The sequence below is a fragment of the Pseudomonas syringae pv. cilantro genome (assembly GCF_001293775.1).
Lineage (GTDB): Bacteria > Pseudomonadota > Gammaproteobacteria > Pseudomonadales > Pseudomonadaceae > Aquipseudomonas > Aquipseudomonas syringae_P.
In genome coordinates this window covers 57672-172452 of the sequence record NZ_LGLN01000099.1, presented here as the reverse complement: position 1 = coordinate 172452, position 114781 = coordinate 57672, and the positions used below count along the sequence as shown (strand labels likewise).

General features: G+C 59.0%; 98 protein-coding genes, 4 tRNA genes and 11 pseudogenes (1 of these 113 running past the window's edge). 66 read left to right on the top strand and 47 right to left on the bottom strand.

What is annotated here, in order from left to right:
- Positions 1-75 precede the first annotated feature (75 nt).
- Positions 76-1722: a phosphoglucomutase (alpha-D-glucose-1,6-bisphosphate-dependent) gene (gene pgm / locus ABJ99_RS26310; protein ID WP_054088280.1), complete on the top strand. Its 1647-nt coding sequence runs from the start codon at positions 76-78 to the stop codon at positions 1720-1722.
- A gap of 106 nt (positions 1723-1828) precedes the next feature.
- Here the strand turns inward: pgm and ABJ99_RS26305 are convergent, their stop codons facing one another.
- Entirely contained in the window at positions 1829-2104 is a 276-nt protein-coding gene (locus ABJ99_RS26305) for a peptidylprolyl isomerase (RefSeq protein ID WP_054088279.1), read from the bottom strand.
- 141 nt (positions 2105-2245) lie between these two features.
- Between ABJ99_RS26305 and ABJ99_RS26300 the strand changes: the two genes are divergently transcribed.
- Positions 2246-3418, top strand: coding sequence for a PilT/PilU family type 4a pilus ATPase (locus ABJ99_RS26300; RefSeq protein ID WP_054088278.1), 1173 nt, complete (start codon positions 2246-2248; stop codon positions 3416-3418).
- A 201-nt stretch (positions 3419-3619) separates the two neighbouring features.
- On the opposite strand, the gene ABJ99_RS26295 is transcribed toward ABJ99_RS26300, so the two are convergent.
- From ABJ99_RS26295 to ABJ99_RS26265, 7 genes are all read right to left on the bottom strand, one after another.
- Positions 3620-5197, bottom strand: coding sequence for an ABC transporter ATP-binding protein (locus ABJ99_RS26295; protein WP_054088277.1), 1578 nt, complete (start codon positions 5195-5197; stop codon positions 3620-3622).
- 1 nt (position 5198) lies between these two features.
- Positions 5199-6221 (bottom strand): ABC transporter permease, encoded by a 1023-nt coding sequence (locus ABJ99_RS26290; protein ID WP_054088276.1) that lies wholly within the window; start codon positions 6219-6221, stop codon positions 5199-5201.
- Positions 6221-7285: a microcin C ABC transporter permease YejB gene (locus ABJ99_RS26285; RefSeq protein ID WP_054088275.1), complete on the bottom strand. Its 1065-nt coding sequence runs from the start codon at positions 7283-7285 to the stop codon at positions 6221-6223. The genes ABJ99_RS26290 and ABJ99_RS26285 overlap by 1 nt, the downstream gene beginning before the upstream one ends.
- Positions 7286-9154, bottom strand: a complete 1869-nt coding sequence (locus ABJ99_RS26280; RefSeq protein ID WP_054088274.1) for an extracellular solute-binding protein — start codon at positions 9152-9154, stop codon at positions 7286-7288.
- Between the two features lie 186 nt (positions 9155-9340).
- Positions 9341-9622, bottom strand: coding sequence for a peptidylprolyl isomerase (locus ABJ99_RS26275; protein WP_007249421.1), 282 nt, complete (start codon positions 9620-9622; stop codon positions 9341-9343).
- An 81-nt stretch (positions 9623-9703) separates the two neighbouring features.
- Positions 9704-10786: a 3-deoxy-7-phosphoheptulonate synthase gene (locus tag ABJ99_RS26270; protein ID WP_054088273.1), complete on the bottom strand. Its 1083-nt coding sequence runs from the start codon at positions 10784-10786 to the stop codon at positions 9704-9706.
- A 627-nt stretch (positions 10787-11413) separates the two neighbouring features.
- Positions 11414-11644 carry a DNA-binding protein gene (locus ABJ99_RS26265; protein WP_054088272.1) on the bottom strand — a complete coding sequence of 77 codons (231 nt, stop codon included), beginning with the start codon at positions 11642-11644 and terminating at the stop codon, positions 11414-11416.
- Positions 11645-11726: 82 nt separating this feature from the next.
- On the opposite strand from ABJ99_RS26265, the gene ABJ99_RS26260 reads away from it, so the two are divergent.
- The 6 genes from ABJ99_RS26260 (at position 11727) to ABJ99_RS26235 (ending at position 15542) form a co-directional block, all read left to right on the top strand.
- Positions 11727-12068 carry a helix-turn-helix domain-containing protein gene (locus ABJ99_RS26260; RefSeq protein WP_054088271.1) on the top strand — a complete coding sequence of 114 codons (342 nt, stop codon included), beginning with the start codon at positions 11727-11729 and terminating at the stop codon, positions 12066-12068.
- A gap of 189 nt (positions 12069-12257) precedes the next feature.
- Positions 12258-12902 (top strand): response regulator transcription factor GacA, encoded by a 645-nt coding sequence (gene gacA, locus ABJ99_RS26255; protein ID WP_007249425.1) that lies wholly within the window; start codon positions 12258-12260, stop codon positions 12900-12902.
- Between the two features lie 2 nt (positions 12903-12904).
- A complete protein-coding gene (gene uvrC, locus ABJ99_RS26250) occupies positions 12905-14728 on the top strand; it encodes an excinuclease ABC subunit UvrC (RefSeq protein ID WP_054079997.1) in 1824 nt (607 codons plus the stop codon).
- A gap of 32 nt (positions 14729-14760) precedes the next feature.
- Positions 14761-15321: a CDP-diacylglycerol--glycerol-3-phosphate 3-phosphatidyltransferase gene (gene pgsA / locus ABJ99_RS26245; RefSeq protein WP_054088270.1), complete on the top strand. Its 561-nt coding sequence runs from the start codon at positions 14761-14763 to the stop codon at positions 15319-15321.
- A gap of 67 nt (positions 15322-15388) precedes the next feature.
- Positions 15389-15464 (top strand) — tRNA-Gly (locus tag ABJ99_RS26240).
- Positions 15465-15466: 2 nt separating this feature from the next.
- Positions 15467-15542, top strand: a tRNA-Gly gene (locus tag ABJ99_RS26235).
- Between the two features lie 151 nt (positions 15543-15693).
- On the opposite strand, the pseudogene ABJ99_RS26230 reads toward ABJ99_RS26235, so the two are convergent.
- Together ABJ99_RS26230 and ABJ99_RS26225 are read right to left on the bottom strand one after the other, a co-directional pair.
- A pseudogene (locus tag ABJ99_RS26230) lies at positions 15694-15969 on the bottom strand (transposase); the annotation flags it as partial.
- A gap of 5 nt (positions 15970-15974) precedes the next feature.
- Positions 15975-16766: pseudogene (locus tag ABJ99_RS26225) on the bottom strand (apurinic/apyrimidinic endonuclease family protein); the annotation flags it as partial.
- Between ABJ99_RS26225 and ABJ99_RS26220 the strand changes: the two are divergent.
- Positions 16716-17764 (top strand): annotated as a pseudogene (locus ABJ99_RS26220) (XylR family transcriptional regulator); the annotation flags it as partial. The pseudogenes ABJ99_RS26225 and ABJ99_RS26220 sit on opposite strands and share 51 nt — an antisense overlap.
- A 47-nt stretch (positions 17765-17811) precedes the next feature.
- On the opposite strand, the gene ABJ99_RS26215 reads toward ABJ99_RS26220, so the two are convergent.
- Positions 17812-18579, bottom strand: a complete 768-nt coding sequence (locus ABJ99_RS26215; protein ID WP_054088268.1) for a C1 family peptidase — start codon at positions 18577-18579, stop codon at positions 17812-17814.
- A gap of 520 nt (positions 18580-19099) precedes the next feature.
- A complete protein-coding gene (locus tag ABJ99_RS26210) occupies positions 19100-19528 on the bottom strand; it encodes a VirK family protein (protein WP_054088267.1) in 429 nt (142 codons plus the stop codon).
- 292 nt (positions 19529-19820) lie between these two features.
- Between ABJ99_RS26210 and ABJ99_RS29485 the strand changes: the two genes are divergently transcribed.
- From ABJ99_RS29485 to ABJ99_RS26190, 5 genes are all read left to right on the top strand, one after another.
- Entirely contained in the window at positions 19821-19958 is a 138-nt protein-coding gene (locus tag ABJ99_RS29485; RefSeq protein WP_154864513.1) for a hypothetical protein, read from the top strand.
- Between the two features lie 348 nt (positions 19959-20306).
- Positions 20307-21326: a sugar ABC transporter substrate-binding protein gene (locus tag ABJ99_RS26205; RefSeq protein ID WP_054088266.1), complete on the top strand. Its 1020-nt coding sequence runs from the start codon at positions 20307-20309 to the stop codon at positions 21324-21326.
- 16 nt (positions 21327-21342) lie between these two features.
- Positions 21343-22911, top strand: a complete 1569-nt coding sequence (locus tag ABJ99_RS26200; RefSeq protein WP_054088265.1) for a sugar ABC transporter ATP-binding protein — start codon at positions 21343-21345, stop codon at positions 22909-22911.
- Positions 22898-23902 carry an ABC transporter permease gene (locus ABJ99_RS26195; protein ID WP_054088264.1) on the top strand — a complete coding sequence of 335 codons (1005 nt, stop codon included), beginning with the start codon at positions 22898-22900 and terminating at the stop codon, positions 23900-23902. Before ABJ99_RS26200 ends, ABJ99_RS26195 begins: the two co-directional genes overlap by 14 nt.
- Positions 23899-24885, top strand: coding sequence for an ABC transporter permease (locus ABJ99_RS26190; protein ID WP_054088263.1), 987 nt, complete (start codon positions 23899-23901; stop codon positions 24883-24885). The genes ABJ99_RS26195 and ABJ99_RS26190 overlap by 4 nt, the downstream gene beginning before the upstream one ends.
- An 8-nt stretch (positions 24886-24893) precedes the next feature.
- Here ABJ99_RS26190 and ABJ99_RS26185 read toward each other — a convergent pair whose 3' ends face one another.
- Entirely contained in the window at positions 24894-26132 is a 1239-nt protein-coding gene (locus tag ABJ99_RS26185; RefSeq protein WP_054088262.1) for an acyl-CoA dehydrogenase family protein, read from the bottom strand.
- A 380-nt stretch (positions 26133-26512) separates the two neighbouring features.
- Between ABJ99_RS26185 and ABJ99_RS26180 the strand changes: the two genes are divergently transcribed.
- From ABJ99_RS26180 to ABJ99_RS26160, 5 genes and pseudogenes are all read left to right on the top strand, one after another.
- Positions 26513-27727, top strand: coding sequence for an SfnB family sulfur acquisition oxidoreductase (locus ABJ99_RS26180; protein WP_054088261.1), 1215 nt, complete (start codon positions 26513-26515; stop codon positions 27725-27727).
- A 15-nt stretch (positions 27728-27742) separates the two neighbouring features.
- A complete protein-coding gene (locus ABJ99_RS26175; RefSeq protein ID WP_054088260.1) occupies positions 27743-28183 on the top strand; it encodes an acyl-CoA dehydrogenase family protein in 441 nt (146 codons plus the stop codon).
- 4 nt (positions 28184-28187) lie between these two features.
- Complete coding sequence (locus ABJ99_RS26170) at positions 28188-29588, top strand: LLM class flavin-dependent oxidoreductase (protein ID WP_054088259.1); 1401 nt, start codon at positions 28188-28190, stop codon at positions 29586-29588.
- 207 nt (positions 29589-29795) lie between these two features.
- Positions 29796-29909: pseudogene (locus ABJ99_RS30005) on the top strand (tannase/feruloyl esterase family alpha/beta hydrolase); the annotation flags it as partial.
- Positions 29910-30127: 218 nt separating this feature from the next.
- A tRNA-Cys gene (locus tag ABJ99_RS26160) sits at positions 30128-30201 on the top strand.
- A gap of 20 nt (positions 30202-30221) precedes the next feature.
- Here ABJ99_RS26160 and ABJ99_RS28535 read toward each other — a convergent pair.
- Positions 30222-30428 (bottom strand): hypothetical protein, encoded by a 207-nt coding sequence (locus ABJ99_RS28535; protein ID WP_147461907.1) that lies wholly within the window; start codon positions 30426-30428, stop codon positions 30222-30224.
- On the opposite strand from ABJ99_RS28535, the gene ABJ99_RS26155 reads away from it, so the two are divergent.
- The 6 genes from ABJ99_RS26155 to ABJ99_RS29475 all read left to right on the top strand — a co-directional run bounded on the left by ABJ99_RS26155 (position 30427) and on the right by ABJ99_RS29475 (position 36748).
- Positions 30427-31065 carry a cysteine hydrolase family protein gene (locus ABJ99_RS26155; RefSeq protein WP_054088257.1) on the top strand — a complete coding sequence of 213 codons (639 nt, stop codon included), beginning with the start codon at positions 30427-30429 and terminating at the stop codon, positions 31063-31065. The genes ABJ99_RS28535 and ABJ99_RS26155 overlap by 2 nt on opposite strands.
- Positions 31066-31288: 223 nt before the next feature.
- On the top strand, positions 31289-32302 hold the full coding sequence (locus tag ABJ99_RS26150) for an isopenicillin N synthase family dioxygenase (RefSeq protein WP_054088256.1): 1014 nt from the start codon (positions 31289-31291) through the stop codon (positions 32300-32302).
- 1 nt (position 32303) lies between these two features.
- Complete coding sequence (locus ABJ99_RS26145; RefSeq protein ID WP_054088255.1) at positions 32304-32690, top strand: VOC family protein; 387 nt, start codon at positions 32304-32306, stop codon at positions 32688-32690.
- A gap of 141 nt (positions 32691-32831) precedes the next feature.
- Positions 32832-33578, top strand: coding sequence for a lytic polysaccharide monooxygenase auxiliary activity family 9 protein (locus tag ABJ99_RS26140; protein ID WP_054088289.1), 747 nt, complete (start codon positions 32832-32834; stop codon positions 33576-33578).
- Between the two features lie 236 nt (positions 33579-33814).
- Positions 33815-36190 (top strand): M66 family metalloprotease, encoded by a 2376-nt coding sequence (locus tag ABJ99_RS26135; protein WP_230081103.1) that lies wholly within the window; start codon positions 33815-33817, stop codon positions 36188-36190.
- A gap of 9 nt (positions 36191-36199) precedes the next feature.
- Positions 36200-36748, top strand: coding sequence for a TagA domain-containing protein (locus tag ABJ99_RS29475; RefSeq protein WP_326828207.1), 549 nt, complete (start codon positions 36200-36202; stop codon positions 36746-36748).
- 124 nt (positions 36749-36872) lie between these two features.
- Here ABJ99_RS29475 and ABJ99_RS26130 read toward each other — a convergent pair.
- The 6 genes from ABJ99_RS26130 to ABJ99_RS26105 all read right to left on the bottom strand — a co-directional run bounded on the left by ABJ99_RS26130 (position 36873) and on the right by ABJ99_RS26105 (position 41985).
- A tRNA-Leu gene (locus ABJ99_RS26130) sits at positions 36873-36958 on the bottom strand.
- 167 nt (positions 36959-37125) lie between these two features.
- Positions 37126-38181: a DNA topoisomerase IB gene (locus tag ABJ99_RS26125; protein ID WP_054088254.1), complete on the bottom strand. Its 1056-nt coding sequence runs from the start codon at positions 38179-38181 to the stop codon at positions 37126-37128.
- A gap of 84 nt (positions 38182-38265) precedes the next feature.
- Entirely contained in the window at positions 38266-39354 is a 1089-nt protein-coding gene (gene modC, locus ABJ99_RS26120; RefSeq protein ID WP_054088253.1) for a molybdenum ABC transporter ATP-binding protein, read from the bottom strand.
- A 3-nt stretch (positions 39355-39357) separates the two neighbouring features.
- The gene (gene modB, locus ABJ99_RS26115; protein WP_054088252.1) at positions 39358-40038 is read right to left on the bottom strand and encodes a molybdate ABC transporter permease subunit; all 681 of its coding nucleotides are present in this window, start codon (positions 40036-40038) and stop codon (positions 39358-39360) included.
- Positions 40039-40806, bottom strand: coding sequence for a molybdate ABC transporter substrate-binding protein (gene modA, locus ABJ99_RS26110; protein WP_054088251.1), 768 nt, complete (start codon positions 40804-40806; stop codon positions 40039-40041).
- Between the two features lie 99 nt (positions 40807-40905).
- Positions 40906-41985, bottom strand: a complete 1080-nt coding sequence (locus ABJ99_RS26105) for an NAD(P)H-dependent flavin oxidoreductase (RefSeq protein ID WP_054088250.1) — start codon at positions 41983-41985, stop codon at positions 40906-40908.
- A 115-nt stretch (positions 41986-42100) separates the two neighbouring features.
- Between ABJ99_RS26105 and acuR the strand changes: the two genes are divergently transcribed.
- Together acuR and acuI are read left to right on the top strand one after the other, a co-directional pair.
- On the top strand, positions 42101-42736 hold the full coding sequence (acuR, locus tag ABJ99_RS26100) for an acrylate utilization transcriptional regulator AcuR (RefSeq protein WP_054088249.1): 636 nt from the start codon (positions 42101-42103) through the stop codon (positions 42734-42736).
- Positions 42737-42782: 46 nt separating this feature from the next.
- Positions 42783-43766 carry an acrylyl-CoA reductase (NADPH) gene (acuI, locus tag ABJ99_RS26095; RefSeq protein WP_054088248.1) on the top strand — a complete coding sequence of 328 codons (984 nt, stop codon included), beginning with the start codon at positions 42783-42785 and terminating at the stop codon, positions 43764-43766.
- A 21-nt stretch (positions 43767-43787) separates the two neighbouring features.
- Here the strand turns inward: acuI and ABJ99_RS26090 are convergent, their stop codons facing one another.
- Positions 43788-44231, bottom strand: coding sequence for an antitoxin Xre-like helix-turn-helix domain-containing protein (locus tag ABJ99_RS26090; RefSeq protein WP_054088288.1), 444 nt, complete (start codon positions 44229-44231; stop codon positions 43788-43790).
- Between the two features lie 291 nt (positions 44232-44522).
- On the opposite strand from ABJ99_RS26090, the gene ABJ99_RS26085 reads away from it, so the two are divergent.
- The 7 genes and pseudogenes from ABJ99_RS26085 to sbnA all read left to right on the top strand — a co-directional run.
- Entirely contained in the window at positions 44523-45488 is a 966-nt protein-coding gene (locus tag ABJ99_RS26085; RefSeq protein ID WP_054088287.1) for a site-specific integrase, read from the top strand.
- 348 nt (positions 45489-45836) lie between these two features.
- A complete protein-coding gene (locus tag ABJ99_RS26080) occupies positions 45837-46229 on the top strand; it encodes a cupin domain-containing protein (protein ID WP_054088247.1) in 393 nt (130 codons plus the stop codon).
- Entirely contained in the window at positions 46222-47721 is a 1500-nt protein-coding gene (locus tag ABJ99_RS26075; protein ID WP_054088246.1) for a methionine--tRNA ligase, read from the top strand. Before ABJ99_RS26080 ends, ABJ99_RS26075 begins: the two co-directional genes overlap by 8 nt.
- 14 nt (positions 47722-47735) lie before the next feature.
- Positions 47736-48875: an NAD(P)/FAD-dependent oxidoreductase gene (locus ABJ99_RS26070; protein ID WP_054088245.1), complete on the top strand. Its 1140-nt coding sequence runs from the start codon at positions 47736-47738 to the stop codon at positions 48873-48875.
- On the top strand, positions 48872-49846 hold the full coding sequence (locus ABJ99_RS26065; protein WP_054088244.1) for an ABC transporter substrate-binding protein: 975 nt from the start codon (positions 48872-48874) through the stop codon (positions 49844-49846). Before ABJ99_RS26070 ends, ABJ99_RS26065 begins: the two co-directional genes overlap by 4 nt.
- Positions 49847-49886: 40 nt before the next feature.
- The gene (locus tag ABJ99_RS26060; protein ID WP_054088243.1) at positions 49887-51209 is read left to right on the top strand and encodes a lysine N(6)-hydroxylase/L-ornithine N(5)-oxygenase family protein; all 1323 of its coding nucleotides are present in this window, start codon (positions 49887-49889) and stop codon (positions 51207-51209) included.
- Between the two features lie 5 nt (positions 51210-51214).
- Positions 51215-52420 (top strand): annotated as a pseudogene (gene sbnA / locus ABJ99_RS26055) (2,3-diaminopropionate biosynthesis protein SbnA); the annotation flags it as partial.
- Between the two features lie 2 nt (positions 52421-52422).
- Here the strand turns inward: sbnA and ABJ99_RS26050 are convergent.
- The 3 genes and pseudogenes from ABJ99_RS26050 to ABJ99_RS26040 form a co-directional block, all read right to left on the bottom strand.
- Positions 52423-52827: pseudogene (locus ABJ99_RS26050) on the bottom strand (LysR substrate-binding domain-containing protein); the annotation flags it as partial.
- Between the two features lie 35 nt (positions 52828-52862).
- Positions 52863-53123, bottom strand: a complete 261-nt coding sequence (locus ABJ99_RS26045; RefSeq protein ID WP_054088242.1) for a helix-turn-helix domain-containing protein — start codon at positions 53121-53123, stop codon at positions 52863-52865.
- Positions 53124-53441: 318 nt separating this feature from the next.
- Positions 53442-54048: pseudogene (locus ABJ99_RS26040) on the bottom strand (DJ-1/PfpI family protein).
- A gap of 124 nt (positions 54049-54172) precedes the next feature.
- On the opposite strand from ABJ99_RS26040, the gene ftrA reads away from it, so the two are divergent.
- Positions 54173-55126, top strand: coding sequence for a transcriptional regulator FtrA (gene ftrA / locus ABJ99_RS26035; RefSeq protein WP_054088241.1), 954 nt, complete (start codon positions 54173-54175; stop codon positions 55124-55126).
- Here ftrA and ABJ99_RS26030 read toward each other — a convergent pair.
- From ABJ99_RS26030 to sbnB, 5 genes and pseudogenes are all read right to left on the bottom strand, one after another.
- Positions 55086-56264 carry a serine hydrolase domain-containing protein gene (locus ABJ99_RS26030; RefSeq protein ID WP_054088240.1) on the bottom strand — a complete coding sequence of 393 codons (1179 nt, stop codon included), beginning with the start codon at positions 56262-56264 and terminating at the stop codon, positions 55086-55088. The genes ftrA and ABJ99_RS26030 overlap by 41 nt on opposite strands.
- A 3-nt stretch (positions 56265-56267) precedes the next feature.
- Positions 56268-57422 carry an iron-containing alcohol dehydrogenase gene (locus tag ABJ99_RS26025; protein ID WP_054088239.1) on the bottom strand — a complete coding sequence of 385 codons (1155 nt, stop codon included), beginning with the start codon at positions 57420-57422 and terminating at the stop codon, positions 56268-56270.
- A gap of 36 nt (positions 57423-57458) precedes the next feature.
- Complete coding sequence (locus ABJ99_RS26020) at positions 57459-58103, bottom strand: LysE family transporter (protein ID WP_054088238.1); 645 nt, start codon at positions 58101-58103, stop codon at positions 57459-57461.
- 43 nt (positions 58104-58146) lie between these two features.
- Positions 58147-59859, bottom strand: coding sequence for an FAD/NAD(P)-binding protein (locus ABJ99_RS26015; RefSeq protein ID WP_054088237.1), 1713 nt, complete (start codon positions 59857-59859; stop codon positions 58147-58149).
- Positions 59859-60731: pseudogene (sbnB, locus tag ABJ99_RS26010) on the bottom strand (2,3-diaminopropionate biosynthesis protein SbnB); the annotation flags it as partial. The gene ABJ99_RS26015 and the pseudogene sbnB, both read right to left, overlap by 1 nt.
- A gap of 10 nt (positions 60732-60741) precedes the next feature.
- Between sbnB and ABJ99_RS27970 the strand changes: the two are divergent.
- Positions 60742-60888 (top strand): annotated as a pseudogene (locus ABJ99_RS27970) (LysR family transcriptional regulator); the annotation flags it as partial.
- A 127-nt stretch (positions 60889-61015) separates the two neighbouring features.
- Complete coding sequence (gene treS / locus ABJ99_RS26005) at positions 61016-63079, top strand: maltose alpha-D-glucosyltransferase (RefSeq protein WP_054088235.1); 2064 nt, start codon at positions 61016-61018, stop codon at positions 63077-63079.
- Positions 63080-63121: 42 nt separating this feature from the next.
- Here treS and ABJ99_RS26000 read toward each other — a convergent pair whose 3' ends face one another.
- Positions 63122-64894: a sigma-54-dependent Fis family transcriptional regulator gene (locus ABJ99_RS26000; protein ID WP_054088234.1), complete on the bottom strand. Its 1773-nt coding sequence runs from the start codon at positions 64892-64894 to the stop codon at positions 63122-63124.
- Positions 64895-65176: 282 nt separating this feature from the next.
- On the opposite strand from ABJ99_RS26000, the gene ABJ99_RS25995 reads away from it, so the two are divergent.
- From ABJ99_RS25995 to ABJ99_RS25985, 3 genes are all read left to right on the top strand, one after another.
- A complete protein-coding gene (locus tag ABJ99_RS25995) occupies positions 65177-66658 on the top strand; it encodes a benzaldehyde dehydrogenase (protein WP_054088233.1) in 1482 nt (493 codons plus the stop codon).
- A 77-nt stretch (positions 66659-66735) separates the two neighbouring features.
- Complete coding sequence (locus tag ABJ99_RS25990; protein ID WP_054088232.1) at positions 66736-67503, top strand: coniferyl-alcohol dehydrogenase; 768 nt, start codon at positions 66736-66738, stop codon at positions 67501-67503.
- A gap of 84 nt (positions 67504-67587) precedes the next feature.
- The gene (locus ABJ99_RS25985; RefSeq protein ID WP_054088231.1) at positions 67588-68535 is read left to right on the top strand and encodes a SphA family protein; all 948 of its coding nucleotides are present in this window, start codon (positions 67588-67590) and stop codon (positions 68533-68535) included.
- Positions 68536-68646: 111 nt separating this feature from the next.
- On the opposite strand, the gene ABJ99_RS25980 is transcribed toward ABJ99_RS25985, so the two are convergent.
- Positions 68647-69135: a MarR family winged helix-turn-helix transcriptional regulator gene (locus ABJ99_RS25980; RefSeq protein WP_054088230.1), complete on the bottom strand. Its 489-nt coding sequence runs from the start codon at positions 69133-69135 to the stop codon at positions 68647-68649.
- Positions 69136-69348: 213 nt separating this feature from the next.
- Between ABJ99_RS25980 and ABJ99_RS25975 the strand changes: the two genes are divergently transcribed.
- From ABJ99_RS25975 to ABJ99_RS25960, 4 genes are all read left to right on the top strand, one after another.
- The gene (locus ABJ99_RS25975) at positions 69349-70185 is read left to right on the top strand and encodes a p-hydroxycinnamoyl CoA hydratase/lyase (protein ID WP_054088229.1); all 837 of its coding nucleotides are present in this window, start codon (positions 69349-69351) and stop codon (positions 70183-70185) included.
- 78 nt (positions 70186-70263) lie between these two features.
- Positions 70264-71712 carry an aldehyde dehydrogenase gene (locus ABJ99_RS25970; protein ID WP_054088286.1) on the top strand — a complete coding sequence of 483 codons (1449 nt, stop codon included), beginning with the start codon at positions 70264-70266 and terminating at the stop codon, positions 71710-71712.
- 155 nt (positions 71713-71867) lie between these two features.
- A complete protein-coding gene (locus ABJ99_RS25965; protein WP_054088228.1) occupies positions 71868-73739 on the top strand; it encodes a feruloyl-CoA synthase in 1872 nt (623 codons plus the stop codon).
- A 150-nt stretch (positions 73740-73889) separates the two neighbouring features.
- Positions 73890-74231, top strand: coding sequence for a hypothetical protein (locus tag ABJ99_RS25960; protein WP_054088227.1), 342 nt, complete (start codon positions 73890-73892; stop codon positions 74229-74231).
- Between the two features lie 27 nt (positions 74232-74258).
- Here ABJ99_RS25960 and ABJ99_RS25955 read toward each other — a convergent pair whose 3' ends face one another.
- Complete coding sequence (locus tag ABJ99_RS25955) at positions 74259-74663, bottom strand: RidA family protein (RefSeq protein WP_054088226.1); 405 nt, start codon at positions 74661-74663, stop codon at positions 74259-74261.
- Positions 74664-74674: 11 nt separating this feature from the next.
- On the opposite strand from ABJ99_RS25955, the pseudogene ABJ99_RS25950 reads away from it, so the two are divergent.
- Positions 74675-74893: pseudogene (locus ABJ99_RS25950) on the top strand (LysR substrate-binding domain-containing protein); the annotation flags it as partial.
- Between the two features lie 10 nt (positions 74894-74903).
- Here the strand turns inward: ABJ99_RS25950 and ABJ99_RS25945 are convergent.
- Positions 74904-75821: a LysR family transcriptional regulator gene (locus ABJ99_RS25945; protein WP_054088224.1), complete on the bottom strand. Its 918-nt coding sequence runs from the start codon at positions 75819-75821 to the stop codon at positions 74904-74906.
- A gap of 139 nt (positions 75822-75960) precedes the next feature.
- Here ABJ99_RS25945 and ABJ99_RS25940 point away from each other — a divergent pair, with 139 nt between their 5' ends.
- The 3 genes from ABJ99_RS25940 to ABJ99_RS25930 all read left to right on the top strand — a co-directional run bounded on the left by ABJ99_RS25940 (position 75961) and on the right by ABJ99_RS25930 (position 78660).
- Positions 75961-76716 carry a 5-oxoprolinase subunit PxpA gene (locus tag ABJ99_RS25940; RefSeq protein ID WP_054088223.1) on the top strand — a complete coding sequence of 252 codons (756 nt, stop codon included), beginning with the start codon at positions 75961-75963 and terminating at the stop codon, positions 76714-76716.
- Positions 76717-76816: 100 nt separating this feature from the next.
- On the top strand, positions 76817-77689 hold the full coding sequence (locus ABJ99_RS25935) for a 5-oxoprolinase subunit B family protein (protein WP_054088222.1): 873 nt from the start codon (positions 76817-76819) through the stop codon (positions 77687-77689).
- Entirely contained in the window at positions 77686-78660 is a 975-nt protein-coding gene (locus ABJ99_RS25930; protein WP_054088221.1) for a 5-oxoprolinase subunit C family protein, read from the top strand. Before ABJ99_RS25935 ends, ABJ99_RS25930 begins: the two co-directional genes overlap by 4 nt.
- Positions 78661-78718: 58 nt before the next feature.
- Here the strand turns inward: ABJ99_RS25930 and ABJ99_RS25925 are convergent, their stop codons facing one another.
- Positions 78719-79294, bottom strand: coding sequence for a TetR/AcrR family transcriptional regulator (locus tag ABJ99_RS25925; RefSeq protein WP_054088220.1), 576 nt, complete (start codon positions 79292-79294; stop codon positions 78719-78721).
- A 168-nt stretch (positions 79295-79462) separates the two neighbouring features.
- Here ABJ99_RS25925 and ABJ99_RS25920 point away from each other — a divergent pair.
- From ABJ99_RS25920 to ABJ99_RS29465, 5 genes and pseudogenes are all read left to right on the top strand, one after another.
- A pseudogene (locus ABJ99_RS25920) lies at positions 79463-80453 on the top strand (aldo/keto reductase).
- Positions 80454-80707: 254 nt separating this feature from the next.
- Positions 80708-81892, top strand: coding sequence for an L-dopachrome tautomerase-related protein (locus ABJ99_RS25915; protein ID WP_054088219.1), 1185 nt, complete (start codon positions 80708-80710; stop codon positions 81890-81892).
- 42 nt (positions 81893-81934) lie between these two features.
- The gene (locus tag ABJ99_RS25910; RefSeq protein WP_054088218.1) at positions 81935-82243 is read left to right on the top strand and encodes a putative quinol monooxygenase; all 309 of its coding nucleotides are present in this window, start codon (positions 81935-81937) and stop codon (positions 82241-82243) included.
- 169 nt (positions 82244-82412) lie between these two features.
- Positions 82413-82724, top strand: coding sequence for a hypothetical protein (locus tag ABJ99_RS29470; RefSeq protein ID WP_230081101.1), 312 nt, complete (start codon positions 82413-82415; stop codon positions 82722-82724).
- Positions 82681-82896 (top strand): hypothetical protein, encoded by a 216-nt coding sequence (locus ABJ99_RS29465; protein WP_230081100.1) that lies wholly within the window; start codon positions 82681-82683, stop codon positions 82894-82896. The genes ABJ99_RS29470 and ABJ99_RS29465 overlap by 44 nt, the downstream gene beginning before the upstream one ends.
- Positions 82897-82998: 102 nt before the next feature.
- Here the strand turns inward: ABJ99_RS29465 and ABJ99_RS25900 are convergent, their stop codons facing one another.
- Both ABJ99_RS25900 and ABJ99_RS25895 read right to left on the bottom strand, forming a co-directional pair.
- A complete protein-coding gene (locus tag ABJ99_RS25900; protein ID WP_054088217.1) occupies positions 82999-84273 on the bottom strand; it encodes a glucarate dehydratase family protein in 1275 nt (424 codons plus the stop codon).
- A gap of 33 nt (positions 84274-84306) precedes the next feature.
- Complete coding sequence (locus tag ABJ99_RS25895) at positions 84307-85701, bottom strand: MFS transporter (RefSeq protein WP_054088216.1); 1395 nt, start codon at positions 85699-85701, stop codon at positions 84307-84309.
- A gap of 446 nt (positions 85702-86147) precedes the next feature.
- On the opposite strand from ABJ99_RS25895, the gene ABJ99_RS25890 reads away from it, so the two are divergent.
- The 5 genes from ABJ99_RS25890 to ABJ99_RS25870 all read left to right on the top strand — a co-directional run bounded on the left by ABJ99_RS25890 (position 86148) and on the right by ABJ99_RS25870 (position 91363).
- Positions 86148-86546 carry a DUF3757 domain-containing protein gene (locus tag ABJ99_RS25890; protein WP_054088215.1) on the top strand — a complete coding sequence of 133 codons (399 nt, stop codon included), beginning with the start codon at positions 86148-86150 and terminating at the stop codon, positions 86544-86546.
- A 118-nt stretch (positions 86547-86664) separates the two neighbouring features.
- Positions 86665-87564: a LysR family transcriptional regulator gene (locus ABJ99_RS25885; protein ID WP_054088214.1), complete on the top strand. Its 900-nt coding sequence runs from the start codon at positions 86665-86667 to the stop codon at positions 87562-87564.
- Between the two features lie 138 nt (positions 87565-87702).
- Positions 87703-88395 (top strand): hypothetical protein, encoded by a 693-nt coding sequence (locus ABJ99_RS25880; RefSeq protein WP_054088213.1) that lies wholly within the window; start codon positions 87703-87705, stop codon positions 88393-88395.
- A 211-nt stretch (positions 88396-88606) separates the two neighbouring features.
- Complete coding sequence (locus tag ABJ99_RS25875) at positions 88607-90577, top strand: putative bifunctional diguanylate cyclase/phosphodiesterase (RefSeq protein WP_054088212.1); 1971 nt, start codon at positions 88607-88609, stop codon at positions 90575-90577.
- Between the two features lie 75 nt (positions 90578-90652).
- A complete protein-coding gene (locus tag ABJ99_RS25870) occupies positions 90653-91363 on the top strand; it encodes a GntR family transcriptional regulator (protein ID WP_054088211.1) in 711 nt (236 codons plus the stop codon).
- On the opposite strand, the gene ABJ99_RS25865 is transcribed toward ABJ99_RS25870, so the two are convergent.
- The 3 genes from ABJ99_RS25865 to ABJ99_RS25855 form a co-directional block, all read right to left on the bottom strand.
- The gene (locus ABJ99_RS25865; protein WP_054088210.1) at positions 91364-92314 is read right to left on the bottom strand and encodes a PDR/VanB family oxidoreductase; all 951 of its coding nucleotides are present in this window, start codon (positions 92312-92314) and stop codon (positions 91364-91366) included.
- Between the two features lie 72 nt (positions 92315-92386).
- Positions 92387-93451, bottom strand: a complete 1065-nt coding sequence (locus tag ABJ99_RS25860; RefSeq protein WP_054088209.1) for an aromatic ring-hydroxylating oxygenase subunit alpha — start codon at positions 93449-93451, stop codon at positions 92387-92389.
- 141 nt (positions 93452-93592) lie between these two features.
- Positions 93593-94492 (bottom strand): LysR family transcriptional regulator, encoded by a 900-nt coding sequence (locus tag ABJ99_RS25855; protein WP_054088208.1) that lies wholly within the window; start codon positions 94490-94492, stop codon positions 93593-93595.
- Positions 94493-94623: 131 nt separating this feature from the next.
- Between ABJ99_RS25855 and ABJ99_RS25850 the strand changes: the two genes are divergently transcribed.
- Both ABJ99_RS25850 and ABJ99_RS25845 read left to right on the top strand, forming a co-directional pair.
- Complete coding sequence (locus tag ABJ99_RS25850; RefSeq protein WP_054088207.1) at positions 94624-95379, top strand: gamma-glutamyl-gamma-aminobutyrate hydrolase family protein; 756 nt, start codon at positions 94624-94626, stop codon at positions 95377-95379.
- 125 nt (positions 95380-95504) lie between these two features.
- Positions 95505-96053: a cupin domain-containing protein gene (locus tag ABJ99_RS25845; protein WP_054088206.1), complete on the top strand. Its 549-nt coding sequence runs from the start codon at positions 95505-95507 to the stop codon at positions 96051-96053.
- Between the two features lie 41 nt (positions 96054-96094).
- On the opposite strand, the gene galE is transcribed toward ABJ99_RS25845, so the two are convergent.
- The gene (gene galE, locus ABJ99_RS25840) at positions 96095-97123 is read right to left on the bottom strand and encodes a UDP-glucose 4-epimerase GalE (RefSeq protein ID WP_054088205.1); all 1029 of its coding nucleotides are present in this window, start codon (positions 97121-97123) and stop codon (positions 96095-96097) included.
- A gap of 386 nt (positions 97124-97509) precedes the next feature.
- Here galE and ABJ99_RS25835 point away from each other — a divergent pair, with 386 nt between their 5' ends.
- From ABJ99_RS25835 to ABJ99_RS25815, 5 genes are all read left to right on the top strand, one after another.
- Positions 97510-98694: a glycosyltransferase family 1 protein gene (locus ABJ99_RS25835; RefSeq protein ID WP_054088204.1), complete on the top strand. Its 1185-nt coding sequence runs from the start codon at positions 97510-97512 to the stop codon at positions 98692-98694.
- Complete coding sequence (glf, locus tag ABJ99_RS25830; RefSeq protein WP_054088203.1) at positions 98682-99878, top strand: UDP-galactopyranose mutase; 1197 nt, start codon at positions 98682-98684, stop codon at positions 99876-99878. Before ABJ99_RS25835 ends, glf begins: the two co-directional genes overlap by 13 nt.
- 2 nt (positions 99879-99880) lie before the next feature.
- The gene (locus ABJ99_RS25825; protein ID WP_054088202.1) at positions 99881-101005 is read left to right on the top strand and encodes a glycoside hydrolase family 1 protein; all 1125 of its coding nucleotides are present in this window, start codon (positions 99881-99883) and stop codon (positions 101003-101005) included.
- 174 nt (positions 101006-101179) lie between these two features.
- Positions 101180-102784, top strand: a complete 1605-nt coding sequence (locus ABJ99_RS25820) for a hybrid sensor histidine kinase/response regulator (RefSeq protein WP_054088201.1) — start codon at positions 101180-101182, stop codon at positions 102782-102784.
- Positions 102785-103158: 374 nt separating this feature from the next.
- A complete protein-coding gene (locus ABJ99_RS25815) occupies positions 103159-104178 on the top strand; it encodes a hypothetical protein (RefSeq protein ID WP_054088200.1) in 1020 nt (339 codons plus the stop codon).
- A gap of 141 nt (positions 104179-104319) precedes the next feature.
- On the opposite strand, the gene ABJ99_RS25810 is transcribed toward ABJ99_RS25815, so the two are convergent.
- Positions 104320-106725, bottom strand: a complete 2406-nt coding sequence (locus ABJ99_RS25810; protein WP_054088285.1) for a lectin — start codon at positions 106723-106725, stop codon at positions 104320-104322.
- A gap of 432 nt (positions 106726-107157) precedes the next feature.
- Between ABJ99_RS25810 and ABJ99_RS25805 the strand changes: the two genes are divergently transcribed.
- On the top strand, positions 107158-108606 hold the full coding sequence (locus ABJ99_RS25805) for an ArnT family glycosyltransferase (protein WP_054088199.1): 1449 nt from the start codon (positions 107158-107160) through the stop codon (positions 108604-108606).
- Positions 108607-108672: 66 nt separating this feature from the next.
- Here ABJ99_RS25805 and ABJ99_RS25800 read toward each other — a convergent pair whose 3' ends face one another.
- The 6 genes in view from ABJ99_RS25800 to arnA are tightly spaced (at most 26 nt apart) and all read right to left on the bottom strand, a layout consistent with a single transcriptional unit that may run on beyond the window.
- A complete protein-coding gene (locus tag ABJ99_RS25800; RefSeq protein WP_054088198.1) occupies positions 108673-110067 on the bottom strand; it encodes a UDP-glucose dehydrogenase family protein in 1395 nt (464 codons plus the stop codon).
- The gene (gene arnF / locus ABJ99_RS25795; protein ID WP_054088197.1) at positions 110045-110449 is read right to left on the bottom strand and encodes a 4-amino-4-deoxy-L-arabinose-phosphoundecaprenol flippase subunit ArnF; all 405 of its coding nucleotides are present in this window, start codon (positions 110447-110449) and stop codon (positions 110045-110047) included. The genes ABJ99_RS25800 and arnF overlap by 23 nt, the downstream gene beginning before the upstream one ends.
- A 26-nt stretch (positions 110450-110475) precedes the next feature.
- Complete coding sequence (locus ABJ99_RS25790; RefSeq protein WP_054088196.1) at positions 110476-110814, bottom strand: SMR family transporter; 339 nt, start codon at positions 110812-110814, stop codon at positions 110476-110478.
- Positions 110811-112463, bottom strand: a complete 1653-nt coding sequence (gene arnT, locus ABJ99_RS25785) for a lipid IV(A) 4-amino-4-deoxy-L-arabinosyltransferase (RefSeq protein ID WP_054088195.1) — start codon at positions 112461-112463, stop codon at positions 110811-110813. Before arnT ends, ABJ99_RS25790 begins: the two co-directional genes overlap by 4 nt.
- A complete protein-coding gene (gene arnD / locus ABJ99_RS25780; protein WP_054088284.1) occupies positions 112460-113341 on the bottom strand; it encodes a 4-deoxy-4-formamido-L-arabinose-phosphoundecaprenol deformylase in 882 nt (293 codons plus the stop codon). Before arnD ends, arnT begins: the two co-directional genes overlap by 4 nt.
- Positions 113341-114781 carry the 3' portion of a bifunctional UDP-4-amino-4-deoxy-L-arabinose formyltransferase/UDP-glucuronic acid oxidase ArnA gene (gene arnA / locus ABJ99_RS25775; RefSeq protein WP_054088194.1) on the bottom strand. It continues 551 nt past the right edge of the window, so the window shows 1441 of its 1992 coding nt (coding positions 552-1992); the start codon falls outside the window, past its right edge — the gene reads right to left on this strand; it ends in the stop codon at positions 113341-113343. The genes arnD and arnA overlap by 1 nt, the downstream gene beginning before the upstream one ends.

The following is a 114781-nucleotide window of genomic DNA, read 5'->3' as shown; positions in this document are numbered from 1 at the left end:
TGCCAGTAAACTGCCGCGCTGATCATGGTTTTTCGCGTGGCAGTCTTTTTAGTATTCGCTGTTCATGGAGGTTGTATGAGTCTCAGTCCTTTCGCCGGCAAGCTGGCACCTGCGCAGTTACTGGTTGATATCCCGAGACTGGTCACGGCTTATTACACCGGCCAGCCTGATGCATCGGTGCCCACCCAGCGCGTAGCGTTCGGCACGTCCGGGCATCGCGGCACTTCATTCGAACTGGGCTTCAATGAGTGGCATGTGCTGGCTATCAGCCAGGCGATCTGCCTGTATCGCAAGGCCAACGGTATCGACGGCCCGTTGTTCCTGGGGGCTGATACTCATGCGTTGTCCACGCCTGCTGCGGCCTCTGCGCTTGAAGTGCTGGCAGCCAATGGTGTGCAGGTCATGATTTCCGAAGGCGACGAATACACCCCGACGCCAGCGGTTTCCCACGCAATCATCTGCTACAACCGTGGGCGCACGGCGGGCCTGGCTGACGGCATCGTGATCACGCCGTCGCACAATCCGCCGCAAAGCGGCGGCTTCAAGTACAACCCGCCCAATGGCGGCCCGGCTGACAGTGACGTCACCAAGTGGATCGAGAACAAGGCCAACGAGCTGCTGGCCGAGAAGATCGTCGGTGTTTCGCGTATCAGCCATGAAAAAGCCCTGCGCGCCGACACCACGCACCGCCATGACTACCTCAATACCTACGTGGCCGATCTGAAGAGCGTCATCGATCTGGACGCTATCCGCAATTCGGGGTTGCGCCTGGGTGTCGATCCGCTGGGCGGTGCCGGGGTAAACTACTGGTCGGCGATTGGCGAGCATTACGGCCTGAATCTGGACGTCGTGAACAAGTTCGTCGATTCCACGTTCCGTTTCATGACGGTGGACTGGGACGGCCAGATTCGTATGGACCCGTCGTCCAGCCACGCCATGCAAAGCCTGATCGGCCTCAAAGACCGCTATCAGGTCGCTTTCGCCTGCGACCCGGATCATGATCGGCACGGCATCGTGACCCCGACGGGCGGACTGATGACGCCCAACAGCTACCTGGCAGTGTCCATCGACTACCTGTTTCAGAACCGTCCGGACTGGCGCGCCGATGCAGCGGTCGGCAAGACCGTGGTCAGCAGCGGCATGATCGATCGGGTAGCCGCACGTCTCGGCCGTCGCCTGTATGAAGTGCCGGTCGGCTTCAAGTACTTCGCGCAAGGGCTGTTCGAGGGCTCGCTGGGCTTTGGTGGCGAAGAAAGTGCCGGGGCTTCGTTCCTGCGGCGTGACGGTACGGTCTGGACCACCGACAAGGACGGCCTGATCCCGGCGTTGCTGGCGGCGGAAATGACGGCGCGTACCGGTCGTGACCCGAGCGAAATCTACAAGACCATGACCGATGAACTGGGCGAGCCGTTTTCGACCCGCGTCGATGCCAAGGCCAACCCGCAGCAGAAAGCGTTGCTGAGCAAGTTGTCGCCAGAGCAGGTGACGTCCACCGAACTGGCTGGCGAGCCTATTCAGAAGGTACTCAGCCATGCGCCAGGTAACGATCAGGCGTTTGGCGGCGTGAAAGTCATGACCGAGAACGGCTGGTTCGCGGCCCGTCCGTCAGGCACCGAGGACATCTACAAGATCTACGCCGAGAGTTTTGTCAGCGAAGACCACCTCAAGCGCCTGGTAGCAGAAGCTCAGGTGCTGGTCGATGGGGCCATTTCGCCCAAGTAAGACGAGCAGCGGCATGCCTGTGTTTGCGCGGGCATGCTCTTGCTGATGCTTTCTGAAACCTCGGGTCGCAAAACGGCCCGAGGTTTTTTGCTTCAAGGCGTGACGGTCAGTCGCGATAGAAAACTTGCACCAGGTGATAACCGAATTTGCTCTTGATCGGGCCGTGCACGACGCGCAATGGCTTCTTGAAGATTATCTGGTCGATGGCGCCCACCATTTGCCCAGGCCTGACTTCGCCCAGATCGCCGCCACGTTTGCCGGACGGACAGCTAGAATGTTTTTTGGCCAGCACATCAAACGCCTCGCCCTTGGCGATGCGCTGCTTGAGCTGCTCGGCTTCCTCAGCGGTTTTCACCAGAATATGGCGGGCCTGGGCTTTCATGTCGCAATATCACCTGTCGCAAAAGGCTGCCATTATGCCTGTCCTTGTCAGCGCTTGCCTGCCCGGTGACGTGCTGCCAGTTGTCGCGTATGCCGCCACAACGGCTCATCGTTTGCTCATTCATCTTGTACGGTATTGATTATGGATTTTCCGGCGCTATTGAAGATTCTGGCCAATCAGGACGGATCGGACCTCTATCTTTCCACCGGAGCACCGCCGTGTGCCAAGTTCAACGGGGTACTCAAACCGCTGGGCAGCGAGACTTTCAAGCCCGGCGAAGTGGCGTCGATTGCCCAGGGGCTGATGGATGAAGAGCAGAAACTCGAGTTTCTGCGCGAGCTGGAAATGAACCTGGCGGTGTCGCTGGCAGGTATTGGTCGTTTCCGGATCAATATCTTCATGCAGCGCAACGAAGTGTCTATTGTCGCCCGTAACATCAAGCTGGATATACCGCGCTTCGAGGACCTGTTCCTGCCGCCGGTGCTGCTCGATGTGGTCATGGAAAAGCATGGCCTGGTGCTGTTCGTCGGTGCCACCGGTTCGGGTAAATCGACCTCGCTGGCAGCGCTGATCGACTATCGCAACCGCAATGCCAGCGGCCACATCATCACGATTGAAGACCCGGTAGAGTTTATCCATCGGCACAAGAAGTCGATCGTCAATCAGCGCGAAGTCGGCGTCGATACCCGCAGCTTCCGCGCTGCGTTGAAGAACACCCTGCGTCAGGCACCGGACGTGATTCTGATCGGCGAAATCCGGGATCGCGAAACCATGGAGCACGCGCTGGCGTTTGCTGACACCGGGCACCTGGTCATCTCGACCCTGCACGCCAACAACGCCAATCAGGCGCTGGACCGTATCATCAACTTTTTCCCGGAAGAGCGGCGTTCACAGTTGCTGCATGACCTGGGTAACAACCTCAAGGCGTTCGTCTCCCAGCGGCTGGTCAAGACCCCTGAGGGCAAGCGCCGTGCAGCGGTGGAAGTGATGATGGGCACGCCGACCATTCGCGATCTGATCCAGCGTAACGAACTGACCGAACTCAAAGGCATCATGGAGAAGTCCGGCAGCCTTGGCATGCAGACGTTTGACAGCGCGTTGTTCAATCTGGCCGTAGAGGGCGCGATCAGCGAAGAAGAAGCGCTGAAGAATGCCGACTCGCAGAACAACGTGCGGCTGCGTCTTAAGCTGCACAGTGAAGGCGGGGCTATCACCCTGACCACGCCGCCCCCCGCACCCACCGGCAGCCGCACCGCAAGCACGGCCGAATGGGGGCTGGTCGACGACGACGAGCCGGGCGGCCCGCAGGCTTGAGGCTGGCGAGCTAACGCAAAGGGCGTCCAGAACGGCATGCCAACGCAGAGCGTCGCACGATAGTTGAGGTATCGTTCCACAAGCTCCAGCGTGGGAACGCCGTTCGTGACGCTCTGCGTCACAGCTCTACGTCACGCCGCGCAATCAAGAGCGGACGCAAAGCTCCAGCGCGGCATCAATCCACAGAACAGCTAACAACCATCAACCCGGATGCGCCGCCGCCAGCAACTCCTGTGTATAAGGGTGCTGCGGTGTGTCGAACACCTCGTGGCTGGCCCCGCGTTCGACCACTTTGCCGTTCTTGACCACGATCACGTCATGGGCCAGGGCCTTGACCACGGCCAGATCGTGGCTGATGAACAGGTAGGTCAGGCCATGTTTTTGCTGGAGATCGCGGAGCAGGGCGACGACCTGTTTCTGCACGGTGCGGTCCAGTGCCGAGGTCGGCTCGTCGAGCAGGATCAAGGCTGGCTTCAGCACCAGTGCACGGGCAATGGCGATGCGCTGGCGTTGGCCGCCGGAAAACTCATGCGGGTAACGATGGCGGCTTTGCGGATCGATACCCACTTCCTGCAACGCCCGAATCACCTCGGCGTCGCGTTGCTCGAGCGAGAGCGGGCTGTGCACCTCCAGCCCTTCGCTGATGATCTGCGCCACGGACATACGGGGGCTGAGGCTGCCGTAAGGGTCTTGAAAGACCACTTGCATCTCTTTGCGCCACGGGTGCATCTGTTTCTGGCTCAAGCTGTCCAGCGCCTGTCCGCGAAAGCGAATGCTGCCCTGGGATTCCACCAGGCGCAGGATCGCCTGGCCCAGTGTCGATTTGCCGGAGCCCGACTCGCCGACGATGCCCAGCGTTTTGCCGCGTTCGATGCTCAGGCTGATGTCGTCCACCGCTTTCAGGTATTCCTGATGTCGCCGCAACAGGCCGCCGGTCAGCGAGAACCAGACTTTCAGGTTATCGACTTGCAGCACGGTTTCCCGGCTGTCGCGAGGCAGCGGTTCTCCCGCTGGCTCGGCATCCAGCAGCAGGCGGCTGTAAGGGTGTTGCGGCGCTTTGAACAGTGACTTGCAGTCGGCCTGCTCGACAATCTCGCCGGCGCGCATCACGCACACCCGCTGCGCCACGCTGTGCACCAGGTTCAAATCATGGCTGATCAGCAGCAGTGACATGTTCAGGCGCTGCTGCAGCTCCTTGAGCAGCAGCAGAATCTTGCGTTGCACAGTCACGTCCAGCGCTGTGGTCGGCTCGTCGGCAATCAGCAGCTCTGGCTCGCACGCCAGCGCCATGGCGATCATCACCCGCTGACGCTGGCCGCCAGACAGCTGATGGGGGTAGGCTTTGAGGCGCTTTTCAGGCTGTTGAATACCGACCAGCTCCAACAGCTCGACGATACGCTTCTGCGCTTCACGACCGCTCATGCCGCGATGCAGCAACAGAGTTTCGCCGATTTGCCGGGCCACGCTGTGCAGCGGGTTCAGCGAGGTCATCGGCTCCTGGAAGATCATCGCAATCCGGTTGCCACGCAGCTCGAGCAGGGTGCGGTCGTCGGCGCCTACCAGTTCTTGCCCGCGGTAGGTGATGCTGCCGGTGGTCTGCGTGCCGCTGCGTGGCAGCAGTTGCAAAATCGAATGCGCGGTGACCGATTTACCCGACCCGGATTCGCCGACCAGCGCCAGGCATTCTCCACGCCGGACATCCAGGCTCAGGTTGCTGACCACTTTCTGGCCGCTGAACGCGACGCTCAACTGGCGAATTTCGATCAGATTTTCCGACATGTCAGGACCTCGGGTCGAAGGCATCGCGCAGCGCCTCGCCAATGAACACCAGTAGCGTAAGAATCAGAGCAAGGGCGAAGAACGCGGTCAGGCCCAGCCAGGGCGCTTGCAGGTTCTGTTTGCCCTGAGCGATAAGCTCCCCCAGCGAAGCGCTGCCTGCAGGCATGCCGAAGCCGAGGAAATCCAATGCGGTCAGGGTCGAAATGGCACCGGTGAGGATGAACGGCAGGTAGCTCAAGGTCGCTGTCATGGCGTTGGGCAGGATGTGGCGCATGATCACTTTGCGATCCCCTAGGCCCAGCGCGCGCGCTGCTTTGACGTATTCGAGGTTGCGGCCACGCAGGAACTCGGCACGTACCACGTCAACCAGCGTTAGCCAGGAGAACAACGCCATGATGCCCAACAGCCACCAGAAATCAGGTTCGACAAAGCCAGACAGAATGATCAGCAGATAAAGCACCGGCAAGCCCGACCAGACTTCGAGCAGACGCTGACCGAACAGGTCCACCCAGCCGCCGTAATAACCTTGTAGCGCTCCGGCCGTGATGCCGATCAATGCGCTGATGGCGGTCAAGGCCAGGGCGAACAGAATCGAGACCCGGGCGCCGAAGATGACTCGAGCCAGTACGTCCCGCGCCTGATCGTCCGTCCCCAGCCAGTTCGTGGATGAGGGCGGGCTGGGGGCTGGAGTGGTCAAGTCGTAATTGGGTGTGTCGGCGCTGAACGCAATCGGCGGAAACATCATCCAGCCGTCGCCTTTGGCAATCAGCTTGCGCACGTAATCGCTGCGGTAATCGGGCTGGAAAGGCAGTTCACCGCCGAACGCCTGCTCCGTGTAGCGTTTGAAAACCGGAAAATACAGCGAGTGCTGATAACTGATCACCAGTGGCTTGTCGTTGGCGATCAGTTCGCCGCCCAGGGTCAGGACAAACAGGCCGCAGAACAGCCACAGCGACCACCAGCCGCGACGGTTGCTGCGAAAACGCTCCAGACGGCGACGCGCGAGCGGTGAAAGGCTGCGCATCAGGCACTCCTCGCGCTGAAGTCGATTCTCGGGTCGACCAGCATGTAACAGATGTCACCGACCAGTTTGATCAGCAGGCCGAACACCGTGAAGATGAACAGCGAACCGAACACGACGGGATAGTCCCGCGAAACCGCCGCCTCATAGCTCATGCGACCCAGACCATCCAGCGAGAAAATCACCTCGATCAGCAGCGAGCCGGCAAAGAATACGCTGATGAATGCCTGTGGAATGCCACACACCACCAGCAGCATCGCGTTACGAAACACATGCCCGTACAGCACCCGCCGCTCGCTCATGCCTTTGGCGCGCGCGGTGGTCACGTATTGGCGGGTGATTTCATTGAGAAAGGAATGCTTGGTAAGCAGCGTCAGCGTGGCAAAGCCGCCAATCACCAGGGCCGAAACGGGCAACACCAGATGCCAGAAGTAGTCAGCGATTTTGCCGACGATCGATAACTCATTGAAGTTGTCCGACACCAGCCCGCGTACCGGAAACCAGTCGAGCGAGGTGCCGCCGCAGAACACCACTACCAGCAGCATGGCGAACAGAAAAGCCGGCATGGCGTAGCCAATGATGATCGCGGTGCTGCTCCAGATATCGAACTGACTGCCATGCTTGACCGCCTTGCGAATGCCCAGCGGGATCGACACCAGGTACGTCAGTAATGTCGCCCACAGCCCCAGCGAGATCGATACCGGCATCTTTTGCAGGATCAGATCCGTCACGCTGGCGCCGCGAAAGAAGCTGTTGCCGAAGTCCAGGCGGGCGTAATTCTTCAGCATCAGCCACATACGTTCGTGCAACGGCTTGTCGAAACCGTACTGTCGTTCGATGTCCTTGATCAGTTTGGGGTCCAGGCCGCGTGAGGCGCGGGAATGCCCGGCACCGGCCGATTCGCTGGCAACGGCACCTGCCGTTACGCCGCCGATACCTTGCAGGCGGGCAATGGCCTGTTCGACCGGCCCGCCTGGCGCGGCTTGTACGATGAAGAAATTGACCAGCAGGATGCACAGCAGGGTAGGAATGATCAGCAGCAGGCGCCGCAGGATGTAACCGAGCATTCAGTTGATCTCCGCAGGAAGGGCTGACGCACCGCGCTTCTCGGCGAATTGCTCGTTGGTCAGCGGCGTCGGGCTGATCTCCCACCAGGTTTCGATGGCTTCATTGTTGCTGGCCTGTATCTTCGGAATACCGAAACGGTTCCACCACACGGTGGAAGAGCCCGGCGGGTAATAGTTGGGTATCCAGTAATCATTCCATTGCAGCACGCGGTCCAGACAGCGTGCATAGTCTGTCATCGTCTGTTTACTGTCGGCTTTGAGCAGACCGGCAATCAGGGTGTCCACTGCCGGGTCCTGGAGGGCCATATAGTTGCTTGAACCAGGGTCCATGGCCAGTTTCGAACCGAAGTTATTGTACAGCTCGGCCCCCGGCGACGTGGAGACGGCGTAGCCCGTGACGATCATGTCGTAGTCCCGCGCCATGACCCGGTTCAGATATTGCGCTGAATCGATCCGGCGAATATCGAAATGGATACCGATCTGCGCCAGGGTGCGTTTATAGGGCAATAGCATGCGCTCGAAACCGACCTGGCTGTTGAGGAAGGTAAAGCTGAACGGTTCCCCATGCGCGTTGACCAGATCATCGCCTTTCGGGGTCCAGCCTGCTTCTTTCATCAGCGCCAGGGCCTGTAGTTGCTTGTCACGAATGAAACCTGTGCCATCTGTTTGCGGAGCCTTAAAAACGCTGTCGAATACCTCGTCGGGCACCGTGCCACGCAGAGGCTCGAGGATTTTCAGCTCGGCAGCCGTGGGCAATTGAGTGGCGGCCAGCTCCGAATTGGAAAAGTAACTGCTCTGGCGGATGTACATGTCGCGCATCATCTGCCGGTTGGTCCATTCGAAGTCCCAGAGCATGGCCAGTGCCTTGCGCACGCGGCGGTCCCGAAACATGGGCTTGCTCAGATTGAAAACGAAACCTTGCGAGCTTTGTACCGCGCCCTTGGCCAGTTGGCCTTTTTGCAGTCGCCCGTCACTCAGCGACGGGCCGTCATAGCGGATGGAATAACCGGTCGCGGAAAACTCGCGGTTGTAGTCGTAGGCACCGCCTTTGAGGACAGTGCGCGCCACGTCGATATCGCCGAAATACTCAACGGTGAATTTATCGAAGTTGTACATGCCTTTGTTGACCGGCAGATCCTTGCCCCACCAGTCAGGATCGCGTTCGAAGGTGATGCTGCGGCCCGGGTCGACATGGCCGATGCGGTAAGGACCGCTGCCCGGTGGTACCTCGAAACCGGCGCCACTGGCAAAATCGCGGGTTTTCCACCAATGCTCCGGAAACACCGGCAATGAGGCGAGATCAAGGGGCAGGGTGCGGCTGTCGTTGTTCTTGAAATCAAAGCGGATCTGCGTTGCCGATTCGACGTGCACGCCGGCGACGGCTTCGAACTGGGTCCGGTATTGCATGCTGCCTTGGGTCATCAGCAGATCATAGGTGTACTTGACGTCGTCGGCCGTGATCGGTGTGCCATCAGCGAAGCGTGCTTTCGGGTTCAGGTAGAAGCGCAGAGACAAACCGTCCGCGCCCCGTTCCATTTTCTCTGCGACGAGCCCGTATACCGTGTAGGGCTCATCCAGGGAACGTGCTGCCAGCGGCGAATAAAGCATGCCATTGATCTGTGACACGCCCATGCCTTTGTCGGTAAACGGCATCAGGTGATCGAACTGCCCGATCTCGATGGCCGAGCGGCGCATGCTGCCGCCTTTGGGGGCGTCGGGGTTCACGTAATCGAAGTGCCTGAAATCGGCCGGGTAGCGCGGCGCTTCTCCATAGACGGTCAGGGCGTGCTGTGGCTGTGCGGAAACATCTTGAAAGGCACCGACGAACGTCAGCGTTAGAGCGATCAACGATAAACAGGCAACGCGCATGACTCGAATCCTGACTGACATTCACGAGCTGATGTCAGGGTTAAGGGCAACCAACTGCTTCATAGCGCTATCTTCTACAGACAAATCAGGGCTTCGCCAAGCCGCTGCTGTTGATTGCCTTGAGTCGCGCCACAAACGAAAACGGCCCATCCGAAGAGGGGCCGTCTGTTCACCCGCGGGACAGGATCAGTCCTGGCGGCTGGTCACTTCCAGCAGGTGATAGCCGAACTGAGTCTTTACCGGACCCTGAACAACATTCACTGGCGCGCTGAATACGACAGTGTCGAATTCCTTGACCATCTGGCCTGGACCGAACGAACCCAGATCGCCACCCTGACGGCTGGACGGGCAGCTGGAATTGGCCTTGGCGATTTCTGCGAAATCAGCGCCGCCTTCAATCTGCGTTTTCAGTTCGTTGCACTTGTCTTCGCTCGAAACGAGGATGTGGCGGGCAGTGGCTTTAGCCATGGGAAACAATCTCCTGTTAAAAAAAAGAATCAGCCTACCGGATTCAGTGCGGCATTTCCCGACAAAGTTCCATCACGAACGTTATCGGTAGCGCAGCCGGTCCACCGCTCCGCGCAGCAGCTGTTCGGTGCCTGCCCAGCCCAGGCAACCGTCGGTGACCGAAACGCCGTACGTCAGCGTTTCCCCAAGCGCCTGGCAGCCGTCGAACAAATGGCTTTCGATCATCATGCCGATCAAAGCAGCATTGCCACGCAGTCGTTGCTCCAGCACATCATTGAACACCTGCGGCTGGCGCAGCGGGTCCTTGCCGCTATTGGCGTGGCTGCAATCGACCATGATTCGTGAGGCAATCCGGTTTCTGGTCAGGCTTGCCTGCACCTGAGCGACATGCTGCTGGTCGTAGTTGGGGCCTCCATGTCCACCGCGCAATACAATATGCGTAACCGGGTTGCCCTGTGTTTCGATAATCGCCGGATGGCCATCGCGGTCCATGCCGAAGTGGCGATGCGGATGAGCAGCCGAGCGCATGGCATCACAGGCCACCGCGACGCCACCATCGGTGCCGTTCTTGAAACCGACTGCCATTGGCAGACCGCTGGCTATTTCACGATGGATCTGCGACTCGGTGGTGCGTGCGCCGATGGCAACCCAGCTCAGCAGGTCGTCGAAGTAGCTGGCGGCCATCGGTTGCAGAATCTCGGTGGCGATCGGCAAGCCCAGCTTCAGCATGTGCAGCATGAGCTGCCGCGACAGCGCCAGGCCGGCGGCCATGTCGTCACTGCCGTCAAGATGCGGATCATAGGCAAGACCTTTCCAGCCGATCGTGGTGCGCGGCTTTTCGACGTAGGCGCGCATGACCAGCAACATCTGGTCGCTGACTTCAGCGGCCAGGGCGGCGAGGCGCTCTGCGTATTCGAGCGCAGCTTGTGGGTCATGGATCGAGCAGGGGCCGACGATGATCAACAGTCTGGAGTCTTCACCCTCAAGAATGGCACTTATCGCACGACGATGGGCGCTGACCTGTTCGCTCAGAGCCGCATTCAGCGGCAGGCGGTTTTTCAGCTCGAGCGGGCTCGGCAAACGTTTCGAGACGGGGCGGGAGTCCAGTAAACAGACGGTCTGGCTGGACAGGTCGGACGGTTTTACGGCAACGGAAGAATTCATGTTCTGGCTTCCTGGGCGGCGGGACACTCCCGCTCGAACCCTACTGGGGTGTTCGACAATGGGCCGTATCGGCCGTGCATTTACAGTTGCCACCTGGCAGTGACCGGTCGGAGGCGGCAGGCTGTTCCGAGCGGGACTTGCTAAATCGCCAGGCGAAGTCGATTTCGTTGCGGTAATAAGTGGCGTCGTTCATGTCGTGATCCTCAAATGATGCAGTGTGATTTTTCAGGGCTTTAAAAAACGAAACCCCCGGTCGGGAAGCCGACCGGGGGTAGAGAATTCTCTGGTTGGCGTCCCTTTGAAGTGGGCGCCGGACAGGTATCAGGCGCGCCAGTGGCTAAACCAATACCCATAATAAGTGTTGAATTGCAGACCCGTGCTCAACGATGCCGCGCGCACAGCCACAGAGCAGGCACAGCGATAGACGCTGGTGCAGGCCTGGAGCAGTGAGAGGGTGGATCGTGACATGGTGATCTCCATTGAATGAGCAGGAGCTTACTGCAAGAAAGGCGAAGCATTCAATTGGAAAATCACATCGGTCTGATTATCAAGAGGTGTGGGAAATACACTGCGTGGTACGAGAAAGTCAGAGAATCGAGTCAGCTGTCTGGCAGGGCAGGTTGACGCTTAGTTTTGGGATTTATCCAGCCCGGATTCTTCGCCGGGAATGATGCCTATCTTCATACCTAGCAAGACTGCCACTTTATGCGCCTCGCCGCGTCGGCCCTTTTTGCGGCCTGCCAACACCTGATAAGTCGTCGCTGGATCAATGTTGTTTTCACGAGCGAATTGTTGAACAGATTTACCTTGTTGTTCTAGCCAGGCCTTGGCTTGTGCGGCGGTGCGTATTCCGGGCATAGTTCAAAACCATTCAAATCAGTTTAAATTTAGATCGATTCTACCATTCGTAAGGATGGGGTCAACAGGGTTATGCATTCAAATGAGTGGAATTGGATACCGGCTAAGAAAAGAAAGAGAACGTCTGGGGTTGTCCCAGCGTGTTTTCGGGGAAATCGGCGGTGTTGAAGCAAACGCTCAGGGCAAATATGAAAGCGGTGAACGGACCCCCAAGGCCGATTACCTGGCCGCAGTGGCAGCCAGAGGCGTGGATGTACTTTACGTGCTCACTGGGACTCCCACACCTACCCCGGTCAACGATCTAAGCGATGCTGAAGAAAAAGTTCTGGGCAGCTACCGGGTACTGGATAAGGAGCACCAAGACGCCATAAGACGTCTGGCCACCACGATTGCCGAGCTTTCCGCACCTGGCAGCACGGTTTGAAGACGCTTCCAGGTCTTTCATGACATGGCGCCGATCCACCACTTTGTGAGGGATTCGGGAGTCCTGGCAGACCCACTCAAACGAATTGATGACTAATTATTGCGAGTCACACTTCTCAGTGCTAGGTCTGACTCGCGGTTTTTGTTATGGTGATTGTCATTCGTTATGACCGTTGCGCGAGGTGTCTGCTTGATTAGGGTGCTAGTTGTCGATGACCATGATCTTGTCCGGACAGGCATCACTCGCATGCTGGCCGACATAGACGGTCTGCAGGTCGTGGGGCAGGCGGATTCCGGTGAGGAATCGCTGAAAAAGGCGCGCGAGCTCAAGCCTGATGTCGTGCTCATGGACGTCAAGATGCCAGGCATCGGCGGCCTTGAAGCGACGCGCAAAATGCTGCGCAGCCATCCGGACATCAAGGTGGTTGCCGTCACCGTCTGTGAAGAAGACCCGTTTCCGACCCGTTTGCTCCAGGCCGGTGCTGCGGGCTACATGACCAAAGGTGCAGGGCTCGCGGAGATGGTTCAGGCCATCCGTCTGGTGTTTGCCGGTCAGCGTTACATCAGCCCACAGATCGCCCAGCAACTGGCGTTGAAATCGTTTCAGCCACAGGTCAACAATTCGCCGTTCGATCTGCTTTCCGAACGCGAGATCCAGATTGCCCTGATGATCGTGGGCTGCCAGAAGGTGCAGACCATATCCGACAAACTGTGCCTGTCGCCGAAAACCGTGAATACTTACCGATATCGTATTTTTGAAAAGCTTTCGATCAGCAGCGATGTTGAACTGGCTTTACTTGCTGTACGCCACGGCATGGTAGATGCCAGCGCCTGAACATGACCCAGACATTCGATCCAAGTGCATTTCTCGCGACCTGTAGTGGTCGCCCCGGCGTTTACCGCATGTTTGACGCCGACGCCACGTTGCTTTATGTCGGCAAGGCCAAAAACCTCAAAAAGCGTCTCGCCAGTTATTTTCGCAAGACCGGCCACGCGCCCAAGACCGGAGCTTTGGTAGCGCGTATCGCTCAGATCGAAACGACGATCACGGGTAATGAAACCGAAGCGTTGTTGCTGGAGCAGACCCTCATCAAAGAGTGGCGGCCTCCCTACAACATCCTGCTGCGCGATGATAAGTCTTACCCCTATGTGTTCTTGTCCGATAGCGCGTTTCCGCGACTGAGCATTCATCGCGGTGCCAAGAAAGCCAAAGGCCGATACTTCGGTCCTTACCCGAGCGCAGGCGCCATTCGCGAAAGCCTCAGTCTGCTGCAGAAAACTTTTCAGGTTCGCCAGTGTGAGGACAGCTACTTCAAGAACCGCACCCGGCCGTGCCTGCAATACCAGATCAAGCGCTGCAAAGGCCCGTGTGTCGGCCTGGTCGAGCCGGAGGTTTACGCCGAAGACGTGCGCCACTCGGTCATGTTTCTCGAAGGGCGCAGCAATGCGCTGAGCGACGAGCTGAACACTGCGATGGAAAAGGCCGCGATGGCGCTCGATTTCGAACGCGCTGCCGAGTTGCGGGATCAAGTGGCATTATTGCGGCGCGTCCAGGATCAGCAAAGCATGGACGGCGGCACCGGCGATGTGGATGTTGTGGCTGCGTTCGTCAATCCGGGTGGAGCGTGCGTGCACCTGATCAGCGTGCGTGGCGGCCGGGTACTCGGCAGCAAGAACTTCTTCCCGCAGGTGGGCATAGAAGAGGAGGTCGGCGAAGTGATGTCGGCGTTCCTGGCTCAGTATTTTCTCGGCGGCATCGACCGGGAGCTGCCGGGCGAAGTGATTGTCAACGTGGTCAACGAAGACTTCCCGGCGCTGATCGATGCCATCGAAGAGCTGCGCGGCGTTGAAATGGTCATCAGCCACCGCGTGCGCGGAACCCGGGCTCGCTGGCAGCAGATGGCCGTCACCAATGCCGAGCAGGCGCTGGCGGCGCGACTGGCCAATCGTCAGCACGTTGCTGCGCGATTCGAGGCGCTGGCTGTGGTGCTGGGGCTCGACGACCCGCCGATGCGTCTTGAATGCTATGACATCAGTCACTCCAGCGGCGAGGCGACGGTCGCGTCGTGTGTGGTGTTTGGTCCGGAAGGGCCGATCAAGTCCGATTACCGGCGTTTCAATATCGAGGGCGTGACGGCGGGCGATGACTATGCGGCCATGCACCAGGCGTTGACCCGCCGCTACAGCCGGATCAAGGCCGGGGAGGGCAAGTTGCCCGATGTGCTGCTTGTTGACGGCGGCAAGGGGCAGATGTCCATGGCACGCGATGTGCTCAACGAGTTGCAGGTCCCTGATCTGATTCTGCTGGGCGTGGCCAAGGGCACAACGCGCAAGGCCGGTTTTGAAACACTTTATCTGAATGATGCGGCGCATGAGTTCACGCTGCCCGGTGATTCGCCGGCGCTGCACCTCATTCAGCAGATTCGCGATGAGGCTCACCGCTTCGCCATCACCGGTCACCGGGCGCGACGCGGCAAAACCCGACGCACGTCGACCCTTGAAGGCGTTGCCGGAGTAGGGCCGACCCGGCGTCGGGATCTGCTCAAACACTTCGGTGGATTACAGGAATTGTCCCGTGCAAGCATCGACGAAATCGCAAAAGCACCCGGAATCAGCAAAAAGCTCGCAGAGTCGATTTATGCAAACCTGCACAGCGAGTAGAATGCCCGCTCACCTCGTAGCCAGTTGTGCCGATGAATATCCCTAATCTGATCACCGTACTACGCGTCTTGCTGATTCCGATCTTCATTTTGTTGTTCTACATGCCTTATCACTGGAGCTACATGGCAGCCAGTGCAGTCTTTGCGTTCGCTGCGGCGACCGATTGGCTCGACGGGTATCTGGCACGCCGCCTTGAGCAAAGTACGCCGTTTGGCGCCTTTCTCGATCCGGTGGCAGACAAACTGATGGTGGCGGTGGCTCTGGTGCTGCTGGTTCAGGCGCACGCCAACCTCTGGCTGACCCTGCCGGCGGCAGTGATCATCGGCCGTGAAATCGTGATCTCCGCGCTTCGTGAATGGATGGCGGAAATAGGCGCGCGTGCGCAAGTCGCCGTGTCCAGCATGGGCAAATGGAAGACCGCCGCACAGATGCTGGCGCTGGTGATCTTGCTGGGTAACCCGCCTGCCATCACCTTCTGGGTGATTTTCGGCTACGCCTTGTTGCTTGTTGCCGCTGGGCTGACCCTGTGGTCGATGGTGCAATACCTCAGAGCCGCATGGCCACACCTCAGTGCGGCTGCTGAAAAAAAATAAGTTTTTGAATCAAAGGCTTGACGTTGTTATTCGAATGGCTAGAATAGCGGCCTGTCATCAAGACAATGCGGGAATAGCTCAGTTGGTAGAGCACGACCTTGCCAAGGTCGGGGTCGCGAGTTCGAGTCTCGTTTCCCGCTCCANTGCGGGAATAGCTCAGTTGGTAGAGCACGACCTTGCCAAGGTCGGGGTCGCGAGTTCGAGTCTCGTTTCCCGCTCCAGATATAACGCTGCAGGGTTTTATCATCCTGAAGCCAGTAAAAAAGGACCTTCGCAGACTGTGTGAAAACACGCTGATGAAGGCCCAAGCAAACGCCCCGACTTGTTCGGGGCGTTTTGTTTTGTATTGGCCGCAGACGAAAAAATGGCCGCTCAGCCCATCAAAGCCATCAGATGGCGCACACCGAGCACTTTAATCGCTCGTTTCAGGTTATAGGCATTCACCGCCAAGGCCATTTCAGCTTTTGTACCCTCCAGTTGTCGCAGCAAGAAACGGCCATTACCAAATAGCCATTGCTTGAGGTTGCCGAAGGGGTGCTCAACGATGGATCTTCGGTTGGCCATCATCTCAGGATGCGCGTGCATTCTTTGCTCCATCCGCTCGAAAGCCTCTTCATGGGCATGTCGTGAGACATAACGGCGCTGGGCTCGACCTCGACGCTGTTGGGAAACTGGTCGGTGTCCCAGCCGTTCTGCGGATCACCACGGTTGGCGTCGATGCTGCCGAAAATGCCCAGCGAGACGGCAGTGGCGATTTCGTGGTGAAAACTGTGCCCGGCCAGCGTGGCATGGTTGGCTTCGATGTTGACCTTGATCTCGTTTTCCAGACCGTACCGCTGCAGAAATCCGAAAACCGTGGCGCTGTCGTAGTCTTACTGATGCTTGGTCGGCTCCTGTGGTTTGGGCTCGATCAGCAGGTCGCCTTTGAAACCGATCTTGTGCTTGTGCTTGTGCTCGACCACCATGCGCATGAAGCGCCCCAGCTGTTCGCGTTCGTGTTTCAGGTCGGTGTTGAGCAGCGTTTCATAACCCTCGCGACCGCCCCACAGCACATAGTTGGCGCCTTTGAGACGCAGGGTCGCGTTCATGGCACTGAATACCTGAGCAGCGGCGTAGGCGAACACCTCTGGGTCGGGACTGCTGGCCGCACCTGCGGCGAAGCGCGGGTTGCTGAAACAATTGGCGGTGCCCCACAGCAGTTTGATCCCGCTCTGTTCCTGATGGCGCTTCAGGTGCTCGATCATCTGCGCGAAGTTATTGTGGTACTCCTTGATCGAACTGCCTTCCGGAGCAACATCCGTGTCGTGGAAACTGTAATAGTCGATGCCCAGTTTGGAGAAGAACTCGAAGGCCGCTTCAGCCTTGCCGATGGCCAGTTCCATCGGATCACCGGCGTGTTCCTCGAAGAAGACTTTCTCTGTCGCCTGAAAGGCATCGAGCGCTGGCAGGGCGACGGGATCATTGCCGACTTCGACGACCCGCTGATCGGCGAGGTGTTGGCCGGCATCAGATTGCCGGTCGTGGCGGTCGGTGGCTCTTATCAGGACGAGCGCGCATACCCGAAGGGCATTCCGTATGTCGCCACCGATAATCACGCGCTGATCGAGGCGGCTTACCAACACTTGATCGAAGCCGGGCTGACACAGTTTGCTTGTTTCAGCCTGCCTGAGGCGCAAGCCAATCGCTGGGCGCAGGAGCGGGAGAAAGCCTTTCGCCGGTTGCTGCAACGCGATGGCCTGCAGGTCGAGATCTACCGTGGCATGGGCACCAGCGCTCCGCTTTGGGACAGTGCCGTCGAACAGCAGATCGCCTGGCTGCACAGCTTGCCCAAACCCATCGGCATCATCGCCGTGACCGACGCGCGCGCCCGGCAGTTGCTACAGGCCTGCCTGACCGCCGGGATTGCCGTGCCCGAGCAAGTGGCACTGATCGGCATCGATAACGACCCGCTGACCGAACCCTCACACGCGTACCGCTCAGTTCGGTGATTCAAGGAACCGAGACCATGGGCAGAACCGCTGCGCGTCTGCTTCACCAGATGCTGCACGGCATGCCGTCGTCCGGCACACATATTCTGATCCCGCCGGATGCGGTTAACGTGCAGGCTTTAAGCTTGCATCAACCATTAGGTAATCCGTATGTGATGCAAGCCATGCTGTTCATCCGCCAGTACGCCTGTCAGGGCATCAAGACAGCACAAGTCGCCGCGTATGTGGGCGTATCGCGCTCATCACTGGAATCACACTTTCGCAAGGCGCGCGGCTGCAGCGTGCACGATGAAATCCTGCGCTTCAAACTGGTCGCTGCCGCCAGCGGCCTGGAAAAAACCGACTCGGCCATTGCAGAGATCGCCCGCGATTGTGGTTTCAAATCGGCGCAGTACCTGCATACCGTGTTTCGCCGCGAGTTTGGGTGCACGCCTGGCGAGTATCGGTCAACATAGCTTCTTGGGTTTACGTCTTCCTTGACTCATCAGCCGGGTTTCACCCATCAAGCAGCCACCAGCCGTAATGTCCAGAAGTCAGAAGACAGATTCGGGTCCATCAGGTAACCGTAGGGCATGGTGAAGTACCCCTCCATGCCCCATGCGACGCCCCATGAGTTACGTAATATGAAACGCTGGTGAGCATCGTCATAACCGACCACCAGCACGCAGTGCCCGCCGAGCATCTTTTCCGCGTGGGCGGGCATTGGTGCGTGCCCGGTCTCGGCAACTTTCTTGCTTTCAAAGCTTTCGTATACCGCAAAACCGATGATGAACGGGTATCCCGACGCCAGACAGCCTTTCATTTGATTGAGGTGTTGCGCCACTTTTTGATAAGAAACGGCTTTGTATTTTCTGGCGTCTTTATAACAGGCGGGCGAAGGTTTGATCGCGAACTTGGCAATATCGTAGGGCCACTCTTTTTCCGGGCAGTCGCCTTGGGCTGCAACTGTTTTGATGCCGTTACGAATCATCGCACCGCTGTCCGATTCCACGGTATGTTGAATCACGCGTTCGTTGTAATAGATAAATAAACGCGATGGCTCGAAGGCGGGCTTCAGTTTCTGTTTCATCCGGTCAAACTGAATGGCTGCCGCAATACCATTGGCCGTACAACTGCCAAGCTGTCCCTGATCGTAGACGGGAGGGCAGTGCTTTCTCAGGTCAATCGAGTGCGGAAGTGCTGTCAGTGTCGCAATGGGGGCCGCGTATAAGTGGTCGCGATGGTCTGGCAGGTCTCGCATCCAGCCATATTGCTTTACGGTATAGGTCATCATCTATGTCCTGTTGAGAGGCGATGAAACCATCATTGAACGCAGGTGCGAACAATAAGGCGCTGGCAACATGTAAGCAGGTTTGATGCGGTGAATGAGTGAAGATATTTTTAGTGCTTAGTGTGCTAAATGTCGCCCAGATAGCCATCACTGATGATGTTCTGCGGTTGGCAATAAGGCTTCTTGATACCGATTTTTGATCGTGTGTTTTGACACCTACTGTGCGCGTCCAGACCCACCCATAAACATACTGACCGCCTGATCTACCAGTACTTCCACCTCGGACAGCGGGGGCACAGGTTGCTGCTGGAACAGCCGCTCGCCGGTTTCGGCTGTCAATCCTCCATAGGCGCGCTCGGCATTGACGTTGCAAGACGATGACGTTGCAAGAAGAGAGGTAGAGGCATGGAAACGATACAGTTACATGAAAAGCTGACATGACCGGCAGCGAGGGGATGACGATCAGTATCTTCCAGGTTGACGAGACCTGAAGGCCTCGCCAACACTTGACGCTTGATCATTACTTCGCGGCAAAGAAACTCAGCCCCTTACCGATCGCACAGGCATAACTTACCGCCTTGCCCACTGGCTGATAGCCCGGAACACTCAGCGTCGTCATGCTGAAATCAGCGGTGCCGTTGGAGCGGATCTGATAGCGGAGGAATTGCTCGATAGGCTTGTTATCGCGGTCCAGAGTGAAATGGGTATCGGAGAACGCCAACGTACCGTCCGCAGTGATGCGGTAGGTTTCTATGCGTTTGCCGCCTTTGGTCTTCGAGGGCTCTGCGCCTTCGACCGAGGATTTGCACTGCCCCAGGTCAATCACGACGGCTACCGATTCTCCGGTATTCAGCGCCTGAGTGATGGCGGGGTAGCTTTTGAGCTCTTCGCCTGCATGGGCAAGGGCGGGCAGGGAGAGTGCGAGTAACAGTGCGAAGTGACGTTTCATGGCTTCTCCAGCAATGCAGACTGGCCAGGTGCGCCAGTCAAGTCCGGGGTAGGGTTAGGGCCGAGGGTAATAAAAAGCAGTACGAACCCTAGGGTCTGTTCCCGCTTCATCGCGCGCGATGAAACGGGAACAGACCCTAGCACAAGGCATCTTTCAAATGGGCCGCAAATAACAGTGGCACAGCTCTGGCACGGTGTTCTTCATCCTTTCTGATCTATGGCCGACAGCGTTGCAGGCGCTAATCTTATCGTCAACCACTGGAAAGGATTGAACAGGCTAAGACAACTGAAGATTGCCGCGTGGACGTCTGTGTCAGAAGACCCACGCCTACAAGGCCTGGCAAAGCTATAAGCCGGGCAGTGTCAGCCAGTCGCTGGCGGAGCTGGCCAGTGGGCTGACTACCACCTTGAGGCAGTTCAAACTCAGTTAACTGTAAGCGCGTCGTCGCTGTTGTTCAGGCAACAGCGAATCGACAATGTGTTCGGCACTTGCGCCCGCAAACTCTGGCTCATGCTTAGGTCTTGTGGGGCGAGCTTGCTCGCGAAGCGGTCAGTCCCCCGAAAAATATGGCGTCCGGACCATTGTTTTCGTGAGCGATGCGGATGGCGGCCCCGGTCGCTCCTGCTGGCGCTTTCGGTCACATCGCGACTGTAGTCAAAGCCCTGTTTTTCGAGTTCTTCAACCCTTGCGTAAAACAATAAGTACGCAGCCCAAGGCTTTGGGCATGACCTGTGCACTGCTGATAGGGATCGTTTCCTGAGCCAGCGGAGCTACCCGAATGCCTGATGCCGTTCCTGTTGCCAAGCCAACCCCTTCCACGCCAACCCGTCTGTCTGCACTCTGGCGCACTCTGGCGCTGACCCTGTTTGCCACCAGCCTCGCTGCAACGGTGCATGCCGATGACAGTGACGTGCCTTCACTGGCGGGCAAACGCATCGCGATCAGCATGACTGGCACCAGTCACTACTTTGATATCAGGACGTTTCAGGCTCAGGTCGATGAGGTCAAACGCCTTGGCGGCACGCCGATTACGCTCGATGCAGGCCGCAATGACAAAAATCTGGTCAATCAATTGCAGACCGTGGTCACGCAAAAACCGGATGCGGTGATCCAGACCCTGGGCACGCTCAGCGTTATCGACCCGTGGCTCAAGCGCATCAGCAAGGCCAACATTCCGCTGTTCACGATTGATGCGCCGTCGCAGTACAGCCTCAACAACACCACCTCCGACAACGTTGCGACCGGCAAGGCGCTGGCCGGGCAGTTGATCAAGGACGCAGGCGGAAAGGGCAATATTCTGGTGTTCAACGGTTTTTATGGCGTGCCGGTCTGCGCCATTCGTTATGACCAGCTCAAGCTGGCGCTCAAGGATCACCCGGAGCTGAAAGTCATCGAGCCCGAACTGCGTGATGTGATTCCCAACACGGTTCAGGACGCTTACTCGCAAGTGTCGGCATTGCTCAACAAATACCCCAAGGGCAGCGTTTCGGCGATCTGGGCAGCCTGGGACATTCCGCAACTGGGTGCCAGCAAGGCACTGATCGATGCCGGGCGTACCGAGATCAAGACCTATGGCGTCGATGGCACGCCGGAAGTGCTGGAACTGATGCGCCGTGACACCTCGCCGGTCGGTGCCGTGGTGGCGCAACAGCCCGCGCTGATCGGCAAGACCGCCGTGCAGAACGTCGCCCGTTATCTGGCCGGACAACGCGATCTGCCCAAGGAAACCCAGGTGCCGACGCTGCTCACCACGGCGGCCAACCTGCCGGACGTACAAAAGCTGCGCGGCGATAACTGACGCGAGGGGGTTGAACATGGTTTCAGCGATGATGCAGGCTGCAACGCTGCCTGCCTTGCACCTGACAGGCATCAGCAAACGCTTTGGCGCGACGCAGGCGCTGGACAGCGTCAATCTGCGCGTCGACCAGGGGACGGTTCACGGTCTGGTCGGTGAGAACGGCGCAGGCAAGTCGACGCTGATCAAAGTGCTGGCCGGCATTCATCGTGCAGACGCAGGCAGCCTGAGCATTCACGGTCAGCAGTTCGACGCTGTCACGCCGCGCCAGGTAGAGGCCCTGGGGGTGCATTTCATCCATCAGGAGCGGCTGCTGCCGGGCAGTTTCACGGTGGGCGAGGCGCTGTTTTTCGGCCAGGAGATCAAGCGCGGTCTGTTCGTCGACCAGCGTGCCCAGGATCGCGAGGCGACCCGCCTACTGGAGGATTACTTTGCCATGCGCCTGCCGGCCGGAGCGCTGGTACGCGATCTGGACAGCGCCCAGCGGCAGATCCTGCAGATCACCCGCGCGCTGCTGGCCAGGCCCAGGGTCCTGGTGTTCGACGAGCCGAGCGTGTCGCTGGTCAAACAAGAGGTCGACCGACTGCTGGCCATCGTGCGGCGCTTGCGCGATGAAGGCCTGACGATTCTGTACATCTCCCATTACCTTCAGGAAATCGAATCGCTCTGCGATCAGGTCACGGTGCTGCGCAACGGCCGCGATGTCGCCGTGGTCGATCCGGCAACCACCAGCACCGCGCAGATTGCCCGGCTGATGGTCAACCGTGATTTGGGCGAGCAGTACATTCGCGCACCGACTGTTCCCGGTACCGATGTTCTTCAACTGCAAGGGCTTGGGGCAGGGCGGTACTACTCCGCTGTCGACCTCAACATACGGCGTGGCGAAGTGGTCGGCCTGACCGGGCTGGTGGGTTCGGGCGCCAAAGAGCTGCTGAAAAGCCTGTTCGGATTGCTACAACCGGATCGCGGCAAGTTACTGTTGAATGGCCAGATTTTGCAGCTGAAATCGCCCCGCGATGCAGTGCGCCACGGTATTGCGCTTGTCCCCGAAGAGCGCCGCACCCATGGCGTGGCACCAACCCTTTCCGTGCTGGAAAACATCACGCTGGCCAGCCTCGGACGATTCAGTCGCCGTGGCTTGCTCGATGGCCCTGCTCAGGTCCGGGAGAGCGAACGGCTGATCGATGAACTGGCGATCAAGACGCCTGGCCCCGACGCAGCGGTGCAACTGCTCAGTGGCGGCAATCAGCAAAAAGTCGCGCTGGCCAAGTGGCTGAGTCGGCATTCTTCACTGTATTTGCTGGACGAGCCCAGCGTAGGTGTCGACATCGGTGCCAAGGTGGAAATTTACCGGCTGATCGCGCGGCTTGCCGAGGCTGGCGCAGCCGTACTGGTGCTGTCCTCTGACTTGCCGGAACTGATCGGCATCACCCATCGCATCGTGGTCCTGCACCGAGGGCGCATTGTCGGCGAATTCGATTCTCTGGCGACCGACAGCGATCATTTGCTGGCTTGCGCCACCGGTGCCAGTGAACGCGATGAAAACGTCGAACCGATTATTGAGGAGGCCAGGCATGTCCGCGCTTGAAGTGTTTGCCAGCCCGACAATCGAGCATCCCCAGCGGCTGCTCGTGCGCATGGCGCAGCGCGGCTCGCTGCTGGTGTTTCTGGCGATTCTGCTGGTATTCGCCCTCAGTGCGCCGGGTTTTCTCAGTGTCGGCAACATCAGCAACGTGTTCGCCCAGTCGGCCGTGCTCGGCATTCTGGCGCTTGGCCTTACTTGCGTGGTGATTGGCGGTGGTTCCAATGTGGTCAGCGGCGGGCTGGATCTGTCGCTGGCGGCCAATCTCGGGTTGTGTGCAGCGGTTTACAGCAGCCTGAACAACGCCGGTTTCGAGGCCTGGCAAGCCATATCCCTGACGTTGGCGTGTGGCCTGCTGGTCGGCGCATTCAATGGTCTGGCGGTGGTGCTGTTACGCCTGCCGCCACTGTTGGCGACCCTCGCGAGCATGAACCTGATCGCAGGGCTGGAACTGGTGCTGACCCAGAACACCGTGATGGCCACTGATTCCGGGCTGCTGGACAGTCTGGCTTCAGGTGTCTGGCTCGGTATCCCGGCGCTCGCCTGGGTGTTGTTGGGCGTCGCGGCATCATTGTGGTTGTTGATTCAGCGCAGCGCCTTTGGCCTGCGCCTGTATGCCATCGGCGAATACCCGCAAGCCGCAAAGGCGGCGGGCCTGAACCTGCAACGCTATGTGTTTGCCAGCTACCTGATTGCCGGGGGCTGCGCGGCCGTCGCGGCCTTTTGCTCCGCGGCATTTTTCAGCGGCAGCACTACGGGCTCTGGCGACCTGTTGCTGTCGGTGGTGGCCATCGCCTTCCTCGGGGTGGTGTTCTCGCGCCGTCTGACGGCGAACATTCCCGGCACGTTGCTGGCGACGCTGCTACTGGGTTTCCTGATCAATGGCTTTCAATTACTGAACATTTCCAACTTCTGGGTCAACGGCGTGCAAGGCGTGTTGATTCTGCTGGTCGTGGCATTTTCCGGAGCACTTGACCGAAGGGACGGTGAGCAATGAGTACCTTGATCCTGAATACGTCGTCGACACTGGTAAAAGTGCTGCCGCGTCTGTTGCCAGCGGTTCTGCCGCTGCTGGTGCTGATCATCCTGCTGTTTTTCGCTATTAATGCACCGGGGTTCCTCAGCTGGGGCAACCTGTCGAGCCTCGTCCTGAACAATTTCGTGCTGCTGGCCATCGTTGCCGTCGGCATGACCTGGGCAGTCGCAGTGGGCGGTATTGACCTGTCGGTGGGCACGGCTCTGGATTTTGCCAGCCTCGGTTTCGTGGTGGCGCTCAATGCCGGTCACGGTCTGGGTGTGTCCATTGTCATAGCGTTGCTGGCGGGCGTTGCGGCCGGTGTGTTCAACGCGCTGCTGATTGCCGGGCTGCGTATTTCGCCGTTCCTGGCAACCCTGGGCACCTTGTTCATCGGCACCAGCGTGCAGCAATTGCTCTCCGACGGCGGCCAGCCGATCTATATCGCCCAACACGCGCTGCCGGGGATCAGCGGCGTGTCGATAGTCGGCGTGCCGTTGCCATTGGTGGTCGTGGCACTGCTGGCGGGTGTCTATGGGCTGGTGCTGGCGCGCGGACGATCAGGGCGGGAGATTCTCGCGGTGGGCACTCAGCCGCAACTGGCGTACTACTCGGGCCTGCCCACCCGGCGCATCGCCGCGCTGGTATTCATTGGCAGTGCGCTAGCCTGCTCGGTGGCGGGCATCCTGCTCAGCTCCACGGTGAACGCTTACGTGCCAATGTCTGGCAACGCCTACCTGATCAATGCCATCGGCGCAGTATTTATCGGCACGACGCTGAGCCGTCAGGGGCGTCCCAACATTGTCGGCACGCTGCTGGGTGTGTTGTTCATCAACGTCATCGCCAATGGCTTGCTGTTGATTGGCTGGAATTTTTACTGGCAGCAAGTGGCGACCGGGGCGCTGATCTTCGTCGTGCTGGCGTTCAGCTTTGCCAGCCGCCACCTGTTGCGTAACGCGGCCTGAATTACGTTTCAGGCTTTACCGGTGCCGCTGCCGATCTGCCAGACGAAAGGCGGCTCGGTGCCGTTGATACGCCAGTCCCCGACAATCCGCGCCTTGTAAATCAGCGGATTGTGCGACGCCGCTGTCCGCGCATTGCGCCAGTGGCGATCCAGCGCCTTGGTGACGCTGACACCCGACGCGCCCAAGGCGTTGAATAGATCGGTGGCGGAACGCAGCACCAGTTCAGAGACGATCACCTGTGCTTTGGCGGTCTCGATTTCGGCGGCGATGTTGGCTTCTTTTTCCTTCTGCGCATCGTTACCGAAGCGCGCCACATAAGCGCGCTGCAATGGCTCGGCGGAACGCAGGGTAGCGGCTTCTGCGGCATACACTTGCGCGGCAATCTGCCCGACCACCTGTTGCACTTGAGAATCCTGGCTGACGCTGGTCGCATTGCCGTGGCTGAAGATGCGTTTGCGGTCGCGTACTTCCTGGGCGATATCGCGCTCGACCGCCCGACCGATGCCCGCCAATACCGCCAGCAGCACCAATTGATAAAACGCGGTCTGGTACTTGAAGCGCTCTTCAAAGGGAATCACATGGTTCGCAGGCAATGGCACGTTGTCGTACACCGACGTGCCGCTGCCGGTGGTGCGCTGGCCGAATCCGTCCCAGTCATCGCTGTGGCGTACGCCAGCGTGCCTGGCATTGACCACCGCAATCACATCGGCGCCGTTGTCGGCGCGCTGTGCGTAAACGTCGATCCAATCGGCGAAGATGCTGCCGGTGCTGTAGAACTTGGTGCCGTTGAGCACAAAACCGTCGCTTTGAGGGCTGACCTTGGTGATCACGTCACCGATTTTTACCGCGCCGACTTCGGTCCAGCCATTGCCGACCAGATCCCCTGCGACAAAGCGCGCAAACCACGTGTCGCGGTCTGCACCCGGTGGCGCATTCAGGCGGTCTTCGACAAAAGCGAAATGCGCCCGCAAGGCCTGCGGAATGTTCGAGTCGGCTTCGGCCAGTTCTATCAACAGCTGAAAGAGCTGACCGACCGATGCGCCCGCGCCGCCATATTCGGTCGGGACACGCACGGCGCCGAACCCGGCTTTCCTCAGCCAGTCAATCGGTTCATAGGGCAGGGCACGGGCTTTTTCACGTTCGACGTTGCCCGCGCTGATCTCACGGAAGATCGGCCGGAAGCGGTTGGCCAGGGTGTCGTAATCGGTGCCCAGCGAGAGTGGGTTAGAGCCGGTTGATTGAGTCATGCAGTGCTCCTGAGCAGATCGGGCCCTTGAACAAGTCGGGCCGGTGAATGGATCGTTCAGCTCGGTGCATGCTTCGTGCCTGGATCTAAGTCATTGAATTTAAGCTTTATTTTTTCGGAAAGCAGGCTTGTCTGTTGCGAGGGCAACAGTTGCGCAACAGCTTGTCAGTAAACCGCACATTCAGAGCTGCGTCGCGCGGGCCGCTGTTCTTCCAGCAACAGCGTTCGGGCATTTTGTCGGCTGTGATGCCGCTGGCTATCAGGAAGCTTACGTAACTATCTGTTTTTGATCATTAATATTTTTCGGCACGTACTGTGCACTGTTCAAGGCCACGCGTGTTGAATGCCTTCAACCTGTCGCCAACGATCAGGAGCCAGTCCATGAGCAACCCAGTCGCAACTCCAACTGCCACACCGCCCCGAGCGCATGTCATTGCCTCTGACGCCGAAGCCATCGACGTCGCCAAGGCACTGGCAAGTCGCTTTGCCGAACAGGCTTCGTTACGTGATCGCGAACGCCGCCTGCCGGTTGCCGAGCTGGATGAATTCTCGGCCAGCGGCCTGTGGGCCATCACCGTGCCCAAAGCCTATGGCGGCGCTGGCGTTTCCTACGTCACCGTTGCCGAAGTGATCAAGATCATCTCGGCCGCAGACTCTTCGCTCGGGCAAATCCCGCAAAACCATCTTGGCGTACTCGACGTTCTGTTGCAGACCGGCACCGAGGAGCAGAAGCGTCATTACTTCGGCAAGGCGCTGGCGGGTTACCGCTTCGGCAACGCGTTCTCGGAGTCGAAAAGCAAGAACGCCGGAGCTTTCCAGACGCGGATTCGTTTCGAGGGCGAGCACGCAGTGCTGGACGGCGAAAAGTTCTACTGCACCGGTGCGCTGTTCGCGCATATCGTGCCGGTAGCCGGTGTCAACGAACAAAACCAGGCCTTCATCGCCTTTGTCGAACGTGACAATCCGGGCCTGACCATTATCGATAACTGGGACGGATTCGGGCAGCGCACCACCGCCAGCGGCGGCGCGTTGTTGAAAGATGTGCGTGTGCCATCCAGCGCGGTGATTCCTGCACACCAGGCATTCGATGAGCCAACTGCCGACGGGCCGATATCGCAGATCATTCAGGCCGCAGTGGACACTGGCATCGCCCACGGCGCCTTCGAGGAAACCCTCAAGCACGCCCGTCTGGCACGGCCTTGGATAGACAGCAAGCAGGATTTCGGCTGGCAGGACCCGTTCAGCATTGCCACCATTGGCGATCTGCAATGGCGGCTGCATGGCACCGACGCGATTCTCGTCAAAGCCGGGCAGGCCATCGACCATGCGCTGGCCGAGCCGAGCGAAACCAGCGTTGCGCACGCTTCAGTGATTGTCGCTCAAGCCAAAGTACTGTCGGCGCAGATCGCCTTGCTTGTCAGCAGCAAATTGTTCGAGCTGGCGGGCACCCGCTCGGTGTCGGGCAAGCTCAACCTTGATCGCTACTGGCGCAATGCCCGTACCCATACGCTGCATGACCCCGTGCGCTGGAAATATCACCTGATCGGCAATCAGGTACTCAACGGTATTGCACCGCCGCGTCACGCCTGGAACTGAACAAGGAGCACACTCATGCCACATACCGCTGTCACCGCACAACTGGCGGTCGCCACCGAAGACCTCGGCCTTGCTCGTCACGGCCTGCAACTCATCCTCGATGACCTGCGTGAGCGGGGCCAGCCATGGCCGCTCAGCAATCTGCAACGTATTGTCGATGACCCCTACGTGATCAGCAAAATCGGCGATCTGCAGATTCGGCTGGACGTCGCCGCCGCGTTGCTGGAGCGTGCACAAGGCCTGGATGGCTCGCCCGAGCAACGCCTGATCGCCAGTAGCGAAGCGGTCATCGCCAGTGCCGATGCACTTCAGGCGGTCGGCAACGTTCAGTACGAATTGACCGGACAACACCTTGCGCTGCCGGCACAGACCGGTCGCGAACCGTTGCGCTGGCACTACCAGGTCATCGGCAATCAACGCCTTAACGGCGTCGTACCGCCGCAGCTTCAGGAGTAAGTGTATGTCTCGTCAAATACGCCTTAACGCCTTCGACATGAATTGCGTGGGTCATCAATCGCCGGGGCTGTGGGCGCATCCGCGGGACCGTTCGTGGCAGTACAAGGACCTGGAATACTGGACAGATCTGGCCAGAATTCTTGAGCGCGGCAAGTTCGACGGGCTGTTCATCGCTGACGTGCTGGGCATCTACGACGTTTATCGCGGCAACGGTGAGGCGGCGATTCGCCAGGCCACGCAGGTGCCGGTCAATGACCCGTTGCAGTTGATTCCACCCATGGCGCTGGTGACCGAGCACCTGGGGTTTGGCCTGACGGCGTCGTTGTCGTTCGAACACCCTTACCCGTTCGCCCGCCGTCTGTCGACGCTGGATCACCTGACCAAGGGCCGTGCGGGCTGGAATATCGTCACGTCTTATCTGGAAAGCGGCGCGAAGAACCTGGGGCAGAAAACCCTGACCGAGCACGATGCGCGCTACGACTATGCCGAGGAGTACCTGGAAGTTTGCTACAAACTCTGGGAAGGCAGCTGGGAGGACGGCGCGATTCTGCGTGACCGGGAGCGGCGGGTGTTCAGCGACCCGAGCAAAATCCACGAGATCCGCCACGTCGGTAAGCACTTTCAGGTGCCCGGCATTCATCTGTGCGAGCCTTCGCCGCAACGTACGCCGGTACTCTATCAGGCGGGCGCTTCGAGCCGGGGCAAGCAGTTTGCCGCCGAGCATGCCGAATGCGTTTTCGTCGCGGCACCTTCCAAAGTGCTGCTGAAAAAGACCGTGGCTGATATCCGTCGTCGCACCGCCGAGGCGGGTCGTGACCCGTCCAAAGTGCTGATTTTCAACTTGCAGACGGTGATCCTCGGCGAGACTGACGCTAAAGCCAAGACCAAATTCGAGGAGTACAAAAGCTGGGTCAGCTACGAAGGTGCCATGGCCCTGATATCCGGCTGGACCGGCATCGACTTCAGCCAGTTCAAGCCTGACGAGCCACTGCGGCATGTGCACACCAATGCCATTCAGTCGGCCATCGAGACCTTTTCCACTGCCGACCCGAACACCGTCTGGACGCCGCAGGCATTGGCTGACTGGGTCGGCATCGGCGGTTTCGGGCCATTGTTTGTCGGCAGCCCGGAAACCGTGGCGGACCTGTTGCAGGAATGGGTTGAGGAGACGGACGTCGACGGTTTCAATCTGGCCTACGCGCTGACCCATGAAACCTTCATCGATGCGGTCGATTTGCTGGTCCCGGAGCTGCAGAAGCGCGGCGTTTACAAGACCGAATACGCCAAAGGCACCTTGCGTGAGAAGTTGTTTGGCGACGGGCCGAGGCTGGAAACCGGGCATCCGGGAACCGGCTTTCGCGACCTGGCAGCGTTGAACCTCAGCCGGCAGAAGGAGAGCGCCTGACGGCGCGTGGTAGAGGTCGGACGCAGAGCGTCCAGAACGGCATGCCGACGCAGAGCGTCGCACGATAATCGAGACTGTCGTTTCTCACGCTCCGGCGTAGGAATGCCGTTCTAGACACTCCGCGTCCGACCCGTCCTGCTGGCCTCAAGACTGCCGCTGCTGCACAAGGCAGTGACGGCCAAATGCTACGTGCTGGACGGGCAGATTGACGGCCTGATCAAGGATGACGTCGCCAACCGGGGTCGCACCCGCAAGGTGTTCCCCTATCCGTACCTGGCCGAATATGACCACAAAGGCTCTTCGAAGCGCGCCAGCAGCTATCTTTCCGGCCATATGCGCCCCTTGAACGCTATACGACCGGTAATTATTTTCTCCTCGTTCTTGACATGGCCCGCGAAGCAGTAGAGAATTGCGTCCATTCCTGAACACGGAATTGAAAAAACCCCTTTAGATTCAATGGGTTGGAAGCCAAAAAAAATAGTGGTTTCCCATGCAGTTAAAAATGCGTTCAATGTTGAAGTGGGACATTTGACGTTTGAGGCCGAGTAGCAAAATGGTTATGCAGCGGATTGCAAATCCGCCTACGCCGGTTCGATTCCGACCTCGGCCTCCACTATTTGAAAGCCCCGCAGACTAGCGTTTGCGGGGTTTTTTATTGGCCGCTGAAAAGTGATGAGTTTCGAAACTTTGAGGGGGTGGAGTTCCGAAGCTGTTTTCTTGATGCATCCCGCGACGCTCCGCCTCATCTGTCTTCATGTACCTGCCTGCTCGATGATGAACAGCACGATTATTGCTAGTCAGGCTGTGCAGCCCAGTAAGCTCAATCGAGGTGATGTCCATGAACAAGCCCCTTGTCCGGTGGCCGATCAATCCGCTTAGAACAGCCGTCATCGTGGTCGACATGCAAAAAGTCTTCTGCGAGCCGCGCGGCGCGTTATATGTCAAGAACACCGCTGATATTGTCCAGCCCATCCAGACGCTGCTGAACGTGGCTCGATCTGCTCAGGTGACGGTAATCTATCTGCGCCATATCGTGCGCGGTGATGGTTCGGATACCGGGCGTATGCGTGATCTTTACCCCAATGTGGACCAGATTCTCGCGCGCCACGACCCGGACGTCGAAATAATCGAAGCGCTGACGCCCAAGTCGGGCGATGTGATTATCGACAAGTTGTTCTACAGCGGCTTTCATAATACCGACCTGGATACCGTATTACGTGCCCGGGACGTCGACACTATTATTGTTTGCGGGACGGTCACCAACGTCTGTTGCGAAACGACCATCAGGGATGGCGTGCACCGCGAGTACAAAGTCATCGCCCTGAACGATGCCAATGCGGCCATGGATTACCCCGACGTGGGTTTCGGCGCGGTGTCGGCAGAGGAGGTTCAGCGTATCGCACTGACCACCATTGCCTATGAATTCGGCGAAGTCACTACCACGGCAGATGTCATTCAGCGTATTCAAAGCGCGTGATTTCGCAGCCGCCGTGCGCAGTTCCGGCCCGTTTTCGGGGCTCGCGCATCCAAACCATGCGCTCTGTTTCAGACCGTTTACTCTGAAACTCGCACTCCAGAATGTTAACTCCTTGTCAGTAGTGTGGATTTGCCCGATGGCACAATTTCTGCTGTTACCTCGCTGACCTTCACCCTCGCCGGTGAGCCTTGTCCGTGTTGTGTCAGCTAGAGGAATCAGAAGCATGACTCTGCACTATGTACCCATCATCAACCTTGCACCCTATTTTTCAGGAACACCGGACGGCAAGGCAGTCGTGGCGCAGGCGGTCAATCAGGCGTGCAAGGACATCGGATTTCTGGTGATCACCGAACACCAGATTCCGGCAGAGCTGATTGAACGGGTCTCACGCCTGACTCGGCAGTTCTTCGATTTACCGCTCGCCGAAAAGCGCAAAGTCGACCGGCCAAGCCCGGAAATGGTGCGTGGTTACAGTGCTGTGGCCGAGGAAAGCCTGTCGTATTCGCTGGAAGAAAGTGCGCCGGGTGATTTGAAGGAATCTTTCTCCATCGGGCCCAGCGACGTGCCCGATGAAGACTACTATCACAATGCCGTGGCCGGCCCGCACTTTGCGCCCAATGTCTGGCCTGCCGAAGAGCAGGTGCCAGGCTTTCAACAGGCATACCAAGAGTATTTCGAGGCGATGAGCCAGCTGGCGCAGTCCTTGATGCGTCTGTTCGCCTTGGCGCTTGAACTGGACGAATGTTTCTTCGATGACAAGATCGACCGGCATATCAGCATGTTTCGCAGTCTGAGCTATCCGGACATCAAGACCGAAGTCGAGGCAGGGCAGTTGCGTGCCAGTGCGCACACGGATTACGGCAGCCTGACCATCGTGCGCCCCGACAACGCGCTGGGTGGCCTGCAGGTCCGTAACCAGCAACGCGAATGGGTCGATGTGCCCTACGTCGAGAACGGCTTCGTGGTCAATATCGGCGATCTGATGATGCAATGGACCAACGATCAGTGGATTTCCACACTGCATCGCGTGATCAACCCGCCCATGACCAGCGAGCAGGACAACCGCCGCCAATCGCTAGTGTTCTTCCACCAGCCCAACTACGACACGCTGATTCAGTGCCTGCCAGGCTGCCTGCAACCCGGCGCCACGCCTCGGCACGTGCCGGTGACCTCGGGTGATCATCTGCTGGCCAAGTTCGTCAAACAGACGACCTTCGGCGGCAGCAAGGTGGCCTGACATGGGCACGCTTTCCTACGTCAACGTGTTCGCGCAGGACATCGTCGCCTTGAGCGATTTTTACTCGAAACTGTTCGGCTTCAGAGAAATCGAGGCGATCAGATCGTCGATTTTTCGTGGGCTGGACACAGGCAAGTCCTGCATTGGCTTCAATGCCCATGATGCCTACGAATTGCTGGGCCTGGATGAGTTCGCCGGCAGCACCGGATGTCGGTTTCTGCTCAATATCGACGTTGAGGAGCAATCCGAAGTGGACAGGCTGGTGCCGCAAGCCGTGGCGCTGGGAGCGAGGTTGATCAAGGAGCCGTATCTGACGTATTACAACTGGTACCAGGCGGTTTTGCTGGACCCCGAGGGTAATATATTCCGGATTAACTTTATGCGTTAAGTGCAGTCATTACGGATTAGCTGCGAGGGGCAGGGCCCTGGCAAGCGCCCCCGTTTCAGGTTTTTATCGGAAAATCTACTGGCTGAACTGCTAGCTATCTCGTTCCTGAAAGCAGGTCTTCAATTGAGCAACAGGCAAGGCATGCCTGATTCAACAATTGAGGATATGGACATGAGTGACTCTGATAGCGCAGACCCCAAACACGGCATGGTGACCCGCCCGCCATCCCGTGGTTCTTACGCCATACTCAAAGGACTGTTGCTGGAATGGGAAGTGGTCGCCATGGAAGGGAGCAAAAACTTTCCCGACCTGAAAGCGGGTGTTGCACATGACTTTCCTGGCCTCGATGAACCGGTCCATTTGGACTCTGTTACGCATGCTGATCCACCAGCAGACGGACTTATATTGAGTGGTGGGCAAAGTGATAAGCGTATATGCGTAAACTTTACGGATGACGAGATTATTGAAGAGATAACGAAAAATGGTAAGGGTGAAGCTGAAAAGTGGCCTCGCTTCAGCGTCATGCGTGGGGCCGAATTTACAGTTGAATGGCAGTATCATGCCGAGCATGTTACGCGCGGCTACCGCTGGTTTATTACAAAAGACGGTTGGAATGAAAAAACGCGAATTACCCGAGAGCACTTTGAGGGGAAAAACTGCGTTGCTGATAAGCACTTCGCAATTGACGGCTACGATGGGCTGATGTGGAGTGACATTTCTGATTTGGCTCCTTTCGATAAACACAGGGATCAGCTAGCGCCGAAAAAAATCACTTCCGCAACACTGCCCAAAGACAAGCACGGTCACCACGTTATTCTTCTTGTCTGGATCATTGCCAAAACCGACAAAGCATTTTATCAGGCGTTTGATGTTAAGTTTGAAGAGTAAACTGCATGTTTGCTGCGCATCATGAATAAGTCGATTTGTCGATGATACTTTATTAGTCATTCTGGCCGGTCGATGAAGGGAGGGCTTGTGTGTAAGCGCATAAGCCCTCGATTGATTTAACGGCTTCGATACGGAGCGTTTTAGCAGATGCATATTTTCCAGGCGTCTGAAGTTTAAAAATATCACCCCTGCATTTTATCAGTCGGCCCGAACACCTACGAAAAGGAAGTCACTGTATGAACACAGGAACAGCGCTCACTGTTGTTGGCGACAAGCTATTAGGACGATTTTATGAAGGGCTGGCAACTCAAAAATTCAGATTGGAATTTATGGGTATTGGGGTTGTGGGTGTCCGAAGTGTCCATAACAGTATGTTGATTACGATGTCGAAAGTGAAGGTGTGGCTCTCGCCTGAACTTGGCACTCCGGAGCAGGTTTTTGAACTGAGAATGTATGATGACACCTCGTATACTATCCACGGTACCTCTCATCAGCTTGTACTGGAAATGACAGGTGCCGGCATCGAGCCAAGGGAATACGATAAAGACAGCAGAACTCAACGTTTTTTTCTGGTCCCGCAAGATAATGGTTCGATTTATATTTGCACCGAAGATCAGGTCTTCAACACCCGTCAAAGGCCCAATGACCTACAGGGCGACTTGCAGGCCAGCGTTCAATTTGCCCAAAGCCAGATTTTTTCGGTTGCGGCCAGCCCCGGGAGCAGTCAACCTCATTTGACGGCAGGGCGACGAACATTGCTTATGGTAAAACCGCAGGGCGCCCTAAGCACCTTGAAAGTGACCGTTCTCGGCAAAGAGGGGGGGCAACTTGGCTCGCTATTGTTGAACAGTCCCGAGCACTTACCTAAAACGGTTTATCACGTTGAGGGTGTGGTGGAGGGCATGAATTTTGCCCCTTTGCCGGGCTCGACGTGTACTATTAATAGCCATCATGAAATAGAAAGATTAGGTCAGCCGTCAGCGGACTTTCTTCTGGACAGGCTCCAGCAACATGCTGTGGTCGACATTCAGCCGATGGATTGCAGCGGGGTGACTCGACTTTGTTTGCCCGACCATTGTGCTCTTGATGGAAAAATGGTGCGCATTCGCGCAGGTGTGGGTAATGAAGTGACGGTTTTATACGATCATCGCAGTACCACGATCGAGCAAGGAAATTCCCAGCGTTTCAAGTTCTTCTCCGGGCACTGGATCAGTGAGGACGATCAAGTAAACAACTCGATCATCTACGCAGAAAATACCTGGAGCGTTAACCTGCCTGCCGAATGGATCGAGCCGGGTATCGTGATGAACTTTCAAAGCGGCACGGTCAGCGGGGAATTAAGAAATATACCGGTAGGCGCCAGGACCGAGTTGCTCATCAATACCATCGACATCGGTATGCTGACCTCACCACGCAACGCATTCGCATTTGCAAAAGACCCCAGTGCCCACAGAGAATATTTTCAGACAATCCCTGTGTCGCGCATGATCGTCAACAATTATGAGTCCATTCACCTGACGGAGGTTGTATTGCCTGACGGAACGCTGTTGGATGATTTTGACCCGAGTCAAGGAAGTTGGCATGCCGGCACGATGCGGCAACGCATAGGCAAGGAGCTGATCTCGTTGGGTATCAATCATGCTAACTATGGTATTAACAGTTTTGAGGGCAACGCCGGATGGACACCTTATGTCGCTGCCCAGATGACTGCACATAACAGCCGTGGAAAATACGCCAATGGCGTTATCGTGCACGGAGGGTCTGGCGGTGCGGGTATGGTCACGCTTGATCAATCTCTGGGCAATGAGTTCAGCCATGAACTGGGGCACAACTACGGGTTAGGACACTATCCCGGAGGTTTCGACGGCTGCGTGCACCGGGACGCCGGTGAAAATAATTCGACGTGGGGTTGGGATATGGATTTATTCAGATTCATACCGAATTTCAGATCGAGTATTACACATGAAGATGCATGCTTTGACGGCCAATGCCAGCCGCCATTTTTTGGCAGGCGCTTTGGTACGGATCCGATGGCCAGTGGCTCGGTTATGTCATCACTCAACCGATTTACGCTACACACGCCTTACACAGCAGCACTCACGCAAACGTTTTTTGAGGGTAAGCCGGTCTTCGATGAAAGTTCCCCCACTCGTTTTAGCAAGTGGGACCCGGAGGCGAAGGCTATGAAACCCTATAGCCACAGGGTAGATCGAGGGAAATGGGTCCTCGCATCCAACGCTGATTTGAGCGAGAACGTTATATTCGAATTGCTCAGTAAGAACCGGTATGTACGCGTCTACATGGCTGATGGTAACTGGAGCCCGTCCGTTCATATACCGCTGGCCTCTTCGGTCAAGGCCGGTTGTCTCGTAGCGGTCGAGAGTGATGCTCAATTCTCTAGCCAACTCCACATCAACGGACAGGTCATCACTGTCAAGCGCGGGGATGCAAAAAGCTATCACTCCAACGGCACCCGCTGGACTGAATGTGTCGTTTTAAACAGTGAGATGAATCGAATCACTGCCCCCGTCGATAAACTAAGCCAATCCGCTTTGGCGGCTTTTTTAAGTACGTATCGTGTGGTGCGTATCGCGATGTGGAACGGAAACTAGGCAGCCGCCATTCACGTTCCCGAGGCGTCACAGGCCAACAAACGCTGCGTTATCATCATCATTCAGAATGCGACGTACACGACCCATCTCACTATTAACGGCCTGGTTATTGCCATACCGAAAGGCACGACGTGCTATTACAAGTCTGACGGTTACAACTGGAACGCTTATGCCCATTTTTTCGACTTCAGTGTCGAGCGCTCGCCACGCGCTTCAGGCGTTCCGGTGACCACCCTCGTTGGCTATTACGACCCCGAGATGACGTTGCGGAGCTACATTTACCCTGCGTTGCACGGCGCCTACGGGTTTCTTTACGATGATGACACAGGCCTCAATGATGATGATTGCTTTTTATGGGTCGAGTCGCCTGGGGAATCGCGGCGTTTCAAGCTTGATAGCATTCGCCTCAAAAGCGGTGTCATGAATGCTTTCCATATCAACATTGCAGAGTCATCACAGCGAAGAACGGTCAGTATTGTCTGCAAGGGAGAGATACTGTCTTCGCGCTACGTATTTGCGGCTGAAGTGCCGCTGACTTATACCGTCAATGGTGAGTAAAGTACGTTCGAATGGGCTGAGCGATGGCATGTTTTTGGGCGTTGCGAACCCAGGTTGTTTTCTTCGGAGTGGAAAGACGAAGGGCCTACTGGGCAGAATGCCCCGCAAGCCCTTGATCTATAAATGGTGCCCCGAGCCGGGGTCGAACCGGCACGTCCAAAGGACGAGGGATTTTAAGTCCCTTGCGTCTACCAATTTCGCCATCGGGGCGGTAGCGCCAAGAGCAGGGAATATATACACCCGGCCCCCATGAAGCAAGCGTGAAAACGACTCAAATGCCACAAGATGCCGCTTTCCTGCCGGTGAAAATTGCTTGGCAAATCATGAGGCTACACTTTCTTGTGAGGGCGACCGCTCACCTTGCCGTTCGACAAGGCTCAGGATTTGCCTTCCTTGGCCACGACGCCGACTTTGTCCGCCAGTAGTCGCAGGTAGCTGGCCAGCGCCACTTCTTCGAGGCGCAGGCCCTTGCGTTGTCTGGAGCGTGGAAGTTTGGCCAGGTTGCCGAGCAGGAATCCTTCCAGCACTGCCGGATGGATGTAGCATTTGCGGCAAATGGCCGGGGTGTTGCCCAGTTGTTTGGAAACGGCCTTGACCATGTCGACGATGTGCCGTTTGGCGTCGGCTTCCGGTTCCCAATGCAGTTTTTGCAAGGTGGCCAGGGCCAGCGCGCTGGCGGCCCAGGTCCGGTAATCCTTGGCGGTGAAGTCCGAGCCGGTGAGGCTTTGCAGGTAGGCGTTGATGTCGGATGAGGTCACGGCATGGCGTACGCCGTCTTCGTCCAGGTACTGAAACAGGTTTTGCCCCGGCAGTTCCATGCAGCGCTTGATCACGGCGGCGAGCTTGCGGTCTTTTACGCTGACCTTGTGCTCGACGCCGCTTTTGCCGCGAAACTCGAAGAGGATCTGTCCGCCTTTGACCTCCACATGTTTGTTGCGCAGGGTGGTCAAGCCATATGAGCGGTTTTCCTTGGCGTACTGGCTGTTGCCGATGCGGATCAGCGTCGCGTCGAGCAATGAAATCACCGTCGCCATGACTTTCTCCCGACCCATGCCGGGCTGGGCGAGCTGCGCTTCGATCTGCTTGCGCACCTTGGGCAGCGCGTGGCCGAACTCGATCAGGCGTGAGTATTTGTCCTGATCGCGAATCTCGCGCCAGCGCGGGTGGTAGCGATACTGTTTGCGACCCCGCGCGTCACGCCCGGTGGCCTGCAAATGCCCCATCGGGTCGGCGCAGATCCACACTTCGGTGTAGGCGGGTGGCACAGCCAGCGCGTTGATGCGCTTGACCTCTGACTCATCCTTGATGCGCTGACCTTTGGTGTCGAAGTAGGCGAATTTGCCGCGCAGTATCTTGCGCGTAAAGCCCGGCTGGGTGTCGTCTACGTAGTGCAGGTCACTGGCGGGCTGGCTGAGGGCAGTCGAGTCAGGCATGGCTAAATTCCGAAGGCAGTTAAAAGCACTGACCGCGACGTTTGACCGTGGTGCCGTTTATTTCCGCGCCAAACCGGACCCGCGCTACGCCAGCACCGCGACCGCCTTGATCTGGGCCCATAGGGGCTGACCCCGATGCAGGTGCAATTGATCCCGTGAATACCGGGTGATACGGGCCAGCAGTGGCGTGCCGCCTGCGTCCAGTTTCACCAGAACATGCGCCGCGTTGTCGGCCGGCATTTCTTCCAGCACCGTGACCGGCAGCCGATTGAGAATGCTGCTGTGGTCTTCGGGCTGCAGGTTCAGGCTGACATCGCGGGCCTGCACCTTTATACGCAGCGCTGTGCCTGGCTGCATTTCGGCATGGGCGACGCGTATGCACAGCGTGCTGCCGGGCAGCGTGACGCTCAGTAAGTGATACGCGTTGTCATAGCCGCTGACCAGGCCTTCGATGACCACGCCCGCGTCGTCGCCCATGGCCAGTGGCAAGTCGAGTCGCGCCAGGGTTTCCTGAATGGGACCACTGGCCAGCACCTTGCCTTCTTCGAGCAGCACCAGATGGTCAGCCAGGCGTGCGACCTCGTCCTGGGCGTGGCTGACGTACAGCATCGGGATGTCCAGCTCGCGGTGCAGACGTTCCAGATACGGCAGGATTTCGCTTTTGCGTCTCGCATCCAGCGCGGCCAGCGGCTCATCGAGCAGCATCAGGCGTGGGCTGGTCAGCAAGGCCCGTGCGATGCCGACACGTTGACGCTCACCTCCGGACAGCTTGTCCGGACGCCGCTCCAGCAAATGATCGATACCAAGCAGCTCGGTCGCCTGTTGCATCTCGATGCGGCGTTGCGGGCGCGGGATGCGTTTCATGCCGAACTCAAGGTTTGCCCGTACCGACAGGTGTGGAAACAGGCTGGCTTCCTGAAACACGTAGCCGATGGCGCGTTTGTGCGGCGGCAGGAAGATCGCTTTTGCGCTGTCCTGCCAGATTTCATCATGGACACGAACAAAGCCGTGTCCGGCTTTTTCCAGGCCGGCAATGCAGCGCAGGCAGGTGGTCTTGCCCGAGCCGGACGGCCCGAACAGCGCGGTGATACCGGAGCCGGGCAGGGTCAGGTTGGTGCTGACGGTGAACTCGGGGTAGGCCATTTCCAGGCGTACTTCAATCGGCGAGACCATGCCTCAACTCCATCCGGTTCTGGATTTGCTGCTGGAATAGAGTGCCAATAGCACCACAAAGGAAAACACCAGCATCGCGCCGGCCAGCCAGTGCGCCTGCAAATACTCCATGGATTCCACGTGATCGAAGATTTGCACTGACACCACGCGGGTTTTCTCGGGAATGTTGCCGCCGATCATCAGCACCACGCCGAACTCGCCGACGGTGTGAGCAAACCCCAGAATCGCGCCGGTGATGAAACCGGGCCTGGCCAATGGCAGGATCACGCTGAAAAACGTGTCCCACGGCCCGGCGCGCAGGGTCGCCGCTACTTCCAGAGGACGGGGGCCGATCGCGGCGAACGCGTTCTGCAACGGCTGCACCACAAACGGCATCGAATACAGCACCGAGCCGATCACCAGGCCGGTGAAGCTGAAGGTCAGCGTTCCCAGGCCCAGACCCTGGGTCAGTTGGCCGATGGGCCCATTGGGCCCGAGCAGCAACAGCAGATAAAAGCCGATCACCGTCGGCGGCAAAACCAGCGGCAAAGCGACCACCGCACCGATCGGACCCTTGAGCCACGAGTCAGTGCGCGCCAGCCACAAGGCGATGGGCGTGCCGATGATCAGCAGGATAACCGTGGTCAGCGACGCCAGCTTGAGTGTCAGCCAGATCGCCGCGATGTCAGCACTCCCCAGTGGCATTTACAGCTGGTATCCGAAGGACTTGATGATCGCTGCGGCTTTCGGGCCTTTAAGGTACTCGACCAGTGCTTTGGCGGCGGCGTTATCCTTGCCCTTGGTGAGAATCACCGCATCCTGCTTGATCGGGTCATGCAACGAGTCCGGCACGATCCACGCCGAGCCGCTGGTCAGCTTACCGTCCTTGTAGACTTGCGACAGCGCTACAAAACCCAGTTCGGCATTGCCGGTGGAAACGAATTGATACGCCTGGGTGATGCTCTGACCCTCGACAAGCTTAGCCTGGGTTGCTTCGGTCAGCCCCAGCTTATTCAGAACCTGGGTTGCCGCCAGGCCATACGGTGCGGTCTTCGGGTTGGCGATGGACAAATGCTGATACTGATTGGCCTTGAGTACCTCGCCCTTGCTGTCGACGTAGCCTTCTTTGGCCGACCACAGCGCCAGCGTACCCACTGCGTAGGTAAAGCGCGAGCCCTTGACGGTGTGGCCTTCCTGCTCAAGTTTTGCGGGCGTGGTGTCGTCGGCCGAGAGGAAAACTTCGAACGGCGCGCCGTTCTTGATCTGCGTATAGATCTGGCCAGTGGCACCGAACGCGGCAACCAGCGTGTGGCCTGTGTCTTTTTCGAAGTCCTTGGCAATCGCCTGAATCGGCGCGGTGAAGTTGGCCGCTACGGCAACCTGCACTTCATCGGCGAAAGCGGAGGAGGCCACCAACGCCGCCAGGGCCAGTGCAGAAAACGTCAGTGTGGCGCGCAGCGTGGTTGATCGCATGAAACAGCTCCTGGGTGAAAAGAACGCACGCCATTGAATGAGGCGAATCGCTATATATTTAAATATATAGCGATTGGGCACTGGTCCGGAAGCACTCTTTCAGCGGCCGCTGAGGATTTTCAGGGCGTTCTCAGCCAGTTGTCGTGTCAACTCGGTGGCTCCCAGGTGATGCTTGAGACCCACTGCCTGGCCCGCCCAAAGGTTCGTGAAGTCGCTGTTGCCACGTTTTTCAGCGATGGCGCGCAGCGGCATCAATGCACCGCCAGCCAGAGGGAAGGGCGGCGCGAGCGGGCTGATCGGGCCGATTTCCCGCATGATGCGGTTGACGATACCGCGCGCCGGGCGCCCGGTGAACAGGTTGGTGAGCGCGGTCTGGCTGTCAGTGGCACCGTGCAGCGCCTGCTTGTGCAGGGCGCTGACCCTGGCCTCCGGACAGAACAGGTAGGCAGTGCCGGGCTGCACCGCCGACGCCCCCAGCATGAACGCCGCCGCGACGCCGCGCCCGTCGGCGATGCCGCCCGCTGCAATGACCGGAACGCGCACGGCGTCGGCCATCTGCGGCACCAGCGCAAAAGTGCCGACCTGCGTGTGCAGTTGATCACTGAGAAACAGGCCGCGATGGCCACCGGCTTCGTAACCCATGGCAGTCACCGCATCGCAACCGTGCTGCTCCAGCCAGATGGCTTCTTCGACGGTGGTGGCTGAGGAGATGATTGTTGCGCCCGTCGCCCTGACCCGATCCAAGAGTGCCTGCTCGGGCAGGCCAAAGTGAAAACTCACCACTTCCGGCCGCAGATTCTCGACCAGTGCGCAACTGTCACTGTCGAACGGCGCACGACTGGACACGGGTGTGGGGGCGTCGAAGTCCGCGCCTGACTCTTGGTAATAAGGTTTGAGGGCCTGTTTCCAGCGTTCAGCGCGGGCATCGTCGCGGGGCGGAGGTTGATGGCAGAAGAAATTCAGATTCAGCGGGGCGTTGCTGCTGTGCTGTCGGAAGATCGCCACTTCCTCGAGGATCTGCTCCGGGGTGAGCATGGCGCATGGCAAAGAGCCGAGGCCACCGGCGTTGGCGACGGCAATCGCCATGGCCGAGCCGGAGGCGCCAGCCATGGGGGCCTGAAGAATGGGCAGTGCGATGTTGAATAACTCGAGAATTCGGGTGTCCGGCCAGCGGTTCATGACTGTCTCCGTCTGTGGCGTGCGGTGTCTGAAGGACCATTGAGCGTGAGGCAGTGAAATTTGGCAACCGGTAGGGTCGATTGACATTAGAAACGATCAGTCTACTATTGCCCCCATGACTGAATTACCCGTTAAGGCCAGGCGCCCCGGCCGGCCGCCCAAAGTAGACCGCGACAACCTTGAAACCCGCGAGGCGCTTTTGCGTCGCGGTCTGGAAGTGCTGACCGAACAAGGTTTCTCTGCCAGCGGGCTGGATTACATTCTCAAGGAAGTCGGCATACCCAAAGGGTCGTTTTATCACTATTTCGCCAGTAAAGAAGCGTTTGGCAGGGCGGTGCTGGATGAGTACGCCCGCTATTTTGCGCAACGTCTAGACCGTTGGCTGCTCGACGAAACGATGTCACCGCTTGAGCGTCTGGTCGGCTTCGTGCAAAGCGCCAAGGGCGGCATGGCCCGCCACGATTACCGCCGTGGTTGCATGGTCGGCAATCTGGGGCAGGAAATCTGCCTGTTGCCGGAGGGGTTTCGTGAGCGTCTGGAGCAGATTTTCCTTGATTGGCAGTTGAAACTCGCCAGCTGCCTGCGCGCTGCTCAAACCAGCGGCGAGTTATCCAGAGACGCCGATTGTAACGAGCTGGCGGCCTTTTTCTGGATTGGCTGGGAAGGGGCGGTGCTCCGCGCCCGGCTGGTGAAAAGCGATGTTCCGTTGAATACATTCATCGCCGGTTACCTTCGCGGGTTGCCGCAATGATTTCTCAGGGCTGATTAGAGACGATCGGTCTAAACTGGAGGCGCGCATGTTCAAAGGCATTTTGATCAACAAGGGCGAAGCAGGGTATCGAGTCGACCTGAGCGATATCGACGACGCGCAACTGCCACCCGGCTATGTGACCGTGCGGGTGTCGCACAGCACGCTCAACTACAAGGATGCGCTGGCGATCACTGGTCAGAGCCCGATTGTGCGCAGCTTTCCCATGGTGCCGGGCATTGATCTGGCGGGCACTGTGGACGTCAGCGACGCTGAAGAATTCAAGGCCGGCGACAAGGTCCTGCTTAACGGCTGGGGCGTCGGTGAAAGCCACTGGGGCGGCCTGGCGCAAAAGGCCCGCTTGAACAGCGCCTGGCTGATCCCACTGCCGGATGCGTTCACTGCTGCGCAGGCCATGGCCATCGGCACGGCGGGTTACACGGCCATGCTCAGCGTCATCGCCCTGGAAAAGCATGGTCTGACGCCCGATCACGGCGAGGTACTGGTGACCGGTGCCAATGGCGGCGTGGGCAGTTTTGCCATCGCCATTCTGGCCCGCCTGGGCTATCGGGTGATTGCTTCTACCGGGCGCGTCTCGGAAAGTGAATACCTGCACACGTTGGGCGCGGCCCAGGTCATCGACCGGGAACCCCTGTCGCAGCCAGGCCGGCCGTTGGGCAAGGAGCAGTGGGCGGCGGCGATTGACTCGGTGGGCAGCCACACGCTGGCCAATGTGTGTGCCGGGATCCGCTATCGCGGAGTGGTGGCGGCTTGTGGTCTGGCGCAGGGCATGGAGTTTCCGGGCTCGGTCGCGCCCTTCATTCTGCGTGGCGTGACGCTGGCTGGCATCGACAGCGTCAACCGGCCTCGGGCTGATCGGCTGCAAGCCTGGTCAAGGCTGGCGACCGATCTGGACCCTGCGCTGCTGCCGTTGATCAGCCGCGAAGTCGGTTTGAGCGAGGTGATCGACATCGCCCCGCAACTGATCGCCGGTCAGGTGCGCGGGCGCGTGGTGGTAGATACCGGACGTTGACTCGGCTGTTCGCCAGACCGCTCAGGGACGTTCCAGCGCAGCCAGTGCCCGATGCGCCTGAGCGCTGCCGATTCCGGTCGCGCAGGATTGCAGCGGAGTGTGGCCGTCGAGCGCCGCGTTGGTCGTGATCATCCAGCGCTCGGCACGCTCAGGCGTAACAAACACGCGCAGGGCATGACTGGCGAGCATCGCTACGCGATCCAGACGCTCCGAGGCTACTGCGCCCAATGACTGCTGCTGGCGCTGGCGACGTTCCAGCGTCGAAGCCGACAGGCTGAACAGGCTTTCCATTTGCCGCGGACCCAAGGCGAATGCATCGCGTATCGTGCGCACCCAGGCGGGCCCGAAACCGGTCTGAATATGCGCCAGTCGCTGCGTTTCGCTGCGCTGGCTAAGCTGCAGGGCCAGTAACCAGAAACCGGCCGCTGCCTGGCGACGTTCGGATAGGCGGGTAGCAAGAGTCACAATCAGAAAGCCTGTCGAGAGTCGGCCCAAAAGCCTAACCCAGACGAGATTGTGTTCAAGCGTCAGGATGTTACCGGGGATTGCTTTCAAGGCCGTGCTAAAGTCATGCGCTTGAATATCGCTGTCCAGGGTCTGTTCCCGTTTCATCGCGAGATTTGGCACGCAACCCGAAGNGCCTCGCGGCAAAACAGACTCCGACGCGGCCGCGATTAAACGGGAACAGACCCTGGAATGAATCAGAAGTGCAGGAGCCGCTCGCCTGCACGCGCACCGGAAAAGGCGTTGCTGCACATGCCGGAAGACCCCCACACCGACCTGCCGAAACCCGTCGTCAGCCCGTTTTCGCTGCCGGACGTCAACAAGCCGCTGCGGCTCTATCTCGACCGTCTTGCGCCTTCAAGCCGGCTGACCATGACCTACGTGCTCCAGGACGCTGCTGACCGGTTGGGCATGGCCGATGTCGATATCCACGACATTCCCTGGCACACGTTGCAGCCGGGCCACGTGACGGCACTGGTCGCGACGCTGCGCGAGGATGATTACGCGCCCAACACCACCTCGCTGTATGTAAACGCGATTCGCGGCGTGATGAACGAAGCCTGGCGGCATGACCTGATCACCCATGACCAGTTGTTGAAGATCCGCTCGATCAAACCGGTCAGCGGCACACGGCTGGCCAAGGGGCGCAATATCCGCCGCACCCTGATTCGTGAGCTGATGGAAACCTGCGCAGCCGACCCGCGCCCTCAAGGACGGCGCGACGCTGCGATCATTGCCATTCTGTACGGATCCGGCATGCGCAAATCCGAATCGGTGAACCTCGACCTGGCGCAGATCGATTTTGCCGAACGCAGCCTGCGGGTGCTGGGCAAAGGCAACAAACAGTTGATCAAATACGCCCCGGAGTGGGCGTTCAAGGCGTTGAACGACTGGCTGGAGCTGCGCCGTTCGTGCCTGCAGCCGGGACAGGGTGACGACCCGTTCCTGTTCAACCGGATCCGCCGCGGCAGCCACATCACCCGCGAGCGGATCACCAAGCACGCCATTTACTTCATCGCCAAGCAGCGTGGGCGGGAAGTCGGGGTCAACATCATGCCCCACGATTTTCGTCGCTCATTCATCACCCGGGTGATCGAAGAATACGATCTGTCGATTGCCCAGAAACTGGCGCACCACACGCATATCTCGACCACTGCCAGTTACGACATGCGCAGCGAGAATGAACGCAGAAATGTGGTGGACGGCTTTGAGCTGTAAGCCACGTAAACGCTGAGCCAAAAAAAAGCCACCTCACGCAACGTGAGATGGCTTAAAGATCTAACCAAAGGAGTGATGAAGCAGAGCAGTGATTCACAGACCTTGCGACGCGGATTCGCAGGGCCGGGAGACGTGTTCGTTTCATCGCCGCCAACGGTAACACCGTCGCCCTCAATTCGATTATTAGCGTTATCGATACCAGCCATTAGTGAAAAAAATGGCAACCCTGACGCTGTCGACGGCCATCCGAAAATTCGATACTTCGCCTCTGATGTATCCGCCGATCGGATAGCCAGCATCCCGTAACGATTTCATGCTTTGCCGACCTGGAAATGTACGGAAAAGAGCATGGAAAAGTTCGAGATACACCGTAAAACCGCGTTTGATGCGCTGGTGCCCGAGTACGGGCTCGAGGGCAGCCGTCTGTTGCCGTGGGACGGCTATCCAATGCCGTTTGCGGGTGGCTGGTGTGTGGTTCGACCCGGCACCCGCAGCGAAGCGCACACGCAGATCGATCAGGAAATCTTCATTGCCATCAAAGGCAGCGCCCGGCTTGTGGTGGGTGACAGGCAGATGGATTTCAACGTCGGCGATATCGCTGCGATTCCAAAGCACACCGATCATTACGTCATCAACGATTCTGTCGAAGACTTCCACTTTTACGTGGTGTGGTGGGACATGAACTACGTCAACGCCTTCGTCGCGCAGCACAGCGAGACCACGGGGTGCCTCGATGACTAAGTTCATTGTCACGATCACGCCGCCGACGCCCAACGGCGATCTGCACATCGGCCATATCGCCGGTCCGTTTCTGGCCGCCGACGTGTTCACCCGCGTGCAGCGCCAGCGCGGTCACGAGTGTGTGCTGGTGTCCTACTCGGACGACTACCAATCCTACATGCTGCGCAAGGGGCGGGAACTGGATGTCGACCCGATGGCGCTGGCCAGTTGCAACTCGGACCGTATCGAAGCGTCGCTCGCAGCGATCAATATTCAGCCTGACAACTGGATGCGCCCCTACAACAATCCCTGGTTCGCCGAGGCGGTCGGCGAGGTGTTCAACACGTTGCGCGATACAGGCTCTATCGATTTTCGCGACGCCAGCGAACCTTATTGCCCTGACTGCGAGGTCTGGGGCTACGAGGCGTTCGCTCGGGGTCACTGCAATTATTGCGGCGCCGAGTCTGACGCCAGCCAATGCGAAAACTGCGCCCAGGCACCGGATGCCGAACTGATGACCGGGCTGCATTGCAAACTGTGCAAGCAGCCATCACAGTGGAAAACCGCCCATCGCGCCTTTCTCAAACTGGCGGCGTTCAAGCCGCTGCTGGGCGAACGGCTGCTGGGGCATCAGTGGCGCAAACCACTGAACGCCTGGCTGCGCGACACGCTTGAGCATGTACATGACTGGGGCGTGACGCGTCCGGGTGACGGCGGGCTGGATCTGCAAGCGGATGGCTCATGCCGCGTGCACACCTGGTTCATGGGGCTGGCCGGGTACATGGCAGCCTTCCGTGAATACGCCGACAAGGTCGGGCGTCCTGAACTGTTTCGCCAGTACTGGCAGTCGGGGCAGGGCACGCTGGTGCATTTTCTCGGTTTCGATTGTGTGTTCAGTCATGCCGTGGTCTACCCGGCGCAATTGTCGGCGCTGCGTGGCATCAAGGTGCAGCAGCGCTTCATGCCGAACCGGTTTCTCAAACTCGATGGCCTGAACCTGTCCACCAGCCGCAATCACGCGATCTGGGTCGGTGATCTGGCACGCGAGGCCTGCGCCGACAGTGCGCGTTTATACCTGGCCAGCATTGCGCCTGAAGAGGACGAGGGCGATTTCCGCCTGCAACACTTTCAGCACTGGCGCAAAAGCCTGTTCGAGGAGTTTTTCCCCGCCTTGCTGAAAGCTGGGGAAAACCACGAGCACAGCTGGTGGGGCGGCATCTGCGGGGTGGATGCCGGGTTGCTTGAAGCGTTGCGCCTGCAATGGAGCCGGGCCGCCGACCCCACGCAGTTCTCCATGAAGGGCATGGCCCAAGTGCTGCTGGATGTGATTGCCATCACTCGCGCGCGGCTCGCCGAAGACCGTCCGGTCAGTCATCTGGCAGCGTTCATTGCGCTGGCGGGCAAAGCGCTGATCCCGGACATGTCAGCGCGCCTCGTCAGCGCATTCGGGCTGCCCGAAGCCCGCGTGAACGCCACGCTCATGAACGGCTCGGCCGCTGAATACTCCATCTGAACGGACCCACCACCATGTTCCTCGACTATGAGATTGCGGTGATTGGCGCCGGGATAACCGGTGCCAGTATCGCGGCAAAACTGTGCAGCGCGGGTGTGTCGGTAGCGCTTATCGACAAAGGCGCTGCCGCAAGTCTGGGGGCCAGCAGCTATTCCGGCGGGCTGGTGCGGCTGTACGACACCGATTCGTTGCTGATGGAGTTGGCGGCCTTGTCCATCGACCAGATGAACGAGGGTGTGTTTGCCAGTACCTACGCCAGTGCGTTACGGCGTACCGGGATGATTTACCGCGCGGCTGCCGATCAGCGGGACGCGTTGTGCAACGCTATCGAACAGCATGCCAGCGCGGGTTACCCGATGCGCCTGCTGGCCCGGCACGAACTGGACGGTGGCGGTTACCCGCTGTGCCCGGACGAAGAAAGAGTCAACCTGTTCGAGCCGAACGCGTGCGTCGGCAATGTGCGCCTGGCGGTCTCGGCACTCTGCCAAGTGGTGCGTCAGCAAGGTGTATTGCTGGAACACCGCGACATCAAGGCAATCGAGTGTCGAACTCGTGACCGGGTAGACATCGAGCTGGGTGACGCGACCTTGCGTTGCCGGGCGGTCGTGTTCGCAGCGGGAGCCTGGACCCGGCATCTGCTGCCGCAGGCGCGGCTTGACGTGCGTTCAATCCCCTTGGCGCGGGTGCTGACTGACAACGATTGGTCGATACCGATCATTGACTCGGTCGCCCAGAGTTATGCCATTCCGCTGACCCGCAACATCGTGCAGACCGGATGCGGGCCACGTTACAGCGCTCTGTGGCCGGAGCATCTGGCACAACCCGATGCGCGGCACGCCGAAGATGCTTGCCGGCGTATCAAGCAGTTGTGCGGTTCTGCAACGAACGCCCGCGTGCTGGACGTGCTGCCGGGGTTCGACAGCTACAGCGCCGATGGCCGTCCGCTGCTGGGTTTCTGCGCCGAACAAAGCCCGGTCTATCTGGCTGCCGGCATGTCGGGGCTGGGTTTCAAATTGGCGCCTGGCATCGCCCGGATTGCTTGCGATCAGTTGCTTGGCCGCTTGCGTGGCGGCGATCAGCTGTGTTCTGACTGGTCAGCGCTGTCACCGCAGCGGCTCATGCCCGATATCAACTCGTCGAGCATGCAGCCATGACGCGGCCGTTAACGCCTGTGACGAAAGGGCTGCGGGTCGGCGTCAGCGCGCTGTTCGACCCTGACGATACGCCGCATGCGCGAACCTTCATGCGCGCGCTGGCCGTGGCGCGCAACTTCATTACGGAACTGGCGCAGGTGCAGTGGCACTTTCTCGACGATGGCGCCAACGCTGCTCGCGGCGCCGACGTGGCGCAGTACATGATCGACTGGCAGGCCGATCTGGTGATCGGTCACTTTTCATCCGACGCAGCCGTCAGTGCCGCGCCGCGCTATGAAAAGGCCGGTATTGCCCTGCTGACCCCGGCGGCAACCCTCGACCGGCTGACACTGGCGCATCGCAACGTCTTTCGTTTCTGCCCTTCAGACCGCCAATTGGCGGGCGATCTGGTGAATTGGCTGGCGGTTCGACAGTGGGCGTCTGTGCATGTGGATGCGGACGGCAGCGCACACGGTCAGGCGCTGGCGGCGGCGATTGGCACAGCGCTCGCTGGCGCTGGCCTGCACCCGGTCAACGACCGGGACAGCGCTGATGTGGAGATATTCGCCGGGCGTCTAAAGACCAGCCGCGCGCATTGGCTGGCCCGACGCCAGGCAGGCAGTGTTCGGCCGCTGGTGCTGACCGACGACGCCGCGTCGCCGCATCTGGGCGTTGCCCCGGCACACGACCGCAACACGTTCGTCATCGGTTTCGCCACGCCTGACCGTCACCACTGCCCGGCAAGCGTGTTGCACCGAATGCTGTTTGTGGCCGAGCCGCACACCTATTTCCGCGAAAGCCTGCTGATGCTCCAGGTGCTGGCCGTTCTGGCCGACAGCACCTGGCGCGGTCAGGCCCTGCTGGACACGCTGCATCACACCACCTTCAGCACCCGGCTCGGCACCGTCAGTTTTGATCAGGGCGAATGCCGAACCGCTGCGACCCGCGTCTGGAGGCTTGGCCCCGCAGGGCTGAGCGCCGCCGCTGACTGACCATTCAACGTTTCGAAACCATTCTAAGGACAGGAACCTCATGCGTAACTCGACGCCACATTCTTTTCATTCCGATGCGCTGTGTATCGGCTTCGGTCCCGCCGGGATCGCACTGGCCTGCGCCTTCGAAGACGCGCGCGAAGCGAACGACCCTTCGGGCAGGCTCTCCCTGCGTTATCTGGAAGCTGCCGCCGACACACACTGGCACCGCGAGCTGCTGCTGGCCGGGACGGACATCAATCACCATGTGTTTCGTGATCTGGTGACACCGCGCAACCCGCGCAGCCGCTTTTCCTTCGCCATGTACCTCAAGGACAAGGGCCGAATGTTCGATTTCGGCCTGCTGGGGCGCCCTGCCAGTCGCCACGAGTGGTCGGATTATCTGGCTTGGGTGTCCAGCCAGGCAGACCGCCACACGCGGTTCAATGCGCCGGTCACCGAGATCGATCCGGTGGTCCGCAACGGCCGGTTACACGAATTGCGGGTTCGCACGCCGGACGCCAGTTTCACCACGCGCAACCTGATCCTGTCCAGCGGCAGTGCAGCGCACATCCCTGAGCCGTTTCGGGCGTTGCTCGGCCCGAGGCTGTTTCACACGTCGCAATTTCTGACCCGCCTGCAAGCACTTGGTGAGCAACTGCCCAAGCGCTGGCTGGTGCTAGGGTCGGGGCAAAGCGCCAGTGAGTCGGTGCTGGAACTGATCAGCCGTCGTTCCGACATCGAAGTGCATTCGGTGCATCGCTCGGCCGGTTTCAAGCTCACGCAGTTGGGCCAGTTCCCCAACCGGGTGTTCGCGCCGGACCATGTCGATTACTTCCACAGCCTTGAACCCTTGGCGCGTCAGCGTTTTCTCGACTGGAGCCGCTCGACCAATTACGCCGGCATCGATCCGGATGAAAGCCAGAAGCTGTTTTCGCTGATCTACGAAGATGCCATCGTCGGGCGCAAACGCTTGCAGACCTACGCCTACAGCGAGATCACCGGCATCGAACACACTGGCGACGGCTACCGGGTCACGCTGACCGACACCTTCAGCCAGCGCACTCAGGTGCTGGAGGTCGATGTGCTGGTGCTGGGCACCGGCTATCAGCAGTACCTGGTGCCGCCGCTGTTGAGCGGGTTACAGCCGTGGCTGAAGACCGCCACGGACGGCGGCTTGCTGATCGACCGCGACTACCGCGTTGCCACCGAAGGCGAGTGCGACGTGACGGTCTGGGTCAACGGCCTTTCCGAACGCAGTCACGGAATCAGCGACAGCCAGTCGTTCTCGCTGATGGCGCTGCGTGCCGAGCGCATCGCCAATGCACTCGGGCAGGCCGTCGAACCGGCAGCCGATACCCCCATGCTGGCACAGTGGAAGTGACCCTTATGCACAACGCTTCTGAATACCAGAGCCTCTGCGAAATCGTTCACGATCAGGCTTTTCTGAAAGTCACCGGCCTGGGTCACGACTTTTTCCTGAAAATGGAGTCGCTCAACCCGGCGGGCTCGATCAAGCTCAAGACCGCCGTCGGCCTGATCAATGACGTGCAGGCGCGCGGTCTGCTTGGCCCCGAAACGGTTCTGATCGAGTCGTCGTCAGGCAATCTTGGCGTGGCGCTGGCGATGATCTGCGCCGAGCGCGGGATTCCGTTTACCTGCGTGGTCGATCCCAACAGCTCCAGCCACAATATCGGCATGATGCGCAGTTACGGCGCCGAGGTCATTCAGGTAGAAACCCCGGACGCCAACGGCGGTTTTCTCGGCACGCGCATCGCGCTGATTCGCCACAAGGTGGCCAGTGATCGGCGTTATGTATGGCCCAATCAGTATGAAAACGCGGCCAATCCGCGTGCCCACGCACGGACCACGGCGAGTTCGATCAGCCGGCATTTCGGTCATGTGGACTATCTGTTTGTAGGGGCGGGGACTACCGGGACGTTGATGGGCTGCATTCAGCATTTTCAGCGTCATCATCCGGCCACGAAGATCATTGCCGTGGACAGCGTAGGATCGGTGACCTTCGACACCCCGGCCGGCCGGCGCTTCATACCGGGGCTGGGCACCAGTCAGCGTCCACCTATCTTCGATTCCGACGGTATTCATGCGCTGGAAATGGTCCCGGAAGCGCGCACCGTTGCCATGTGCCGGATTCTGGCACGCAGCAAAGGCCTGCTGGTCGGCGGCTCGACCGCCACAGTGATTGCAGCGGTGCACGCCTGGCGCGAGCGCATCGAGCCCGGCTCTGTGGTCGTGGCGTTATCGCCGGACTGGGGCGAGCGTTATCTGGACACGCTATATGACGATCACTGGGTCGAGCAGCGTTTTGGCCGCGACGTGCTGAACATGACCCTGGCAGACCTCTCTGGCTCAGCCGCAATCTCTTGTGGGAGTGTGGCGGGCGGGGCTGCGCAGGATTTGTCCTCGTGGACCGTCTGGCTGGCTGCCGAGCGCCTGAAGAACGCGCCGTTTCATGTGGTTGACGGGGAGGTGGCGGCGCGTTTGCTGGCGGCTGATCCTCTGGCCTGTATCGGCGACGTGCAGACGGCCTATCTGGAGCACGACGCTGGTCGCACGATCAATCCCGACAGCTATTGAGCGCTGGGCAGGATCGAAATACAGTGCCGTTTGGCAACCAGGTCCAGCAGCGTCTCCAGGCAACTGAGTTCGCCGCGATGAACCAGCCGCACCTGCGCCGCCGCCAGTTGCTGATGCAGTCGCTCGACCCCCGAGTGGCGCCAGGCCACGTAACGGGCGCTCTGCACCTGCTCGACAAAACTGCGCTCTGCAGCCTGTTCGCTGCGCGCAGCAACCAGCACGTAATGATCTGACCACTGATGATGTTGCAGATGATGCTCGCCGAGGACGGTTGCCGGAAGGATCACGATGTCGGCGATGTCTTTGCGCAACGCGTCGAGTGACGGATTCTGCTCGCTGCCGTGCAGCACGTTCAGGTGGATGTCCGGATAATGGCGGGCCAGAAAATCCAGGGCTGCAGGCAGGCTGGTCTCGCGAATATGCGTGTGGTAGTGAATGGTTACACTACCACTGACCCCATTTTTTTTAGTTGCTCCAGCGTGGCCATGATGTTGCCGAGCGTCTGGGTAATGACCTTGCCCTCCGGGGTCAGGGTGCAGCCCGTGCGGCTGCGGATGAACAGGCGCTTTTCAAAGAAATCCTCGACCTCCTTGATCGCGTAACTGATGTTTGACTGGCTGCACCCCAGGATGGCCGCAGCCTCGGAGAACGAACCGTGCAGTGCGACGGTTTGAACGACTTTGAAGAAATGGGTTTTCATGTGTCCTGCACTCTGGTTTTGCAAAAGTTGGGTGCGGCCTGTCTCTGGACGGGAAAGTGATCGGAATGCAGGAATTTCCGGCTGGCACGCCAGACCGCCGAGGTTATCGGCGTCGGCAGTGATGGGTCAGACGGAGGGAATGCAACTACTGCGCTTCCCGAAAGGGATCAGTCATGCAGATTTCGGGCGCACGCCGTCATCAATGACATCCAGGGCAAGACGGGCGTCTTCTGGCCGCTATGGATCGAGTCGCTATGGCTATCGGGCCCGATGCTTGCCGCGAAAAAGGAACGAGGCACATTGGGTCACGGCAATGAATCAGTCGTTTTCGGTCCAGTCGAAATCCATTTGCAGCGCAGTGCGCTCAGCCAGCTCACGGCTATGCAAACGCTCGACCAGGTGCAGGCTCATGTCGATACCGGCGGAGATACCGGCCGAGGTCACGAATGAACCTTCGTCTACCCAGCGCAGGGTGCTGAGTACATCCACAGAGGGAAACATTTCCTTGAGGTCGCCGATGTCTTCCCAATGCGTGGTGACCTGCTTGCCGGCCAGTTTGCCGGTCTTGGCCAGCATGAAGGCGCCGGTGCAGACCGCAGCGACAACACGGCCCGGCTCTGACTGGTCACTGATCCAGCGGATGACATCGGCTTTTTCCATTTCGGCATTGACCACCCCGCCCGGCACGATCAGGCAATCCATGGGTGGGTGATCGCTGATCGAAAAATCCGGGTCGACCTTCAGCCCGGCCCGCGCACGCACCGGCGTGGTGCTGCGACCGATGGTGAAGACGTTGAACAGCGCCCGGTCACTGGCGACTGGTGCGCGCGTGCATGCGGGTTGCAGTGGTGAATACTTCGTAGGGGCCAGCGAAGTCGAGGACTTCGACGTCGTCGTAGACGTAGATACCGATATTGAGTGGCACGAGTTGGCTCCAGGGTCTGCTTGCCAGACCGCTTGCATGTTAATGTTTCACCTGGATTGCAGATTACGCAGTCGCATCGCGCCAAACTACTGGCTGAAATGCCAATATCCGGTAACATCGCGCCATGAAAAATCATCTCGTCGTCGCCCTGATCTATAACCAGCTGTGCACCTTCGAATTTGGCTGCACGGTCGAGGTATTCGCCCTCAAACGGCCCGAGCTCGGGGTCAGCTGGTACGAGTTCGCGACCTACCCGGTCGACGATGGGCCGATCACTGCCGCAGGTGGCATCACCATCGTGCCAATGCCGGGCGACGTGCTGCTGGAACACGCCGACACGATTATCGTGCCGGGCTGGCGCGGTGTTGAATCCACGGTCCCAGAGCGCCTGATCGAACAGCTTCAGGCGGCGCACGCCCGGGGCGCGCGGATCTGCTCGATCTGCACCGGCGCCTTCGTGCTGGCGGCGGCCGGCCTGCTTGACGGGCACAAAGTCACCACCCACTGGCGTTACACCGATCTGCTGGCCAGCATGTATCCGGCCCTGACCATCCAGCCTAACGAGTTGTATGTGGATCAAGGCAAGATTGTCACCGCCGCAGGCTCGGCTGCCGGGCTGGACATGATGCTGCACCTGGTGCGCAACGATCATGGCTCGCGTGTCGCCAACATGGTGGCGCAGCGCATGGTGATCCCGCCGCATCGCGAAGGTGGTCAGTCGCAGTACGCGTCACGGCAACTGGTTGCCGCCAGCGACGGGCCGATTTCCAATCTGATGGACTGGATTCGCAGCGACCTGCAGCGCCCGCATACCATCAAGGACATGGCCTCACGTGCAGCACTCAGCACCCGCACCCTGCACCGCAGTTTCATGGAAAGCACCGGCCTGACGCCTTACGACTGGCTGCTTGGCGAACGGGTGGCTTACGCCAAGGAGCTGCTGGAATCCTCGAAGCTGCGCCTCAATGAGGTGGTCGACCGGGCCGGTTTCGGTTCCGAAGAGTCCTTCCGCCGCCACTTCCGCAACCTGGTGGGGATCAGTCCGAGCAGCTACCGCAAACAGTTTGCCCGGGTCTGAGGTACAGCGCGTCGACCAGCGCCCCGGCAAACTCGCCCCACGCCCCGGCGACGGCGGTGTTGGTCACCGCGACCAGGCTGATGGCCGAGACCGGATCCACCCAATAATGGCTGCCATACACGCCGCACCACGACCAGGTGCCCGCGCCCTGTCGCTGCCCGGCAGCCAGCGGATCAGTCAGAATCATCGGCCCCAGACCGAATTTCCAGCCCGGCCCGCGGTTCTCGACCGTGCGCAGCCCCATCGCGTTGCTCAACAGCAGTTCGGTACTGGCCGGACTCAGCAACGGCGCGCCGCCCAGACGCAGGCATTCCAGCAAGTGCAGATAGTCATCCGCCGTGCCCAACATGCCCGCCCCGCCCGACTCATAAGCTGTCAGGTCAAACGCGCGAGCCGATGACAGACGTGCCCATCCACTGTCGAGCATCACTGCATCGTTGTCACCGATACGTTCCGGCACGCCAGCGCTGTCTTTGTAGGCAGCCGCCAGCGGCTGACTCAATGCGTGGCTGAACGACGTTCTGCCCATCCGCAAAGGCTCAGTGACCCACCGGGCCACGGCTTCCGACAGCCGAAGACCGCTGGCTTGTTCGATCACCGCGCCTAGCACGTCGGTGGCCAGCGAATAGCCCCACGCGCTGCCAGGCTCGAACAACAGTGGTACGCGTGCCAGTCGGGTCAGGTTTTCCTGCAGATCGAACGCCACACAGTCCAGCCCGTCCGAGACGCCTGCCTGATGATAGGCATTGCCGGGCGGTTGCTCGAAACCGTAGCTCAGGCCCGAGGTGTGCGATAGCAAATGCCGCAGGCTGATCACGGGCTCCCGGCCATCCGCCAGCTTTGGGCGAAAGGCTGGCAGCCAGTCGCTTACCCTAGCGTCCAGACTTGTCACGCCCAGCTCACACAGGCGCATGACAGTGACCGAGGTCAGCAGCTTGGTCAGCGAGGCGAGGCGAAAGCGTGTGTCGCGGCTGACCGGAAGTTGCCGTTCCCGGTCAGCCCAGCCTCTGGCGCAGGCATAACGCAGCGTTCCATGCTCAGCCAGCAGCACGACGCCGCCAACGATTCGGCCTTGATCGACGAACTGCTGCCAGACCTCCGCCAGGCGCTGCACGGCGCTTTCATCCAGGTGCGCCACGCCTCAATGCCCCTGCACCGCACGGCGGAAGATCTGCGCGTACTCCTGCGCCGAATGACGAATCGGGTTGGTGTGCGAACAGCCGTCGGCAAATGCCATCCTGCCCACCTGTTCAGCATCGCGATCATCAATGCCGATGGCGGCCAGCGTAGACGGAATGCCGATCTGCTCGCGCAGGCTTAATACCCACGCCATCACGCCGTTGAAACCTGGCTCCGGCAGGCGTAGATAAACCGCCAGTTCCTCCATATGCCTCAGCAGCGCCGATCGGTTGGCGTGCAGCACGTAAGGCAGCAAAATCGCATTCAGCAGCCCATGATGCTGGTCATAAAGCGCGCCCAGGCTCTGCGCAATCGCGTGCACGCCGCCCAGCCCCCGCTGAAACGCCGCCGCACCGAGGCTGGAGGCCACCAGCATCTGCTGACGCGCCTCCAGATCGTGGCCGTCGGCAACCACGCGCGGCAGAAACTGCTTGATCATCTGCATGCCTTTGACCGCCAGCGCTTCGGCCATCGGGTGCCAGACCGGTGAGCACCAGGACTCCATGCAATGGGTCAAGGCGTCGGCTCCGGTGGCAGCCGTCAGTTGCGCCGGCAGATCGACTGTCAGCGTGGCGTCCAGAATCGCAATGCGCGGCATCATGCGCAGGTGCAGGATGGTGCGTTTGACGCGCGCTTGCTCATCCGTGATCACCGACGCCCGGCCCACTTCGGAGCCGGTCCCGGCAGTGGTCGGCAGCGCGATGACCGGGGCGATGCCTTGTGGATCGGCGCGCAGGTGATTCTCGCCGATGTCTTCGAAATCCCACAACGGACGGCTCTGGCCGGACATCAAGGCCACCGCCTTGGCGGCGTCCAGCGCCGAGCCGCCGCCAAATGCGATAACACCGTCGTAATCACCGTCGCGATAAACCTTCAGCCCCTCGGCGACATTGGTCCCGGTCGGGTTGCCCTTGACCCGGTCGAACAGCCCGCAGTGGCCCAGTTGGCGGCGACAGTCCTCCACGGCACTGGCGATCATGTCAGTGCCGCCGAGAAAGCCGTCGGTGATCAGTAGCGGCCGTTTGATGCCCGTTACCCGACAGGCGTCGGCCAGCTCACTGACGCGGCCTGCACCTGCCCGGATTGAAGTCGGATAGTGCCAATCATTGCTGTGCATAGGTGTATTCCCTTGAAAATCGATCAAACAAGCGCTTCAGTTGAACAAGCCGGCGGGCAGCAACCCGATCAGCAGGCGCAGGCCAAAGGCAATCATGAAAAGCCCGGTGACAATGTCGATAGCTTTTTTCATGCGCTGGTAGCGACCCTGCACGGCAGGAATCGAAAACAGCGTGGCCAGCAACACGAACCAGGAAATGGCCAGTACCGCGATGATCAACACCCCCGCTGTGCGCACCCACATCGGCATGCCCGGCGTGGTGACGGTGGTAAAGACGCTGGTGTAAAACGCCAGCGCCTTCGGATTGGTCAGGTTGGTCAACAGGCCGAAGCGATAGGCGCGCCCGAGGCTGCCGATGCCCAGCGCGCCGATGTCCCGAGGCTTTGGCTGACTGCCCGCGCTGCGCAGGCTTTTAGTGCCGAGCCACGTCAGGTAAGCACCGCCGAGCAGTTGCAGGGCCGGTTGCAGCCAGGGCAACTGCTGAAAAATCAGCCCCAGGCCAGTGGCCGCCAGCAACGCCCAGAGAATGCTCCCAGAAGCCACGCCCAGCCCGGCGCAAATCCCCTGCTGCCGGGACTGGCTGAACGACAACTGGGTGATGACCAGAAAGTTCGGACCGGGGCTGATGATCAGCACAATGAATGCACCGGCGAGCGCTGTCAGTAACGTCAGTTCGTACATGAATGATTCCTTTTCTATCAGTTAGTTAAAGCGCTTTTTTAAATTAATACGTGAGGTGTCTGGAGGCATGCTCTGCGAGCATTGCCAGACACGACTCGACGGCTCGCCGCGCTTCGATCAGCGCGTGACAGGTGGGCTCCGGCGTGGGGATGTAATGGTTGTAGAACGTACAGCCTTCAACGGCCGGGCCGAGCACCCAGAGCCTGGGTTGCGGTGAGCCGTCACGGCCCAGCACACGGCCCGTCTGATCGGTTTCGATGCCGTCGGCGGGCCAGGAGTGTGACGCGCGGATCAGCCCTTGCTCCAGCAAATCGCCGATCAGGCCCTGCGCAGGACGCGACAGCCCGCTATGGGCAACCCGCGCCGGAATGACGCAGTCGACCTGCCGCGCCTCGTCCGCTGGCGGCAGCATCGTCACCACGCCCGCCTTGATCAGCGCCAGCAGGTCTTCATGCCGCTCCTTTTGCGGCCCGCCGACCAATCGGTTCGATAGCCCGGCCCACGAGCCATAAAAATCAAGGGTCGAAGCCTCGGTCAACCCATTGCGCCCGGCGACCAACCGCAGCACGTCGCGATAATCACGCCAGACTTCCAGCGCCATGCGGATCGGGCTGCGTGCAGTGCCCAGTCTGCTCAATGCCAGATCGCGCTCGATCCACTCGACGAACCAGGCCGCGTAGGACTCGGCCGAGCCTGACCAGCGCTCGGTTACCAGCCACTCATCAGGCTCAAACATCCCCCACTGCTCAGCCAGCAGAGCAAACAGCGCAGGCCTCGACGCTGCTTCACACAGCAGACGCTGGACTGACGGCAATTGCCGGGGCGCTACCAGGCGCACTCTGGCCTGATAGAACACCGCGCGCATTTCATCCTTGATCAGCGGCAGCACGTCGCGCCGAAAGTCCAGCTGCCCGGCTGACCGTTGCTGGCGCAGCCCGTCGATGGCCTCTGCGGTGAGAAACAACCTGGGCAGCGGCGCCTCGCTTGGCGACTGCCATTGCGGCCGGGCGTGGAACGGCAGGCCCGAACGCGAGTACAAAAACACCTTGGGCTCGCGCCCTGACGGCAGGTATCGCCAGCCCGCAAAGCCACCATCGCGCACGTATCGCCCGCCACGACCCTGAGTGAGGCTGGCGAGAGTGTCCATGGCCGTCAGCCCAAGCCCTTCGATAGCAATCGTTTCGCCAGAGGGCTGCTGTTCAGCGCTGTCTGCGGCGTGCCCGCTGGTCAGGAACACGGCATCAACCTGCCTCTGGCGCTGTTGGCTGCGCAGCCGGAAACCGCTCGCGTCGGGCAGCGCGTGGCAAGCGTCAACCCGCTCCGCGTAGTGGCGCACCCGCACGTGTGGCGGGCACTGGTGCAGCACAAAGCGGTAGCTGTCCTGCAAGTAGCGCCCGAGCAAGCGACGCGGCACGAAGTCGCCAAAGCCAACAGGCCTGCCCTGCCCCTCAGCACAGACATGGCCGCGCTCGTCAAGGCGGATGTCATGGGCGCTGCACCACTGCAGAAACGTCCAGCCTGCTGGCTCGCATGCCGGAAACGCCGAAGAAAACGCCGACAGTTGACCCGCCATGGTATTGAGCATCAGGTAATCCGCCTGCTGCGCGTGGTGCAACCCACTGCCCGGCGGCAGCGGGTCAAACACCTCGATATGCAGCGGCTGCTGAGGGGCGTGGCGACTCATGCCTATCAATTGTTCCAGAATGCTCAGGCCTCGCGAGCCCATGCCGATGATCGCAATGGTGGGCACGGCCATCACCAGCGACTCGATTCGAAGAAAAATCGCGGCACCGGCAATGCACTGCCCTCCGCCAATGCCTGGCGATACAGCCGCTGGCCCAAGGCAAGGTCCAGCACGCCGAGGCCAAATGGCGAGAAGATCGAAGGCCGATCCGGGGCCAACTCGATCTGCCCGGTCATTAGCTGTGCCAGCGTGCCGGTGATGAACGAGCGGTCCTGATAATGCCGAACCGCGAGGTCGGGAGACGTCTGCGCCTTGAGGCAGTGCTCGACGTCATCCAGGATGTTGTTGGCCTGAGCAATGACTTCCGGCCCCAGATCGCGCAGGGAAATATTCAGCAGCACTTGCCCCGGCCGAAAGAGCGGCTCCAGCACATACGGGCTGGGCGCAGTGGTAGCGAACACCACCACGTCGGCTTGCAGGCAGCCCGGCAAATCCGCCGCTTCACAGTTCAATTGGTGGCGTCCGGCCGCATGCTCGACAAGGGCGCGCATCGAGTCCTCGTGTTGATCGAAGACGGCGACGGAGCCCATCGTCCAGCCATCGCTGACAAACATGTCGAGGATGGTTCGCGCAATGAAACCGGCACCTACAAACGCCATGCGCCCGACGTGCCGTTGGTGGCGATTCATCCAGCGCGCACCCAGCACTGCGGACGCAGCGGTGCGCATGGCACTGATTCGCGAGGCTTCCAGGCAGGCGAAGGCGTAGCCGGTGGCCGGATCATTCAGGATCAGCACCGCAGAGGCGCGTTGCAGCCCACTGTCGACATTGCCCGGAAAACTGGAGATCCACTTGATGCCACTGACCGGCTGCTCCCCGGTCAGGCTGGCTGGTAGCGCGATGATACGATTGGCCGGTGCCTCGGGAAAGCGCAGGAAATAGGACACTCACTCTGGCGAGCTTCAGCAGATCGCGCTGCCATTGACGGTGACGCGCCAGATCAGCATTGTGGCGCGCCCGACCTCGCTGTTGTCCAACGCGGCCAACGCGGTGATTCAGGCGCTGAAGAAGCCGTCCGGCATGCTGGCTTCGCGCCATTGATCGCGCTGGCTTTCGACACTGATGCAACGTTTTTGGTCCAAAGCGCTCATACCCATAGGTAAAACATTCACAACGCTCCGCTCGCGGAGCGTTTCAGGTCGCCGATTCAAGAGGAAGACTGAACGCTATGACGATACCGGACAAGCAGTATGTGGAATGGCTGGTCGAGCAATCGATGTTGAACGCCGCCCGGCAGCGCGCCAAGACCTATTCGGGGCAGGGCAGGCTCTGGCAACGTCCGTTCGCTCTGGCCCGCCCGAGAGACGCCTCCGCTATCGCTTCGGTCTGGTTCACTGCCTACCCGGCGTCGATCGTCACCCGCGAAGGCGGCTCGGTGCTGGAAGCGCTGGGCGACGAAACCTTGTGGCATGCGCTGTCGGAAATCGGCATTCAGGGCATTCACAATGGCCCGCTCAAGCTTTCCGGCGGGCTGCAAGGGCGTACTCGCACACCCAGTATCGACGGCAACTTCGACCGCATCAGCTTCGGCATCGACCCGGACCTGGGCACCGAAGCGCAGCTGTTGAGCCTGACGCGCATCGCCGCAGCGCACAACGCGGTGATCATTGATGACATCATTCCATCGCACACCGGCAAGGGCGCGGACTTCCGGCTAGCCGAACTGGCTTACGAAGATTATCCCGGCCTGTTTCACATGGTCGAGATTCGCGAGGAAGACTGGCAGTTGCTGCCCGACGTCCCGGCAGGCCGGGACGCTGTCAACCTGACGCCCGAGGTGGTCGATCAGTTGCGCGACAAGCATTACATCGTCGGCCAGTTGCAACGGGTGATTTTCTTCGAGCCTGGTGTCAAGGAAACCGACTGGAGCGCCACGGATGTGGTGCAGGGCGTCGATGGCAAGGCGCGGCGCTGGGTGTATCTGCACTATTTCAAGGACGGCCAGCCTTCACTGAACTGGCTGGACCCGAGTTTTGCGGCGCAGCAGATGATCATCGGCGATGCATTGCACGCCATCGACGTCATGGGTGCACGCGTGCTGCGTCTGGATGCCAACGGCTTCCTCGGCGTCGAGCGCCGCGCTGAAGGCACGGCCTGGTCGGAAAGCCATCCGTTGTCGATCACCGGCAACCAACTGCTGGCGGGTGCGATTCGCAAGGCGGGCGGTTTCAGCTTCCAGGAGCTGAACCTGACCATCGACGACATCGCCTCGATGGGCAACGGCGGCGCGGATCTGTCCTATGACTTCATCACCCGGCCGGCCTATCAGCATGCATTGCTGACCGGCACCACCGAGTTCCTGCGTCTGATGCTGCGCCAGGTTCATGCCTATGGCATCGATCCGGCTTCGCTGATCCATGCCTTGCAGAACCATGACGAGTTGACGCTGGAGCTGGTGCATTTCTGGACGCTGCACGCCCACGACACGTTCCACTATCAGGGCCAGACCTTCCCGGGCAACATTTTGCGCGAGCACATTCGCGAAGAAATGTACGAGAAACTGTCGGGCGAACATGCGCCTTACAACCTGAAATTCGTCACCAACGGCGTGTCCTGCACCACAGCCAGTATCATCACGGCCGCGCTGGGCATCCGCGATCTGGACGCCATCACCGACGCCGATATCCAGCAGATCCAGCACATTCATTTGTTGCTGGTGATGTACAACGCCATGCAGCCAGGCGTATTTGCCTTATCCGGCTGGGACATGGTGGGTGCCTTGACGCTGCCGGCCGAGCAGGTCGAGCACCTGATGCAGGACGGCGACACCCGCTGGGTCCATCGGGGTGCCTACGACCTAGTCGATCTGGACCCGGAAGCCGAGTTCTCTGCGGGCAACATGCCGCGTCCAAGGTCGCTGTATGGCAGCCTCGTCAGCCAGCTCAAACGGCCTGATTCGTTCGCCTCGCAGTTGAAGAAGATTCTCGCCGTGCGCCGCGCCTATGACATTGCCGCGAGCCGTCAGATTCTGATTCCGGACGTCGAGCATCCGGGCCTGCTGGTCATGGTGCATGAATTGCCGGCCGGCAAGGGTACGCAGATCACGGCACTCAACTTCAGCGCCGAGACCATCGTCGAGACCTTGCATCTGCCGGGCATTGCGCCGGGCCCGGTGGTCGATATCATCAACGAGCGCGTTGAAGGTGATTTGACCGAGCAGGGTGAGTTCACCATCACCCTCGACGCCTACGAAGGCCTGGCATTGCGCGTAGTCAGCACCCTGCCGATATAAGCGCGGCGCGCAGCCTTCCGGCTGCGCAACGCCGGGCGCCGTTCAGGCCGTCTTGAACCGGTGCTTTTTCAGGCGATAGGCGAACTGGGCGCGACTCAATCCCAACAAGCGAGAGGCCGCCGCCAGGTTGCCCTCGCTTTTTTGCAGGGCTTCATCGATCAAACGTCGCTCGAGATCGTCGATGGAGAACGCGCTCTCGGATTCGCTCAGCGTATCCAGTAGCAGCTCGTCGACCTTCAATCGTGTAACGGCCCCTGACGCCTGCGAAAGTGCGCCATCGTGATTCAGCGAGTAGGAATCCACAGGCAGCGATTCGTTGCGGAATATATGCATCAGATCGATGGCCTGGCCTTCATCGCTGGCGATCAAGCCGCGTTCGATCAGATTCTGCAATTCCCGCACGTTGCCGGCGAACTCATAGCGCACCAGGGTTTTCAGGGCGCGCATGGTCAAGCCGGCCGGGGTTCTGCCGTATTCCCGACAGAACCGTTTGAGAAATGCACTGATCAGCAACGGAATGTCATCACGACGCTCGCGCAGCGGGGGCAGGGCGATGGGGTAGACGTTCAGCCGGTAGAACAGGTCTTCGCGAAAATCGCCGCTGGCTACGGCCTTGCGCAGGTCGACATTGGTCGCGGCCACCACGCGAACGTTGACCTTGATGCCGTGCCCGCCGCCGACGCGTTCGATCTCGCGTTCCTGCAAGGCGCGCAGCAGCTTGCTTTGCCCGGCCAGGCTCAGGGAAGTGATTTCATCGAGGAACAGCGTGCCGCCATTGGCGCGCTCGAAGCGCCCAGGCCTTGAATGGGTCGCGCCGGTGTAGGCGCCGCGCTCGACGCCGAACAGCTCCGCCTCGATCAGGTTGTCCGGAATGGCCGCGCAGTTCAGCGCGATAAAAGGCCCATTCTGCTGTCGACTGAGCTGATGCAACTGGCGAGCGAACATTTCCTTACCGACGCCTGACTCGCCGCTGATCAGCACCGTTGCCGGCGTCATTGCCACGCGCTGCAAGGCCTGAGTGGCCGCAGTGAACGCGGCGCTGGCGCCAATCAGGGTCTGGTCGGCAGCCGTGGCGGCACCTGCGTCCTCAGGAGCCCTGGCCAGCACCCCCGTTTGCGCAGCACTGGCCGAGTTCACGACGTTCAGATAACTCAGGTCATGCTCTACATCACCCCATTGCTCTGCGGTCTTGCCGACCACCCGGCAGTTGGCGTGGCCCATGCCACGGCACTCTATTTCCCGAAAGATCACCATCTGTCCGAACAGGCCGCTGACGAAGCCGATGGCATAGCCGATCTCCGTCCAGCACACCGGGTCTTGCGCGATGCCATAGGCCGCTATGTGCTCGTCCGCTTCGCAGGAGTGATGCCAGAGAAATTCCCCTTGGTAGAACCCGGATTCAGCATCGAATTTGAAATGCAGTGGTTCGACCTTGGTCATGCCTTCGAGGGTGTGCAAGTACGTTCCGGCGCGAAATGCCGAGGTGGCATCGGCCAGTGGCCAGCGCTCACGAATCAGTCGTGCGTCCCGCGCGCCGGACAGATAACCGGCCCGGGTGAACATTCCGCGTGCCGGCTCGCGGCCAAGACGTTCGATGATCTCGCGGCGCAGGCTGCCGAACGATGAGCTATGGAGCAACAACATGCGCTGATCGTTAAGCCAGATGCGGCCATCTTCGGGTGAGAAAAACAGGCAATGGGTCAGCTCTTCGGCGGTAGGCGAACCGCTGACGTCAGGCTGTCTGCTGTCGCCTCGCGGCGAGAAGTGTTCGGTGGCAACGCTGTGATCGGGCAATGGGCAGTGCGGAGCGTTCATGGTCTGGCCTCGGACGGGCGATAATATTCAAATGATCATGTGACCTGCAGTTTATTAATCATGGCTTGATCAAATGAACAAGCCTGCAGTGACGTCTGCAGAACTTTTTAGTCTTGGGAGCAGGTGGCATGCAGCGCCAAGGCGTGTTTCAGAGCGGTCTGGCCCATATATGACAAAGTCGTTTCAATCCCGGCACAGGCTTTGCTCTGGATGATGGACGGCGCGTGCTTTCCAGTAGAACGGGGTGCAGGCGATTAAAACCATAAAAGCCGGAGTCTGAACATGTCAGCGTCTGATGCCACCCCTTTGCTGCAACGCGCGATTGAAGCCGAATGCGTCTTCAATGGCGGCTGGATTCCTTCTTCCGCACCTGGCTTGCCGGTCATCGAACCGGCCACCGGCGAGCTGCTGATGAACACTGCCCTGGCGAATGCTGCCGATATCGCGGTTGCCTGCCGCGAGGCCGCACTGGCCCAGCCCGCATGGGCGGCGATGGGGCCGCGTGAGAAGGCCGAAATCTTTCTCCTCGCGGCTGATCATGCGGTCTGTGCCTACGATGAATTGTCACTGTATGTGGCCCGCGAAACGGGCGGCAGCCTGCACAAGGGGCAGCATGAAGTGAACGAATGCATCGTGCTGCTGCGCCAGGCGGCGGGCATGCTGTCGCAGGCACAGGGTCACGGCCTGATGCTGCCCAGCGCGGCTGGCCGTCTGTCCTATGCGCGTCGGGTGGCGCATGGCGTGGTCGGGGTCATCTCGCCGTTCAATTTCCCTCTGGTGTTATCCCTGCGCTCGGTGGCCCCGGCGTTGGCCGCTGGCAATGCGGTGGTGCTCAAACCTGACCCGCACACCCCGGTCAGCGGTGGGTTTCTGATTGCCCGGTTGTTCGAGGAAGCCGGTCTGCCCAAAGGCTTGCTGCATGTTCTGCCGGGTGCGGCGGACGCGGGCGAAGCGCTGTGTCGTGACGCCAATGTGCAGATGATCACTTTTACTGGCTCGACTGGCGCAGGGCGTAAAGTCGCCGAGGTGGCCGGGCGCAATCTGAAAAAGGTGTCGCTGGAACTGGGCGGTAAAAATCCGCTGATCATTCTCGAAGACGCCGACCTGGACCTGGCCGCCAGCAACGCAGCGTTCGGTGCCTGGCTGCATCAGGGGCAGATCTGCATGGCAACCGGTTTGATTCTGGTTCACGAATCAATCGCTGCCAGCCTGACCCGCAAGCTGGCCGACAAGGCTCGCGCGCTGACGGTGGGCAATGCGGCGCGTGGTGAAGCCGCGCTGGGGCCTATGATCAACCAGCGTCAGTTGCAGCATGTCCAGCAGGTGGTCAGCGACAGCCTGCACGCCGGCGCTCAGCTGGAAACCGGCGGCGAGTACGAAGGCCTGTTCTACCGGCCGACCGTGCTCAGCGGCGTTAAGCCGGGCATGCGCGCCTTCGACGAAGAAATATTCGGGCCGGTGGCTGTCGTCGCCAGCTTTGCCTCCGATGAAGAAGCCATCGAACTGGCCAATCGCTCTGAATATGGTCTGGCAGCCGCAGTCATCTCGCCTGATGTGGGGCGTGCCATGGCGATTGGCGACCGGCTCAGGTGCGGCATGCTGCACATCAATGACCAGACCGTGGCCGACGAATGCATCAACTCGTTCGGCGGCCGTGGTGCGTCGGGCAATGGTGGCAGCGCGGGCAGCCCTTCGGACTGGGACGAGTACAGCCAGTGGCAGTGGGTGACGATCAAGCAGAAGGCTCCGACTTATCCGTTCTGAGCGTCATCGCAGTCCGTTTTTCAGAAAAGATGTTTCAAACAAGACGTGATTCAAAACAACAATAAGAGCGCGTGATTATGAACCTGAACAGCAAAACACTGATCATCACTGGCGTGTCATCCGGCATTGGCGCCGAGGTGGCGCGACTGGCGCGCTTCCAGGGCGCCAAAGTCATTGGCATCGACCGTCACGAACCGCAGCTGACCGTGGACGGTTTCTTTCAGGCCGATCTGGGCGACCCGGGCAGCATCGATGCGCTGATCGAGCGTCTGCCCAGACAGATCGACGGGTTGTGCAACATCGCCGGCGTACCCGGTACCGCGCCGGTCAAGGCGGTGGCCGAGATCAACTACCTCGGTTTGCGGCATCTGACCCAGCGCCTGCTGCCACGCATGGCGCCGGGCGGCAGCATCGTCAATGTCTCCTCGGTACTCGGCTCGCAATGGGCCGAGCGTCTCGAACTGCACAAGGCGCTGGCTGCCACTGCAAGCTACAGCGAAGGGCAGAAGTGGCTAGCGGCCAATCCGGTCGCGCAGGACAGTTGCTACCAGTATTTCAAAGAGGCGCTGATTGTCTGGAGCTTTCAGCAGGCGCAGGAGTGGTTTCGCGAACAAGACGTCAGGGTCAACTGCGTCGCACCGGGGCCGGTGTTCACGCCGATCCTGGGCGACTTTGTGAGCATGGTTGGCGAAGCGCGAATCGCACGCGACAGCCTGAACATAAAGCGACCGGCGCTGGCCGATGAAGTGGCGGCGGTGATCGCCTTTCTTTGCTCGGATGGAGCGCGCTGGATCAATGGAGTCAATTTGCCGGTAGACGGAGGGCTGGCAGCGTCATACGTGTAATAACGGTGTCGATTGTCACCCCGGCGGCGCGGTCGCGACGCCGGGGCTCTGGAAAATAACAACAATAAATACAGGAATCACAAGATGCAGACGTCTATCTTGCGTACCGTTGCGACCGCTTCACTCGCGACCTTGTCAGCGACCGCTTGTGCCTATGACTTGCCTGGCCTGAACCTGGGCAGTACCAGTTTCTACGACGGATCGCCAGCCCCGGCGGGGCCTGGCTGGTATCTGGAGGAATACCTCGTCGCGTCCAGAGCCGACCGTTTCAATGACGTCAATGGCAATAAACAGCAACTTCCGAAACAGGACGTCGATGTTCTGGCAATGACGACCCAGATCATTTACGTCGGCCAGCCGCTGGCCAATGGCGCGATGCCGGGGATTACCGCGATCAACACCTCGCTGGCTCACGTCGATGTGGACGATGGGCTCGAAAATACGGCGTTAAGTTCGCGCGCCGGTTTTGGCGACGTGATAATCGGCCCGTTTCTGCAACTGCCCACCTTGACGCGCGCCGACGGCAGCCCCTTGTTGACCCAGCGGATCGAAGCGGATATCGCGGTGCCGGTGGGTGCTTATAACCGTAATCGTTCGATCAACCCTGGCAGCAACTTCTGGTCGTTCAACCCTTACTACGCCGCGACCTACTGGTTTTCGTCAAAATGGTCAGCCAGCGGTCGCTTCATGTATTTGTGGAACGGCAAGAACGATGACCCGCAGGCAGGTTTCGGTAATGTCTCCGATACCCAGGCCGGTCAGGCACTGCACGCCAACCTGACCCTGCAATATGCGGTAACCGAGCAACTGTCCCTGGGACTGAACGGCTACTGGCTCAAGCAGTTCACCGATACCCGGGTGGACGGCCATGACGTCAGCGGTCGCAAGGAAAAAGTCTGGGCCATCGGGCCGGGGTTTCTCTATTCGTTCAGCAAAGAGAACGTGATGTCGGTCAACAGCTACTTCGAACAGGGTGCGGAAAACCGTACCGAAGGCAACAAACTGGTGCTGAATTTTCTGCATAAGTTGTAGCGGTCATACAGAACTCTCATGCCAAAGCATGGTGATCAAAGCGCTGCACCTCACGCGTCTCACTCCGGTGACGCGCGTGTCATGCATTGGCACGAGAGGTACTCGGCCGGCTTATGACTGGTAGACCTTTTTCAACAGCCGGAGCAGGTCCTGGCGTTCCTGATCATTCAGCGCCGAGGTGGAATCCAGATCGCTGTCGATGGCGATCTGTTTCAGCTCGCGCAGCAATGTTTCGCCGGTCTTGCTGAGAAATATGCCGTATGAGCGTTTGTCTGGCTTGCAGCGTACCCGCACGGCCAGTGCGCGGCTTTCAAGCTTGTTGAGCAACGGCACGACTTGCGGCGGCTCGATCGCCAGCGCCTTGGCGAGGTCAGCCTGCATCAGGCCGGGGTTCTGTTCGATGATGGCCAGGGCTGAAAACTGCGCAGGTCGCAGATCGTGCGTTGAAAGGCGTCCGATCAGGTTCTGGAAAAGCTTGAGTTGCGCCCGCCGCATGGCATAACCGATCAGGTCGTCCAGAGCAGAATCCGTAGGCGGCGAAGCCTCTTCAATCAGTGCGGTAGCCTGGCAGACGTCGTCGAGGTCGGATGGCTTGGCCATTGAGAAGCGGTCCTTTTGCTAAGTGTTTAACGGGGCAGCCGTGCAGTTTGCCGAGGTTGGCAGATGATGGCTATCGAACGTGCAGAAGTGTGACCGGGATATTTGGGCGGAGTGCCACGAATTTGCTTCACATGGCTAATAGTTAATTGACATAACTATATTTGCCGCCTAATTTGAAGTCATCTCCACAATCAAGAATAAGAGAGCACTGCCATGAACCGTTACGAAGGCCGCTGGACAACCGTCAAGGTCGAGATCGAACAAGGCATCGCGTGGGTCATTCTCAACCGGCCGGAAAAACGCAACGCCATGAGCCCGACCCTCAACCGGGAAATGATCGATGTGCTGGAAACCCTCGAACAGGACCCTGACGCAGGTATTCTGGTACTGACCGGTGCGGGGGAGGCCTGGACTGCCGGAATGGACCTCAAAGAGTACTTTCGGGAAGTGGACGCCGGTCCGGAAATCCTTCAGGAAAAAATTCGCCGCGAGGCATCCCAATGGCAGTGGAAACTGCTGCGCATGTACGCCAAGCCGACCATCGCCATGGTCAACGGCTGGTGCTTCGGCGGTGGCTTCAGCCCGCTGGTTGCCTGTGACCTGGCGATCTGCGCCGACGAGGCAACCTTCGGCCTGTCGGAAATCAATTGGGGCATTCCGCCAGGCAATCTGGTGAGCAAGGCAATGGCCGACACCGTGGGTCATCGCCAGTCGTTGTACTACATCATGACCGGCAAGACCTTCGACGGTAAGAAAGCCGCCGAGATGGGGCTGGTCAATGAAAGCGTACCGCTGGCACAGCTGCGTCAGGTGACAATCGATCTCGCACTCAACCTGCTCGAAAAGAACCCGGTAGTGCTGCGTGCCGCCAAGCATGGCTTCAAACGTTGCCGCGAACTGACCTGGGAACAGAACGAAGACTACCTGTACGCCAAACTCGACCAGTCGCGCCTGCTGGACAAGGAAGGCGGTCGTGAACAAGGGATGAAGCAATTCCTGGATGACAAAAGCATCAAGCCCGGGTTGGAGACCTATAAACGGGAGCTATGAGCTATGAGCTATGAGCTTGCGTTTGCTTTTGAGCAAGAAGCTTACCGCTGCTCCCAAAACAATAATGAGGAATCCCCCATGCTGGATGTGCCCCTGTTGATTGGCGGCCGGTCGTGCCTGGCGCGTGACGGACGTACGTTTGACCGCTGTAACCCGGTAACCGGCGAGGTGGTGTCGCGGGTGGCGGCTGCGACGCTTGAGGATGCGGACGCTGCGGTGGCTGCGGCTCAGGCTGCTTTTCCGGGCTGGGCGGCTCTGGCGCCCGGTGAGCGCCGTAACCGCTTGCTCAAGGCTGCCGAGCAATTGCAGGCCCGCAGTGCCGAGTTTATTGCCGCTGCCGGAGAAACCGGTGCGATGGCCAACTGGTATGCCTTCAACGTGCAGCTGGCGGCCAGCATGCTGCGTGAAGCGGCATCAATGACCACCCAGATTACCGGCGAGGTGATTCCCTCCAACGTTCCCGGCAGTTTTGCCATGGCTTTACGCCAACCCTGCGGCGTGGTGCTTGGCATCGCACCATGGAATGCGCCGGTGATTCTTGCCACACGGGCCATCGCCATGCCGCTGGCGTGTGGCAATACCGTGGTGCTCAAGGCGTCGGAGATCAGTCCGGCCGTGCATCGGCTGATTGGCCAGGTGTTGCAGGATGCCGGGCTCGGGGACGGGGTCGTCAACGTGATCAGCAACGCGCCGGCTGATGCTGCGGCGATTGTCGAGCGGCTGATCGCCAATCCTGCCGTGCGCCGGGTCAATTTCACCGGGTCCACCCAGGTGGGGCGCATCGTTGGTGAACTGGCGGCGCGTCATCTGAAGCCTGCACTGCTGGAACTGGGCGGCAAGGCACCGTTTCTGGTACTGGACGACGCCGATCTGGATGCCGCGGTCGAAGCGGCGGCATTCAGCGCATATTTCAATCAGGGTCAGATCTGCATGTCGACCGAGCGCCTGATCGTCGATCAGAAGGTTGCCGACCGCTTTCTGGCCATGCTGGCAGCCAAGGTCGAAACCCTGCGGGCCGGCGATCCGCATGACACTGATTCGGTACTGGGGTCGCTGGTAGATGTCGGCGCCGGCACGCGTATCAAGGCGCTTATCGACGAGGCGGTCGGGTTAGGAGCCACGCTGGTGACAGGCGGCCAGTTGCAGGGCAGCATTTTGCAACCGACGTTGCTCGACGGGGTGACAGATCGCATGCGCCTGTACCACGAAGAGTCTTTCGGGCCGGTCGCCGTCATGCTTCGCGGGGAAGGGGACGAAGCGCTGCTACGGCTGGCCAATGATTCGGAGTTCGGTCTGGCTGCGGCGATATTCAGCCGCGACACCGGCCGGGCTCTGGCACTGGCCCAGCGGGTCGAGTCGGGCATTTGCCACATCAACGGGCCGACCGTCCACGACGAGGCACACATGCCATTCGGCGGGGTCAAGTCCAGCGGCTATGGCAGCTTTGGCGGCAAGGCCTCGATCGAGCAGTTCACCCAGTTGCGTTGGGTGACCTTGCAAAACGGCCAGCGCCACTATCCGATCTGAAATTTCCTGCACTGACAGCAACGTCTGGTAGCCAATACGTTATTGTCAGTGAGCCACGCATAACAATAACAAGGCTGCAGCCCGGCGCTGCTGCGCTCATCTCCCGACGGCCAGGTGCCGTCCGGCGAATGCGCGCCTTGATGGGGAGAACGCACATGAGTTCCGAAATCAGATCATCATCCCGCGAGCCGCGTTACCGTGAGGTCGCCATCGGCCACCCGGCTATCGAGGTCCGCGAAGAGCAGGGCATTGTGCACATGCGTGCGCTTGAGCCGCTCGCCGAATACCCCGAGCGATTGCTCGAACGCCTGGTGCATTGGGCCAGGGTTCGTCCGCAACAGACCTTTATTGCCGCCCGTGACAGTTTCGGCGGTTGGCGCAAGGTCAGTTATGCCGACATGCTGACCGACGTTCGGGCCATTGCCCAGTGTTTGCTCACATACGGCCTGTCAGCCGAAAGACCGCTCGTGCTGCTGTCGGGCAACGACATCGAACATTTACAGGTTGCGCTGGGGGCAATGTACGCCGGGATTCCGTATTGCCCGGTTTCTCCGGCCTATTCGGTTCTGTCCCAGGACTTTGCCAAATTACGCCACGTCTGCGATGTATTGCAGCCGGGCCTGATTTTCGTCAGCGATGCAGCGCCTTTTCAGCGCGCGATCGATGCGGTGATTCCAGCCGACATACCCATCATTACTGTGCGCGGCCGATTGAGCGGCCGACGCCAGATAAGTTTTACCAGTCTGTTCGAACAGGCGGGTGGCCCGGAAGCCGAGGCCGCTTTTCAGGCCAGCGGGCCGGACAGCATAGCCAAATTCCTCTTCACCTCGGGTTCGACGCGACTGCCCAAGGCGGTGATCACCACCCAACGCATGCTGTGCGCCAATCAGCAGATGCTGTTGCAGACGTTTCCGGTGTTCGGCACAGAGCCGCCGGTGCTGGTGGACTGGCTGCCGTGGAATCATACCTTCGGCGGCAGCCACAACGTCGGCATCGTGCTTTATAACGGTGGCACGTTTTATCTGGACAATGGCAAGCCCACGGTCAAGGGCTTTGGCGAGACGCTACGCAACCTGAAGGAGATCGCGCCCACCGCGTATCTTACGGTGCCCAAAGGCTGGGAGGAGCTGGTCAGCGCACTGGAGCAGGATGGCGAACTACGTGAGCGCTTTTTCTCGCGTATGAAGCTGTTTTTCTTCGCCGCTGCCGGCCTGTCGCAAAGCGTCTGGGACCGTCTTGACCGGGTCGCCGAGCAGCATTGTGGCGAGCGCATCCGCATGATGGCCGGGCTGGGCATGACCGAAGCAGCGCCTTCCTGCACGTTCACCACCGGACCGCTGTCGATGGCCGGCTATATCGGGCTGCCTGCGCCGGGGTGCGAAGTCTGTCTGGTGCCGGTCGACGGCAAGCTGGAAGGCCGTTTTCGCGGGCCGCACATCATGCCGGGCTACTGGCGATCGCCGCAGCAGACCGCCGAGGTGTTCGATGACCGGGGCTTCTACTGCTCCGGCGATGCAATCAAACTCGCCGATCCCTCCGCGCCGCACCTGGGGCTGATGTTCGACGGGCGTCTGGCGGAAGACTTCAAGCTGTCGTCGGGGGTATTTGTCAGTGTCGGGCCGATGCGCAATCGTGCGGTGCTCGAAGGCTCACCTTATGTTCAGGACGTGGTCATCGCCGCTCCGGATCGTGAATGCCTGGGTGCGCTGGTGTTTCCGCGGGTTCACGAGTGCCGTCAATTGGCCGGGCTGGGCCCGCAAGTCACGGATGCCGAGGTCCTCACCAGCGCGCCGGTGCGCCAATGGTTCGCTGAATGGCTTACGCGCCTGAACCTTGGGGCTACCGGCAACGCAAGCCGCCTTGAGTGGATTGTGTTGCTGGATGAGCCTGCGTCGATCGATCGAGGCGAAATCACCGACAAAGGCTCGATCAACCAGCGCGTCGTACTGCAATGGCGCGCGACGAAGGTCGAAGCGTTGTACCGCAATGAGGATCCTCACAGGTTGAGTGCAGGGGCAATGACGTGACGTTTCAGCATATTCAACTGCCTGATAGCGCGTAAAAGACGCTGTCTGTCGGCTTTAAGCAGCGCATTTGACACAGATCGTCTTTTAGCACTTGACCGAATCGTGGCGAGCGAGGAATCTCGCGCCTCTGAACACTACGGAGCCCGGTCTATGCGAGTCCTCGCTGAGCTTTCTTTCGATTTCGTTTGGCACTTGATGTTCACGGATGACAATCAGCTCGACCAGGATCTGGCGGTACGCTCGCTGGAAAGTCTGTCTGACCACTTTTCGCAGATGTCCCTCGAGGAGAAAAGGGCGTTCATCGCAGTTGCGCATGAGCGCAAGGCCCGCTTGTTCGCCGTGCCTGACGCCGAGGGTTACACCCCCAGACGCGCGGTGACGGAAGATCAGGCGCAGTTTCTGGAGCATGTTGTGTCCGGACAGTTCTTCGAGCAATTCGAAGAGCCTGCTGCCGTGACCGGCGACTGCGTGGTACCCATTCGCATCCGCTGAGCGACTGGCAGCGCTATTGCGCCGGGTTTATTTCGCTGAGTTACCCGGCAACCTGGCGATGACTTTGATTTCGAAATCGAAGCCGTACAGCAAGGTCACGCCCACGCCGGTCAGGGTCGGGTGCGGCGCGTTACCCCAGAACTCCGGAAACACACTCCAGATCCGCTCGAACGTCGACGCTGGATCGACGATGAACACCGTCACGTCGACCACATCATTGAACGTGCATCCCGCTGCCAGCAGAATCGCGTTCAAATTGCTGAACGCGAGGCGCACCTGCTTTTCCAGATCCGGCTCAGGCGAACCGTCCTCTCGGCTGCCGACTTGCCCGGACACGAACAGAAAACCGTCCGAACGAATGGCCGGAGAATAGTGGTTGCGCTCATACAGCGCCTGGCGACCTGCTGGAAATACAATGTCACGTTGGCTCATGGGGTGGCTCCATCAGAAGCATGGGCATCCTCTGGCTGCCGGACTACATGGCCCGTACGCATCTGCAGAGCGGCACTCTGATTCGCCTGTTCGATGACTGGCGGCTGGATAGCATGCCGATGTACGTCGCCTTTCCGCCGAACCGGCATGTCAGCCTCAAGGTGCGGGTGTTCATTGACTGGATCATGGCGTTGATGGCCGAGCATGCGCCGATGCACCCGCCACGGTAACCGCTCCGCCTCAACGCCGGGCAGACAACTGCTGCGGGGCCAGAAATGCGTCGTGAAAATAGCTGCGGAATGCCTGCATTGCCGGGCTCAATTCGCGTGATCCAGGCCAGGCCAGGCCGACGCTCATGGGCGTGACTTTGTCGGTGACGGTCCTTGTTTCGATGCGTTTGCCTTCCAGTGACCAGGGTCGATGCACCAGATCCGAGAGGATCGCTACGCCGCTGCCATTGGCAACCATGCTGCGCACGGCTTCCACTGAACTGGTGCGCACCCGGACGCCGGGTTGCTGACCGGCCGTTTCCCAGTAGCGCATCGCACTTTGTTCGGCCTCGTCGACGGTCAGCAGGATGTAGGGCTCGCTGGCCACGTCGGCGAGGCTGACGGAGGCGCGCTGGCACAGTGGATGATGGCTCGAAAGCCATAGACGGCGCTCGGAATTGAACAGGGTTTCCGAGACGATCTCCGGGTGAGTGAGGTTTGCCGTGAGCACCACAGCCATGTCGAAGCGGCCCTCCAGCAAGCCCTGTTCGATGGACTGCCGTTCTTGCTCATGCACTTCGATGGCGACGTCGGGGTACCAGTGTTCGAGGCGTTGCAGGTGGTGTGGCAGAAAATAGCCGATGACCGTGTAGCTGGCAGCCAGCCGCAAGACACCACTGGCACGGATATCCGGCATTGGGCTGTTCAGCGCGTCGTCGACGCTGCGCAGAATCACGTAGGCGCGATTGAGAAAGTGCCGGCCGGCTTCGGTCAGGCTCATGCCTTGCGCCGAGCGCTGAAACAACAGCGTGCCGAGCATGCCTTCCAGTTCCTTGATTGCCGTGGTGACGGCCGACTGAGAGATATTCAGGTGAATGGCCGCCTGCGAAATCTGCCCGATCTCGGCGGTTGCGACGAAATAGCGAACCTGGCGCAGGGTCAGGGACATAGTGACTCCAGTCAGCGTTATTCGAGTTAGCGGAGTATCTGTTTTTCAGAAGACAGCGTATCTGTTAATAGATCTTCCCAAGGGGTGAGGGTGAATCTAACGTGGTTTCCATCAACTCGATAGCCCCAGGAGCAACGCCATGCAGGTGGATTTCAACTCGGATATGGGTGAAAGTTTTGGCGCATGGACCATTGGCGACGGTGTGGATACCGAACTGATGGCGTTCATCAGTTCGGCGAATATCGCTACCGGTTTCCATGCCGGCGACCCCGGCACCATGCGTCGCACGATCGAGCAGGCCAAGCGTCTGAGTGTCGCCATCGGTGCGCATCCCGGTTTCCGCGATCTGGTGGGTTTCGGTCGGCGGCACATCAATGCCCCGGCGCAGGAGCTGGTCGACGACATGCTCTACCAGTTGGGCGCACTGCGCGAACTGGCGCGGGTTCAGGGTGTGGCACTGCAACACTTCAAACCCCACGGCGCGCTGTATATGCATTTGGCCCGCGACGAAGAGGCAGCCCGGCTGCTGGTGGAAAACCTGCAACGACTGGAGCCTGATTTGCTGCTCTACTGCATGCCCGGCTCGGTAATCTGCAACATCGCCGAGGAGTTGGGCCAGCCGGTGATCCGCGAGTTCTATGCAGATCGCGACTATGACCTGAGTGGTTCGATTGTGTTTACCCGCAACGTGCGTGCTCACGACCCGGCTGAAGTCGCGGCGCGTGTGGTTCGTGCCTGTCAGCAAGGGTTGGTGCGGACGGTCGAAGGGCAGGATCTGGCCATTGCGTTCGATTCCATCTGCCTGCACAGCGACACACCTGGAGCGCTGGCACTCGCCGAAGCCACGCGGGCCGCGCTGGACCAGGCCGGCATCGAGGTGCGCGTGCCGCGGTAAATCACGCACGTTGAATCCTGATGGCATCGTGCGCACAGACACACGAGCCCGTTGACCGATCTTTGCCTGCCTTTCTACAACGATTCCAAAAGGAACAGACATGGCTGATCCGATTCGCTACAGCTTTGGTGCCGACGAGCACTTGTTTGCCGAGGTCAGTGACAGCATGTCGCTGGAGGCTTTTTTCACCGGCATGGCCGTGACCCGCGCGGTCGAGCGCCTGGCGCTGGACGGCGTGCTGGACGTGTGCCTGGCAAACGCATCGTTTCAGATCCGCTTCGATCCGGACCGTGTCGCGCCTCACGCATTGCTCGAGGCGGTACGCGAAGCGGAGGCCGGGGCGGTCGCCGAGCGAACCCTGCAAACCCGGATCATCGAGATTCCGGTGCTCTACAACGATCCTTGGACTCACGAAACCCTGATGCGCTTTCGTGACCGGCACCAGGACCCGAGCGCCACGGACCTGGAGTACGCTGCCCGGATCAACAACCTCGCCGATGTGGAGGCCTTCATCGCAGCGCACAGCGGCGCGCCGTGGTTCGTGTCGATGGTCGGTTTTGTCGCCGGTCTGCCGTTCATGTTCCAGATGGTCGAGCGTGAACGACAGTTGCAGGTGCCCAAATACCTGCGTCCGCGCACCGACACGCCGAAATTGACGCTGGGACACGGCGGTTGCTTCGGCTGTATCTACTCGGTACGCGGGGCAGGCGGTTATCAGATGTTCGGCGTTACCCCGGCCCCCATTTATGACCCGCAACAAAAGCTGGCGTACCTGAAAGAGCACATGGTGTTTTTCCGGCCGGGCGATATCGTGCAATTCAAGCCGGTCGACCGTGAGGCTTATGACCGTGCCGTGGCCGAGGTAGAAGCGGGGCGCTTCGATCTGCGCATTCGTCCGGTCGAGTTTTCCCTGGATGCCTTTCTGGCCGATCCGGTCGGTTATCCCAAATCGTTGCAGGAGGTGCTGGCATGATCAAGGTCATCAAACCGGGCCTGGCCACGTCAATTCAGGACCTTGGCCGCGAAGGCTATTACCACCTGGGCATTCCACCGTCGGGCGCGCTCGACCAGTACGCGCTCAGCGCGGCCAATCAGCTGGTCGGCAATCCGCCAGGCGCCGCAGCGCTGGAGTGCACACTGGTCGGGCCGGAACTGGAGTTTCAGTGCGACACGCTGGCAGCCGTCTGTGGGGCACACATGGCCGCGCGGCTGGACGGTGTGGAGATGCACCATGACACCGCTTTTGCGGTCAGGGCAGGGCAGGTATTGCGTTTCGACTTTCCCAAGGACGGTGCGCGTACCTACCTTGCAGTCGCGGGCGGTATCGATGTGCCGCTGGTGCTAGGCAGCCGTTCGACCTACACACTGGGCGCGCTTGGCGGTTTTCAGGGTCGCAGGCTGGCGGCTGACGACCAGTTGCCGATAGGCACTCCCAGCGGCAAAGGGCGTGCCGGGGCGAGTCTGCCCATGGCGCTGCGCCAGTCGCTGGGCGGCGAGGTCTACCTGCGCGTGGTGCCAGGCTTGTATTACGAACGCCTGACCGAGTTTGCCGCGACCAGCTTCTTCTCCGAGTCGTGGACGGTGGGCTCTGAAGCCGACCGCATCGGTTATCGCTTCAAGGGGGGCCGCGCATTGACCTTTCAGCCTCGCGAACAGCCGTTCGGCGCAGGCTCCGATCCCTCGAACATTGTCGACAGTTGTTACCCGATAGGTTCGATTCAGGTCCCGGCCGGACTGGAGCCCATCGTGTTGCACCGGGATGCCGTTTCGGGCGGCGGTTACGCCATGATCGGCACCGTGATCAGCGCCGACCTTGACCTGATCGGCCAGATGCAGCCAAACCAGAAAGCCCGCTTTGTCGCGGTCACTCTGGAAGATGCCTTGCTGGCGCGAAAATCGTACAAAAAGAAACTCGCCTGCCTGAGCAAGCTGTTTGCGTCCTGACGCGATCAGCGGGCAGGGCGCAGAGGTAGTGTCCTGCCAGCTTTCTCTCGCGAGTCCGTCAGTCGGCCTGCGCGGGCGTCAGTTGCTTGAGCAATCGGGTGCGGCAGACGTCGAGTATCTCGTCCGCCAGTGGTGAGTGGTCCGGGCAACTGCGCGACATCAGCACCGCGCCCAGCGCATGGGCGAATGTATCAATGGTGTTTGCCCGTGCCCGCTGGCGTGTCTCATCGTCAGCGTCTACGGGCGCAAAGGCCGCCAGCATCTGCTCGATGCCGTCCGCAAATGTCTGTTTGACATCCACTGACTGTCGCGCTGCGTCGCCGCAGAGCGCAGCCATGGTGCAGCCTGTTCCGGGGTTGTCGCGGTGTTCTCTGGACAAGTAGTAATCGATGAACTGCGCAGGATCGATAGCCTTCGATTTCTCCGCCGTCTGCGAGATCGCGCAGGCCGCTGCCTCAGCCATCAGATCGGATTTCGAACCAAAGTGCTTGTAGAACCCGCCATGGGTAAAGCCTGCCGCTGCCATCAGATCCGCCACCCCGACACCGTCGTAACCGTGCTCGCGAAACTGGACGGCTGCCGTCTCGACAATATGTGCCCGGTTTGCCTGAGCCTGCGCTTTGGTGACTCTCATGTGCGTTGCCTCTTTCGTCTGCTCCGTTCGACAGGCCGTCAATATAGCATTGATGTTGACCATCATTAAAGCGGTTGACAGTTAAGATGTCGATCGTAATTATATTGACGGTTCCGGCGTTGATTGCCGCAGACCGATTCCCGATGACTTTACCCAGAGGCACAAAGCATGAACTACCAACTGTTTGGGAAAACCGGGCTCAGTGTTTCCCAAGTCGCACTGGGTACTGGAAACTTCGGCACTGGCTGGGGTTATGGTGCCGACCCGGACGCCAGCAAGGCGATATTCAATGCTTATGCCGACGCGGGTGGCAATTTCATCGATACCGCGGATGTCTACCAGTTTGGCCAGTCGGAAGAGTTGCTCGGTACGTTGCTGCAAGGTCGGCGTGATGATTTCGTTCTGGCGAGCAAGTTCACTAACAGTGCCGCGCCTGTGCCCAACCGCCTCGCAACTGGCAACAGCCGCAAGGCGTTGGTGACCTCGGTGGAGGCAAGTCTCAAGCGTTTGAAGACCGACCGGATCGATCTCTACTGGGCGCACCACCCGGACGGTGTCACACCAATGGAAGAGATTATTCGGGGCTTTGAAGACCTGGCCCGTGCCGGAAAGATTCTTTACGCCGGGCTTTCCAACTTCCCGGCGTGGCGGCTGGCTCGCGCTGTGACGTTGGCCGAAATCAGTCGCACACTGCCTGTGGCGGCCTGTGGCGGCAGCTCAGTTCGAGCACAGCCTGGTCCATCGCGAGCCTGAAGCCGATTTATTCCAGGCCGCTCATGCGCTGGGCCTTGGCGTCGTGACCTGGTCGCCGCTGGGCGGCGGCATGCTGACCGGCAAATACCGACAGGGCGAGACAGGCCGGGCGGAAGGTTTTGGCGGCAAGGTCTTTCAGGCGGAAAACTCGGCACAGCGTACGCTGATCCTTGATACCGTCCTTGAAATAGCCGCTGAGTTTGGCGTCAGCGCCAGTCAGGTTGCCATCGCCTGGGCGGGCACGCACGGCGCGGTGCCGATCATCGGGCCCCGTACGCACGAGCAGATTGTCGACAACCTCGGCGCCTTGTCGCTGACCCTGGCCGACGAGCAACTCCAGCGACTTGACGCGGTCAGCGCTCTGGATCCCTCGGTGCAGGCAAGGTCGTTAACGAGCGCTGCCTGACCGTGCATGAAAAACAGCCCGATTTTCGGGCTTTTCAGCGCTCAGGCAGGCCGGTCAGCGCAGATCTTCAATCTTTTGTTGAAAGTGTTAATGTATTCCCCGCGTTTTTCTTTGCAACCAGAAAGACCAAACTGTCCGCCGTCCTGTCTACCCCATCATGCTTGAGCAGTGTGTCCTGACGAACGTCATTACACGCTGTGCGCACCAACTGTCCTGTCGATGAACAGCCTGGCTGGCTCATCAGGAGAAAAAACATGCATCGAAAAACCCTGTCCGCAGCATTGACCATCCTTTCGGCAACCAGTCTTGCAACCTCATTGGCCTATGGCATGACAGCCACCGCACTGCCTGAAAACGCTCCGGCAGACAAAAGCATTGGCCCGCTTGAGCAGGTTCATGCCTTCTACGATGCGATGCCTACCGGCGTGACAGTGTCCGAAACCGGGCGAATCTTCGTCAACTTCCCTCGCTGGGGTGACAAGGTGCCGTTTACGGTGGGCGAGCTTCGCGATGGCAAAGTGGTGGCTTATCCGGATCAGGCAGTCAATCAGGAAAACCCGAAAGACCCCGGCGACGGTTTGATCAGCGTGCAAAGCGTGGTTGCCGATGGCAAGGGCCGCGTCTGGCTGCTCGACACCGCAGCGCCGGAGTTTTCTTCCCCACGACCACGGGGCGCCAAGCTGGTTGCGGTCGACCTGGCCAGCAATCGGATCGTCAAGCGGCTGATATTTCCGGACAACGTCATATTGCCGAGCACTTACGTCAACGACATGCGCTTCGACTTTCGCCAAGGGTCGCAGGGGACTGTCTACGTTACTGACTCATCGGTGAGCGGGCCAGGGGCAATTATTGTCATGGACATTGCCAGCGGCCACGCCGTGCGGCGCCTGAGCGGGGCAAAGGCAACCTCTGCTGATCCCGCTTTCGTGCCTGTTGTCGAAGGCGTGCCCGTGCTGGGTGATGGCCCGGACGGAACGCGCAAACCGGTCCATGTAGCTGCAGACGGCATTGCGTTGTCGGCAGATGGCAAGACGCTGTATTTCTCGCCACTGTCCAGCCGCCACCTGTATTCCGTCGCCACCGAGCTGTTGAACAACAGCGCTGTGAATGAGCAGCAACTGGCAGCCGCCGTTCAGGACCTGGGTGAAAAGGGCGCTTCCGATGGTCTTGAGGCTGATGCAGACGGCGCTGTGTATGCGGGTGACTACGAGCACAATGCCATACGCAAGCGCTTGCCGAACGGCGTCTGGCAGACAGTCGCTCACGATCCGCGCATGTTGTGGCCCGACACGCTGTCGGTGGGGCCGGACGGATATCTGTATTTCATCGTCAATCAGTTGCACCGTCAGGCGGGTTTTAATGCAGGCCAGGACAAACGGGAAAAACCGTACAGTCTGCTGCGCGTGAAAATCGACGCCAGGCCCGCGCCTACACTTTGATCAAACTGAATCAAAACTGAATCGAATAGCGGAGAGTTGATAATGGGTACGCCGACACAGCCAGTGGTCTTGATCGCGGTACTGAAAGCCAAAGCGGGCAAAGAGTCCGCATTGAAAGACGCGTTATCGGCGCTGGTGCCGCCTACCCGAACAGAGCCGGGAAATGTCGAATACGTGTTATTCGAAAAGCGTGACGAGCCGGGGACGTTCTACATGCGTGAATGTTTCAAGGATCAGGCCGCACTGAACGCCCATGTTGCAGCACCCCACTATCAACAATTTGCCGCTGCAAGCAGCGAGTTGCTTGCAGAGCCGCCGCAACTTGTTTTTCTTGATCAGGTATCAGACTGAGTCTGTACCAGGGCCCGGCATGTCCGGGCCCGTCAGGCATTTCCAACGCGTTGGCCGTATACCCGAACTGGCCGGAAAAACACCTTCGAACGTATGACGGGCAACATCTTTCAAGAGATAGGTATCATCGCCGATACACGTTTCAATCATTGCTTGAGAGAGAGTTTCCGTGCTTGCTATCAACCCCAATACCCGTACCGGGAGTGAGCTGTCATTGCTCAAGGACGCCGCAAAAGCAGAGCCGGCAGACCAGGCAATCGCGTCTTCGACAAGCTCGCAAACCGCCGTAGCGCCAGAAGGCGTGAAAGTTTCTCTGTCGACTGCCAGCCTCAACAAGTCTGCTGCCGAGAGCGACCCGAACCGCGATATCAAAGAAAGCAATCTGCCGGATAACGTCAAAAACACGCTGATCCGTATTCGTGAGTTAAAGCAGCAAATTGCTGAAAAAAACCGCCGAGTTGCAAGTCGTGATGGCAGATAGCAGCCTCTCGCCTCAAGCAAAGCAGGCCAAGGTAGGTTCGCTGCAAACAGTTCTGGCTACGCTGAATGCCGGACTGATGACCGCCAGCGCAGCACTGGAAAAAGCGTCAAACAGTGGCCAGATGACTGACGATCAGGTCAGTCAGACTGCTATGTTGTCAATGAAAGGCTGAGCACTTCGACGGTGATGTGGTTTCTGTCAATGTCATTGTTTGCAGGTTTTTTGAAGCAGATAAGGCTTAGTACTGACCAGGCCTTGTTTTTCGGGCCAACGCTCAATACCTCGGTTTGACGGCCTTCCAGTCCGGCTGGTACTTCTGCATCTGTTTCACATCATCGCGCTGACGAATGCCGCAGCTGTGGTACTGGTCGTTGAGCTTGCCGAGCTGGTCGTAATCCAGCTCAAGGCCCAGGCCGGGCGCGCGGGTGATGCTGACGCAGCCGTCGACAATCGGTAGTTTGCCGCCCTTGATGACTTCTTCGTCCGCTTCCTGCCACGGGTAATGTGTGTCGCAGGCGTAATCCAGATGGGGTACCGAGGCGGCCACATGCGCCATGGCCATGAGGCTGATGCCCAGGTGGGAATTGGAATGCATCGACACGCCAAGGCCAAAGGTGTCGCACATCTTCGCCAGCGCTTGGGTGTCGCGCAGGCCGCCCCAGTAATGGTGGTCGGCGAGGACTATCTGCACGCTGTTCAGGGCCACGCTGCGGCGAAATTCGTCGAAGTCGGTGACCACCATGTTGGTCGCCAGCGGTAGCCCGGTGCGTTTGTGCAGTTCGGACATGCCGTCCAGGCCTGGGGTCGGGTCTTCGTAGTACTGCAAGTCATCGCCGAGCAGTTCAGCCATGCGAATCGAGGTTTCCAGCGACCAGTTGCCGTTGGGGTCGATGCGCAGTGGGTAACCGGGGAAAGCCTTTTTCAAGGCCTTGATGCACGACACCTCGTGTTCAGGGTTCAGCGCGCCGGCCTTGAGCTTGATGCTCTTGAAGCCATAGGCCTCGATCATGCGCCGGGCCTGAGCGACGATCTGTTCTTCGTTCAGCGCCTCGCCCCAGCTGTCTGGTGGGTAGGGCGTGTCGATGTGCTGCGCGTACTTGAAGAACAGGTAGGCGCTGAACGGGATCTGCTCACGAATCGCGCCGCCGAGCAGGTCCACCAGGGGCAGATTCATCGAACGCGCCTGCACATCCAGAAAGGCCACTTCGAACGCCGAGTAGGCATTGCTCACCGCTTTGCTGGCATGCGAGCCCGGTGCCAGCTCCGCACCGGCCAGGCTGGCAGGTTTGTGCGCTGCAACAGTCGCCTGAACGATGCTGCGCAATTGATTGAGGTTGAAGGGATCAAGGCCGATCAACTGGGGCTGCACCTGTTGCTGAATGGCCAGCGCCGGGGCGTCGCCGTAGCTTTCGCCGAGGCCGATGTAACCGCTGTCGGTTTCTACTTCGATGATCGAGCGCAGCGCGAAAGGTTCATGAATGCCACTGGCGTTGAGCAATGGCGGGTCGCGAAAGGCGATTGGGGTCACGGTGACACGGATGATTTTCAAAAGGCGGTCTCCCAAGTGTTCAAGATTCAGGGTTCAGGGTTTGAGGCTGGAAGGGGCGGCGAGCGGAGCAGCCTTGTGCAGTCCGGCTGATTCGGCGTTTGGCGGACGGCGCGTGTCACTCTGCGGCGTCGTGCGAGCGAAGAAAATCACGATAGCCGCCAGCAGCGAGGTGGCGGCCAGCCCGTACAGACCGCCCTGAATCGAGCCGGTGGTCTGCTCCAGAAAGCCGAAGGTAGTGGGTGCGACAAAGCCGCCGAGGTTGCCGATGGAGTTGATCAGCGCGATGACCGCAGCCGCGATGCGTGCGTCCAGATAGCCCTGCGGAATCGGCCAGAACAGTGCCGAAGCGGCCTTGAAGCCAATCGCGGCGAAACAGATGGCGACGAACGCAAAGACCGGGCCGCCAATGGTCGACATGAACATGCCGACCGAGGCGATCACCAGCGTGACGGCAACCCAGGCTTGCTGATGCTTGAAGCGGGCGGCGAGGGCAGCAAAACCGTACATGGCGACGATCGAGATGATCCACGGCACCGAGTTGAACAGCCCGACCTCGAAGTCGCTGAAACTGCCCATCTTGCGGATCATGCTCGGCAGCCAGAAGGTTGCGCCGTAGATGGTCAGGGCGATCGAAAAATAGATGAAGCAGAACAGCATGATCTGTCGGTCCGCGAGCAGCCTGAGCAGGGTCGGCCGAACGGTTCGGGAGGCTTCGCGCAGCCCTTGTTCTTCGGCGATGGCGCTGGTCAGTGCGGTTTTTTCTTCATTGCTGAGCCAGGTCGCTTCGTGCGGGTGTGACTGCAGCCAGAACCAGACAAAGCCGCACAGCACGATCGAAGCGAAGCCCTCGATCAGGAACATCCACTGCCAGCCGTGCAGGTTCAGCCCTTCGACGCCAAGCAGCGCGCCCGACACCGGGCCGGAAATCACCGAAGCAATCGCCGAACCGCTGAGAAAAAGCGCCATGGCCTTGCCGCGATCACTCGAAGGCAACCACTGGGTGAAGTAGTAAATAATCCCCGGAAAGAAGCCGGCCTCCGCTGCACCGAGGATAAAGCGCAGCACGTAGAAGCTGGTTTCGCCCTGCACGAAGGCCATCGCCATGGCGGCCGCGCCCCAAGTGAACATGATGCGGGTCAGCCAGGCGCGGGCACCGTAACGTTGCAACAGCAGGTTGGACGGCACTTCAAACAACGCATAGCCGACGAAAAACAGACCCGCGCCCAGCCCATAGGCCGCAGCGCCAATACCCAGATCGGTTTCCAGATGGCTGCGCACAAAGCCGATATTGACCCGGTCGATATAGTTGACGATGAACATCACCACAAACAGCGGCAGTACGTGGCGTTTCACCTTGGACGCGGCGCGGGCAAGCACTGCGCTATCCGTAGCGTGAGGGGCGGTATTCAAGAGGTGACTCCCATTCATTTCGTTGTTTTTTTGGGGATGAGTCGATCATGAGTGCGTGTATTATTCCCGTCCAATCCAGTTAGTGACTTGATTGATACCTTTGTTGTCTTAATCGCGGTGCGCTTTTTCAGCGATCAACACCTTCGTTATTGCCTGAAGGCACCCTCTGTATAAGTGCTGCATGTTTTTAAGTTAAGCGTTAAGACTTGGTCGGGGGTGTTAAAATGTTGATCGTAACGTGAGCGTGACAGTTGTGCGTGAAGTGCGTGTTTTTTTGTCAAAAGTTTGTATTTTTGAGTGATTCCACTTGTCCGATATTGCGCGTCAGTGATGTGGGCGGTGTTAGGCACGTCTTTATTTGAGCTAGCCTTACAATTGATGACATTCCGTCATTACTGTCGGCCATGTAAAGCGTTGCCGATAACTAATTGTTCAGCACATTTCATTAAAATGGAGCTATACGCATGAACGTTAAACTCAAGAGTATCTCAGCAAGCCTGGTTATCATGGCGGCGTTGATGGGCAATGCCTACGCAGCGATTAACGGGTGTCCGGCCGTTACTGAAATAACGCAATCGCCCGAAGGCAATGGCTATCTTTACAAGGCTGCCGGACCTGGCGGGCAGGCGTGGGGTGGTGAAAATCCGATGACGGATGAAGTGGACCTTGAAAAACTAAAATTTACGGTGGCCGCTGTTCGATCCAATGCCAAGGGTGAGTATTTTGTAGCGTGTGACTACGAGGGCCTGAAGAAAGATGGTGTCAGGTTGATATTTAAAACTCAGGCTGTACCTAATACTTCAGGTGCCGGATGGAAAAACGAATGTAAGGCCGATGATCCGAAACTCTGCGCCTTTGAATAACCAATGCTGCTGACGGGCGTTGAATGCTGGCTGTTTGTTTTTTGTCAAACCGCGCTGGGTTGGTCGGGCAGTTGCGGTACTCTGGGCGGGCCCCTTGATTGATACCCGGAGTGGATCAATGTTCGAGCTTTCTCAACTGCGCTGCTTTACCACGGTGGCCACCGAGCTGAATTTCCGGCGCGCCGCCGAACGGCTCAACATGACCCAGCCACCGCTGAGCCGGCAGATCCAGTTGCTGGAACACAATCTCGGCGTCGAGCTGTTCACACGCAGCACCCGCAGCGTGGCGTTGACCGCCGCAGGTCGGGCCTTTTTCATCGAGGCGCAGACCTTACTAGAGCGCGCGCAGCAGGCAGCACTTTCCGCCCGGCGCTTTGCGGAAGGCGACATCGGTTCGGTGACCATCAGTTTTGTCGGCAGCGCGGTGTACGAATTTCTGCCCAGAGTGATTGCCGAAGCGCGGCTCAAGCAGCCGCAGGTGAAGATCTCCCTGAGCGAAATGAATACCTATCAACAGCACGAAGCGCTCAGGGCGCGACGTATTGATCTGGGTGTCGTGCGTGCGCCGCTTTTTCAACCGGGTTACGAGAACGAGTGCCTGGTGCGTGAGCCTTTTGTGCTGGCGGTGCCGGGCAGTCATCCGCTGGCCCGTGTGCAGTCGGTCAGGGTTGAGGACCTCGATGGCGCGCCGTTTCTGATGTATTCGCATTCAGCCTATCCACCGTTCAACGAACTGCTGACCGGTATGTTTCGTTCCGCACGAGTTGCGCCGGAGTATGTCCAATGGCTTGGATCGTCACTGACTATTCTGGCCCTGGTCAACGCCGGGATGGGGCTGGCACTGGTTCCGCGCTGCGCTACCAATGTGGTGTTCAAGGATGTGGTGTTCCGCGATATCGATCTGGGCGAGGGCGTACAGAGCGAGCTGCACCTGGTCTGGCGCTCCGACAATGACAATCCGGCCTGCAGGATGCTGCTTGAAGCGATTCGCGCAGCGGTCAGGGCGGATGAAAGGTGAAGCGAAAGGCCATGCGCGCTGCTGGCATCAACTATCATTGGTTCAGTCGATAGTCATCATCAAGCAAGGCAAGTTCTGTTTTTCCGGCAAAGGAGGAGGATGGCGTCATAGCCACTTGCTCCAAAGGGAGACGAAGCGATGAGAATGCTCAATCTGTTGACGCTTGCTGCCGTATTAAGCACAGGCTTTGCGGTCAGCGCGCCGGCCAATGCTGCCGTTTCTCCCGCGTTTGTCTCCGCCGGACAGTCCTGCCATTTCACGCCAGTAGCCGACAGCGCCGCCGCGCTTCAGTACAGGCAATCGGTGGGCGTGTTGTACAGCGAAAACACGCTCAGCAATCTGCAGTATCTGAACAATTACCACTCGGTTGCGCTGCGGAGTGGTCAGAACGGCGCACTTGATTCGCGCATTCGTAACGCATTCATCAACAGTTCTGATCCGAAACTGGCGACTGACTGGCTGATCGGCTCACTGCAAAAAGAATTTGCCACGGTGACCGTCTACGACACTCTCGACACGTTGATGCAAGCGCGCCCGGACGTGATCGTAATGCTCGACACTTACAACCGACTGGTGAGCAAACGCAACAGTCAGGTCGAAGCGCGCTTCATGGCCCGTTTCTACGACAACAACCTGCAATACATCGGCAAGGCAGAAGGTGAAGTGGTGCGGGAACTGACGTCGGTCTGGGTGCAAGGCAAGGCTGCTCCGGAAATTGCCGCGCAGATTGACCAGCAGCGCGAATTGCAGGTGAATGCCTTGAAGCAGTTCGATGCATCGCTCAAGGCGCTGGTGGTGCAGGCTGATCGTGATCAGGTGGCGGCGAACTAGTTCGGTACATCGAATGGAGTTTCTGCCATAACGCGTCACGAATGGCATTCCCACTCAAGCTTGCGCAAAGAGGCGCGTCCAGATTTGCTGTTTATCCAGTCAAACCGATACACGGCTATTTTTCACTGTTAAGAATAAGCCACACCCGCCGACAGTATGACAAGCAGCATGCCACTTGCGCGCCTTGAATGTGGTAATGAGAAGCCTTGCGATGCCGAGAAAAGTATTGGGTGCCTTGCGCACCTTGATGTCCGTGCCCCACGATAACCCCAGGCTGTTGCAGGCCCAATATGTAGCGCTGTCCCGTCAACTGCCGTTGATGTACTTCGTGCTGCTGGTCAATACCTGGGCGTTGGCTTTTACTCATTGGATGACTGCCCCGACATGGCTGACCCTGCTGGTACCCACGCTGCTGACGATTATCTGCGGTATCCGGGCGCGCAAATGGTTGCGCACGGTCAATAAACCACCGCCGTCGCCGCAGATCATCCTCGAGACGCTACGCGGCACCAATAGCCTGGCAGGTGTGATCGCGGCCGGATTCGCGGCCTGGTCGCTGTCGCTTTACCCCTATGGCGATGCCTATGCTCAGGGACATATCGCATTTTTCATGGGCATCACCGTCATCGTGTGCATCTTCTGCATGATGCACCTGAGACCCGCAGCGCTGACGACTGCGTTAGTCGTCAATACTGCGTTCGTGATCTTTTTTGCCTCCACGCACAACCTGACGTTTATCGCCACAGCCGTGAACATCGTGCTGGTGTCGATCGGCATGTTGATCATTCTTCAATATCAGTACCGCGATTTCACCAGCCTGGTGGATGTACAGGTCAAGACCGAACAGCTCAGTAATGAAAATCTGCTTTTGGCTAATCAGGACAGCCTGACCGGCCTGCCTAACCGCAGGCAGTTTTTTCATACGCTGGACACGGCGATGCAGGAAGCCATGCAAAAGCAGACAGGGCTGGCCGTGGGTGTTCTGGATCTGGACGGGTTCAAACCGGTCAATGACTTGTATGGGCACCGCACCGGCGACCGGCTGCTGATACTGGTGGCCGAGCGCCTGATGACGATGGCGAGCGATACGGTGCATGTGTCGCGCCTGGGCGGTGACGAGTTTGCGCTGGTCATAAAAGGGGATGTCGGCAAGGACGCACTGCTGACATTCGGCAAGCATCTCTGCAAGTTGATGCACGACAGTTTCGAACTGTCGGACATGCCGATTCAGATTGGCGCGACGCTTGGCATCGCGACCTTTCCCGGGACTGCCGATAACGCGACGCAATTGTTCGAATATGCCGACTACGCGCTGTATCAGGGCAAGAACCATAATCCTGGAGCGACCTGCCTGTTTTCCGCTGCCCACCGCGAACAACTGCATGCCGACGGCATTACCGAACAGGCGTTGCGCCGGGCCAATCTCGACACCGAGTTTCACGTGCTGTTTCAGCCGATCATCGAGAGTTGCACCCGTGAAACCGTTGCGTTCGAAGCGCTGGCACGCTGGAACAGCCCGGAGCTGGGCTCGGTATCGCCTGCGCATTTCATCCCGATTGCCGAGCGCATCGGCATGATCAACAAGCTGACCGGGCCGTTGCTGACTCACGCGTTGCAAAAAGCGCTGTTCTGGCCGGCGCCGATCAGGTTGTCGTTCAATCTCTCGGCGCATGACTGCGCGACTTGCGAAAGCGTCAATCTGATTGTCGGGATCATCGAGAGCAGCGGCTTCGATGCCTCTCGCCTCGACCTGGAGATCACTGAAACGGCCATCATGCAGGACATCGCGCAGGTGCAGCAGGCGATTACCCAGTTTCGCCAGTTGGGCTGCGGTATTTCGCTGGATGACTTCGGCACGGGTTATTCCAGCCTCAGCCAATTGCACGCGCTGGCGCTGACCAAACTGAAGATCGACCGCAGCTTCGTAACCGGTGTGCACAACAACCCGGCCAGTTACAAGATCGTCAAATCGCTGGTTGCGCTGAGTCTGGACATGTCGCTGGGCTGCGTGATCGAAGGCGTTGAAACCCAGGATGAGCTGAACGCGCTGACCTCGCTGGGTTGCACCATGGTGCAAGGCTTCTTCTACAGCCCGCCGATCAGTTTCGAAGAAACCCTGATCTGGCTCGACACCCCGGACGATGAGCGCACTTTCGGTTATGCCGCGTCCTGTCGTATCTGATCGCCTTGTTTTGCAGCATTCACTCGCGTGTTCGTGGGTTAATATGCGCCTTTTGACGCTCTGGGAACCCCGTTCATGACCAAGCCCGGACAGACTGTCCTTGTCGCGCTGCGCAAGATGATTGCCTCCGGCGAGCTGGCGGCTGGCGCACGATTGATGGAAGTGCCGACTGCCGAACTGTTCGGTGTTTCGCGCATGCCGGTGCGCATGGCGTTTCGCACGCTGGAGCAGGAAGGGCTGCTGGTGCCGTCTGGCGGCCGGGGTTTTCAGGTGCGTTCGCTCAGTGCGCAGGAAATTGCCGGGGCGGTGGACGTCCGTGGTGTGCTGGAAGGTCTGGCGGCGCGGCAGATGGCCGAGCGCGGGGTCACACCGCAGGCCAGGGCCGAGCTGAAACGGTGCCTGGTGCAGGGTGATGAGTTGTTCGACAAGGGGCACGTCACTGAAGACGACCTCGAGGTGTATCACGACATGAACATGCGCCTGCACCGGATCATCGTCGAGGGCAGCGGCAACCGGGCAATCGCGGATGCACTGGCCCGTAACGATCATCTGCCGTTTGCGTCGGTTACTGCACTTGCGGTGGATCGTAACAATCTGATTCGCGAGTACCGCCGTTTCAATTTCGCGCACATGCAGCATCACGCCGTGGTCGATGCCCTGATCAATGGCGAGGGTGCACGTGCCGAAGCGATCATGCGTGAGCATGCCAATGCGACGCTGCGCTACGCCGAGATTTTCGGCACCGGCCTGCATGAGCGCATCAGGGTCATCCAGCGCGCCGAGTGATCAGAGGTCGATGATCAGCAATGGGGTCTTCGAGCGCGAGCAGCATGGCGTGAACTGATCGTTGAGCGCCTGTTCTTCCTCAGTCAGAAACAGGTCGCGGTGGTCCGGAATGCCTTTCAAGACCCGTGTCAGGCACGTCCCGCAGACACCTTGTTCACATGACAAAGGGATATCGATGCCCTGGCTTTCAAGCACTTGCGCGACGGTTTTGTTGGCCGGGATGGCAATAACCTGACCGGTGCTGGCGATTTCGATCGAAAAGCTGCCGTCGGCGCTGGTATCGATCGGCTCAGCAGTGAAGTACTCGCGGTGCAGCGTGTCTTCAGACCAGCCAGCCGTGCGCGCGGTGTCGAGAATATGTTGCATGAAGCCGTTCGGTCCGCAGACATACAGGTGGGTGCCGGGCTGTGGGGCGGCGAGCACTTCCAGGGCGTTCAGCGCAGTTTGCGGTTGCTCATCCAGATGCAGCGTTACCCGCTCGGCGAACGTCGATTGCCGCAAGCGTTGAATGAAAGCACCTCGCTCGGCGGAACGAACGCAATAGTGCAGGTCGAAATCAGCGTGCTCCAGGGCGAGTTGTTCGGCCATGCACAGGATCGGCGTAATGCCGATACCGCCGGCGAACAGCACGCTGCGGCTCGCCTCTTGTGCAAGCGGGAACAGGTTGCGGGGTTCGCTGATGCGCAACTGCGCGCCGGGATGAATGTGCTGGTGCAGGCTTCTGGACCCGCCGCGTGAAGCCGGGTCGTTGAGGACACCGATCAGATAGCGATGCCGCTCGCCGGGCGGGTTGCACAACGAATACTGCCGGATCAGGCCGTCAGGCAGGTGGACGTCGATATGTGCGCCGGCGGTGAAGGGCGGCAGTGGTTGGCCGTTGCTCTGCACCAGTTCATAGCTGCAGATGTCCAGCGCTTCGTCATTACGCGATGACACGGTCACGTCAAGCATGGTGTTTCCTCGGGTGACCGCAGCAAGGGTCACTTCTGATTGTTTTATAGCCGTTTCGGCGTGACTGTTATTTTATTTGGTCGCCATCACCGGAATCTGTTCGCCAGCGGCATGCTGTTCGGCATCGATCAAACGTTGCAGAATCTTGCGCGACTGCACGCCGCCCGCGTCGATGTTGAGCTTGAGCAGATTGCGCTGCGGGTGCTGGAGCAGGTTCTGCTGCTGGCGTTCAAGCATTTCCAGGTCTTCGCTGAAAATCTTGTGCTGGCCTTCGCGGATGGTTGTGGTCAGTGCTTCATCGGTCGGGTTGAAGTTGCGCGCCATGCCCCAGAAGTACCAGATCGAGGTGTCGGTTTCCGGGGTGATGAAATCCACGACGATGCTCGAGGCCTTGACGTCGTTCGGCGCGTGATAGCCACCTTTACCCGCGTGAGCCACACCTACTTCGATCATGACGTGGCTGGGCGGGGTGAAACGGCAGATCTGCCAGCGATCGACCGGCACGTCGTCTGCCAGATTGTTGCCACGCAGCGCCATTTTCCAGAACGGCGGCGGCATGATGTTTTCCATGTGCCGTGCGGTCACCACTTCCTCGCCCTCAACGGTGGTAACGGGTGGCGCTTCGTCGATTTCCTTCTGGCCAATACTCGATGCATGCACGTAGGTTTCGTGGGTGAGGTCCATCAGGTTGTCAATCATCAGACGATAATCGCACTGAATATGAAACAGCCCGCCGCCATACGCCCAGTCATCGCTAACCGCCCAGTGCAGATGATGAATGAGCGCGGGATCGGCATTTTCCCGGTCGCCCGGCCAGACCCAGATAAAGCCGTAGCGCTCGACAGCCGCGAACGTCTTGTTGCACGGAAAGCCGCGCACGCGCTGGCCAGGCATAGAAGCCGTCTTGCCGTCGCTGCTCATCACAAGGCCGTGGTACCCGCACACCAGTTGCCCGTTTTCAACATAACCCAGAGAGAGCGGCGCGCCGCGATGCGGGCAGAAGTCCTCAACGGCGGCGATCTGCTGGTTCTCGTCACGATAGAACACCATCTTTTCGTTGCAGATCTGGCGTCCCAATGGCTTGTCGGTGACTTCATCCGCTGTACAGGCGACGTACCAGGCGTTTTTCGGATGCATGAGGGTTCTCCACGGCTCGGTTATTAGTCTTATGGATCCACTGGTGAAAGGCTTGCGATGACTCAGGCATTTATTAATGCCACAGCAGAGGATTAAAGCCAATGATTAATTAGATTAACTATTGTTAATGGATCCACTGGCTCATTTTTTGCGCGTGGCAATCCCGTTTGGCAGGAGTGCTTCGCGTAGCAGCGGTGCCAGTGCTTCGAGCAGGGTCTGCACCGAGCGCAGAGCGCGGCAATCAGGACGCGTCAGCAGCCAGAGGTCCGTGCGGCAGCCAACCAGTGGTTCACTGAGACGGACCACTCCCTCAAGCCCGCGAGCTGCGAAATCGGTCACGGCCGCTACGCCCAGTCCGGCGGCGACCAGCTGCGAGACAGCTGACATGCTGCTGCAGCGATAGCGCGGTACGACCGCCGGGAACGCTTGTTTGCGCCAGATCACCGAGGTGTGTTCCGGCATAGAGTCGTCAGGGCTGATCCATGGCACGGACGCGGGATTGTGCTCCAGCGCCTGGCGAAATTCAGGACGACCACAGATAACGTAGTCGGCGCTGCCCAGACAGCGGCCGATCAGGTGTTCGGGCGGTGTATTGGTCAGGCGCAAGGCGATGTCGGCATCGCGACGACTCAGGTTGGCAAAAGCATTGGAGGTGGCCAGTTCCAGCGTGATGGCAGGGTAGTGCGGCATGAATCGCGCCAGCGCCGGTAACAGTAGGCTGTGCAGTACCGCATCGGTACAGGTCAGGCGCACCGTGCCGCTGACCACTTGCTGACCTTGCTGCAAGGCCACACGCGCAGCGGCGAGTGCCAGTTCGGCGTGTTCAGCCTGCTCGGCCATCGCCTGGGCGGTGTCGGTGGGCATGTAACCGCGTCGGTTCTTTTCAAACAGCGCCGTGCCCAGCGCCGCTTCGAGGCGCCGTATCGAGCGAAATACGGTGGAGACATCGACCTGCAGCAGCTCGGCGGCGCGTGCCAGTGTGCGACCGCGTACCAGTGCCAATACCAGTGCTAGGTCGGCGTGACTGATTTCATATTGCATCGATGCACAGTTCCTTTGCCAGATTGCCTATGTAGATTGCGCTGACGACTATCCTAAACTGGTTTCAATCGCATCGGTTAGCAGCGTGTCTGCACACCATTGACCAGATTTTTTCCAGACAGGACCCAAGCATGTCGCGTCTCCCTTTGATCGGTGTCACCGCCTGCCGCCAGCAGCTAGGCAAGTATTCCTCCCACACCGCAGGCGACAAGTACGTCGAAGCCGCTGCGTTCGCAGGTGTGCCGGTGATTCTTCCGGCACTCACGGTGCCAAGTGAACCCGAGCAGCTGTTGGCGTCGCTCGACGGGCTGCTGTTTACGGGCTCGCCGTCCAACGTCGAGCCACGCCATTACGGCGGTACACCGAGCGCGGAGGGCACGGCGCATGACGTGTTTCGGGATCGCACCACGCTGTCGTTGCTCAGGGCTGCGATTGCGCAGGGCGTCCCGGTATTTTGCATATGCCGTGGTTTTCAGGAGCTGAACGTGGCTTTGGGTGGCAGCCTTCATCAGCGGGTGCAGGAATTGCCGGGCTATATGGACCATCGCGAGCCGCAAAGCGAGTCGCTGGCCGTGCAATATGCCCCGCAACACGCCGTTTCAGTGCAGGCGGGTGGTGTGCTGGAGGCGCTGGGTCTTGCGCCGGGCTTCGAGGTCAACAGCCTGCACAGCCAGGGCATCGACCGGCTGGCTTCCGATCTGCGTGCCGAAGCATTGGCACCGGACGGTCTGGTGGAAGCGGTTTCGCTGCCGGGTGCGCCCGGTTTCGTACTGGGCGTGCAGTGGCATCCGGAATGGGAATTCCTCGACAACCCGGTATCGCTGAGCTTGTTCACCGCGTTTCGTGAGGCCTGCCTGGCCTATGCCCGGCGCCCTCGGAGCTTGTGAAGCGATCATCTGCTGAGCGTTGCTGGCAAACGTGATTTAATATCCGCATCAAGGCTCCCGGCCAAGGGTCAAACCCTTGCCGGGAGCCTGCTCATTTCATCGGATACTTTTCGCATAAGGCCACTATGGATACGGGAGCACGACTGAAGCTGGTGCGTGAAAGCTATAAGCTGTCGCAACGCGAACTCGCCAGACGCAGTGGTGTGACCAATGCCACGATCTCCCTGATCGAACAGAATCGTGTGAGCCCTTCGATCAGTTCCCTCAAGAAACTGCTTGAGGGCATCCCCATGACACTGGCGGATTTTTTCACCTTCGACCAGCCGCCCCGCCTGGATCAATACGTTTTCCGCGCAGGCGATCAACCTGATCTGGGCCGCAATGGTGTGCGCCTGCTGTTGGTCGGTGCGACGCTGCCCAGTCGTCAGATGCGCTTTCTGCGCGAGCAGTACGCGCCGGGTGCCGATTCGGGTGAAGAACCGATTGTCCACAGTGAAGGCGAGGAGTGCGGGTTGGTGATCCGCGGCACTGTGGAATTGACCATCAATGGTCAGGTCAACATCCTTGGCCCCGGTGACGGTTACTATTTTCCGACCACGCTGCCGCATCGCTTCCGCAATATCGGCCAGGATGAGGCCGAAATTGTCAGTTCCAATACGCCTGCGAACTTTTAGGCCGCGTGATCGGTGTGCAACATTGCCTGTTTCATCCCTCCTTAGCCCGCCAAAGCCTTTTGCGCACAGCCTTGAGGGTTCATGCACTGCCAGCGCCAGGCATCGGTGAGCATTGAGTCCAGGTCATGACAGGCTCGCCAATCCAGCTCTCGCGAGGCTTTTTCCGGATTGGCCCAGCAGGCTGCGATGTCGCCCGGCCGCCGGGGCTCGAAGACCAGCGGCACGCTTTTTCCGGTGATACGTTCGAAGGCCCGCACCACTTCCAGCACCGAGTAGCCCTGGCCCGTGCCCAGGTTCCAGATGGACACGCCGCGTTGGTCGCGGATCCTGTTCAGGGCCTTCAGGTGACCTGCTGCCAGATCCAGCACATGGAGGTAATCGCGCACGCCCGTGCCGTCGCCAGTCGGATAGTCATTGCCGAAAACATGCAGGGCAGGGCGCTGCCGGTTGGCTACTTGCAGCAGAAACGGCAGCAGGTTGTTCGGCGTATTACGCGGTGACTCGCCCAGCAGCCCGGTCGGATGGGCGCCAATCGGATTGAAGTAGCGCAGCAGGCCAATCGCCCAGCGCGGGTCTGAGCGGGCCAGGCTCTTCATGACATGCTCGGCCATCTGTTTGGAGTGCCCGTAGGGGTTGGTCGGCAGACCCAGAGGGCTGTCTTCGTCGAGCGGCATCCGTTCAAACTCGCCGTAAACGGTTGCGGAGGAGCTGAACAGCAAGTCGAACACACCTGCTTCGGCCATCGTCTGGCACAGGGTGACGCTGCCGCTCACGTTGGTGTCGAAATAGCGCAGCGGCTCCCGGACGCTTTCACCGACCGCCTTGAGCCCGGCACAGTGCACCACCGCATTGATCGGGTAGTGGGCGAACAGCCTGTGCAATGTGGCCTTGCTGCGAATATCACCGTGGATGAAATCGAAATGCCGCCCGCTGATTTTCTCCACCCGCTCAAGCGTCTCTCGTGAGCTGTTGCAAAGGTTGTCGAGCACCAGCACGTCGCTGCCGTCTTCGAGCAGCTCCAGCACAATATGAGCGCCAATGTAGCCCGCACCGCCGGTCACCAGAATCATGATTGTCGTTCCTTTGATTTTCGCCATCTCGGAAGGAGACGGGCTAATGGCTCCCTGTCGCGTTTTCTGGAAAACAGGCGACATGGGTGCATTGCTTGCGAAAATCAGAACCAGATGACCTGTTGCAGGGACCAAAAAGCATTCGCTTGAGAATAGGGGCATTTTCGATCGGGCGAGTTCAACGATTGTTCTCAACGGCACAGACCCTTCATCGGAACCCTTGAACGGCACGCCTTGAAAGACCCTCGATAGTTCTGCGAGCTTTGAAATTCGTCTATTTCGTACATGACGGACGCTGCCGCTCTTTACTCATGAATGCAGTCGAAGCTCAGCCATCGATGGCGCCCTTCAGTTTCATCCAGGACTTTTTATAGAAGGGAAACTCCATGAACGGTCTACAAACGATAAATTCTGATGCATCGACTGCAACGAGAGCCGAGACTGCGATCCGCCCATTGCTTTTGTGTCTTTCTCATCTCCGGTGGGGATTTGTCTACCAGCGGCCCCAGCACATTATGTCGCGGCTGGCAAAAGACTACGACGTACTGTTTTTCGAGGAGCCGGTGTTGTCGGATTCACCTGACATCTGGCTGGAGCAGTCGCAGCAAGCCTCCGGCGTCAGCGTGCGGGTCCCTCATTTACCCCGGAACCTCCCGCCTGAGGCTTTCAATGCGGCCCAGCGCAGGCTGATCGACGAGATGCTCGGAGAACGTCGGTTCAGTGAGTTGATGCTCTGGTTCTTCACGCCGATGAGCCTGGCGTTCACTGATCATCTCGCTGCGCAGGTGACGATTTACGACTGCATGGACGAGCTGTCGGCCTTCAAAGGTGCGCCGCCGGAACTGGTGGGGCGGGAGCGTGAGCTGATGAAGCGTGCGGATGTGGTGTTTACCGGTGGTATCAGTCTCTGGGAGGTCAAGCGGTTGCAACACGTGAACGCGCACGCCATGCCCAGCAGCGTCGACATCGGGCACTTCGCTACGGCACGTCAGGGTCTGAGCGAACCGCTCGACCAGCAGCACATTCCCCATCCACGTCTTGGTTTCTTCGGTGTTATCGACGAGCGCTTCGACATCGAGCTGATTCGCGAACTGGCTGAGTCACAGCCGCTATGGCATATCGTGCTGGTCGGTCCGGTGGTCAAGATTGACACGCAAAGCTTGCCGCAACTGGCCAATATTCACTATCTGGGCGGTAGGCGCTATGAACAATTACCCGCTTATCTGTCTGGCTGGGACGTGGCATTGATGCCATTTGCCCTGAATGAATCGACCCGCTTCATCAGCCCTACCAAAACCCCGGAATACCTGGCGGGCGGTTGCCCGGTGGTCTCGACACCGATTACTGACGTGGTCAGGAGCTATGGCGCTTGCGGTGCAGTCCGTATCGCCGATGATGCGCGAGGGTTTGCAGTGGCCATCAACGATGCGCTGGGGCAAAAAGGCACTGCTCGGTTCCTGCGTGAGGTCGACGCGGCGCTGGCTGGTATGTCGTGGGACGGCACCTGCGCCGCGATGAAAGCGCAAATCAGCCTGGTGGCTGTGCAGGAGCAGATCCAATGCCTCGGATAACGCTTGAATCAGCGTCTCAGAAAGACGCGCGCTATGACTTTTTGATCGTCGGCGCAGGTTTTGCCGGCAGCGTGCTGGCCGAACGGCTGGCGGCAGGTCTGGGCAAACGCGTGCTGCTGATTGATCGACGCCCGCATATCGGCGGCAATGCCTACGATCAATTGGACAGTGCTGGCGTGATGGTTCATCAGTATGGACCGCACATCTTCCATACCAATGCCGAGCGCATTGTCGAGTACCTATCGCGGTTTACGGAATGGCGCAATTACGAGCACCGGGTGTTGGCCAGGGTGGACGGTCAATTGGTGCCCATCCCGATCAACCTCGATACGCTCAACAGCCTGTACGGCTTGCAGATGAACGAGCAGGAAGCCGAAGCCTTTCTTGCCAGCCGTGCCGAGCCGGTGGAAACGATACGCACGTCGGAAGATGTCGTGATCAACCAGGTTGGCCGCGAGTTGTATGAAAAGTTTTTCCGTGGCTATACCCGCAAGCAATGGGGGCTTGATCCCTCTCAGCTGGATAAGTCAGTCACGTCGAGAGTGCCGACCCGGACCACCACCGATAGCCGATATTTCACCGATACTTTTCAGAAAATGCCGCTGCACGGTTACACCCGCATGTTCGAACGGATGCTGGATCACGAACTTATCGATGTGCTGACGGGCGTCGACTTTGCTCAGGTTCGCGATGCAGTGAACTACCGGCATCTGGTGTATTGCGGGCCTATCGACGAGTACTTCGAGCACCGTTACGGAAAGCTGCCCTATCGGTCATTGCGTTTCGAGCACAAAACGGTTGATCAGGAGCAGTTTCAATCGGTTGCGGTGGTCAATTATCCGGACGAAGCGACGCTGTATACGCGCATTACGGAATATAAGCACCTGACCGGGCAGCAACATGCCCGGACCAGCCTGACCTATGAGTTTCCGAGTGCCGAGGGCGACCCGTATTATCCCATCCCCCGGCAGGAAAACACCGAGTTGTACAAGCGCTACAAGGCGCTGGCCGACGAGTCTGATGAGGTGACGTTTCTCGGGCGGCTTGGCACGTACAAGTACTACAACATGGATCAGGTGGTGGGGCAGGCTTTGGCACTCTATCAACGTTTGGTGGATGCTCAGACAGTTACCTTGTCCGAGCCAGCGCCGGGCGAGTCTGCCGAACAGACTGTGCGGGGTTGAGCATGCCTCGCGTGTTCAACAGTTTTGTAATGGGCGGCTTCGAATGCGCCAGTCATCGCCGTCGTGACGGCTTACGACTGGATCTGCTGCAGTCCACCGCGCATGACCGCTGGGCCGGCGAGGACTATGCGGCCATGACGGCTTGCGGAGTACGCACCGTCCGTGACGGGCTGCGCTGGCATCTGATAGAAACGTCGCCTTACCACTACGACTGGCGCAGTTTTTTACCCATGTTGCGCGCTGCGCGGCGTCAAGGCACACAAGTGATCTGGGACCTGTGCCATTACGGCCTTCCTGATGACATCGACATCTGGAGGCCGCAGTTCGTGGAGCGCTTCGCGCACTTTGCTGCAGCGGTCGCTCAGCTGATCAAGGACGAAGGAGAGACAGCGCCGTTTTATTCGCCGATCAACGAAATCTCGTTCTGGAGCTGGGCCGGTGGTGAGGTTGCGTACTTCAACCCGTGCGCGACGAATCGCGCGATGGAGCTCAAACAGCAACTGGTGCGGGCCAGTATCGCCGCAATTGAAGCCATCCGCGAGGTCGAGCCCAATGCGCGCTTCATCCAGGCCGAGCCGCTGATTCATGTGGTAGCGGCCAGTCGCCGTGGCAGTGACATAGAGGCTGCGGAAAGTTATCGGCGGGCACAGTTCGAAGCCTGGGATCTCTTGTCCGGACGACTCTGGCCCGGGTTGGGAGGGCAACCGGATTACCTCGATGTGCTCGGGGTCAACTTCTATCCACATAACCAATGGGTGCTCAATGGCGAACGCTTGACGCCTGATGACTCTGAGTACCGACCTTTTCGGGGCATGCTCAAGGAACTGTCGACGCGCTACGGCAAACCGTTGTTGATTTCCGAGACAGGCGCCGAGGGCGATCGACGTTCACCCTGGTTGAGGTACGTCAGTGAAGAAGTCAGAAAAGCCATGATCAATGGCGTGCCGATAGAGGGCATGTGCTGGTATCCGATACTGGACTACCCCGGCTGGGACGATAACCGCCATTGCCCGGCCGGCTTGCTGGGCTATGCGGACAGCCAGGGGCAGCGTGCTGTGTTTCAGTTGTTGCAGGATGATTTGAACAGCAGTGCGGAACTGTTTGGTGCGCTTATCCTTCCAGACTGACCCTTCCAAATGGATAGCTAAATTCTATGCAAACGGGTTGTCCTGACCTGTATTTCCTGCCTAATGAATATATATTTGGGTTTTATCAGATAATTCAGAACCCTTTTGAGGGGCATCAGTCCTAGCTTCAAGAGCAGTGGCTCTGATCTACCCAACATTCGTGGAGTTTCTGGTGTGTCGGAAAATAAAGCCCGTGTCGATAATGATGCAACGGGGAACATTCAGCATCAGAGCCGGGATATTTTCTTCGCGGCGGTAGAAACGACGCGCATGCCGATGATCGTGACCGACCCCAATCGTCCGGATAACCCCATTATTTTTTCCAACCGTGCCTTTCTGGAAATGACCGGTTATTCGTCGGAAGAAATCATCGGTACAAACTGCCGTTTCCTGCAGGGCCCGGAAACCGATCAGTCAGTGGTGCAATCTCTTCGTGATGCGATTCGGGAACGCACGGACATCTCCGCAGAGATCCTCAATTACCGTAAGGATGGTTCGTCGTTCTGGAACGCGTTGTTTATTTCTCCGGTGTATAACGACGCGGGGAGTCTGATCTACTTTTTTGCCTCGCAGTTGGACATTAGCCGCCGCAAAGACGCCGAGGAAGCATTGCGCCAAGCTCAAAAGATGGAAGCTTTGGGGCAGCTCACCGGAGGCATCGCTCACGACTTCAATAATCTGCTTCAGGTCATGGGCGGTTATATCGATCTGATTGGCAGTGCCGCAGAGAAACCGAGTATTGATGTGCAGCGTGTCCAGCGCAGCGTTCATCACGCCAAATCTGCGGTGGAGCGCGCCAGCACCTTGACCAAGCAACTGCTGGCTTTCGCTCGCAAACAAAAGCTGCAGGGCAGGGTGTTGAACCTCAACGGTCTGGTTTCGACGACCGAATCATTGCTCGAACGCACGTTCGGGCCGGAAGTCATGATCGAGACCGACCTTGAGCCAGCGCTCAAGAACTGCCGTATCGATCCGACCCAGGCGGAAGTTGCGCTGCTGAATATCTTCATCAACGCCCGTGATGCTCTGATTGGCAGACCCAACCCCAAGGTATGCATCGAGACGCGCAATCTGGTGGTGAATGAACTGATCAATATGTCTTATGACGGCTTGCTGCCGGGACGCTATGTCAGCATTGCGGTGACCGACAACGGTATCGGCATGCCCGCCAGCATTCGTGATCGGGTCATGGACCCGTTCTTCACCACCAAGGAAGAGGGCAAAGGCTCCGGGCTGGGCCTGTCTATGGTGTACGGCTTCGCCAAGCAGTCAGGTGGTGCCGCGCGTATTTACACTGAAGAAGGTGTCGGGACGACGCTGCGTCTGTATTTTCCGGTCGATGAAGCCGGGTTGACCCATACCGAGTCGCCGCAGGCAACAGAAAGGCATCGCGCTAGCAGCGAACGCATTCTTATTGTGGAAGATCGCGCCGATGTTGCCGAGCTGGCAAAGATGGTGCTGGATGACTACGGCTATGTGTCCGATATCGTGCTGAATGCGCGTGAGGCGCTGAAGAAGTTCGAGTCTGGCAGCCATTACGACTTGCTGTTTACCGACTTGATCATGCCTGGCGGGATGAACGGAGTGATGCTGGCCCGTGAAGTCAAACGCCGGTATCCGAAGGTGAAGGTGCTGCTGACCACCGGTTATGCAGAAAGCTCGATTGAACGAACCGATCTTGGAGGCTCGGAGTTCGAAGTGATCTCCAAACCCTGCATGCCCCACGATCTCGCCCGAAAAGTTCGCCAGGTACTCGACGGGCCGAACGGTATCGCCTGACGATTGTCCTTCGCTTGACTGACCCGCTATCAAACAGCCCGGGTTGCATGCGACACAGGCGGTATTTTTTAATACTGATTAACGGTCGATTCAGCATGAGCGGATGGGTATGTCCGTTCAAGTGCAGTTGATATCAACGGACAACGGACAACTCTCAGTGGCGATACATTTGAACTGCGGGGCACCCGATTTTCGGTCGGGTCTGGAACATCAGTGAAACGTTACGTTCCGTTAACAGAAAACTTTATCGAGCTTTTTTAAACGGTCGAAAAAAAGTGAATAAAAGTTTTAAACTTCTTGAGTGGTACTCGGGTCATTGAACTGTACGCCAAACAATTTCGCGTTCACTGCCAATGACCCAAAGGACTATTATTATGATTCGCGACGACCGTATCGCCCCAGGTGCCCCCGTGTACCAAGAAACTCATGCAATGGCTCCGCTGCTTAAACGAATTTCCTGGAGTGCGATTCTGGCCGGTGTGGTACTGGCCATGGTTGTTTCGCTTTTATTGAATCTGTTGGGTACTGCCATCGGTAGCGCCAGCATCGATCCGATGCAGGAAGCCAATCCACTGTCCGGCATCGGCACCGGTGCAGGTATCTGGGTAGTGGTCAGCTCAGTGATCTCACTGTTTGTCGGTGGCTGGGCTGCCGGTCGTCTGGCTCAACGCGAAGGCGCTTTTCATGGTCTGCTGGTATGGGCATCAGTGTCACTGATCACTGTTTATCTGGTTTCCAGCGCAGTGACGGGTGTCGTTCGCGGTGGTCTTGACCTGGCCGGCAGCGGAATGTCGGCATTGGGTAGCGGTATTGCTCAAGTCGCTCCGGCAGTGGGCAGCAAGATTCAGGACCAATTGCGCGCTCAAGGCATCGACTTCAATCTGGATGACATCCAGGGCGAAATCGAAACCGCCATGCGTCAGACCGGCAAGCCTGAACTGAACCCGGACAACGTCAAGCAAGAAGCGCAAGCCACTCAGCAGGACGCCCAGAACACTGCCAAGCAAAGCGCGCAGAACCCTCAGCAAGCAGACGAGCAGTTGGGCGGCCTGATGGATCGCATCAAAGCCAAAGGCGACCAGGCTTGGGACGCTGCTGACCGTCAGGCGCTGGTCAATCTGATCAAGGCACGTGGCAACAAGACTGACGCTGAAGCCAACCAGATCGTTGACCAGGCTCAAGCCAGCTATCGTCAGGCCTATGCCAAGTATCAGGAACTGAAAGCCCAGGCTGAACAGAAAGCACGTGAAGCGGCTGAAGTTACCGCAAAACGTGTTTCGCAAGGTGCCTGGATTCTGCTGATCACGCTGGTGATTTCGGGTCTGGTCGCTGCAGGTGCCGGTGTACTGGGTCGTCGCACTCAGCCGCCAGCCAAGGTTGTTGCTGCTGTGTGATGTCATGCAATAAGCACTGAAGCACCGGACGGGGAGCGTTGATCGCTCCCCGTTTTTATTCGTGATGCAGTTGGTTGATGACGCGCAGTTGATAACGATGCAGTCGATATATGTTGATTGAGGTTACCTATCTGCAAATTTTCAATCTTCCACCACCTCACCAGCCTGTTCTACGGTTTGCTTGATAAAAGAGCGCTCAAAGAGCAAACGTTCTGCCAAAGCGCTACCTGGAATATCGCTGATGTCGACGGTGGCCCCGGTGTCATCGGTATGGGTAACTCTGATTCGCTTCCCGGATAAAACGTCGTCTGCCGACCCACCTTGTCGCAACGGGGCGTCATTCATGCCATCTATGCCTGATGGCGTTGTATCCACGAGCGTGTTGGAGACGTTAGCGCTACTAAATCGAGCAATCCTGACAATGACACCATGGACAAAGTTACTGTCGTGAGGCCAATTTTCAAAGCCTGGTGAAGGTCGACGAAATTCCAGCGTGAGATAACTGCCATCGCTACGAAACAGTCGCAACCCTTTGACCACCGCGGGATGAGCCTCTCTGAACAGGGGCGCAATTTTATAGGTGCCATTTTTTATCACTTCAGGGAATTGTTCATCGCTGAGCCAGCCTGCGTAGTACAGATAAGGAATGGGGTAAAGGCGCGACCCTCCGCCATTCAGGGTGTCCGACGGGTCGCGGGTGTTAGTGACTGCGCACCCACTGCTACCGATCTGCACGATTTCCCGATTATTGTAAGGGCAACGCTCCAACGAGGTCGCATGAGGTCCGCCGAGACTATGACCGAATTCATGTTGCCACATCCACGGCTTGTGGCCCGAACCATTACCCATGGCCCACGTGCCCGGTCTCGCGGCAAGGCCAGTCCAGCTGCATGTAGTAGGGGGTATTTCAACCGCTACATAATGGTAATTATTTGCGTCAAATCCTTTTTCGCGTGCGAGGGCTATCGCTCTATTCCTCAGGTCACTTGCCGGACAATCTGACGGCCTTGGTCCTAGGTCAAGACCTGTAACCGCATCGCCTGTGAAAGCCAGTTTGTTATCGGCGGATGAATGGACCGCGTCGACGAAAGAGTAGTGATCACCCGGTGTGCCAAAAAAGCCCCGTTTGACTCCCTCGAAATCAGTAAATGGTTTGTTAGTGTATTGGGTATGCAACAGGAGAATTTTCCTGTTACCTACGACAGGCCGTTTGGGTATGTTATGTACCGCCAATTCAAGGTTCCACGTCACTGCATTCGACCGTGACTCCGTCACCATCTGGACAGTGTTACCTGAAAAGCCCAGGACCTTGTTCTCACCTTCAAGGTCGTTGCGATATTTGTTGGCCAGTATCAAACCTTGTATGGACGGAACGAAGTTCCTGCTGTAGCTCCAGGAACGTTCCGAGGTATACCCGGTGCCTTGACAATTGATAATTTTGCTATTGGGCCCAAGACACTTTTCAGCATCCCTGTCAAACAGCGCGCGGTTGTTTAACTTTTCATATCCCGGCGCGATCAGGGACATTCGCCAGTCTTGTCCGGCCACACTTTTGCACGGAGAAAACTCGACATTGACTTCATCAGCAGACAAAGCGAGACAAGTTTCCTGTCCTTTTTCAACGTTCCTGATGTACCCATAACGCTTGGCGATACTCCAGCTTGCCGAGTCTTGTTCTTTGCTGCCAAATATCAACTGCGCGTTTGCATTACTTTGTAGATAGTTGGCCTTTCCCAGATCACTGATATATGTGTTCGACAGCAGACTAGGATTGTTGCCGTTCCTGCTCCACAGTCGCTTGGACTGGTTATCATTACTGTCAGCGCTGGCGCACGTCGCCATTTTGACGCTGCTTAAACCCGCAGCAAGTAGGCACATGTCTTGCTGTGATATGGCTAATAATTTGTTTTTTACATGCAGTCTTGTTCCTGTGGGTGTAAAAATCCATTGCTGACTGTCCTTCCCAAGGCACTTTTGCAGTACTACGCTCGTCATGTCACCCGCCAACGATAAGCATGCATCGGTACCACTCACTGTGCTGATGATTTCTTCGTAAAGAGGTTGAGTAATTGTCCATTTTGACAAAGGCGCCTCTGCCGTGCCAAATACCAGATGCTTGCTTCCGCTACGTTGTAAATAGTTATCGAGCCCTAAATCTTTAATGTATTTGTTTGACAACAAGCTGTCACCGTCCCTGCTCCACAGTCGCTTGGACTGATAGTCGTTAGTGCCAGCGCTGGCACAGGTTGCCATGCCGACACTGCTTCGATTCGGGGCAAACAAACACATGGCCTGCGCCGATCCGCCCAATGCCTTGTTTTTTATATAAAGCATGGACCCCGATGACGCAAAAATCCATTGCTGATGATCGGTGTTAATACATTTCAGCAGTGATACAGAACTTAAATCACTGTCAAGCGTTAAACAGACCTGCTCACCTTGCGCGGTACTGATAATCTTCTCATAAGGGTTCATCTCTGCAGAGAAGGCGTTTGAATGGAATGAACCCAGGAAAAACACGTACGTGAATGCCGGTATTGTTTTCATAACTCTCCCTGTTGCCTGGTGTTGGCGCATCCCTTGCGCCGTCTGTATTTTGCTGGCTTTAAAACTATTCCTGAAATAAAAGTTCGCGGTTAACACAGGATTGACCAACACGACCAGGGCATGACTGGGCATGACCTGCGCCAGGTTGGCTTATCTATGAGATTAGTAGACCTGCCAAGAGATTTATTTCGCCCGATTACCGGTCGCATCCGAGATGTCGGACGCGTCCTTGGCCACGGGGATCTACGCCAGGTCAGGCGTTTTTGCGGAATTGTGAACCTTGAAGACTGGAAGCAGCTGGCGCAACTGAACAAGCGTTGAACGGCTGTCTGGTATGCCGGCGGTTAACAATTCTTCAACAATTGGCGACGTATACTTTTGCCTGACCGACTCGCTTTTTTGCTTGCTCTGCCTCAACCCGGTACCCCCTTGATGACTTCTCGTGTGCTTTCACCGTTGCTGTTGTTGCTGGGTGCCTTATTGTTTTTCCTCGCGCTGGGTAATCATCAACTGCAAAACTCGACGGAGCCACGTGTAGCGGGCATCGCCATGGAAATGCACCTGAGTGACAACTGGGTAACGCCAAAGCTGAACGACCAACCCTTTCTGGAAAAACCGCCGCTGAGTGTCTGGCTGGACGCGGCGGCTATTCGTGTATTCGGCGCTACGCCGTGGGCGGTAAGACTGGCTTCCGCAGTTGCCGGGTTGTTCAGCGTGTTGTTGCTGTACAGGATGTTGCGACTGCTGGGTCGGCCCGCATCACTTGCTTGGCTTGCCGCCTTCATGCTCGCCACGCAGGCCAGTTTCTGGAGCAACTCGCGGCAGGTGGGCGAGGATGCTCTGTTGGCGCTAGGTGTCAGCACTGCATTGCTGGCGTTTTTTTATGCCAGTGCCGGACACAAGGGCGGGCCGAGGATCGGCGTGTGGCTGCTGTTTTCGCTTGGCATCGCAATCTCCACACTCAGTAAGGGGGTGCTGGGGCTGGCCATGCCTGGCGTGGTGATTTTCGCCTGGCTTGTCTGGGACTCTGTGCAGCACAGGCGTCTGGTCATTGCCGACTGGCTGCGTCCGGCAATGTTTACTGCCCTGGCGCTGCTACCGTTGTGTGCCTGGCTTTATCTGCTGTACGGGCAGGGCGGAACTCAGTCGCTGAAAGACGTACTCTGGACCAATAGCGTAGGCCGGTTCAGTGGCTCTTTCGAGGAAGCGGGTCATTACGAACCGTTCTACTATTATCTGGCAAAACTGCCCGAAGCATTTTTGCCCTGGAATATCCTGGTGTACCTGGGGCTGTGGCATTTCCGTAAGCAACTGGTCGCCAATCGATACCTGTTGTTTTTCAGTCTGTGGCTGGTCGTTCAGTTTTTGCTGCTGACTCTCGCCTCCAGCAAGCGCGTGGTTTACTTGATGTCGCTGGCGCCTGCCGCTGCTGTGATTGCGGCAGAATACGCGTTCGTACTGGGCGAGAAGTTACGGGCAGGTTCTACGTTGGCCGGGCTTATCACGAAAAATCGCAGAGTACTGAGCGTCGCAGGTGTGTCGCTGATCGTGATCTGTTACCTGAGCGCAGCGCTGTGGCTGGTGCCGCGAGCGGATAGACAGTATTCGTTCGTGCCGTTGACTGACAAAACCCGCGCCCTGCAGGTTCAAGGGCGTCACATCGCGCTGTTCCGGCCCACTGAACGGTTGGCGGGAGCCAGCGTGTTCTATGGCCAGAGCGTGCTGGACGCGGTGATGTCCAGCGCTGATCTGAACGCGTATCTCGATCGCTCAGTCGATAACGTCGCCATTCTGGAAAACCTGTCAGCCGTCGCGCCGCCGTTGCGGGTCGTCGACCAGGTGAAAGTTGGCGAACGCACCTATTATTTCGTCAGCCGCTGACGAAGACGAGAACAATGTGCTCTGAGCTGCCCGCCAAAAGCAGCATCAGGCACGCAGGGCAAAAGCTTAGAGATGCTGGACGCCGGCTACGGGTTGGAAAGCAATCCACTGTTTCTGCGGAATCGGCAAATCACAGGATTCACCCCGGCCGATGGGAAAGTAGTGAAAACCGCGGTTCGCGAGCCGTTCGGTGTCATACAGGTTTCGACCGTCGAAGATGACCGCTGCGTTCAGGCGCTGTTGGATCAGCTCGAAATCTGGAGCCTTGAACTGCTGCCACTCGGTGCAGATGATCAACGCATCGGCCTCATCGAGCGCCGATTCCGGCGTGCCCATCAGAATCAGATCCTTGCGTTGGCCGTAAATACGCTGGGTTTCCTGCATCGCTTCAGGGTCAAATGCCCTGACCGTGGCACCTGCCTGCCAGAGTGCCTCCATTAGCACCCGGCTGGGCGCATCGCGCATGTCATCGGTGTTCGGCTTGAACGCCAGGCCCCATAATGCGAAGGTCTTGCCGCGCAGATCGCCCTGGTAGAAGGCATTGACCCGCTCGAACAGTTTGCTCTTCTGCCGTTCGTTGATGGCCTCGACCACCGACAGCAGGTCGTTGGAGCAGTTGGCTTCTTTCGCGCTGTGGATCAGCGCGCGGATGTCCTTGCCAAAACAAGAGCCGCCGTAGCCGCAACCGGGGTAGATGAAATCGTAGCCGATGCGTGAGTCGGCTCCTATTCCCAGCCTGACGGATTCGACGTCCGCGCCGAGGTGTTCCGCCAGTTCGGCGATCTGGTTGATGAAGCTGATCTTGGTCGCCAGCATGCAGTTGGCGGCGTACTTGGTCAGCTCGGCGCTGCGCAGGTCCATGAACATGATGCGGTCATGGTTGCGGTTGAACGGCGCATACAGTTCGCGCATGACTTTCTGCACCGCCTCGTTTTCGCAGCCTATGACGATCCGGTCCGGACGCCGGCAGTCATTGACCGCCGAACCCTCTTTGAGAAATTCCGGGTTGGACACGATATCGAACTGCAGCAGACGACCGGCCTGGCGCAGGGCCTTGTCAATGTGTGCGCGCAGGGCGTCGCCGCTGCCGACCGGTACAGTGGACTTTTCGACGATGATCAGCGGTTCGCGGCGATGCCTCGCAATCGCATCGCCAACCGCATAGAAACCGCTCAAATCAGCCGATCCATCAGCTCGGGAGGGCGTGCCGACGGCGATGAACAGCACTTCGGCGTGTTCCACGGCGGCGTGTTCGTCGCTGGTGAAGTGCAGGCGTTCGTGATCCAGGTTTTCACGCACCAGGTTCGCCAACCCCGGTTCGTAAATGTGCACCTGGCCCTGACGCAGTTGCTCGATCTTGACCGGATCAATGTCCATGCAGACCACGTCATGGCCCACCTCGGCAAGCACGGTTGCTTGTACCAGGCCTACATATCCGCTACCGAAAACGCTGATTTTCATGGGAAACATCCTGAAGTTGGGGGCCCGGGTTGCGCCGTAGATTGATAATCAAGACACCTGCCACGATCAGCGTGACACCGACAGTTTTCGATACCGTGAACGTCTCGTGGAAAAATGGCAGGAGGGCGGCCAGTGCATACACCAGCGCATAGCTGAGACTGAGCAGCGAATAGGCACGGCTCAGCGACAGGTCGCGTAGCGCCAGCAGCCAGGCGAACATGGAAAGTGCATAGGCGATCATCGAGGCTCCAATCACCGCGACGGCGCTGGCATCGATCTGGCTCCAGGTCTGCATATCGAGCCACTGGCCGGGCGAGGGCAGGCGGCTCATGCCCCAACGCATGCCCAGTTGTGCCGAACTGACCAACGCTACGCTGGCCATCGCCCTGAGCATGCCTTGGCGACGGCTCACGGCTGATACCCCAGCAGAAAGACGCCAATAATGATCAGCGCTATCCCTGACCAGTGCCGCGCGTCTGCGGGCTCGCTGAAAAGAAAGTGCCCCACCAGAGTGATCAGCACGAAGTTGATGCCCAGCATCGGGTAAGCAATGCCGACGTCCATTCGCTGCAAGACCACCAGCCAGCTCAGCAGACCCAATGCCAGGCAAGTTACGGCCAGCCACAACCAGGCGGAGCGAAGGGCTATGAGCACGCCCGCGCCTTTGCAGCGTTCTACCGTGTATTTCTGGGCAATCTGCCCCAGGCAGGTGAGCAGGCACGTGGCTGCAAGCAGCAACCAGGTCATGGCGCTGACTGCCCGTAGATGAGAATGACCAGATTGCCTTCGTCGTAGCGCTTGCCGTCGTTGGGCAATGACTCAAGCTCGCGTAGCTCGTCATCACTTTTGCCACGCATGATCACGCCGACCTGACCTTTACGTCGAGCCCTGGTCATCCACTCGCCTATACCCTGAAGGCGGACTTCTCGATTTTCCACGTCGGGATAACCCAGCCCGCACTCAAGTTCGCCCCAGGTATTGAAAAACGTGATATCCGGCCGCTTCAGTCGCCACGCCAGCGCCGAGGCCGCACCCAGGTCGTTGCTCAGCAGAGACGTGCTTTCTGCCAACTCCGCCTGATGCCTGGCGATAAATGGATCGGGTGTTTTGTTGTACACCACGGCATTGGGCAACGCCGTCGGCAGCAGTGCGATCAGCAACCCGCTACCGGCAGCGGGCAATGTCCAGAGAGTCAAGGGTCGTGCGACCTGGAGGGCGTTGGCGAGAACCCATCCGCCAAGTAGTGTGATTGCCAGTAACAGATGCAGCGGTTCATCTTCATACACGGGGTGTTTCGATTGCACATACAGCAACGTTGCCAGCCCGACGACAGCGGCAGCCACGTTGAACAGCCCGTTCGCACGCAGTGCGTTAACGCGTCGATGCTCAAGACGCTGGACCAGTACATCGGCCATCAACAGCGCCAGCGGCAACAGACAGGGCAGCAGATAGGTTGGCAGTTTGCCCGTGCTCAGGCTCAGAAACGCCAGCGGCACCAGCAGCCACAGCGTCAGAAAGGCTGTATCGGTTCGGTGTTTTTGAAGCCATGCCTGATGGAATGTGGCTGGCAGCAACAGCGCCCACGGCACGCTGGCTGCGATCAGCAGCGGCGCATAGAACCACCAGGGTTCGGCGTGCTGGGCGTTCTCCGCGACGAAGCGATGGACATGCTCATGCCAGAAAAAATAGCGCCAGTAGTCGGGCTCCTGGACATGCACCGCCAGTGCCCAGGGCAGGCTGACTGCGACGGCGATGACCACCGCGAGCGGGCCGAACCGGAATAACTCAGCCAGGCGTCGTTGCCAGATCATGTAGGGCACAACAACGATTACCGGCAGCACCCAAGCGAGAAAACCCTTGGTCAAAAATCCCATGCCGCAGGCCACGCCGATCAAGGCCCATGCGGTCAAGCGCGCTCGACCGACACAGTGAATGGCATGCCAGAACGCGACTAGCGTCAGGTTGGTCCACAGCGTGAACTGCGGATCAAGGTTGCTGTAACCCGCCTGGCCGGCCACAAAAGCAAAACTCATGAACAACAGCGCGCTGGCAAAGCTCTTGCGCGGGTCGTTCCACATTTTTTCGGCCAGCCAGTAGGCGAGTGCGACGCTCAAGCCGGTGCTTAGCGCCGAGGCGATACGTACACCGAACAGGTTCTCCCCGAAAACCGCCTGCCCCAGGGCGATGAACCAGTAGCCGGCAGCCGGTTTTTCGAAGTAGCGCAGGCCCATGAAGTGAGGCACGACCCAATCGCCACTGTGGAGGATTTCCTGACTGATCTGTGCATAGCGGGTTTCATCGGGAATCCACAGGCCATGAAAACCGAGCGGTACAAGGCAGGCGAGGGTAAAGGCCAGTAACAACAGCGCTATCTGACGCGTTCTGCTGCCGTTCATCGCTGCACGCCCAGCCAGCCCTCGCGACCGGCGATGGTGCCACGAATAATCTGTCCGGCAGGCAGTTGCTCGATGGATTCAGGCAGCAAATTGCCCAACGGATTGAAATGAATACCTCGGGCATTGGCCTGCTCTAACAACCGCCTGAACGCGTCGGCCATGACGATGCCTTCGACCTCGGCATGGATGGTGTAGATATTGAGGTTCTGCGCAGCGAAACGCGTCAGGATGAAGTCGGTGAAAGCTTCCGCCCTGAGGTGTGGCCCGGTGACTTCGTCGAAGGTTGGCAGATCCACCGGAATCTGCGGCGTGCCCAAGCTGCCATCTGCCAGTAGCGGCCGGAACAGCGAAGTGCCTCGACAGTCACTGTTGTAACGCAGGTTGAAAGGCTGTTTGGCGCGCACGACATGCTCATCGGCGCGCCAGCCTGCAGCAGCGGAGCAGGTGACCGGGCCATCCAGAATAGTGCTCAGGCAGTCCAGACCGAGGCGTAGCTGTTCGCTCAGCTGTGCGTCGTTCCAGCGCCCGGCGTTGGCTTGCCAGCGGTAATGATCCCAGGCATGCAGCCCGATCTCGTGCCCGGCATCGCGTGCTCGGCGTATCAGTGGCCCCAGATCACGACCAATCGGCTTGCCTGGCCAGGCAGTGCCCGCCAGCAAAATGTCCCAGCCATACAAACTGGCCGCGCGCGACCTGAGCATCTTCCAGAAAAACCGGGGGCGCGCGAGGCGCCATAGATGACGGCCCATGTTGTCGGGGCCGACGCTGAAAAAGAAAGTCGCCTTGACCTGCGCTTCGTCGAGCATGTCCAACAACCTTGGCACGCCGTCCCGGGTGCCGCGATAGGTGTCGACATCGATTCTCAGGCCCGCATGCATCAGCACTGGTCCGCTTTTTCAGCCATGGCTTCCCGGAGGAAGAAATCCAGCGTTTTGCCGATGGTTTCGCTCAGCGCAATGCCCGGGGCCCAGCCAATCAACTGACGCGCATTATCGATGCCTGGTTTGCGGTGGCTGACGTCCTGATAGCCCTTGCCGTAGAACGACTGACTTTCGACGTCACGAAAGCCGGCAAAGGGAGGGAAGTTGTTGCGCAGCGGATGGGCTTCGAACTGACGCAGCAACTCCTCACCCAATTGGCGAATGCTGGCTTCATTGTCCGGATTTCCGATGTTGATAATCTGGCCATTGCAGCGCCCATCGCGATTTTCAATGATTCGCGCCAGTGCCTCGATACCGTCGGCTACATCGGTGAAACAGCGCTTTTGGGCACCGCCGTCCACCAGTCGAATCGGTGTGCCTTCTACCAGATGCAGAATCAATTGGGTGATCGCCCGGGAACTGCCGATGCGTGCAGAATCCAGCCGGTCCAGACGCGGGCCCATCCAGTTGAACGGCCGAAACAGGGTGAATTGCAGGCCTTTCTGCCCATACGCCCAGATCACGCGGTCCAGCAACTGCTTGGAAACCGAATAGATCCAGCGCTGTTTGTTGATCGGGCCGACCACCAGGTTCGAAGTGTCTTCGTTAAAGCTTGCGTCCTGGCACATGCCATACACTTCGGACGTCGACGGGAAGATCACGCGCTTGTTGTATTTAACGCAGTAGCGAACGATTTTCAGGTTCTCTTCAAAATCCAGCTCGAATACGCGAAGGGGATTGCGGGTGTATTCAATGGGTGTCGCGATCGCCACCAGCGGCAGAACCACGTCGCATTTCTTGATGTGGTATTCGATCCACTCGGTATGGATGCTGATGTCGCCTTCGATGAAGTGAAAGTTCGGCTTGGCGCGCAAGCGCTCTATGGCGTCCGAGCCGATATCCATACCGTAGATTTCGTAACGGTCGTCCTGCAACAGCCGTTCCGACAAATGATTGCCGATGAAGCCGTTGACGCCCAGGATCAACACACGCGTACGCCGAACCGGGCGCTGCTTCTTCGCGTCGCGCAACTGTGAACCTTGTACCAGGCCGAACTCGCGGGCCAGTTGCGTGCCGCTGAGGTACAAGCCTTCATCGCCGCGTTGTCCGGCACGGATGATCAGCGCACCTTCACCACACGCGATGCGTAAAGGGTTGTGGCTGATGACCGTGCCCGGCGCGACACCGTTATTTGACGGCTCGACACGGGCGGCCCAGATGAGCAGCTTGTGTTCGCCCACCGGGCAAAACGCGCCGGGGTAGGGCTGTGTGACCGCGCGAATCAGGTCGTACAGGCGAGCCGCCGGAAGTGACCAGTCGATCAAGCCGTCAGCCGGAGTGCGGCGGCCGAAACAGGTTGCCAGAGACTCGTCCTGAGGCGTGCCTGAAAGCTGATCC

Bases quoted from the DNA above. Each gene is read 5' to 3' on its own strand.
- ABJ99_RS25995 (WP_054088233.1), top strand. From the start codon at position 65,177: ATGTCAGCGTCTGATGCCACCCCTTTGCTGCAACGCGCGATTGAAGCC.
- ABJ99_RS25805 (WP_054088199.1), top strand. From the start codon at position 107,158: ATGACTTCTCGTGTGCTTTCACCGTTGCTGTTGTTGCTGGGTGCCTTA.
- ABJ99_RS25875 (WP_054088212.1), top strand. From the start codon at position 88,607: ATGCCGAGAAAAGTATTGGGTGCCTTGCGCACCTTGATGTCCGTGCCC.
- ABJ99_RS25975 (WP_054088229.1), top strand. From the start codon at position 69,349: ATGAACCGTTACGAAGGCCGCTGGACAACCGTCAAGGTCGAGATCGAA.
- ABJ99_RS26045 (WP_054088242.1), bottom strand. From the start codon at position 53,123: ATGAAAACCCATTTCTTCAAAGTCGTTCAAACCGTCGCACTGCACGGT.
- ABJ99_RS25880 (WP_054088213.1), top strand. From the start codon at position 87,703: ATGAGAATGCTCAATCTGTTGACGCTTGCTGCCGTATTAAGCACAGGC.
- ABJ99_RS26125 (WP_054088254.1), bottom strand. From the start codon at position 38,181: ATGCCTGACTCGACTGCCCTCAGCCAGCCCGCCAGTGACCTGCACTAC.
- ABJ99_RS26285 (WP_054088275.1), bottom strand. From the start codon at position 7,285: ATGCTCGGTTACATCCTGCGGCGCCTGCTGCTGATCATTCCTACCCTG.
- modC (WP_054088253.1), bottom strand. From the start codon at position 39,354: ATGGTCTCGCCGATTGAAGTACGCCTGGAAATGGCCTACCCCGAGTTC.
- ABJ99_RS26280 (WP_054088274.1), bottom strand. From the start codon at position 9,154: ATGCGCGTTGCCTGTTTATCGTTGATCGCTCTAACGCTGACGTTCGTC.
- ftrA (WP_054088241.1), top strand. From the start codon at position 54,173: ATGAAAAATCATCTCGTCGTCGCCCTGATCTATAACCAGCTGTGCACC.
- ABJ99_RS26205 (WP_054088266.1), top strand. From the start codon at position 20,307: ATGCCTGATGCCGTTCCTGTTGCCAAGCCAACCCCTTCCACGCCAACC.
- ABJ99_RS26105 (WP_054088250.1), bottom strand. From the start codon at position 41,985: ATGAACCGCTGGCCGGACACCCGAATTCTCGAGTTATTCAACATCGCA.
- ABJ99_RS25945 (WP_054088224.1), bottom strand. From the start codon at position 75,821: ATGTCCCTGACCCTGCGCCAGGTTCGCTATTTCGTCGCAACCGCCGAG.
- ABJ99_RS25980 (WP_054088230.1), bottom strand. From the start codon at position 69,135: ATGGCCAAGCCATCCGACCTCGACGACGTCTGCCAGGCTACCGCACTG.
- ABJ99_RS26075 (WP_054088246.1), top strand. From the start codon at position 46,222: ATGACTAAGTTCATTGTCACGATCACGCCGCCGACGCCCAACGGCGAT.
- modA (WP_054088251.1), bottom strand. From the start codon at position 40,806: ATGCGATCAACCACGCTGCGCGCCACACTGACGTTTTCTGCACTGGCC.
- ABJ99_RS26265 (WP_054088272.1), bottom strand. From the start codon at position 11,644: ATGCCCGGAATACGCACCGCCGCACAAGCCAAGGCCTGGCTAGAACAA.
- ABJ99_RS25810 (WP_054088285.1), bottom strand. From the start codon at position 106,725: ATGAAAACAATACCGGCATTCACGTACGTGTTTTTCCTGGGTTCATTC.
- ABJ99_RS25850 (WP_054088207.1), top strand. From the start codon at position 94,624: ATGTCGCGTCTCCCTTTGATCGGTGTCACCGCCTGCCGCCAGCAGCTA.
- ABJ99_RS26135 (WP_230081103.1), top strand. From the start codon at position 33,815: ATGAACACAGGAACAGCGCTCACTGTTGTTGGCGACAAGCTATTAGGA.
- ABJ99_RS26085 (WP_054088287.1), top strand. From the start codon at position 44,523: ATGCCGGAAGACCCCCACACCGACCTGCCGAAACCCGTCGTCAGCCCG.
- ABJ99_RS26025 (WP_054088239.1), bottom strand. From the start codon at position 57,422: ATGCACAGCAATGATTGGCACTATCCGACTTCAATCCGGGCAGGTGCA.
- ABJ99_RS26305 (WP_054088279.1), bottom strand. From the start codon at position 2,104: ATGAAAGCCCAGGCCCGCCATATTCTGGTGAAAACCGCTGAGGAAGCC.
- ABJ99_RS25890 (WP_054088215.1), top strand. From the start codon at position 86,148: ATGAACGTTAAACTCAAGAGTATCTCAGCAAGCCTGGTTATCATGGCG.
- pgm (WP_054088280.1), top strand. From the start codon at position 76: ATGAGTCTCAGTCCTTTCGCCGGCAAGCTGGCACCTGCGCAGTTACTG.
- ABJ99_RS25870 (WP_054088211.1), top strand. From the start codon at position 90,653: ATGACCAAGCCCGGACAGACTGTCCTTGTCGCGCTGCGCAAGATGATT.
- ABJ99_RS25955 (WP_054088226.1), bottom strand. From the start codon at position 74,663: ATGAGCCAACGTGACATTGTATTTCCAGCAGGTCGCCAGGCGCTGTAT.
- ABJ99_RS25935 (WP_054088222.1), top strand. From the start codon at position 76,817: ATGGCTGATCCGATTCGCTACAGCTTTGGTGCCGACGAGCACTTGTTT.
- ABJ99_RS25960 (WP_054088227.1), top strand. From the start codon at position 73,890: ATGCGAGTCCTCGCTGAGCTTTCTTTCGATTTCGTTTGGCACTTGATG.
- ABJ99_RS26290 (WP_054088276.1), bottom strand. From the start codon at position 6,221: ATGCGCAGCCTTTCACCGCTCGCGCGTCGCCGTCTGGAGCGTTTTCGC.
- ABJ99_RS25990 (WP_054088232.1), top strand. From the start codon at position 66,736: ATGAACCTGAACAGCAAAACACTGATCATCACTGGCGTGTCATCCGGC.
- ABJ99_RS25790 (WP_054088196.1), bottom strand. From the start codon at position 110,814: ATGACCTGGTTGCTGCTTGCAGCCACGTGCCTGCTCACCTGCCTGGGG.
- ABJ99_RS26260 (WP_054088271.1), top strand. From the start codon at position 11,727: ATGAGTGGAATTGGATACCGGCTAAGAAAAGAAAGAGAACGTCTGGGG.
- ABJ99_RS28535 (WP_147461907.1), bottom strand. From the start codon at position 30,428: ATGGACATCACCTCGATTGAGCTTACTGGGCTGCACAGCCTGACTAGC.
- ABJ99_RS26210 (WP_054088267.1), bottom strand. From the start codon at position 19,528: ATGAAACGTCACTTCGCACTGTTACTCGCACTCTCCCTGCCCGCCCTT.
- ABJ99_RS26300 (WP_054088278.1), top strand. From the start codon at position 2,246: ATGGATTTTCCGGCGCTATTGAAGATTCTGGCCAATCAGGACGGATCG.
- ABJ99_RS25800 (WP_054088198.1), bottom strand. From the start codon at position 110,067: ATGAAAATCAGCGTTTTCGGTAGCGGATATGTAGGCCTGGTACAAGCA.
- acuR (WP_054088249.1), top strand. From the start codon at position 42,101: ATGACTGAATTACCCGTTAAGGCCAGGCGCCCCGGCCGGCCGCCCAAA.
- ABJ99_RS25885 (WP_054088214.1), top strand. From the start codon at position 86,665: ATGTTCGAGCTTTCTCAACTGCGCTGCTTTACCACGGTGGCCACCGAG.
- ABJ99_RS25855 (WP_054088208.1), bottom strand. From the start codon at position 94,492: ATGCAATATGAAATCAGTCACGCCGACCTAGCACTGGTATTGGCACTG.
- arnF (WP_054088197.1), bottom strand. From the start codon at position 110,449: ATGGCCAGCGTAGCGTTGGTCAGTTCGGCACAACTGGGCATGCGTTGG.
- ABJ99_RS26155 (WP_054088257.1), top strand. From the start codon at position 30,427: ATGAACAAGCCCCTTGTCCGGTGGCCGATCAATCCGCTTAGAACAGCC.
- ABJ99_RS26150 (WP_054088256.1), top strand. From the start codon at position 31,289: ATGACTCTGCACTATGTACCCATCATCAACCTTGCACCCTATTTTTCA.
- glf (WP_054088203.1), top strand. From the start codon at position 98,682: ATGCCTCGGATAACGCTTGAATCAGCGTCTCAGAAAGACGCGCGCTAT.
- ABJ99_RS26015 (WP_054088237.1), bottom strand. From the start codon at position 59,859: ATGGCCGTGCCCACCATTGCGATCATCGGCATGGGCTCGCGAGGCCTG.
- ABJ99_RS26170 (WP_054088259.1), top strand. From the start codon at position 28,188: ATGTCTCGTCAAATACGCCTTAACGCCTTCGACATGAATTGCGTGGGT.
- ABJ99_RS26145 (WP_054088255.1), top strand. From the start codon at position 32,304: ATGGGCACGCTTTCCTACGTCAACGTGTTCGCGCAGGACATCGTCGCC.
- ABJ99_RS26140 (WP_054088289.1), top strand. From the start codon at position 32,832: ATGCCTGATTCAACAATTGAGGATATGGACATGAGTGACTCTGATAGC.
- treS (WP_054088235.1), top strand. From the start codon at position 61,016: ATGACGATACCGGACAAGCAGTATGTGGAATGGCTGGTCGAGCAATCG.
- ABJ99_RS25860 (WP_054088209.1), bottom strand. From the start codon at position 93,451: ATGCATCCGAAAAACGCCTGGTACGTCGCCTGTACAGCGGATGAAGTC.
- arnD (WP_054088284.1), bottom strand. From the start codon at position 113,341: ATGCATGCGGGCCTGAGAATCGATGTCGACACCTATCGCGGCACCCGG.
- ABJ99_RS26020 (WP_054088238.1), bottom strand. From the start codon at position 58,103: ATGTACGAACTGACGTTACTGACAGCGCTCGCCGGTGCATTCATTGTG.
- ABJ99_RS25835 (WP_054088204.1), top strand. From the start codon at position 97,510: ATGAACGGTCTACAAACGATAAATTCTGATGCATCGACTGCAACGAGA.
- ABJ99_RS25815 (WP_054088200.1), top strand. From the start codon at position 103,159: ATGATTCGCGACGACCGTATCGCCCCAGGTGCCCCCGTGTACCAAGAA.
- ABJ99_RS26295 (WP_054088277.1), bottom strand. From the start codon at position 5,197: ATGTCGGAAAATCTGATCGAAATTCGCCAGTTGAGCGTCGCGTTCAGC.
- ABJ99_RS25915 (WP_054088219.1), top strand. From the start codon at position 80,708: ATGCATCGAAAAACCCTGTCCGCAGCATTGACCATCCTTTCGGCAACC.
- ABJ99_RS26200 (WP_054088265.1), top strand. From the start codon at position 21,343: ATGGTTTCAGCGATGATGCAGGCTGCAACGCTGCCTGCCTTGCACCTG.
- ABJ99_RS25845 (WP_054088206.1), top strand. From the start codon at position 95,505: ATGGATACGGGAGCACGACTGAAGCTGGTGCGTGAAAGCTATAAGCTG.
- galE (WP_054088205.1), bottom strand. From the start codon at position 97,123: ATGATTCTGGTGACCGGCGGTGCGGGCTACATTGGCGCTCATATTGTG.
- ABJ99_RS25985 (WP_054088231.1), top strand. From the start codon at position 67,588: ATGCAGACGTCTATCTTGCGTACCGTTGCGACCGCTTCACTCGCGACC.
- ABJ99_RS25970 (WP_054088286.1), top strand. From the start codon at position 70,264: ATGCTGGATGTGCCCCTGTTGATTGGCGGCCGGTCGTGCCTGGCGCGT.
- arnT (WP_054088195.1), bottom strand. From the start codon at position 112,463: ATGAACGGCAGCAGAACGCGTCAGATAGCGCTGTTGTTACTGGCCTTT.
- ABJ99_RS26070 (WP_054088245.1), top strand. From the start codon at position 47,736: ATGTTCCTCGACTATGAGATTGCGGTGATTGGCGCCGGGATAACCGGT.
- ABJ99_RS26060 (WP_054088243.1), top strand. From the start codon at position 49,887: ATGCGTAACTCGACGCCACATTCTTTTCATTCCGATGCGCTGTGTATC.
- ABJ99_RS26080 (WP_054088247.1), top strand. From the start codon at position 45,837: ATGGAAAAGTTCGAGATACACCGTAAAACCGCGTTTGATGCGCTGGTG.
- ABJ99_RS26180 (WP_054088261.1), top strand. From the start codon at position 26,513: ATGAGCAACCCAGTCGCAACTCCAACTGCCACACCGCCCCGAGCGCAT.
- ABJ99_RS25910 (WP_054088218.1), top strand. From the start codon at position 81,935: ATGGGTACGCCGACACAGCCAGTGGTCTTGATCGCGGTACTGAAAGCC.
- ABJ99_RS25825 (WP_054088202.1), top strand. From the start codon at position 99,881: ATGCCTCGCGTGTTCAACAGTTTTGTAATGGGCGGCTTCGAATGCGCC.
- acuI (WP_054088248.1), top strand. From the start codon at position 42,783: ATGTTCAAAGGCATTTTGATCAACAAGGGCGAAGCAGGGTATCGAGTC.
- ABJ99_RS26175 (WP_054088260.1), top strand. From the start codon at position 27,743: ATGCCACATACCGCTGTCACCGCACAACTGGCGGTCGCCACCGAAGAC.
- ABJ99_RS25930 (WP_054088221.1), top strand. From the start codon at position 77,686: ATGATCAAGGTCATCAAACCGGGCCTGGCCACGTCAATTCAGGACCTT.
- ABJ99_RS26195 (WP_054088264.1), top strand. From the start codon at position 22,898: ATGTCCGCGCTTGAAGTGTTTGCCAGCCCGACAATCGAGCATCCCCAG.
- ABJ99_RS26190 (WP_054088263.1), top strand. From the start codon at position 23,899: ATGAGTACCTTGATCCTGAATACGTCGTCGACACTGGTAAAAGTGCTG.
- ABJ99_RS26215 (WP_054088268.1), bottom strand. From the start codon at position 18,579: ATGACCTATACCGTAAAGCAATATGGCTGGATGCGAGACCTGCCAGAC.
- ABJ99_RS25925 (WP_054088220.1), bottom strand. From the start codon at position 79,294: ATGAGAGTCACCAAAGCGCAGGCTCAGGCAAACCGGGCACATATTGTC.
- modB (WP_054088252.1), bottom strand. From the start codon at position 40,038: ATGCCACTGGGGAGTGCTGACATCGCGGCGATCTGGCTGACACTCAAG.
- ABJ99_RS25865 (WP_054088210.1), bottom strand. From the start codon at position 92,314: ATGCTTGACGTGACCGTGTCATCGCGTAATGACGAAGCGCTGGACATC.
- ABJ99_RS25965 (WP_054088228.1), top strand. From the start codon at position 71,868: ATGAGTTCCGAAATCAGATCATCATCCCGCGAGCCGCGTTACCGTGAG.
- uvrC (WP_054079997.1), top strand. From the start codon at position 12,905: ATGACCCAGACATTCGATCCAAGTGCATTTCTCGCGACCTGTAGTGGT.
- pgsA (WP_054088270.1), top strand. From the start codon at position 14,761: ATGAATATCCCTAATCTGATCACCGTACTACGCGTCTTGCTGATTCCG.
- ABJ99_RS26000 (WP_054088234.1), bottom strand. From the start codon at position 64,894: ATGAACGCTCCGCACTGCCCATTGCCCGATCACAGCGTTGCCACCGAA.
- ABJ99_RS26270 (WP_054088273.1), bottom strand. From the start codon at position 10,786: ATGAATTCTTCCGTTGCCGTAAAACCGTCCGACCTGTCCAGCCAGACC.
- ABJ99_RS26185 (WP_054088262.1), bottom strand. From the start codon at position 26,132: ATGACTCAATCAACCGGCTCTAACCCACTCTCGCTGGGCACCGATTAC.
- ABJ99_RS25895 (WP_054088216.1), bottom strand. From the start codon at position 85,701: ATGAATGGGAGTCACCTCTTGAATACCGCCCCTCACGCTACGGATAGC.
- ABJ99_RS25940 (WP_054088223.1), top strand. From the start codon at position 75,961: ATGCAGGTGGATTTCAACTCGGATATGGGTGAAAGTTTTGGCGCATGG.
- ABJ99_RS26275 (WP_007249421.1), bottom strand. From the start codon at position 9,622: ATGGCTAAAGCCACTGCCCGCCACATCCTCGTTTCGAGCGAAGACAAG.
- ABJ99_RS26065 (WP_054088244.1), top strand. From the start codon at position 48,872: ATGACGCGGCCGTTAACGCCTGTGACGAAAGGGCTGCGGGTCGGCGTC.